Annotated in this window: 84 protein-coding genes (2 of these 84 running past the window's edge); 50 read left to right on the top strand and 34 right to left on the bottom strand. The window is 39.6% G+C overall.

Annotated features, from left to right (window positions below):
* A protein-coding gene (locus AOM43_RS11335) for a hypothetical protein (RefSeq protein WP_059360349.1) crosses the window boundary here: on the top strand, positions 1-633 show its 3' portion. 1,209 nt of this gene lie to the left of the window's left edge; only the last 633 of its 1,842 coding nucleotides appear in the window; its start codon lies off the left edge, out of view; it ends in the stop codon at positions 631-633.
* On the opposite strand, the gene AOM43_RS11330 is transcribed toward AOM43_RS11335, so the two are convergent.
* Positions 630-1,919: a hypothetical protein gene (locus tag AOM43_RS11330; RefSeq protein WP_006340565.1), complete on the bottom strand. Its 1,290-nt coding sequence runs from the start codon at positions 1,917-1,919 to the stop codon at positions 630-632. The genes AOM43_RS11335 and AOM43_RS11330 overlap by 4 nt on opposite strands.
* A 124-nt stretch (positions 1,920-2,043) precedes the next feature.
* On the opposite strand from AOM43_RS11330, the gene AOM43_RS11325 reads away from it, so the two are divergent.
* Entirely contained in the window at positions 2,044-4,695 is a 2,652-nt protein-coding gene (locus tag AOM43_RS11325) for a DEAD/DEAH box helicase (RefSeq protein ID WP_059360347.1), read from the top strand.
* Positions 4,696-4,766: 71 nt separating this feature from the next.
* Here AOM43_RS11325 and folE (AOM43_RS11320) read toward each other — a convergent pair whose 3' ends face one another.
* Positions 4,767-5,453, bottom strand: coding sequence for a GTP cyclohydrolase I FolE (folE, locus tag AOM43_RS11320; RefSeq protein WP_006340563.1), 687 nt, complete (start codon positions 5,451-5,453; stop codon positions 4,767-4,769).
* Between the two features lie 11 nt (positions 5,454-5,464).
* A complete protein-coding gene (locus AOM43_RS11315; RefSeq protein WP_226987514.1) occupies positions 5,465-5,899 on the bottom strand; it encodes a 6-pyruvoyl trahydropterin synthase family protein in 435 nt (144 codons plus the stop codon).
* A gap of 595 nt (positions 5,900-6,494) precedes the next feature.
* Here AOM43_RS11315 and AOM43_RS11305 point away from each other — a divergent pair.
* A complete protein-coding gene (locus AOM43_RS11305; protein ID WP_006340559.1) occupies positions 6,495-9,434 on the top strand; it encodes an insulinase family protein in 2,940 nt (979 codons plus the stop codon).
* Between the two features lie 46 nt (positions 9,435-9,480).
* Here the strand turns inward: AOM43_RS11305 and AOM43_RS11300 are convergent, their stop codons facing one another.
* The 3 genes from AOM43_RS11300 to AOM43_RS11290 form a co-directional block, all read right to left on the bottom strand.
* Entirely contained in the window at positions 9,481-10,956 is a 1,476-nt protein-coding gene (locus tag AOM43_RS11300) for a ubiquitin carboxyl-terminal hydrolase family protein (protein WP_013924227.1), read from the bottom strand.
* A 332-nt stretch (positions 10,957-11,288) separates the two neighbouring features.
* Positions 11,289-13,322 (bottom strand): ankyrin repeat domain-containing protein, encoded by a 2,034-nt coding sequence (locus AOM43_RS11295; RefSeq protein ID WP_059360343.1) that lies wholly within the window; start codon positions 13,320-13,322, stop codon positions 11,289-11,291.
* A gap of 93 nt (positions 13,323-13,415) precedes the next feature.
* A complete protein-coding gene (locus AOM43_RS11290) occupies positions 13,416-15,137 on the bottom strand; it encodes an ankyrin repeat domain-containing protein (protein ID WP_059360341.1) in 1,722 nt (573 codons plus the stop codon).
* Between the two features lie 306 nt (positions 15,138-15,443).
* Here AOM43_RS11290 and AOM43_RS11285 point away from each other — a divergent pair, with 306 nt between their 5' ends.
* Together AOM43_RS11285 and AOM43_RS11280 are read left to right on the top strand one after the other, a co-directional pair.
* Positions 15,444-15,824: a hypothetical protein gene (locus tag AOM43_RS11285; protein WP_059360339.1), complete on the top strand. Its 381-nt coding sequence runs from the start codon at positions 15,444-15,446 to the stop codon at positions 15,822-15,824.
* Between the two features lie 60 nt (positions 15,825-15,884).
* Entirely contained in the window at positions 15,885-16,064 is a 180-nt protein-coding gene (locus AOM43_RS11280) for a hypothetical protein (RefSeq protein WP_059360337.1), read from the top strand.
* 147 nt (positions 16,065-16,211) lie between these two features.
* On the opposite strand, the gene AOM43_RS11275 is transcribed toward AOM43_RS11280, so the two are convergent.
* The 4 genes from AOM43_RS11275 to AOM43_RS11260 form a co-directional block, all read right to left on the bottom strand.
* Positions 16,212-17,420: a dihydrolipoamide acetyltransferase family protein gene (locus AOM43_RS11275; protein ID WP_059360335.1), complete on the bottom strand. Its 1,209-nt coding sequence runs from the start codon at positions 17,418-17,420 to the stop codon at positions 16,212-16,214.
* A gap of 12 nt (positions 17,421-17,432) precedes the next feature.
* Positions 17,433-18,410: an alpha-ketoacid dehydrogenase subunit beta gene (locus tag AOM43_RS11270; protein ID WP_006340552.1), complete on the bottom strand. Its 978-nt coding sequence runs from the start codon at positions 18,408-18,410 to the stop codon at positions 17,433-17,435.
* Between the two features lie 4 nt (positions 18,411-18,414).
* On the bottom strand, positions 18,415-19,497 hold the full coding sequence (locus AOM43_RS11265) for a thiamine pyrophosphate-dependent dehydrogenase E1 component subunit alpha (protein WP_059360333.1): 1,083 nt from the start codon (positions 19,495-19,497) through the stop codon (positions 18,415-18,417).
* 87 nt (positions 19,498-19,584) lie between these two features.
* Positions 19,585-20,913: a sugar porter family MFS transporter gene (locus AOM43_RS11260; protein WP_036745963.1), complete on the bottom strand. Its 1,329-nt coding sequence runs from the start codon at positions 20,911-20,913 to the stop codon at positions 19,585-19,587.
* An 85-nt stretch (positions 20,914-20,998) separates the two neighbouring features.
* Here AOM43_RS11260 and AOM43_RS11255 point away from each other — a divergent pair, with 85 nt between their 5' ends.
* On the top strand, positions 20,999-21,454 hold the full coding sequence (locus AOM43_RS11255) for an acyl-CoA thioesterase (RefSeq protein ID WP_348638800.1): 456 nt from the start codon (positions 20,999-21,001) through the stop codon (positions 21,452-21,454).
* On the opposite strand, the gene AOM43_RS11250 is transcribed toward AOM43_RS11255, so the two are convergent.
* From AOM43_RS11250 to AOM43_RS11235, 4 genes are read right to left on the bottom strand one after another with little or no spacing between them, the layout of a single operon-like run.
* Positions 21,451-22,326 (bottom strand): MBL fold metallo-hydrolase, encoded by an 876-nt coding sequence (locus tag AOM43_RS11250; RefSeq protein ID WP_013924236.1) that lies wholly within the window; start codon positions 22,324-22,326, stop codon positions 21,451-21,453. The genes AOM43_RS11255 and AOM43_RS11250 overlap by 4 nt on opposite strands.
* Positions 22,314-23,081, bottom strand: coding sequence for an enoyl-CoA hydratase/isomerase family protein (locus AOM43_RS11245; protein ID WP_013924237.1), 768 nt, complete (start codon positions 23,079-23,081; stop codon positions 22,314-22,316). The genes AOM43_RS11250 and AOM43_RS11245 overlap by 13 nt, the downstream gene beginning before the upstream one ends.
* A complete protein-coding gene (locus AOM43_RS11240) occupies positions 23,078-23,428 on the bottom strand; it encodes an AtuA-related protein (protein ID WP_006340546.1) in 351 nt (116 codons plus the stop codon). Before AOM43_RS11240 ends, AOM43_RS11245 begins: the two co-directional genes overlap by 4 nt.
* Positions 23,416-24,786 carry an acyclic terpene utilization AtuA family protein gene (locus AOM43_RS11235; RefSeq protein WP_059360331.1) on the bottom strand — a complete coding sequence of 457 codons (1,371 nt, stop codon included), beginning with the start codon at positions 24,784-24,786 and terminating at the stop codon, positions 23,416-23,418. Before AOM43_RS11235 ends, AOM43_RS11240 begins: the two co-directional genes overlap by 13 nt.
* A gap of 274 nt (positions 24,787-25,060) precedes the next feature.
* Between AOM43_RS11235 and AOM43_RS13440 the strand changes: the two genes are divergently transcribed.
* From AOM43_RS13440 to AOM43_RS11225, 3 genes are all read left to right on the top strand, one after another.
* Positions 25,061-25,207, top strand: a complete 147-nt coding sequence (locus tag AOM43_RS13440; protein WP_006340543.1) for a hypothetical protein — start codon at positions 25,061-25,063, stop codon at positions 25,205-25,207.
* Between the two features lie 177 nt (positions 25,208-25,384).
* Positions 25,385-26,368 (top strand): exonuclease/endonuclease/phosphatase family protein, encoded by a 984-nt coding sequence (locus AOM43_RS11230; protein ID WP_006340542.1) that lies wholly within the window; start codon positions 25,385-25,387, stop codon positions 26,366-26,368.
* Between the two features lie 134 nt (positions 26,369-26,502).
* On the top strand, positions 26,503-28,116 hold the full coding sequence (locus AOM43_RS11225; protein WP_059360330.1) for an exonuclease/endonuclease/phosphatase family protein: 1,614 nt from the start codon (positions 26,503-26,505) through the stop codon (positions 28,114-28,116).
* A gap of 10 nt (positions 28,117-28,126) precedes the next feature.
* Here the strand turns inward: AOM43_RS11225 and AOM43_RS11220 are convergent, their stop codons facing one another.
* The 3 genes from AOM43_RS11220 to AOM43_RS11210 form a co-directional block, all read right to left on the bottom strand.
* A complete protein-coding gene (locus AOM43_RS11220; RefSeq protein WP_226987513.1) occupies positions 28,127-29,269 on the bottom strand; it encodes a hypothetical protein in 1,143 nt (380 codons plus the stop codon).
* An 814-nt stretch (positions 29,270-30,083) separates the two neighbouring features.
* Positions 30,084-31,724, bottom strand: a complete 1,641-nt coding sequence (locus AOM43_RS11215; protein WP_059360326.1) for an acyl-CoA carboxylase subunit beta — start codon at positions 31,722-31,724, stop codon at positions 30,084-30,086.
* Complete coding sequence (locus tag AOM43_RS11210; protein ID WP_059360325.1) at positions 31,706-33,472, bottom strand: acyl-CoA dehydrogenase family protein; 1,767 nt, start codon at positions 33,470-33,472, stop codon at positions 31,706-31,708. The genes AOM43_RS11215 and AOM43_RS11210 overlap by 19 nt, the downstream gene beginning before the upstream one ends.
* A 185-nt stretch (positions 33,473-33,657) precedes the next feature.
* Here AOM43_RS11210 and AOM43_RS11205 point away from each other — a divergent pair, with 185 nt between their 5' ends.
* The 10 genes from AOM43_RS11205 to AOM43_RS13470 all read left to right on the top strand — a co-directional run bounded on the left by AOM43_RS11205 (position 33,658) and on the right by AOM43_RS13470 (position 51,653).
* Positions 33,658-34,281, top strand: a complete 624-nt coding sequence (locus AOM43_RS11205) for a DUF47 domain-containing protein (protein ID WP_059360323.1) — start codon at positions 33,658-33,660, stop codon at positions 34,279-34,281.
* Position 34,282: 1 nt separating this feature from the next.
* On the top strand, positions 34,283-35,299 hold the full coding sequence (locus AOM43_RS11200; protein ID WP_059360321.1) for an inorganic phosphate transporter: 1,017 nt from the start codon (positions 34,283-34,285) through the stop codon (positions 35,297-35,299).
* A 167-nt stretch (positions 35,300-35,466) separates the two neighbouring features.
* Positions 35,467-43,446, top strand: coding sequence for a hypothetical protein (locus AOM43_RS11195; protein ID WP_059360320.1), 7,980 nt, complete (start codon positions 35,467-35,469; stop codon positions 43,444-43,446).
* Positions 43,447-43,652: 206 nt separating this feature from the next.
* On the top strand, positions 43,653-44,363 hold the full coding sequence (locus AOM43_RS11190; RefSeq protein WP_144016265.1) for a putative outer membrane beta-barrel protein: 711 nt from the start codon (positions 43,653-43,655) through the stop codon (positions 44,361-44,363).
* A 129-nt stretch (positions 44,364-44,492) separates the two neighbouring features.
* Positions 44,493-45,476 (top strand): hypothetical protein, encoded by a 984-nt coding sequence (locus AOM43_RS11185; protein WP_059360318.1) that lies wholly within the window; start codon positions 44,493-44,495, stop codon positions 45,474-45,476.
* A gap of 17 nt (positions 45,477-45,493) precedes the next feature.
* Positions 45,494-48,136 (top strand): aminopeptidase N, encoded by a 2,643-nt coding sequence (pepN, locus tag AOM43_RS11180; RefSeq protein WP_059360316.1) that lies wholly within the window; start codon positions 45,494-45,496, stop codon positions 48,134-48,136.
* Complete coding sequence (locus tag AOM43_RS11175; protein WP_006340531.1) at positions 48,129-48,926, top strand: hypothetical protein; 798 nt, start codon at positions 48,129-48,131, stop codon at positions 48,924-48,926. The genes pepN and AOM43_RS11175 overlap by 8 nt, the downstream gene beginning before the upstream one ends.
* Positions 48,919-50,349, top strand: a complete 1,431-nt coding sequence (locus AOM43_RS11170) for an RtcB family protein (protein ID WP_006340530.1) — start codon at positions 48,919-48,921, stop codon at positions 50,347-50,349. Before AOM43_RS11175 ends, AOM43_RS11170 begins: the two co-directional genes overlap by 8 nt.
* 4 nt (positions 50,350-50,353) lie before the next feature.
* Positions 50,354-51,343 carry a zinc-dependent alcohol dehydrogenase family protein gene (locus tag AOM43_RS11165; protein WP_013924244.1) on the top strand — a complete coding sequence of 330 codons (990 nt, stop codon included), beginning with the start codon at positions 50,354-50,356 and terminating at the stop codon, positions 51,341-51,343.
* A gap of 139 nt (positions 51,344-51,482) precedes the next feature.
* Positions 51,483-51,653: a hypothetical protein gene (locus AOM43_RS13470; protein ID WP_162531523.1), complete on the top strand. Its 171-nt coding sequence runs from the start codon at positions 51,483-51,485 to the stop codon at positions 51,651-51,653.
* 235 nt (positions 51,654-51,888) lie between these two features.
* Here AOM43_RS13470 and AOM43_RS11160 read toward each other — a convergent pair whose 3' ends face one another.
* Positions 51,889-55,341, bottom strand: coding sequence for an ankyrin repeat domain-containing protein (locus AOM43_RS11160; RefSeq protein ID WP_226987512.1), 3,453 nt, complete (start codon positions 55,339-55,341; stop codon positions 51,889-51,891).
* A gap of 101 nt (positions 55,342-55,442) precedes the next feature.
* Here AOM43_RS11160 and AOM43_RS11155 point away from each other — a divergent pair, with 101 nt between their 5' ends.
* The 4 genes from AOM43_RS11155 (at position 55,443) to AOM43_RS11140 (ending at position 58,647) form a co-directional block, all read left to right on the top strand.
* Positions 55,443-56,819, top strand: a complete 1,377-nt coding sequence (locus tag AOM43_RS11155; protein WP_059360312.1) for an MBL fold metallo-hydrolase — start codon at positions 55,443-55,445, stop codon at positions 56,817-56,819.
* Between the two features lie 117 nt (positions 56,820-56,936).
* Positions 56,937-57,755, top strand: a complete 819-nt coding sequence (locus AOM43_RS11150) for a hypothetical protein (protein WP_226987511.1) — start codon at positions 56,937-56,939, stop codon at positions 57,753-57,755.
* Between the two features lie 144 nt (positions 57,756-57,899).
* A complete protein-coding gene (locus AOM43_RS11145) occupies positions 57,900-58,184 on the top strand; it encodes a hypothetical protein (RefSeq protein WP_226987510.1) in 285 nt (94 codons plus the stop codon).
* 10 nt (positions 58,185-58,194) lie between these two features.
* On the top strand, positions 58,195-58,647 hold the full coding sequence (locus tag AOM43_RS11140; protein WP_013924249.1) for a hypothetical protein: 453 nt from the start codon (positions 58,195-58,197) through the stop codon (positions 58,645-58,647).
* Positions 58,648-58,650: 3 nt separating this feature from the next.
* Here AOM43_RS11140 and AOM43_RS11135 read toward each other — a convergent pair whose 3' ends face one another.
* The 3 genes from AOM43_RS11135 to AOM43_RS11125 all read right to left on the bottom strand — a co-directional run bounded on the left by AOM43_RS11135 (position 58,651) and on the right by AOM43_RS11125 (position 61,937).
* The gene (locus AOM43_RS11135) at positions 58,651-59,916 is read right to left on the bottom strand and encodes a Y-family DNA polymerase (RefSeq protein ID WP_006340522.1); all 1,266 of its coding nucleotides are present in this window, start codon (positions 59,914-59,916) and stop codon (positions 58,651-58,653) included.
* Between the two features lie 9 nt (positions 59,917-59,925).
* Positions 59,926-60,441, bottom strand: coding sequence for a LexA family protein (locus AOM43_RS11130; RefSeq protein WP_013924250.1), 516 nt, complete (start codon positions 60,439-60,441; stop codon positions 59,926-59,928).
* Between the two features lie 101 nt (positions 60,442-60,542).
* Positions 60,543-61,937 (bottom strand): FAD/NAD(P)-binding protein, encoded by a 1,395-nt coding sequence (locus tag AOM43_RS11125; RefSeq protein WP_006340520.1) that lies wholly within the window; start codon positions 61,935-61,937, stop codon positions 60,543-60,545.
* A 127-nt stretch (positions 61,938-62,064) separates the two neighbouring features.
* Between AOM43_RS11125 and AOM43_RS11120 the strand changes: the two genes are divergently transcribed.
* The 4 genes from AOM43_RS11120 (at position 62,065) to AOM43_RS11105 (ending at position 64,778) form a co-directional block, all read left to right on the top strand.
* A complete protein-coding gene (locus AOM43_RS11120) occupies positions 62,065-63,378 on the top strand; it encodes an RtcB family protein (protein WP_226987509.1) in 1,314 nt (437 codons plus the stop codon).
* A gap of 98 nt (positions 63,379-63,476) precedes the next feature.
* Positions 63,477-63,689: a hypothetical protein gene (locus tag AOM43_RS11115; RefSeq protein ID WP_013924251.1), complete on the top strand. Its 213-nt coding sequence runs from the start codon at positions 63,477-63,479 to the stop codon at positions 63,687-63,689.
* A complete protein-coding gene (locus AOM43_RS11110; RefSeq protein WP_006340517.1) occupies positions 63,689-63,922 on the top strand; it encodes a hypothetical protein in 234 nt (77 codons plus the stop codon). The genes AOM43_RS11115 and AOM43_RS11110 overlap by 1 nt, the downstream gene beginning before the upstream one ends.
* A gap of 16 nt (positions 63,923-63,938) precedes the next feature.
* On the top strand, positions 63,939-64,778 hold the full coding sequence (locus AOM43_RS11105; protein ID WP_006340516.1) for an AMP nucleosidase: 840 nt from the start codon (positions 63,939-63,941) through the stop codon (positions 64,776-64,778).
* Here the strand turns inward: AOM43_RS11105 and mfd are convergent.
* The 4 genes from mfd to AOM43_RS11090 form a co-directional block, all read right to left on the bottom strand.
* Positions 64,775-68,086 (bottom strand): transcription-repair coupling factor, encoded by a 3,312-nt coding sequence (gene mfd / locus AOM43_RS11100; protein WP_059360305.1) that lies wholly within the window; start codon positions 68,084-68,086, stop codon positions 64,775-64,777. The two genes, AOM43_RS11105 and mfd, sit on opposite strands and share 4 nt — an antisense overlap.
* Before the next feature lie 17 nt (positions 68,087-68,103).
* Positions 68,104-68,568, bottom strand: coding sequence for a DHHA1 domain-containing protein (locus AOM43_RS13860; RefSeq protein WP_226987508.1), 465 nt, complete (start codon positions 68,566-68,568; stop codon positions 68,104-68,106).
* Positions 68,565-70,712 (bottom strand): alanine--tRNA ligase, encoded by a 2,148-nt coding sequence (gene alaS, locus AOM43_RS11095; RefSeq protein WP_226987507.1) that lies wholly within the window; start codon positions 70,710-70,712, stop codon positions 68,565-68,567. The genes AOM43_RS13860 and alaS overlap by 4 nt, the downstream gene beginning before the upstream one ends.
* A 103-nt stretch (positions 70,713-70,815) precedes the next feature.
* Positions 70,816-71,919, bottom strand: coding sequence for a hypothetical protein (locus tag AOM43_RS11090; RefSeq protein WP_013924253.1), 1,104 nt, complete (start codon positions 71,917-71,919; stop codon positions 70,816-70,818).
* A 139-nt stretch (positions 71,920-72,058) separates the two neighbouring features.
* Here AOM43_RS11090 and AOM43_RS11085 point away from each other — a divergent pair, with 139 nt between their 5' ends.
* Positions 72,059-72,961 (top strand): NAD(P)-dependent oxidoreductase, encoded by a 903-nt coding sequence (locus AOM43_RS11085; protein WP_226987506.1) that lies wholly within the window; start codon positions 72,059-72,061, stop codon positions 72,959-72,961.
* Here AOM43_RS11085 and AOM43_RS11080 read toward each other — a convergent pair.
* Both AOM43_RS11080 and AOM43_RS11075 read right to left on the bottom strand, forming a co-directional pair.
* Positions 72,921-74,033, bottom strand: a complete 1,113-nt coding sequence (locus AOM43_RS11080) for an alpha/beta hydrolase (RefSeq protein WP_059360303.1) — start codon at positions 74,031-74,033, stop codon at positions 72,921-72,923. The genes AOM43_RS11085 and AOM43_RS11080 overlap by 41 nt on opposite strands.
* Positions 74,034-74,041: 8 nt before the next feature.
* Positions 74,042-75,205, bottom strand: coding sequence for an alpha/beta hydrolase (locus AOM43_RS11075; RefSeq protein WP_006340510.1), 1,164 nt, complete (start codon positions 75,203-75,205; stop codon positions 74,042-74,044).
* A 118-nt stretch (positions 75,206-75,323) separates the two neighbouring features.
* Here AOM43_RS11075 and AOM43_RS11070 point away from each other — a divergent pair, with 118 nt between their 5' ends.
* Both AOM43_RS11070 and AOM43_RS11065 read left to right on the top strand, forming a co-directional pair.
* On the top strand, positions 75,324-75,875 hold the full coding sequence (locus AOM43_RS11070; protein WP_152618867.1) for a hypothetical protein: 552 nt from the start codon (positions 75,324-75,326) through the stop codon (positions 75,873-75,875).
* Positions 75,876-75,884: 9 nt separating this feature from the next.
* Positions 75,885-76,463 (top strand): hypothetical protein, encoded by a 579-nt coding sequence (locus AOM43_RS11065; RefSeq protein WP_059360300.1) that lies wholly within the window; start codon positions 75,885-75,887, stop codon positions 76,461-76,463.
* Between the two features lie 40 nt (positions 76,464-76,503).
* On the opposite strand, the gene tsaB is transcribed toward AOM43_RS11065, so the two are convergent.
* Genes tsaB through AOM43_RS11050 form a run of 3 tightly spaced genes read right to left on the bottom strand, consistent with a single transcriptional unit; the run spans position 76,504 to position 80,641 of the window.
* Positions 76,504-77,178, bottom strand: a complete 675-nt coding sequence (gene tsaB, locus AOM43_RS11060; RefSeq protein ID WP_059360298.1) for a tRNA (adenosine(37)-N6)-threonylcarbamoyltransferase complex dimerization subunit type 1 TsaB — start codon at positions 77,176-77,178, stop codon at positions 76,504-76,506.
* A gap of 2 nt (positions 77,179-77,180) precedes the next feature.
* Positions 77,181-78,347 carry a deoxyguanosinetriphosphate triphosphohydrolase family protein gene (locus AOM43_RS11055; protein WP_006340506.1) on the bottom strand — a complete coding sequence of 389 codons (1,167 nt, stop codon included), beginning with the start codon at positions 78,345-78,347 and terminating at the stop codon, positions 77,181-77,183.
* Positions 78,347-80,641, bottom strand: coding sequence for a hypothetical protein (locus AOM43_RS11050; protein WP_059360296.1), 2,295 nt, complete (start codon positions 80,639-80,641; stop codon positions 78,347-78,349). Before AOM43_RS11050 ends, AOM43_RS11055 begins: the two co-directional genes overlap by 1 nt.
* A 386-nt stretch (positions 80,642-81,027) precedes the next feature.
* Between AOM43_RS11050 and lon the strand changes: the two genes are divergently transcribed.
* From lon to AOM43_RS11035, 3 genes are read left to right on the top strand one after another with little or no spacing between them, the layout of a single operon-like run.
* Positions 81,028-83,520, top strand: coding sequence for an endopeptidase La (gene lon, locus AOM43_RS11045; protein WP_006340503.1), 2,493 nt, complete (start codon positions 81,028-81,030; stop codon positions 83,518-83,520).
* 9 nt (positions 83,521-83,529) lie between these two features.
* A complete protein-coding gene (locus AOM43_RS11040; RefSeq protein ID WP_006340502.1) occupies positions 83,530-84,027 on the top strand; it encodes an adenylyltransferase/cytidyltransferase family protein in 498 nt (165 codons plus the stop codon).
* A gap of 10 nt (positions 84,028-84,037) precedes the next feature.
* Positions 84,038-85,219 carry a rhomboid family intramembrane serine protease gene (locus AOM43_RS11035; RefSeq protein ID WP_006340501.1) on the top strand — a complete coding sequence of 394 codons (1,182 nt, stop codon included), beginning with the start codon at positions 84,038-84,040 and terminating at the stop codon, positions 85,217-85,219.
* Here the strand turns inward: AOM43_RS11035 and AOM43_RS11030 are convergent, their stop codons facing one another.
* Positions 85,220-85,594, bottom strand: a complete 375-nt coding sequence (locus AOM43_RS11030) for a hypothetical protein (protein WP_006340500.1) — start codon at positions 85,592-85,594, stop codon at positions 85,220-85,222.
* A 132-nt stretch (positions 85,595-85,726) separates the two neighbouring features.
* Between AOM43_RS11030 and AOM43_RS11025 the strand changes: the two genes are divergently transcribed.
* From AOM43_RS11025 to AOM43_RS13570, 3 genes are all read left to right on the top strand, one after another.
* Positions 85,727-86,635 carry a ribonuclease Z gene (locus AOM43_RS11025; protein ID WP_059360294.1) on the top strand — a complete coding sequence of 303 codons (909 nt, stop codon included), beginning with the start codon at positions 85,727-85,729 and terminating at the stop codon, positions 86,633-86,635.
* Positions 86,636-86,778: 143 nt separating this feature from the next.
* A complete protein-coding gene (locus AOM43_RS11020; protein WP_059360293.1) occupies positions 86,779-87,768 on the top strand; it encodes a tyrosine recombinase XerC in 990 nt (329 codons plus the stop codon).
* Complete coding sequence (locus AOM43_RS13570) at positions 87,768-87,932, top strand: hypothetical protein (protein ID WP_013924259.1); 165 nt, start codon at positions 87,768-87,770, stop codon at positions 87,930-87,932. The genes AOM43_RS11020 and AOM43_RS13570 overlap by 1 nt, the downstream gene beginning before the upstream one ends.
* A 43-nt stretch (positions 87,933-87,975) precedes the next feature.
* On the opposite strand, the gene AOM43_RS11015 is transcribed toward AOM43_RS13570, so the two are convergent.
* The gene (locus AOM43_RS11015; RefSeq protein WP_226987505.1) at positions 87,976-88,635 is read right to left on the bottom strand and encodes a hypothetical protein; all 660 of its coding nucleotides are present in this window, start codon (positions 88,633-88,635) and stop codon (positions 87,976-87,978) included.
* 859 nt (positions 88,636-89,494) lie between these two features.
* On the opposite strand from AOM43_RS11015, the gene AOM43_RS11005 reads away from it, so the two are divergent.
* Positions 89,495-90,967: an F-box protein gene (locus AOM43_RS11005; RefSeq protein ID WP_226987504.1), complete on the top strand. Its 1,473-nt coding sequence runs from the start codon at positions 89,495-89,497 to the stop codon at positions 90,965-90,967.
* Between the two features lie 74 nt (positions 90,968-91,041).
* Here the strand turns inward: AOM43_RS11005 and AOM43_RS14020 are convergent, their stop codons facing one another.
* Both AOM43_RS14020 and AOM43_RS14015 read right to left on the bottom strand, forming a co-directional pair.
* Positions 91,042-91,722 (bottom strand): patatin-like phospholipase family protein, encoded by a 681-nt coding sequence (locus AOM43_RS14020; RefSeq protein WP_264358374.1) that lies wholly within the window; start codon positions 91,720-91,722, stop codon positions 91,042-91,044.
* 145 nt (positions 91,723-91,867) lie between these two features.
* Positions 91,868-92,941 carry an ankyrin repeat domain-containing protein gene (locus tag AOM43_RS14015; RefSeq protein ID WP_264358372.1) on the bottom strand — a complete coding sequence of 358 codons (1,074 nt, stop codon included), beginning with the start codon at positions 92,939-92,941 and terminating at the stop codon, positions 91,868-91,870.
* A gap of 390 nt (positions 92,942-93,331) precedes the next feature.
* Between AOM43_RS14015 and AOM43_RS10995 the strand changes: the two genes are divergently transcribed.
* The 13 genes from AOM43_RS10995 to AOM43_RS10935 form a co-directional block, all read left to right on the top strand.
* The gene (locus AOM43_RS10995) at positions 93,332-94,927 is read left to right on the top strand and encodes an ABC-F family ATP-binding cassette domain-containing protein (protein WP_006340489.1); all 1,596 of its coding nucleotides are present in this window, start codon (positions 93,332-93,334) and stop codon (positions 94,925-94,927) included.
* Between the two features lie 12 nt (positions 94,928-94,939).
* Positions 94,940-95,701: a TrmH family RNA methyltransferase gene (locus AOM43_RS10990; RefSeq protein ID WP_006340488.1), complete on the top strand. Its 762-nt coding sequence runs from the start codon at positions 94,940-94,942 to the stop codon at positions 95,699-95,701.
* The gene (folE, locus tag AOM43_RS10985) at positions 95,688-96,404 is read left to right on the top strand and encodes a GTP cyclohydrolase I FolE (protein ID WP_006340487.1); all 717 of its coding nucleotides are present in this window, start codon (positions 95,688-95,690) and stop codon (positions 96,402-96,404) included. The genes AOM43_RS10990 and folE (AOM43_RS10985) overlap by 14 nt, the downstream gene beginning before the upstream one ends.
* Positions 96,405-96,425: 21 nt before the next feature.
* Positions 96,426-97,259, top strand: a complete 834-nt coding sequence (gene hemF / locus AOM43_RS10980; protein ID WP_013924265.1) for an oxygen-dependent coproporphyrinogen oxidase — start codon at positions 96,426-96,428, stop codon at positions 97,257-97,259.
* A gap of 87 nt (positions 97,260-97,346) precedes the next feature.
* Positions 97,347-98,078 carry a hypothetical protein gene (locus tag AOM43_RS10975; protein WP_006340485.1) on the top strand — a complete coding sequence of 244 codons (732 nt, stop codon included), beginning with the start codon at positions 97,347-97,349 and terminating at the stop codon, positions 98,076-98,078.
* Entirely contained in the window at positions 98,065-99,225 is a 1,161-nt protein-coding gene (locus AOM43_RS10970; protein ID WP_006340484.1) for an FUSC family protein, read from the top strand. The genes AOM43_RS10975 and AOM43_RS10970 overlap by 14 nt, the downstream gene beginning before the upstream one ends.
* Before the next feature lie 123 nt (positions 99,226-99,348).
* Positions 99,349-100,569 (top strand): BaiN/RdsA family NAD(P)/FAD-dependent oxidoreductase, encoded by a 1,221-nt coding sequence (locus AOM43_RS10965; protein WP_059360288.1) that lies wholly within the window; start codon positions 99,349-99,351, stop codon positions 100,567-100,569.
* Between the two features lie 2 nt (positions 100,570-100,571).
* Complete coding sequence (gene rsmD, locus AOM43_RS10960) at positions 100,572-101,162, top strand: 16S rRNA (guanine(966)-N(2))-methyltransferase RsmD (RefSeq protein ID WP_006340482.1); 591 nt, start codon at positions 100,572-100,574, stop codon at positions 101,160-101,162.
* Positions 101,163-101,290: 128 nt separating this feature from the next.
* Positions 101,291-105,853, top strand: a complete 4,563-nt coding sequence (locus AOM43_RS10955; protein ID WP_059360287.1) for a protein translocase subunit SecDF — start codon at positions 101,291-101,293, stop codon at positions 105,851-105,853.
* A 357-nt stretch (positions 105,854-106,210) separates the two neighbouring features.
* Positions 106,211-109,660, top strand: coding sequence for a BTB/POZ domain-containing protein (locus tag AOM43_RS10950; RefSeq protein WP_226987502.1), 3,450 nt, complete (start codon positions 106,211-106,213; stop codon positions 109,658-109,660).
* Positions 109,661-109,897: 237 nt separating this feature from the next.
* Positions 109,898-112,051, top strand: coding sequence for an ankyrin repeat domain-containing protein (locus AOM43_RS10945; RefSeq protein WP_059360285.1), 2,154 nt, complete (start codon positions 109,898-109,900; stop codon positions 112,049-112,051).
* 290 nt (positions 112,052-112,341) lie between these two features.
* A complete protein-coding gene (gene recJ / locus AOM43_RS10940) occupies positions 112,342-114,123 on the top strand; it encodes a single-stranded-DNA-specific exonuclease RecJ (protein WP_006341145.1) in 1,782 nt (593 codons plus the stop codon).
* Between the two features lie 88 nt (positions 114,124-114,211).
* Positions 114,212-115,343 carry the beginning of an autotransporter family protein gene (locus AOM43_RS10935; RefSeq protein WP_059360283.1) on the top strand. Its footprint extends 1,418 nt past the window's final position, so 1,132 of the gene's 2,550 nt are visible here — the first part of the coding sequence; its start codon is at positions 114,212-114,214; its stop codon lies beyond the right edge, outside the window.

Raw genomic sequence — 115,343 nt, 5'->3', positions numbered from 1 at the left:
GAGCAAGCACAAAGAGTTTCAAGGATTGCTCCAAAGCTTATTGAAAGATCAACTCAGAACCCTAATCCAGGTAGGTTAATAGATAAAATGGGAGGTTTTATGGAAGGCTTGAATGTTAGACTTCCGTTACCCGGTTCTACCCCCCCTAAAAAAAATCCAGCTCCAGCTCTTTCGCAAGAACCTGTGACTGGTTCGGTGCAAGTTGGGACCCCTACGCCTTCAAATGTCAACTCACGGCAGGATTCTTCCGCACCTACCGGTTCAGATCCTAGCATTTTAGCGACGCCTGAAAAAAGACGGCCTCTTCCTAGGCAGCCAAGAAGAAGTTTAAATGAGGGAATCCCGGATACCGATTCGGGTCCAGAGCAAGAGCAAGCAAAGTTTATTTCTCATCAAATTGCAGGCCTAATGAGTCCGCCAAGGGCAGATGATGCACTTTTAACTTCAGCCGCGAATCCGAATTCCCCATTAAAATTAGATTCTGAGGGGAGTATTTTAGGTGGGCTTGGCAGTTCGAAAAGCAACCTCGATCATCTCACTAAATTAAGACCCCAGCAACAACATAAGCGGTCCCCCACAGCAAGAAAAACGCGCAAGAAAGAAATTTGTCTAGAGAAGCCAAACGCATCCTAAGATGCTTTTGGCCTTTTAGTGAGTTTTTCATGAGCGAGCTTTTCATGAATGCGTGATTCTGGCAAGAGATCGTTGATTAAATAATTGATAGAAAACTGTGTTAAAGACTCTTTTTTGGTGTGATCATCCTGGCACATTGCATAGATGACTTCATTAAAAAAGAGGGCTTTTATCCAGTTCTCTTTTTCCGGGAAAAATGCAATGGTTTTTTTTAGCCATTCATAAAGGTGCTCTTCTTCTATCTCTAGATTTTGTTTCACACAATAAGGCTTCAAACATTTAGCGATTAAGCTGTCGATCGCTTGCATCTTAGATGTTTCGTTGTGGCAAAAATGATGTTTCGCAACAGCGAACAATTGAAATAAAAGCTCTGTGCTTTTTGTTTGTTTAAAAAAGACCTCTAAAGATTCCCCCACAAGGGTTTTGAAATGGAGAATTTTTCCTTCATCACCCAGCTCGAGCTGTTGATGGGCTCCAGGTCGTGTCATTGCACGCATGGTTTCCCAATAGGTTTCTAAAACCGCAGGATCGGACGCTGTCATATTGACGTGCTCAAAAGCTTTTTTTTCAGAGCCATTTAGGTTAGATTTTTCTTTTTTAAGGATTTCGGCAACCTGACTCGCTGCGTTTTCGGTGAATCCACCCATTTTTTGCAGACGATAGGAATCAATGGTTTTTTCGCGTCGCAGAATGTTTAAGCATACATGAACAAAATGGATGGAAGTATTACCGTAAAGCTTCGGGCACGCTATTTTAATCAATTGAGGATCAGTTTGATTGCTAATTTTTAAATTTTCATTTGAATGAATGCGAAAGCCATTAAATTTTCGTAGAGAAGATTTTAGATAATTCCAAGACCATTTTTTAGGTTCTTCAGAGCTTTTATTCCATTTTTGAAACATGCCTAAATGGTCATTAAAAAGTGTTGCAGCACGTACTGAGTAGTAGTTGGGGGAGACCACGGAGCTCACATCATCCGATTTCTTCACAGTTTGGAGAATACGTTTAGTGGTCTTATTGATTGTTTGAATGTGCTGAGCTAATCGCTCGATTTTTTGATCTGTATCTTGTTGTCGTTTTTGCCGTTTTTTCTTAGAAAACACACTCTTAACCAAACGGCTGATGTCGACGAGGCGTGCATGTGCCCATGAATATGTCAGAATAGGCGTAAAGACTTTTCCTTCGTCAATATAAACATTTGAAATCCCGTGGTTTGAAATTTTTGCAACTTCTTGGACGGCATCGAAATAAGTCAGGTATTCTTGTTGGGTGAGATTAGCGACCATAGTTAAGTCCTTGAGTTTGAAAAACGGTTTAAATGGCTTATTCTAAAAGATTCTGTGTTTCCAACAAATAGAAATTTCCGTAAAATTCTATTTGCTCTGCAACTTCCTTTTAAAAGAATGTTAAATGTCACTTAAGTTTTCTATTCAAAAAAAATCCCTAATCAGTGAAACCGGTTTTTCAGTTAAGATTGAAAATGCGGATGGATTGCCCCTTTCGAAGTTCTCTTCTTTGCTCGCATTGGCTAAGGATAAAGAAAAGGTTGAACAAGAGGTCCTTCATTTCCTCGCCAAAGAAGGGGTTCCTTCTGAAGACAATCCTTGGATTATCAAAGTGCCCGGCCTTTCCTCTCTAAAAGCCTTAAAGCTTTTGGCTGCCACTGGGCACCTATTTTTTGAAGGTCGCTTACTGATTTCTGATTTTTTTACACCCGTTGAATTTTATTACTTTGTAGAAGGTTCTACCGAATTGTCTATCTCTGGCAAACTGAAGGCATCTAAAGATGAGTTTGATATTCGCGACTGTGACTTTATGACAGGAGGACCTCCTCACTGGTTTATAAAAGGCCATTTTTTACGTCTTATCTCGACGGAAATCTCCTGGAGAAATCTGCATAAATTGCTAAATAATCCATCGCAAGACTGGGTGAAAATTTTTTTAAAGGAATGTCAAGAAGACGTTGCTCTTGGTGGACCTCGCATTGTTTTTCAAAATGAATCGGCTAGTTTAACGCAAGATGTGGCACCATTGCCTTGCTTAATTTTAAAAGATCGCTTTGGTGCTTTTGCAGATTTGTGGATGCTCTATGGAGAGCAGAAGGTTCAATATGGAGAGATTGTGCGGTCTCCCGTTAAGCGCGATTTGAAAACAGAAGAATTGTGGGCACAGGATTTGCTTGAAACCGGCTTTCAAAGAAAGCAAGTAGGGACATCTCAATATTACTGTCCTCTAGATGAAGTTCCCAAAAGTCTAAGTTTTCTTTTAGAATTAGGTTGGACCCTTCTTGATTTTCAGGGAAATCGGGTGGTCAATTATTCCAATGCCTCTTTAGATGTTCAGACAGGGCAAAAAGAAATCCTTATTCGCGGAAAGCTTCGTTTTGACGATTATGAGGCTAGTTTAGGGGATGTGGTGGGAGCTTTCAATCGGCGTGAAAATTTTGTGACAATCGGTTCCGGTGTGGTAGGTTTACTTCCACAGAATTTCAATAAGAGTGGGCTGCCTGATCTAGCTGAAGATGGCGAAATTGTCTCTGGTGGAATTAAAACAAAAAAAAGTCATTTTGGCTCTCTTCTGGAATTATTTGATACCCCTTACCAAATCTCGGCGGATCGTTCTTTTGAGCAATTGAGGCAAGGACTCCTGGATTGGAATGAGACCGAGGTTGTGGTTTTAAATCATTTTAAAGGAACGTTACGCCCCTATCAACAACATGGTGTGAAATGGTTAAAATTTCTGTTCGATCAAAAATTTCACGGTATTTTAGCAGATGATATGGGGTTAGGAAAAACCATTCAGGTTTTAGCTTTTTTATCGCTTTTGGATTCTGAGCTCCCTACGTTGATTGTTTTGCCGACTTCGTTGATTTTCAATTGGAAAAACGAAATTGAACGATTCTTAGAGGGACGAAGTCTGCACATCCATCATGGGCCCAATCGTCTGCAGCAATGGGAAGCATGGGATAAAAAAGGGATTATTCTTACGTCTTATGCGACGTTAAGAATCGATTTACCTATGTTCAAAGTCATAGATTTTCAAGCGATTATTTTAGATGAGGCGCAAGCGATAAAAAATGCACATACTTTGACGGCTCAAGCGCTCACACAGCTAAACGGCCAATTCCGATTATCTCTGACAGGCACTCCCATTGAAAATCACCTGGGTGAACTATGGTCCCAATTCCGATTTTTGATGCCGGAACTTTTGGGAAGTGAAAAAGATTTTCAAAATGATCTACAAGTCTCAGAAGGGGATTTACGCTATCTACAAAGGATCAAGAAGAAAATTCGTCCGTTCATGCTACGAAGAAAAAAGGAAGAAGTAGCAAAAGATTTGCCAGAAAAAATTGAACAAGTTGTCTGGGTAGAAATGAATCCTGAGCAACGTCAAGTATACGAGGACTATTTGAGTGGTGTGCGCGGCAATTTGTTTAAAAAGGTGGAGCTTGATGGCATCTCTAAGCACCGGATGGAAGTTTTAGAAGCCATTTTACGTTTACGCCAAATCTGCTGTCACCCTTTACTGGTGACAGCTCAAGAAGGTTCATTTGTCGCAAGTGCAAAATTGGACGTGTTGATGCAAGATTTAGAGACATTAGCTGAAGAAGGAAAGAAGGCGCTCGTTTATAGTCAATTTACGAGCATGCTTGGCTTGATTGCTAAAGAATTTCAGAAACGCGGATGGAATTTTGTTTACTTAGATGGAAGTACACATAATCGAGAAAAGGTTGTGACCCAATTCCAAGAGGATGCTTCGATTCCATTTTTTCTCATCAGTTTAAAAGCAGGTGGAGTTGGATTAAATTTAACTTCTGCTGATTACGTTTATTTATTTGATCCTTGGTGGAATGAGGCAATTGAAAATCAAGCGATAGACCGTGCTCACCGAATTGGACGTCAAGATACGGTCATTGCAAAGCGTTTAATTGCTATTGAAAGTATTGAAGAAAAAATCCAAAAATTAAAAGAGAACAAGCGGCAACTTATCGAAAGTTTGTTTGATGAAACGTATGGGCAAACTCAGCTATCAGAAGAAGATTTTCAATTTTTACTTTCTTAACACCGAAAGACCTTTTTAAAAGGGCGCGCACATTTGTGCATTATACACAAACAGTGCGCAAGACATTCTCGTTAGAGCTTAATTTCGCTATGTTTAGGGATTGCGCCAAAAAACTCATTGCGATAGGTGTCTTCTTCGAAGAGGCCGCCCATGTCATATGTGCGAGTAAAGCAATCAGCATCTTGGACTCCTCGCATTTTTACACACAAATGAGAAGCATCGATCACAACTGCAACATCAGGGGTATTCAAGAGAGAAGACAGGCATTCTTTGATTTGCCGAGTTAATCTTTCTTGAACTTGAGGTCTTCGCGCGAAATAATGAGCCACTCGATTAAGTTTAGAGAGGCCGATAACGCGATCATTTGGAATGTAAGCAATGTGACAGTAACCTAAAATAGGCACAAAATGGTGTTCACACATGCTGTGTATGCTAATGTGAGATTCAAGTAGCATATTCCGATAATTGAACTTATTTTCCTGTGTGGTAATCTTGGGAAAGTTATTACGATTCAAGCCAGGAAAGAGTTCCTTAACCAACATCTTAGCATAACGATAAGGTGTTTTTCGAATGGAATCATCCTCGACATCCATTCCAAGAGTTAGGAGGATTTTTTCAAAATAATATTCGATGTTTTTTATTTTCTCATCGTCCGTTAAATGGTTATCATTCCATGGATAAGGAATTTCATCCCCTGAATCGTTAATATGGGAAGTAGCAAATGGATTTGAGAGTACTTTTTCTTCTAACTCTAGCATTTTATACCTTCTTATAAATAGGCTTCTACATAGCAATTATCTGTCTCATACAATGTGACTTTTGTAATTGTCACCCCAGTCCCTTCAAGCATAAGGGGGCCGATTTCTCGGAGTATATATTCTGCCATATTCTCGGCGGTTGGGTTAAATTTGCAGATAAATGGTTCCTTTTTTCTTGGGATACTACGAAGCATTTCCACGACTTTTTCGTCTCGCTCATAGACTAAGAAGTTATGATCCCAATACTCTTCAATCCAAGATCCAATGCGATCTTTTAAGACGGAGAAATCAATAATTCTTCCTAAAGAATCTAAGCAAGGTGCTTCGGCAGTAAGGTGGATATAGTAATTATGTCCGTGCACTGTTGCACATTTACCTTCATGATCCATGACTCGATGCCCAGCACAAAAATGCAACTTTCGAATACATTTGATTGTATTTTTCACAAAAACCTTTTGGTTATATTCATCTCAAGCCAAATTCATAAAAAGCAAATGACGCGAGATCAAAATTACCAAGGTTTTCAAATTCAATCAATAAAAAATTTCTCCAATTTAAACTTAATAAATAATCATCAAATTTTATAAAAGAAATATCAAAAATGAAATGTATGTTTTTATTTTAATTTATTTGACTTGTGAAATTAAAATCGACTATAAGTAAATGTATTTAAAGACGATAAATTTTATTAATTCTTCTGTCTTCTTGGTTTATAGCTCAAACTTTTTGATGAAGGTGGAAAGAAAGTTTTTCACTTCCAACTTTATTCATCAAAACTTTCTTACATCAAATAAGGTTTCAAGAAAGCAAACATTTCATGCGGAAAAGAAAACCAAAATCAAAAATTTAAATCAACCAAAAAAAAGAAATAATTGTCTGATCAGTTGTGAAAGATTGTATGATAAAGAGATGATTAAAATAAAAAATTTGATTTTCTATGTTAAAAAAAATAAAATTTGCATCCTCTGCTCCTTTTGCTTGAGAGTTATGTGAAAACGCTAGAAAATAGGGGTTTTTTAACGCAAAGAGGCAAGGTGAATCATGTGGAATAATTGGTGCGTCAAAGGTTTGTTGGTTCTTGGAATTTTTGGATGGTCGTCATGTCTGTTATGTGAAGAGGATTCCGCTTCTTATACAGTGGTACAAGATCAGGCTAAAATTCCGATTTTGACTCCTGCATTTTCAGGGAGAAAAACATTAAAAATCCGTTTAAAAAATGGTTTAGAGGCCTATCTTATCTCCGATCCTTTAGCCGAAAAGTCTGGTGCCGCTTTAAGTGTAAAAGTGGGAAGTTGGGAAGACCCTAAAGAATATCCAGGAATTGCGCATTTCTTGGAGCACATGCTATTTTTAGGCACAAAAAAATATCCGATTGAATCTGAATATAGCAGTTTTGTGAGTGAAAATGGAGGGACATCCAATGCGTTTACAGCCAACAGTGCCACCAGTTATTTATTTACGATTAACAATCCTGCTTTTGATCAAGCCTTAGATCGTTTTGCGCAGTTTTTTAAAGAACCGCTTTTTAATCCATCTGGAGTCGATCGTGAATTAATGGCCATCGATCAAGAGTATGCCAAAAATTTAGAAAATGATGACTTTCGTGCTTTATTCGTGCACAAGACCTTGCAAAATCCTAATCATCCCAATGCAGGATTTAATATGGGTAATAGTGACACTTTAAATAAAGTCTCGCAGGAAACCTTAGTGGCTTGGTATCAGACCCATTATAGTGCAAACCTAATGAAGCTTATCATCTATTCGAATCAATCCCTTGAGAAGCTTACACAGCTTGTTGTGCAAGATTTCGCAGATATTCCAAATACTCATAAAACCCAGTTTAGCACAACAATGCCCGCTTTTTCTGCGGAAAATCGAGGGAAAATCGCTTATATCGAACCTCTAAAAAATTTACGTTCCGTGACTTTGATTTGGGAAATGCCCGCTAAATTTGCTGAAATGCAAGATGGGAAGCCCGATGATATTTTATGCTTTATTTTGGGTCATGAAGGGAAAGAAAGCCTTTTAGCACAATTAAAAAGGGAGAAGCTTGCAGAAGGATTGCGTTGCGGGGGAGCCAAATCAGGAGAAAAATTATACGAGTTTTATCTTGAAGTTGATCTAACTCAAGAAGGCTTGCAGGAAGTCAATACAGTCATTTTGCGCTGTTTTCAAGCCATTGCCAATCTAAAGAAAAAGGGGGTTCCCGAATATGTCTTTAATGAATTAAAACGCTCTGAAACGTTGGATTACCAATACCAATCGCGGGAGGATGAGTTTTTTGATTTAATGAAACAAATTCGATGGATCGTCAATGAACCATTAGAAACTTATCCAGAGAAGACTCAGATCATTACTTCCTATCAACCTCAACTAATCCAAGAATTTTTAAGTGCTTTAACGCCTGAAAATTGTGAGATAGAGGTTACTGCGTCGCCACAAGAGTCAAAAGTGCAGCCAGATCAAAAAGAAAAATGGTTGGGAACCTCCTTTGCTATACGTCCGATCCCGGAAGATATTTTGAAAAAATGGAAAACCGCAGAACCTCACCCATCCATAGATATTCCAGGACCCAATCCTTTTGTTCCAACACATTTAGAAATCAAATATCCTAAAACAGAAGTACAGGATCTAGGGTATCTTCCTCAGCCGACAAAGATTATCGATAACGACACCGCAACCATCTATTTTGCACCAGATAAACGTTATCAAGAACCTAAGGTCTACTGGTTTTTTCAATTTCGCACCCCTGAAGTGATGGCGGATGATCCATTAAAAATTGTAATGGCCGATTTGGTTGTTAAAGGGGTCGTAGAAGCATTAAGCCAACTGAGCTATACTGCAAAGTTAGCCGGACTTAATTATTCCGTTAGTCAAGAGCTCAATGGAATTTCGGTGTCTTTGGATGGCTATAATGAAAATGCTTTAATGTTGTTTGAAACAATTCTCTCTGCATTGAAAAATGAAGAGCTAACCAAAGAAGACTTTAATCTCTATAAAGACATCCTCTTGCGGCAATATTTGAATTTCAATCAAGAAATGCCGATTAAGCAAGCCTCTGAATGGTTAAGGGATGCCATATATAAAAGATTTACGACAGAAAAGCAAAAAGCTTTGGCCATCCGAAAAGTCACCTACGACCAATTTAGCACGTATCGGAAGAAGCTTTTTGAACAGGCTTATATTGAAGGCGTTTTGTACGGAAACATGTCCACACAAGAAGCTGAAAAGTGTACATCACTCGTTATGGATCAATTTGCCGGCAAAGTTTATCCAAAGAGTGAGAGGCCCGAAATTGAAGTGATGGTCATGCCAAATGAAGGTGGTCCGTTCTATGTGGATTGCAAAACAAAATCACAAGGGAATGCGGTGATCTTGGCGATTGAAAGTGAACCCTTTTCGTTTACGGCGCGGGCGGCTCAACAAATTTTGATGCAAGCCATGAAAGATCCTTTCTTTTCAACCCTGCGCACCAAGCAGCAAACAGGTTATATTGTCTTTTCTTCCGCCGAAGAAATCAAGCAACATCTATTTAATCTTTTTGCTGTGCAATCCAACACTCATAATCCAAGAGATTTATTAGCACGCTTTGAGTTGTTTATTGAAAGCTTTTTACAAGAGTTAAGAAGATCTGAGTTGCGTGAAGAGCAATTTTTAGCTATTAAGTCTTCCCTTTTGGCTGTTTTGCAAGAACCCCCCAAAAGTCTTGTTGAGATGGGAAAAGTATTGCGGCTCATGGTGACAGATTACCATGCTGATTTTCAGTGGCTTGACAAAAGGATTCATGCGTTAAAGACCATTACCTATGAAGATTGTCTAGAATATGCGGACTCTGTGTTAAACAAAAAAAATAAGAGACGCTTGGGAATCTTGCTAAAAGGCTCTCAACCGGACGGGAATATTTTAGATTATGCGCCTATGCGTTCTATCGGAGAGCTGAAACAACTCAGCACTTATACGCCTTTTAATCCGGCGCTATAAGGAAAAAGAGCCGAAAGCCAAATGAATGGCTTTCGGCAAGTGTCGTTTAAAGGGTGATAGCCGGAACAATTTGCCCACTGGTTAAAATACTTGAAATTTGTGCTTCATCAAGAGGGAGTTTTTGGAGAAGTCGCAAGCCTAGATAGGTTGCCGCTGCACAAGACTCCAAAGCTTCCTCAGGTGAGCGTTCTGTGACGGAACTGTCATCGTGACGATAATACTTTCCTTCGGGTGTTTTCTCGATGCAGATATAGTGTCCTTCGTTTTCATCGCCTTCATGGACAATGGCGGTGGCGACTTCGAAAGCACAGGCGTATTTAGGACTAATGGAAAGCGAATGATTTTCTTTAATAATTCCCACCTGTTGGAGGTCGTTTTCAATGAGTATCAACCGTCCTTCCGAGTCCAACTCAATTGGGCGACAATTCTTTTTCACCCCTTCTTCCGTTAAAACATTTCTTTGAATGTTCACGTAAAGGTGCTGGGGGATATTAACGAGCATTTGCTTAATCAAATATTGCTTCTCAGCCACTCTATCTTCGAGAGTTTGCAAATCAAAATCGGAAAAAGAAGGGATTGAACTTTCATGCTCATTTTGGTAGTAATTTCCAATGTCGATGGGTTCTTCTTTGTCAGCAGTTTCTGCCGTAAAAGTGAGCGAAATTGTCTGTGTGTCAAATTCTTTTGCATGAGCATATTTAATCACACCATCCTCTTGAGGTTCGTAAAGGTTAAGTGTGCGAAGAAAGTTATTTTTTGTTTCATCGGTAGGGTTATCATGATTGATTCCAGCTGTGTTGGGCCATCCAAAACGACTTTGAATTAAACTTATTGCCTCAGCCGCTTCTTGTTGGTTAAATTCCAAAATATCCATCACATTAGGCATTAAAATGGGAAGGGCTTTCACCAAGCGCAAGCAAAGATCTCGATCAATAACTCCTTCAGATTGCGTACGAAGTTGATAAATGACAACTTTCAAGGTGCGCTGAAATTCTTGAATTTTTTTTGTCTCATTTGCAATTAAACACTTTCTTTTCCAGGGACGCATTCCCTCAAGTGCAAAAGTTGCTTTAGGGAATTCCTGTTGATCATAGAGGCCATCAAAATTTGGATCACATGCGAGCATTTTTAAAACCGCATTTAACCAGCAGGTATTTCCCACATTGGGTGAGCCCACTCGAATACCTGAAGGGGGTGGAAGGGGAAGAGGTCCTGGATCAGGCAAAAGAGATTTTGTTTTGTAAGGGTTGGGCATATTTGGAAAGTCAGAGGATTCTAATTTGTGAATTTTTTTCTGTTTTAAATAGGCTAAGGTTAGCATGAGGACTAAAATATTGAGTCCTAGTGAAGGCAGTAAGGTCGCGATTGCCAGAGTAATGAACGTCGCTCTTTGTTTTTTACTGAATCTATCAGTTATGGTGCGTGTTGTGCCATCTGCCAATTTAAGCTCGGACTTTACCTTAAAAGGTTTTTTCCAGTGAGATTCTGAAAAAAAAGTTTGAATTGTATTGATTTCAGCCATAAAAATTTCCTTAATTTAAAAATACCCTTTATGATATGTTACCGAGCATTTTTAGAACAGAGCTAAGCTTTTGTTTTGTTTCTTCGGATCCTTTAAATTTGTTTGCGATTTCTGTCAATAACGCTTGATTAGGGGAGAGACCTTCGATTGATTGGTAATGTCTAAAGCTATGAGAAGAGCTTGTTCTCGATCTCAAGAAGACCGTATTTGCTTATCTTTAATTAGGATTTAGGAAGTATATGAAGTTTTTCTTTTTTTGTTATGAGAACTTCTTGAACTTTTACAGGATCCAAATTGTGAAAATGAACCGCAAATAGAGACATGCAACTTTATTATTTTTGATGGATGACTTTTTTAAGTAAATGCTTTGTAGATTTAGGTCCTTTGAATTTTTTGTCGATGGCTTTAAGCAAAACTTTATTGGGTTTGATTGTTCCAGGAGTTCGATAATAGGTTAGGGCTTCTTGCAAAATATGTTCGCGGTCCCAAGAAGACCACTTTTTATAAATTGAATCGGCAATCGCTTCTGCTTTCAAAGTAACTTGATCATGAGGTAGGCTTTCCTGCAGTTTCTCTGCAATTAGCACAAATAGCATCCCTCTAAAAGCTGTTTTTAGGCCAGCCCAAGTGCAAGTTCCTGCTTTCTGAGGCCGATATTTAAAAGACAAAAATTCCTGAGTATTTAACTCTTCGTACAGTCTATTTTGTAACTGTAAGGCTTCTTGGCGAGACATGACTGGAGTGATGCCTAAAACGTTTTGTGGTGAACCAGAAAATGTTTTTAATTGAAGTCCGGATGCAATGGAGCTGTCAATTTCCTCTCCTCGGTTGCTCTCAGCTATGATCCCTTTATATACAAAGCGGTAAGTTGTATGTGCCTTCCAACCTGTCGGGATGAGAATGATTTGACCTTCTTCGTAGTGATGTAAGCGGTGTTGGATCACCTCGTTGGATGAGAAATTGATGTCTAATTTTTCGTTAAAAGCTTTGAGAATTTTGGTGCGGGCTTGCTCGGTGAATTCTGGGAAGGCGCTTAATGGCAATGCTTGAAAAAAAGTGCGGAGCGATTTTTTAATTTCTGGGATCGTAAAAAAAGAACTCGATTTTGACAGGGAAGGAAAATTGATTCCAAAACGATGGGTTAAAAAGGTTTGTCGTAACCAATCTCGATGTTCTTCTACATCGACTCCGTATCTGTGAAAAACGTTTAAATGCTCACCCTTAGAAGTTGAAAACGCTTGGTTGGCCAAATAAAATTGGTTGTAGATTCCATCGAGTTCAAAAGGTGTAGGATCAATTTTGTTCTGTAGAATAAGTTCTAGTACAGCAGGTGAGGCATATCTTAGTAAAAGATTAGCGAATGCTTCCGAAGGCATTTCCGGATCAAGGAAAGAAAACATCGACCGAAAGAATGCGGGATTATCAAGGGACAACGCGGCCGCAAAAATAGGAATATCATTTGCGAGGATGTTTGGATCAGCACCATAGCGCAATAAAAGTTGTACAGCTGTTAAATCTTCATATTTGATGGCTTGATAAAGAATGGCGTTCTCATTGGGGTCCGCATCATGTGCCAACAGTTCTTCTAATGCCTCATGACTGCGATGGTAAAGTGCTCTTTCGAGTAAGCTTTCTCCTGATGCATTGATCTCGGATAGCGATGCTCCTTTTTCGATCAGCATGGAAATAACTTCGGGATAATTAGAATTTACAGCGTCAAACAGTGGCGAAAAATCTTGCTGGGGATGGGGAGAAACACCTTGATCCAAAAGATAAAGAGCAGTTTTTGGATGGTTTGTCAAAATGGCTAAGTTTAAAGGCGGAATTTCATGTGCATCATTGGCGAAATTGAAGTCAAACTCGTGATTGGCAAAGTGTTCGAGGACTCCTAAACATCCCTCACCCACAGCATGTATAAAAGCGATTTGCAATTCATTTACAGAGAGGGAGTCAAGTCCTAATTTAAAGGCTTTGATTTGCTCAGGCGTCCAAAAGGTTCCCGAAGGGATACGAATGGGCTCTAAAGGGGCGAACTTTTCATCTTTTTTGATCAAGGGAGATGGAGGAGGCGTTGTAGGATGAGAAATAAACTGGTGTAAATCAGGAAATGGGGGAGGCGATTCTGCTGAGATAATCGAGGAAGATAATTTGCGTACCTTTAAAATCTTCTGATCATTAATGCGAACTCCAGTTTTAATTAGATGCTTTAAACGATGGATTTTAACCAACAAGCGTTCTCTAATTGCTCCCAATGATTTTTTATTTCCAGAAGAAAAATATTTAGGAAGCTCTTCCTTATTAACTTTTAAAAGATTCTTAACTGTTACAGGATTTAAATCATGATAATAAAAAGAAGGAATAGACATAAAACCTCACCAATTTCAGTGTATTATCTCATTTAATTATTAAGATTTTAATAAGAGATATAGTGGAGGATTTAGTTGTGTGTCTATTTTAATTTAGCTTAGTTTTTTTAGCTGAGGGGAATTGATTAAAACAGTCAATAAGTCTCTTGTTTTTTTTGATCCATGAAACTTCTTTTTGATGAGCTTAAGTAAAGGTAGATTGGGTTTGGCTGCATCGGGGGCTTCATAGTAGCGCAATGCTTTTAAAAGCTCCTGTTCACGATCCCATTTAGACCAAGTTTTATAAATTTTGTTTCCGATGCGTTGGGCTTGATTTGTCGCCCGATTGATGGAATATCCTTGCCGTTGGAGTTCTTCTGTGATCAAAACAAATAGGATGCCTCTAAAGGCTGTTTTGAGTCCTGCCCAAGCGCAAATTCCTTTTTTGTGAGCTTTATATTTAAATTGGATCACTTTTTCTGCTTTTAGATTTTGATACAAAAGAGAACTCGCTTGATGGGCTGCACTGAGCGATGATTTACATTTTGCTCGTTTTAAATCCTCCTTTTTTAATGTTTCAAAAGTATGAATTTGCAATCCCGTTGGTGTTTCTTCCTCGAATTGGGCCCCACGATTACACTCTAAGAGTAGCCGCTTATAAGCCACGCGGTAGATGGCGTGTGTGTCCCAGCCAGCCGGAATTAAGACAGGCTCTCCTTGTTCATAGCGAGAAAGACGATGCGTATGGAGGTCTTTAGTGTCGAATTCATCTTCCTTTGAGGCGTATTCAAACGAAGAAAGGATTTGATTACGTGCTTCCTTGGTCAATTCGGTATAGTGGCCAGGAAAGTGCTTAAAAAATTCCTGAAGCGATTCATACATTTCTGATAGGGTGCGATGATGGTCAAAGGATTCCAATTTCAGATCAGGCACACTGACATCAAATCGATGAGCTAAAAATTTTTGTCTAATCCAATTTGAATAATCTTCACGTTTTATCCCATTTTGATGGAAAGCCTCTAGATGGTCGAATTTTTTTTCTGAGTAGAGGATATGATAAGCTCCTGTGGGAGAATCCAACTCAGCTTTTAACCCTTTCTTGATAAATAACTCCAAGACTTCTACCGATGCATTGGCAAGTAAGGTCAAACGGAAATCTTCATTTATTTTATCATCCCTATCCTGGTATCTAAATCCGTGCTCAAGCAATGCCTCCATAATCTCGGGCTTCGGCTGCTGCAGCGCTGCGACGTAAATGGAGAAATTTCCATAGCGAGCTCGGGGATTTGCTTTAAATTCTAGGAGCATTTTAACAGCTTCGACGTTTCCTCTCCGAATCGCCCGGAGAAGGGGAGGATAACCCTCATCCAGCTTGATTTTTTGATCTAGAAATCTGCGCAAAGTCTCACAATCATTTTCTTCAATAGCCCTTTCAAACGCATTTCTTGGAAAAGGGGTTCCAAATGTGAAAGGTTCTGCTTTTGGTTTAGGAGGTGGGATAAAGGTGGTTTTAGGTTTTACTTGAAAGGTTTGAAACGCGGGAAATTTTTTACGCTCCGGAATGCCATAGATATAAGTTTGGGGAATAAAATAGCTTTTTTTGGGGAAAATGGGCTTAATTTCAAATTTGTTTAAGAGGAGAAGCCTGTCGATTTTGCGTTCATTAATCCAAACGCCCCCGGTCTTAACGAAATGCCAGATCCGATTGGTTTTTTCCCGTAAAAGGCTGATGGAATCGGAACGAAAAAAGTTAGAAAGCTCAGGGGGGAGTATTTTTAGAGCAGATTCCACATAAAGGGGATTTAATTGTGCACATTTAAGAGTGATATCAGACATCTTATTTTGCCCATGTTTTTAAAATGAACGAGATAATAAGATAACTGAGAATTTTATACCTAATTATAAAAGTGAAGCTGGATTTTCATAAGTTTTATTGCTTTATCCAGTTCTCGTGCTCGTCAAACTCGAAAGCGAATGAGATCTGGTAAAGAAATTCAAAAATTTTGATTTTCATCCTCAAATTTGGTGACTTCTATTCAAAGAAATTCTATAACTTCAAAAAATCATGTGTCTTAAGGGGTAAGAGATAAAATGTCCTTTAAAAACACAAAAACACGTATATAGAGATAAATAGAATTCATAATGAAAGCTTTACTTTTAACTTCGGTCGTAGTGCTTGCTATATTCTTGGTTGATCTAATACGCAATGACAAACGCAAATACTATTATTATATTTTGATGTTTGTTTTAATGTTTTTTGCTAATTACATATTTTCATCAACAGCAGAGGCTTCTGAGAATATATTCCGAGAATATGAATATGAGTTTAATGCAGATGATGCCAATTATGCATCAGAAATTTTCAGCATTCCTAATTCTGAAACTGAGATAAAGCACTTAATAGTTGCTCTCAATGCATTAAAGCCCTTATCTAAAGAGGATATCAAATCTTACGAAAACAAAGTAAAATATCATAAGGAAAAAGCCGATTTTTTATATGAATTCACAAAGAAAAAAGTCTGATGGTTACCCGATTTATCTGAAAGAAAAAAAGCGAGATATTGTTTTACTACAGCGGTAGCTATGGCTGTTCCAGGATCTCCTCAATCTAAACTTATTGCCGCTATTTTAAATTTATTACTTCAATATGGTTTGGACTGCTTGGACGAGTGGGAAGAAATAGATGAAAGATTATATTGGATAAAACACCATTATGAAATGGCTGAATTCTATCAGGATGTTTTAAATAAGTTAGCTAAATAATTTAAAAGTATATTGGATTGATAATTTTTGAAAGGGGGGGGGCAAGCCTCCCTAAAATTAATATTTAAAATAAGAATTGCAAAAAAAATATTGAGGCTTCAGCAAGAGTTTTTAGGGCTTAACCAACAATTTACAGGCAAACATGGCTTATAAAAGTGGAGCTGGATTTTGAATCAAAGTGGCATAATGATACGAAAAAGTTGCTGCCATGTCTCCATCAATAATCCTGTGATCAAAGCTCCAAGACAAATTCAACGTATCGCGCAACTCTAAAATCCCATTTTTAGCGATTGGCTGTTTCTGGATTTTAGAGACAGCAAGAATCGCAACTTCCGGATAGTTAATGATGGGAGTAGCCCACAATCCTCCTCCACCTAAGACACCAAAATTGCTAATGGTGATCGTCGATTCTTTCATATCGCTTGGAGCTAAACGATTCTGAGTCGCCCGGTTTTTGAGCTGCTCATATTCCCGAATAATGTCTGCTAAAGACATCTTTTCCACATGTTTAAGGACTGCCACGATCAATCCCAGTTTTGTGGCCATTGCAATCCCAATGTTGTGAGGTTGGTGGATGCGAATGGACTGATTTTTGGCATCTACAGAACTGTTAAAAAGTGGATATTGTTTAAGCGTTAACGAAAGGGCTCGGATTAAAAAAGGCATGTAGGTGGCATTGATATTTTCTTTGGCGGCTTCTTCTTTTATTTTCTGGCGCAGTTTTACTAAACGTGTAGCTTCTACTTGCTCAAAGTAGGAAAAATGGGGAATAAAACGTTTAGAAAGAGACATCTTTTGCGCCATTAACTGCCGAATGCCGATCAAAGGCTCTATTTGGTCGTCAGGTAAAGAGAGGGGAGGTGGGCAGCTTTCTTCAGGGGATTGAGAGACATATTTTTTGATGTCATCTATAGTAATTTCACCGTGGGCACCAGTTGCAGAAATCGTGGACAAATCTAATCCCAGATCGCGGGCCATTTTACGGGTAGCTGGAGCTGCCAGACTTTTTTCCTGTGTACAACTTGGAGCTTTCGTTTTGACCTTTTTGGGAAGGGGCTGTGTACTCGCTATTTGCTCAGCCTTTTTTTGCTGAGGCGTCGGATGAATAGCCTCCTCCAATTCAATATCGTAAAGAGGTTTGCCTTTAATGGCGATTTCACCCGGTTGATAGTATATTCTGACAAGTTTTCCGGGATGAGGGGCAGGAAGTTCGACGGTGGCTTTATCTGTCATGACAATCACCACAGGTTCATCTTGCTCAAGTCTTGTATCCAGTGACTTGATCCATTCGATCACTTCTCCCTCGACAACGCCTTCACCAATATCAGGAAGTGTCACAGTAAAGATTTTTTCCATTGCAACCTCTGATTAATAATGCATGGTTTCGAGAACAGCTTGAATCACGCGATTGGCATCTGGCAGATATTCGTGTTCAAGCGTATGAGGAAAAGGTGTGTCCAAGCCACAGCATCTTTTAACGGGGGCTTCGAGACTTAAAAAACATTGTTCCATAATGGTGGCTGCAATTTCAGCACCGAAGCCAGCTGTTAAAGGGGCTTCATGAGCTACCACACAGCGACCTGTCTTTTGTACAGAGTTGACAATGCAAGGAATATCGAGAGGATTCAGTGTGCGTAAATTGATCACTTCAACATCTACATGATGTTCTTGAGCGAGTTTTTCGGCAGCTTCCATGTTTTGATGATGTTGTGCTCCCCAGCCAATGAGTGTGACTTCTTTTCCGATACGTGCAACAGCTGCTTTCCCAATGGGAATGACATATTCCTCTTCAGGGACGTCTTCTTTAAGAGCCCGGTATAACCGTTTGGGCTCAAAGAAAATCACAGGATCATTTGATTGAATAGCGGCAGTGAGAAGGCCTTTGGCATCATACGGAGAAGTGACTACAATGACAACAAGTCCTGGTACAGATAAAAATTGTGCTTCGGGAGATTGTGAATGGTAATGTCCGCCATGAATGCCTCCACCGTAGGGTGTGCGTATTACTAACGAGGAGGTATATTGTCCAGCAGTGCGGTAGCGCATTTTGGCGAGTTCGTTCACAATTTGGTCATAAGCAGGAAAAATATAATCGGCAAATTGAATTTCACAAATCGGTTTTAATCCTCTTTGTGCCATTCCGATACCAAATCCAATAATCCCTTGTTCTGCCAAAGGTGTATCAAAGCAGCGGTCATCTCCAAAGGCATCATGTAAACCAGCTGTGACACGAAAAACGCCTCCAAAAGAACCGGCATCCTCACCGAAAGCGACCAATCGGCCATCTTTAGCGAATTGCTGATGCAGCGTATGATTTAAAGCTTGGATAATGTTCATTTCTGGCATGGATCTATCCTTTTTCCCCAAATAATTGATTCACAGCTTGAAATTCCTCTTTTAGGCGTTGTGGAATTTCAAAATAGACATCTTCGATCATCGAGTGTAGGGGCGGGTGTTCCGTTTTTTTAGCCACTTGGATCGCTTCATCGATTTCTTTTTTAATTTTTGCAAGCAAAGCTTCTTCTTTTTCAGCATTCCAAAGTTTTTTAGATTCCAAGTACAAACGCAATCTGCGAACAGGGCATTTATTTTCCCATGACTTAACCTCTTCCTCAGAACGGTAGCGACTTGGATCATCCGAAGTTGAGTGAGCTCCCATCCGGTAGGTCATCGCTTCAATTAAAATAGGACCATGCCCTTCGAGGCAGAGCTGTTTAGCTTTTGCTACCGTTTCGTGGACAGCAAAAAAGTCATTGCCATCGACTCGAAAAGCTTGAATTCCATAACCAATCCCTTTGGGATAAATTCCATCAGAGGCAAATTGACTGGTACAAGGAGTTGAAATAGCGTAACCATTATTGCGACAAAAGAAAATGGCCGGAGCTTTACGGACTGCTGCGAAATTAAGGCCCACGTGGAAATCTCCTTCAGAAGTAGCTCCGTCGCCAAAATAGGCAACTGCCACAGCTTCCTCTTTCTGTATTTTCATCGCATAAGCGCAGCCAGCAGCATGAGGGATTTTCGTTCCGATGGGAGAGGAGACAGGCACAACATTTAAAGCCTTAGAACCAAAGTGGTTGGGCATTTGTCTGCCCATAATCAAGTCTTCCTTATTCCCGAACATATGGTGGAGGTATTGCTGAATGGTGAAACCACGCCAAAACATCACTCCGAGTTCTCTATATTGCGGATACATCCAATCCGCAAGATCGAGAGCGGCCGCGCTTGCAACGGCACAGGCTTCTTCTCCAAGCGAACTTAAGGCAAATGAAATGCTACCTTGCCTTTGGAGGGTAATCATCCGATCATCCACACTGCGGGTTAGTACCATTGTTTCGTAGCCGCGAATTAATACATCATCCGCAATCTGATGCTTGCATTCTTTGGAGAGAATCCCTTTTTCATTTAAATAGGAAATCGTGGAGATTTGCATGGCGTTTTAAACGTCCTTTTATTCAGTAAAGATCCTCAAAAAATACCCGATTTGCATTATTCGCACAAGAGTGTGAACCGCTTATTACTAGACGATTTTCTGCATTTCGATTTCTTCCAATGTTTTATTTTTGGTTTCAGGAACAAGAAAGTAACAAAAAAACCATGCTACGATGGAGATTAGGCCATACAGCCAAAAAGTCCCCGCTTGCCCCAAAGAGTGGATTAGCGTAAGAAAAGTGAACGCTACGATGAAATTGGTTAACCAATTCGTGATAGTCGCAATACTCATCGCTTTACCGCGAATTTCGAGAGGATAAATTTCAGATATCAGCAACCAAAAGATGGGGCCCAAGCTAATCGCAAAAGAGCAAACATACACAATTAAGCAGGCGAGGGTGATTTCTCCGAGCATTTCGGAAACATGAGGGATTGAAGAGGCCAAACCGAGAGCAAACAAACTGAAAATCATCCCTGCCAGCCCTATTAAGAGCAAAATTCTTCTTCCTAAAGTGTCTAACAGCTTAAGTGCAAAGAGGGTGGCAATGAGATTAACGGCACCGATAATACTCGTTGCAAAAACGGCCCCCACAGCAGATTTAAACCCAGCTAATTCAAAAATGATCGGAGCATAGTAAATAATTGTATTGATTCCAGTCGCTTGTTGAAAGATCGCCAGGCCAATTCCAACGACCAGCATGCGCTTTACCCATGGTGTGAAAACAAAAGCGTTTGTGTTCGAGCCGGCAGATACTTGACGAATCTCTTGAATCTCCCGTTCCGCTTCTTTCTTCCCGTGAAGAATATGCAGAATCCGTTTGGCTTCTGTTTCTAGCCCTTTTTTGATCAGCCAACGGGGGCTTTCTGGGAGAAAGAGCATGCCGATTCCAAAAATGAAAGAGGGAAACGCTCCAAGCCCGATCATCCAACGCCAGTTTTCGCTATACGCAAAAGCATAATCGACACAATAGGAAACTAAAATGCCAATGGTGATGGCTAATTGATTAAGAGAAACGAGACGTCCCCGAATGGGAGCGGGGGAGATTTCAGAAATGTATAGGGGAACAATCGCAGAAGAAATCCCCAGGGCTATCCCAATAAAAATGCGACTGATAGCTAACCAACTAAACTGGGGCGCAAATGCTGAAGCAACGGAGGCAATCGTAAACAAACAAGCAGTAAAGAACAGCAAGCGCCATCTTCCTAATTGATCAGAAAGGAAACCCGCGCAAGCACTACCCACGATGGCGCCTAATAAGACTGAACTGATGACAATTTCAACTTGTGATGAAGACAGGTTGAAATCATGTCGAATAAAAAGAATGGCACCAGAAATCACGCCTGTATCATAGCCAAAAAGCAAACCTCCCAAGGCGGAAAGAGTGACAATCATGTAAAGAGACAATGGATGTTTCACGGCAAAACCTTTCTTTCTGTTCTGCCATAAAAATCCTGCAATTGCAATTCCTCTTTTTAAAAATCTTGAAAGTTTTCTGCAGGATATGCTACATCAAAGGACTCTTTTAACCTCTTACTTATCGAGAATGCTCATGTACATCAGTCATAATAAAGTTCGTATGCATGATACAGATATGGCAGGAATTTTGTATTTCCCGCGTCAGTTTCGTTTTGCCCATGATGCTCTAGAAGATTGGGTGGAATCTGAAGGATTGGGATTTAACCAGGTTTTCCATCACGAAAAGTTTGTGTTTGTGATTGTACATGCGGAAGCCGATTATTTGGTATCATTACAAGTAGGGAATAAGTTGGAAGTACATTTGACCATTGAAAGGGTGGGAACAAGTGCTTTTACTGTGAATTACCGCATTTATAAAGAAAACCAACAATTGGTTGGGACAGCCAAAACGGTTCATGTGACATTGGATGCCACAACGCGCCAAAAAATCGAAATCCCCAAAAAATTTAGAGAAATTTTAGAAAAGCATTTAGTCGCTTAATTCAATTGAAGGATTCCATCTTTTTCTAGAATCGCAGTGACAGAATATCGTTCTGAGTGATTACGTCCAAGTTTACCACAGCTCATGGATGGATCATGGCAAAAAATAAGCACTCCATTTTCTTTTTCAAGTTGGGACAAAATTTGCCTTTTTTCGTCCACCATGAGCTCGGAAAAACGATCATACCCCATAGTAATCGGTAAATGTAACCAAGGAATGCCTGGGATTAAATCGCTGGCAAATAGAATTGTGTGATGATTAACACGCAATTTGGCTAGCATGAGTCCTCGGGTATGCCCATGGGAATAAACAAAAGAAATACCAAAATTCAAAGATGGGTGGGATGTTCCCTCAATCAAAACAAGCCTACCCGATTCTTGCAGTAAAGTATGGAGCTGAGGAATAAACGAAGCTGTTTCTCGTATGTGAGGCTTTTGAGCATATTCCCAATGCTCTTTTCCCACAAAGTATTGGGCATTCGGGAAAAGGAGTTGGAGAGGAGAATTTGCTTTGTAAGCAGATAAAAGGCCTCCTGCATGATCAAAATGCAAATGAGATAGCACGACTGCATCGATATGTTGATGAGAAAGCCCTATCTTTTGCAAATTCTCAATCAGCACATTCTCGTTGTTAATTCCATATCGTTCACGCAATTTCGGGTCAAAAAAAGCCCCACTTCCTGCTTCTAGTAGAATATTTTGATCCTGAACTTGAATGAGGAGCGTGCGGCTTGCTAAAGGAATTCGATTCAATTCGTCAGCAGCAATCCACCGTTTCCACAATTCTTTTGGAGCATTGCCAAACATGGCTCCTCCATCCAAACTCAGTCGATTCCCTTCTAAAATACGTAGCTGCACCTTTATATTTCCCATTGCGGATTTCTTTTTTCTAGAAAGGCCTGCATCCCTTCTTGTGCCTCTTTTGAGCGGCGTCTTTGTTGGTGATTACTGAGGGCTAAAAGGAGGTCTTCTTCAAATTTTGAAGGATAGAGTTTTTGAATGAGTTGTTTTGTCTCTTGAGTTGCCTCGGGAGCACCATTGATAACCGAATTTGCCATTTTTAAGGCTTCAAAAAGAAGTTTTTCCTGAGGAACAACTTGATTAATTAAACCAATCACTTGCGCTTTTTTTGCATCAATTAGTTCACCTGTCAGCAAGAGTTCTTTCAAATCTTTTTGTTTAAGTTGTCGCATTAAGAAAACCATCACTTGCGCGGCAACTAAACCTCGTCGAGTTTCAGGATAGCCAAAAAAGGTATTTTCACTAGCTAAGGCGAGATCACATGCTGTGACAAGGCCCGCTCCACCAGCGATAGCTGCCCCATGTACAGCCGCAATAGTAATTAAGGGTGTGTGATAAAGGGCGGAAAAAACTTGGGCGAGAATTTCGCTCGACTCGATTGATTTTGATGTATCACAGGCTTCGGCAAGATCCATGCCTGCACAAAAAACGGGACCCTCTCCTTGAAGAATTAAAACCCTTTTTGAGGGATCCTTTTCAGTTGATTTCAAGGTAGAAAGAAAATCCTGCAATAAGCTGATATTCAAGGCATTTCTTTTCTCAGGACGGTTTAACTTGATGATCACGACGTTATGGCTGGGATGTTCGACGAATATATTTGTATTCATGAGGCTAAGCATTTTGTTAATCTGTTTTCATCGATTTCAAGAGGCATTTCAAGCAAGATTTGACCTAGTGCTTTGCCTTGTGCATCAATGCGAAGGGAACGGCTTGCACCTTTTCCTAATGCCCCTTTAAGTACAAAATTCAATGCCCCTAAATTAGGCCACTCATAACGGATCACGCTCTTTACCTGCGTCTTTTGCATAAACTGCAGCACTTTTTCCGATGTGAGTATTTCGACAAGAAATTGATAACCCTCACTGGTATAAGCAATAACTCCAATATTGGAATCAGAACCTTTGTCACCACTTCTTGCATGGGCAATGTCATAAAGATGGATCAATTTGTGCATAGTTGCTCCACTGCATACGTTTGAGTGCGAGGCGTGACATCTTTTGTGTCAATTAAGCAGGGCCAATAACCAAAGACGGGTAAAATTTTGGGACGGCCTGTTAAATAGCCCGTGGTTCCTTGAGGACCACTTGTGACAAGTGGTGCAAATTCTTTAACAAAACACTCTAAAGCTTCCCGGTTTTCATCTGCGGCACTGACTTTTAATACACATTCTGTACAAGCGCCTTGCGGAATAATACCTAAAGTGGCATCTCCAGCTCCAATGCATTCAATCAATGAATCTTGCAAGTTATATCCAGCTTGTTTGACACGTTCAAGAATGATGGTACCACATTTTCGCGCCTTTTTATCCGCATCCCTTCCAATTATTGTGAGCAGTCCATCGGCTCGATACCCATTTTTATATGTGGCGCTCACCTTATAACTGGTAGGTGGGGGAGATCCTTTACCTCCGCTTACTCTTACTCGATTAGGGGCTTCTTCTTGCAGTTGAATGTTCAAAAATGACACATTGACATCTGGGCTTAAATAAGAGCCAGGGTCTCCAATTTCATATAACAACTGTTCCTTAATGACAGGAAGATTCACAATTCCACCAGTGTGAGGGGGCTTTGTTAAGGTGAAATGCCCTTTTTGATCCATTTCGATAATCGGAAATCCGATCATTTCTGATGCCGGAAGATCTAGCCAATCCGTCAGAATTCCTCCTGTTGCTTGCGTTCCACATTCAATCAAGTGACCAGCAATTGTCGCGTTGGCAAGTAGATCATAATCTTGAAGATCCCATCCAAAATGAAAGGCTGCAGGAGCTACTGTTAAGCTGGGATCTGCGACACGTCCTGTAATCACGATATCGGTGCCTTGTTGTAACGCTTCGACAATTGCAGAAGCTCCTAGGTAAGCATTTGCGGTGACAAGCTTTGGTGAAATCGTTTCAATCGACGCATGAGTTTCTAAATTGTGAAAATTTTCAGGGGACTTGAGAAGGATGGAAAGGACATCGTCTCCCGTCACAATTCCAATCTTTAAATGAACACAGCCAGTGCTTTTAAGGATTTTGGCGCATTCTTGGGCACATCCAAATGGATTCAATCCACCCGCATTTGCAATGATTTTAACCTTCGAACCCTTCTTCCAAAAGGGGACAAGAGATCGAATTGTTTCGATAAAATCTTTAGCATAACCTAGAGTAGGATTTTTTTCTCGTTGGATGGCCATAATCGACAGAGAGACCTCAGCTAGGTAGTCCAAGGTAATGTAATCCAAATCGGGAACTTGCTGAAGAAGTGTTGCAGCTGCAGAAGGGCGATCTCCCCAAAAAGCGGATGCGTTAGCAATGCGAATAAGTCTATCCATTTGATCTTTGCAAGTATGAGTTTCGAAATTTTGAATCTAATCCACTCTCTTAGAGATTTTCAAGGAAAATATGGTGAATACATTAAAATAAACGTTAGCTCTATGGACTTCTTTTAATAATCGTGTTAACTGTCAAGGTGCTATTTTAAATATGATTTTCATCTGATTGATAAGTTGAAAGTCAAAATGTGTAGAAGCGATGCGATCGATAGCTGAAAAGTACAAGGCTCTGTAGCGCAGGTTGCCATCGCTTGGTTGTTGCATCAAAAAAACCGTGACAACTGTCGTCATTGGAGCAAAAAACACAACTCAGTTAGAAGAAATTAAATCGACTCAGTTAAGACTATCTGAAGACGATCTTCACCGGCTAAATGAGGCCGGTAAGTTATCTCCGGAGTATCCAGGTTGGAGTATCAAGTAAAAAAAGTATAGGGCTCAAGCGCCTAAGAGAAAATGGTTCGAAGCTTCTGTGCATCTAATCTAAGCCATATTGAACCATCTAATTTAGATAGTTTTTTATTGTTCAGCGTTACATAGTATTTTGAGATAAGGACAGGCTAACTATGCAAAATCCCCTATACGAAGTGAGAAAAAAATCATGATATCTAGCTCCTACCGACTTAATAGACCAGAACTTGAAAATCCAAGCAAATTGCCTGATAGAGAAGTCGATCAAATTTGCATCTGTTTTTGGAATATAAAAAACCAATTTATGGATAAAAGAGACGCATATCCTCAATATCTTTGGGAAAATAGGAGATTCTCTGTATTGGAAATGATCGAAAAAGTTGATCCGGTCGTTTGTGGATTAAGTGAATTTAACCTTCCACAAGCACAGGATTTAGAAGCGCATTTTCCAGATTGGAAGCTTGTTGGTTTTAGCTGCCACACGCAAGAATCTATCGATGTCACAAAGAAAAGGCATGCTGAAGATAATTCGCTTAGGTACGATTCTTTTAATGCAATTCTTTACAATCCGAAACATGCTGAGCTTCAAAGTCTCGAGTGTCACGAGCTTGCATCAGGTCCTAGACATAAACGGATATTAGTCATTGGAAAATTCTTAGATACTGCAACGAAGACACATTATGCCGTTCTTGTCTCCCATTTTGACCATTTGTCTCAAGAATCAAGAAAGCGTTCAGGTGAGATAGAGCTAAGATTTATTAACCAGCTAATAGGCCAAGGTTATATGCCATTTTCTATTGGTGATAAAAATTGGTTTGTCGATGCGGGCGGTGAGGACGATTCGCAATCTTATGGACGGAATGGCAAAATATGCGATTTTAGAGATGAAACTCAACTAGGGCATTTTGGAGCAGCGGGAACTTATCCTAAGCATCTGGATGTCCCTGCTAAATTTGCTCCACCAATTGTTGATGGGGTCATACAAGGTCCAACGGTGGATGTGGGTTTTCGCAGTAGACTGGGAATTCAAGCGACCTATTCCTTTTCTTTAATAGCGGAATTTAATCCTACGACACAGAAACTCCTTCTTCCCGGAGAAAAGAGTGATGTAGAGAATAAAAACTTTGGTTCCGATCATACGCTCATTGGCCTAGTGTTCACGTTTGATCAATAGAACATCCAAAATCTACGTGGTGTTTATCATTGCGTAGATTAAACATGCAATTTTATTTTACCATTTTTAATATGAAATATATGATCTTTTGCTCTGCGCTCATTTTAATAGATCAATATATTTAGGCGAGGATGATGAGTCGGACATATTACAAATTGATTATTTTTTTTCTGTGTGGAATGAGTGGATTTGGTATCAGTGAAATCCATCATCTGTTAAATCGTCCTCATTTCGAATATAAAGCGCACTGCCCCGCTATTCCCTTTCAAAGCAAGAATTACATTAATATAGCGAATTACAACATCCGCACATCTTACAATGATAAGGAAACTGCAAATTCGTGGGATAAACGGAAAGATTATTATATTAAAACCCTTCAAATGGAAGATGAAGCTAGACAGGTCATGCAGTATATGCAAGATGAGATTTATAGATCTCTTGTAAAGCATCTACCATATGATTCTAAATTTGCTGAATGCGAAAAACAGACGGAGTGCAGAACCTGCACATTTAGTCAAAAAGAACCTTTTCCTGTTTATGAAACTGAATTTTTTCGAATTGCCTTAAAAGCATCTCAAGATCCTAATGGTGTTCTTTACGGTAACTTTCCTTATCCATATCGTTTAATTATTGCTTTAAAACGGCATGCTAGCAGTCTTTATGAAGAAGAATGGCAAGAGTTAAGAAAAGTTTTAGAAGTGCTTCAGACAAAGGTTTGTGAAGATATTCAAGCAGAATATACCTCTTATGGGGTATTCCAAGATCATTACTACAAACAAAAAAATGAAAAAAAATCCGAGGAAAATACACCCCATTTTTTCATGCATTTTGTCTTCCGATTTCCTCAAGGAGCCAAGATTAAAAATGTGCATTTTCATGATCCCAATCCTTATGATCAGTTTGAATTTCGGCACTATAATCTAGTGAAGGAGGGAATGTTAAAAGCGAATTCGAATTTCATATACAAGCGCATTCCAGACATTATTAACTTCCAAGAAGTGACCTACGAACAGGCCAATTTTTTGAAAGAGAAGCTTCCCAATCATTGTTTTATCGGGTACACAGCTTTTGATGGACTCCCATTGGATCAAGTTAAACCGGATACATGGATTGGAGAAATTTTGGCAATAGGCTATCGACCGGAGAGGTTTGAATGTTTAGAGCATGGGGTTCAATGGTTATCTCCTACACCAACTGAACCTTCTATTGGCTATGATGCATCTCGCCAAAGAATTATTATTTGGGGGAAATTTAAAGATACCTTTACAGGGAAAGTGTTTTACATGTTTAACACACACTACGATCATTTGGGAGGGAAAATGGAATACGTAGAGGCGGAAGCCTATACTATTCAAAATATTGCCAAAGAAGAATTGTGGTTTTCTTTTGGAGAGCGTTTTTATGAAAGTTTTAATGGAGAAAAACTCTACCAACATTATTTAAAATCTTTAGGGTGTCATGATGTTAGAGATAAAAGTCTCTTAGGTCATTATGGGGAGGCCGGAAGTTGGGGAGGATTTCCCAACGATCCATTTGCTGTGACAATTAAAAATGGGGCATTTTGTTGTGATACTTTGGATATTGGTTTTACCAACTGTAAAAATAGCCAGATTTTGTTTAGCTATTCTTTGAGTGGGGCCTTTGATGCTTCTATGCAAAGGCTATATCAGATGGACGAACCTGTACAAAATGATTGTCATCTAGCTTCAGATCATTTTATGACAGGCTTTTACGTAATGATTGAATAAACGCCCCTTTTTAAGGACAGATTTCAAAACCATCGGTATTATAGATTTTCATCCTTTCAGGGAGCCATGTGATTAAAAGATCTATCACGGTTATTTCTTCCCATGAGGCATGCCTTTTAGAGAGACCAAGATAAAATAAATTCCGGCATTCATTGATAAGTTCTAGGCGTTCCGAAAATGAATGCAAAGCTGGCTTTGCAATTTTTTCAGCTAAGGATTCGTCTTCGATATTATAGTTTTCCTTTAAGAAATGAAGAAAACTGAGGCATTGCACCTGAAAGTGATCTGAATCATGGGGAGACAGCCATTCAATTTCTGTTATTTTTTTTGACATAAGTCTTTCATCAATCACTAAACCCACAAAGCATTTTGGTTCAATCTGGTAATACACATAAGCTTCATCTGAGCATTCAAAATAGCCATATCCCATTTCCTTAGCGAGTTCTCGATTTCCGGGATGTAAAGAGTTATATAGTTTTTTATTACATGTCCTCAAGTTAACTGGAGCATTGGTTGTAACAAGGACATTGACAATGGCTAAAGACGCGCCATTTTTAATAAATGTACTAAAAGCTTCATGAGAATCATTTTTAACGGTAGGTGGGTGAGCGACGCTGATATAATCTATTCCATTCATTAGCGGTAGTCCCTCATGTCCATAATTTAATCCCAAGACAAGCTTTTTGTCTTTGGCTGCTTGAAATGATAAAATTCCATGATTAAGGATAGAGGCAATTTTCCAGACTTTGCAGCCCACTCCATGTAATACAAGGGTTTTGTTGTCGTATAAAGGTCCATATTTTGGGATTTTCGTTGCATTTTGTGTAGCAATTACAGCGGCTTTTTCTTTCTGATTGTGATTGTAAAATAAGACTCCAGCACCCGTTGCAGTGGCAATTCCTGCTAATGTGTAAATCCATTTTTTATCCCGTGAGAAGTGTCGTGCACGAGTCGCTTGAAAAAGATTTTTGGGATTTTTACCTGTTGTGGTGAAAATTTTTTTTGTATGGATGAAAACAAGTGGTTTAGAAGAACTGTAAGGATATTGTGTGGATCTTCCCAAAAGACTTAGAGAAGATTTCGAAAATGTATTGAACAAATGTTTTGATTTTTCGAAGGATGGTAAGCTAGAAATTTGAGAATGTATCATCATTGCTTTAACGTAAGAATGGTAAGTTTTAAAAAAGAAAGATATATTCGGCGGAATAGCCGGAAATTTTGATTCATTTTGAGAAATTTTGCAATGAATAACCCATGTTTTCTGGAACACCAACTTGTTAACCTGAAATCTATTCATTGCCTGGCTTAATTGGCCATATCACGAAAATAAGGTGTTCAAACGAAAGCTAAAGATAAAAAGTTGGCTGTATTGCATAAATGAGTTTGGAAATCGAGCCTATTAGTCTGCCTGATTTAATTGCTAGTGAGGGGGAGTGATTATTCTGAGCGCAGCATGAAAAAGATGGTTGATCGAAATGATTACTGCAGGATTAGTAGAAAAACTTGGATGAAAAAGGGCAACAAAATATCAAGTTATACCCCGAAAAAATAGAGATTTGGGTAAATCGTATCGTTGCTTTGGAGCGGAAAGTTTAAAAGTTAAGTACGACGCCCTCTTTATGAAGTCCTATTGGCTTATACGGGTCATTGGTTGGATGTATATCAGCTGAATGTTGATTTTATATTCCTTTAGATCTGAGAATGGAATTGCTAAAGGAAGATCCAGCGAGGACTTTCGCTCATCGAATTTTTCACCGTTTACTTATTAATCTTTCTTATAATTCATTCCAGGTTTAGAAATAACTTTCGAACAGTTAAATATTTGGATTAACCAACAAAATCCTTAGGATTCCATGAGAGCGTTTATCCTTTCTTCATGGCGTCCAGCAATGATCACATCCCAGTCTTGTTTAGCATTTAGAATAGTTTTTGCACATGTGCATATTTTTTATAACCTTGATTTGCAATTATACCTGAAAGACGCCAGTGTGGAAGGTTTTAGGTAGCTGAGGGGCTTCGTTGACAAGATGCAAAAGATCAATCAAAACGGATCTTGTGGCGTGAGGAGGAATAATGGCATCAACCCAACCACGTGCAGCCCCATAACGAATATCCATTTGTATGTCATAGACCTGTTTGATCTTTTGTCTCAGCTTTTCTGCTTCTTCAGGATCCATGGGAGTGCCTTTTCTTTCGGCTGCTTGCTTTTGAATGGTGAAAAGGGTATTGGCTGCTTGGTCTGCTCCCATAACGGCGTACTTAGCGTTGGGCCAGGCTAGAATGAAATTGGGATCGTAGGCTTTACCACAAAGTGCGTAGTTACCAGCCCCAAAAGAATTTCCAACAATAATGGTGATTTTAGGTACGATGGAATTGCTGATCGCATTGACTAATTTGGCACCGCTTCGAATGATGCCCGATTGCTCCGCTTCTTTACCTACCATGAAACCGACCACATCTTGCAAAAAAATGAGAGGGGTTCTGGTTTGGTTGCAATCCATAATGAAGCGCGCGGCTTTATCGGCACTTTCCGCATAAATGACCCCACCAATTTCAATTTCTCCTCGTCCATTCGTGGTTTGCTCACGTTGATTCGCGATAATCCCGACCGGCATTCCTTGAATTTTGGCAAAAGCCGTAACAAGGGACTTGCCATATTCACTTTTGTATTCAATCAAGGAACCTTTATCCACAATGCAATTCATGAGAACATGCGTGGAATAGCTGGTTTGATTATCTCCGCTAACTAGATCATATAACTCGAGGGGCTCGTATTCGGTTTCTCCAATAGGCAAAGATTCTGAGAATATCTTGGGAGAAGGTAAGAGGTCAGTCAACTGTCTCAAACGTTCTAGACAAGCGTGATCATTAGGTTCCAGAAAATCTACGGTACCGCTGATTGCCGCATGCATGTCCGCTCCACCCAGCTCTTCTGGATCCACAACCTGCCCAATTGCAGCTTTAACAAGTGCAGGACCTGCCAGATATAATCCGCTACCTTTTGTCATGAGAAGTTTGTCACATAAAACGGGAAGGTATCCACCGCCTGCAATGCAATTTCCCATAATGGCGGCAAATTGAGGAACGGCAGCAGCAGATAAAATGGCATTATTTCGGAAGATACGTCCAAAATCATCTTCATCCGGAAAAATTTCAGCTTGCAAAGGAAGGAAAACACCTGATGAGTCGACTAGGTAAATGATGGGTAAACGGCATTCAAAAGCAATACGCTGCGCTCTTAATACCTTTTTTACAGATTGTGGGAACATCGCACCCGCTTTTACAGTGGCATCATTTGCGATGATCATGCATGGTCGGTTGAGAACCTTTCCAATACCTGTAATGACCCCTGCAGCGGGCAGCTCTCCCCATTCGGTATACATTTGGTAGCCTGCCCAAATGCCGAGCTCAAAAAACGAATCAATATCATCTAGCAAGAATCTTAATCTTTCACGTGCAGTCAGACGCCCCAGACGTTGCTGTCTTTCTTGACCTGCTTGGCCGCCCCCTTCTTTTAAAATGGCTTCTTCTTGCAGAATATTCTCTGTCAAATGGCGCAGAGAACGAATGTGATCCAGCTTATGCTGTTTTACTTGTTTGGTTGCCATAGATTTTTCAGCTCGGTAAGTTGATCAGAAACATCTTCAGTTTCAACATCATGATTAGAAAAAATTGACCCAATGTTTTGTGAAAACAGATCTTGAGCCATTTGAAAATAATGTTTCCCTAAAATGAGATCTTTTTTAATAGAGGGAGAATCATTTTTCAAGTCTGTCTCAAGTTTACTCAGCACTGCTGTGGTTGTATAAAGCGCAATGGCTCCATTTGTAATACGGTCTAAGGAAAGTTGTTTTTCAATAATGCCTTCCCGTTCTTTGGCAAGTAAGCGAATAATGGCTAATCCAAAATTGCGCACATTCACACTCAGTTGTTCTGCTTCGCTTTTCAAGAGCTTGGAAGAAGGGATCGTTGGGGATTGTAGTTTTTTGTAGTAATCACCCGCGAGATCTAAGGTTTTTTTAAAGTTTTCAAAAGGGCTCTTTAATCTTTTTAAATCTTCTTGTAGGTGCTGGCCCACATCGCGCATACCCACGAGTCCTATAAAGGCACGCATAACTTCATTTGAGCCTTCTCCGATCATATTAAGACGTGCATCGCGCATCATTCTTTCAAAAGGGTAATTGGTAAAGAAGGAGCGTCCACCAAAGATTTGCATGGTTTCATAAAGGATGGTCCAGAGTGAATCACTGGCAAATACTTTTAAGATGGCAGATTCTAACATAAAATCTTCGATTTTTTGATCGATCATCCCGGCCGTGAAATAAGTGGTGGCATCCATCGCAAAGGCTAGAGCTGAAATGTCGGCAATTTTTTTCTTTACCAGGGCAAAAGAGGCTAAAGGACGTTTAAATTGGTAGCGGGTTTGGGCGTGTTGAATGGCCTTTTCCACAAGAAATTTGGCTGTTCCGGTGCATGAAGCTCCAAAAGTTGTGCGACCATAATCCAAAACGGTTAAACAAATTTTAAGTCCTCCTCCCACTGGTCCTAGGACATTCGCGGCGGGAACTTCAAGATTATCGAATTCCAAGTTACTGGTGCGCGTGCCACGCATGCCTACCTTTTCTAAACCAACTGCTGCTACTTTAAAACCGGGCATCGAAGGAGTGACAAGAAAAGCCGTTACTTTATCTTGCTTGCCTGTGGGGGTGTTGACTTCTGTTTTTGCCATGACCGTCAAAACTTTTGCGAGACTCCCATTTGTGGTCCATTGCTTTTTCCCTGTAATGCGATAAAGGTTGCGTTCAGGATCAAAAATGGCACGTGTAGTAACTCCATTAGCATCGGAACCGGCACTTTCCTCCGTCAAGGAAAATGCGGCAATGTCTTCACCTATAGCTAAAGAGGGTAACCAGCGCCCTTTTTGTTCTTCTGTTCCGAATAAAAGCAATGCCTTGAGACCAATACTTTGGTGGGCGTTGATAAAGAGCGCCGTGGAACCGCAGCGTCTTGCAATCGATTCCATGATTTTGCAGTAGGCGTATTGGGTCATGCCAAGCCCTCCATACCTTTGTGGAATTGTCATTCCCAATACGCCAAGCTGACCCAGACCTGAAATGACTTTTGTTGGGATTTCTGCCTTTCGATCAATCTGATCGGGATCAATATTTTGATCGGCAAATGCATTAACTTTTTCTAACAGTTGCTCTGTGCGCTTTTTTTCTTCCTCCGAGACGGTGGGGAAAGGAAAAACTTGCTGAGGATCGAGTTCCCCAAAGAATAATTTTTTAGCAAGGCTAGGATTTTTCTTTTCTGAGAATAGAAGTTCTTCTGCAATCTCTCGATCTTGATTATCCATATGTCCCCTTTTGACTTCTCATGGCCTAAAACTGCACCATAGCATTTTCAAATATTTACTAACACAATTCGTGCCATTAATGGCAATCTCCTAAATCTTAGATAATTATGAATTTTGTTTATCTTTTTTTATAAAAATGTCACAAAAAATAAGGGCTAATATTCCATCACTAATGGGGAGATTGTATGTTTTCGAATTTGATTCCCAAAGAGACCCGTTTCTTTGATTTTTTCGAGAAGCTCGTGGATTTAACCTTAGATGCCACTCAAAAATTTTATGTGCTTGTGAAAGACAACGAAGATCCAAAACATCTTTCCATTACCATTCAACATCTTGAACATCAAGCAGATGAGCTAACGCGGGAATGCATTGAAGATTTGCATAAAACGTTTCTAACTCCCATTGATCGAGAAGACATACACAAGTTAATCAGTTGGATGGACGGAATCATTGATGGAATTGAAGAAGCGGTTGAATCGCTCATCATTTTTAAAATTAGTGAAATGCGCGCAGATTTTGAGCACTTAGCACGCATTCTTTTGATGTGTGTAGAAGAACTACATAAAGCCATTAAACAGCTTCGTTTGATGAAACATACTGAAATCAAGCAACATTGCTCTGTCATCGATGCTTTAGAAGATGAGGGAGACATCACCTTTAGACACGCAATGGGTCGCCTATTTGATGAAGAGTTAGATCCTTTGACCGTTATCAAATGGAAAGAGATGTACGAAATCTTGGAAAAAACAATTGATCAGTGTGAGGAAGTTGCCAATATTGTTGAAGGCATTTTGATGGAGAATTCCTAAAATGTTTTTGATCATTCTCGCAGTTATTTGTGCGCTTATTTTTGATTTTGTTAATGGAGTTCACGATGCGGCCAACTCTATTGCAACAGCTGTCTCTACGCGTGTTTTTAAACCTAGAACCGCAATCCTTTGGGCGGCGGGTTTTAACTTCGCTGCAATCTTGCTATTTGTCCCACGTGTTGCAGAAACGATGTCAAGAATTGTAAAAATTCAACCAAATCATAGCGAATATGTTTTTGTTGTGTTGATTGGGATTGCCAGTGCTATTCTTTGGAATGCCTTTACCTGGTCTTTGAGTATTCCCTCAAGCTCTTCGCATGCATTAATTGGGGGTTATGCAGGGGCTGGGCTCGCACATGCGGGATGGGAAGCTTTAGATTGGGGTAAATTAAGCGAAATTTTATTCTTTATCGTTCTAGGGCCCTTTCTTGGGTTTTTTATGGGTTCTCTCTTCATGGTTTGGTTATATCGTATATTTTATGCTTGGAGCCCTTCTAAGCTGGATGCAGGCTTTAGAAAAGCACAACTTGTTTCGGCTGCTTTTTATTCTTTGGCTCATGGAGCAAATGATGCTCAAAAAACGATGGGGATCATTTTAGCGATTTTAATTGCAGGAGGCATTTTAGGAGAGGATGAAAAGTTATCCTTATTCGATATCCACACGCTATGGATTATTTTATCTTGTCAGGCTGCATTGAGCTTAGGAACTGCTTTAGGGGGTTGGCGCATTGTCAAAACCATGGGAATGAAAATCGCAAAAATTCGTTCCGCGGGAGGCTTTTGTGCAGAGGCTGCGGGCGCCGTTACCCTGTTTCTAGCCACTTCACTGGGTGTGCCTGTTTCTTCTACTCAAACCATGACAGGAGCAATCATGGGAGTCGGATCTGTTGGGAAAAGACTTTCATCGATCAAGTGGAAGATTGTTTCTCAAATGGTTGTGGCTTGGATCTTGACAATTCCCAGTACGGCATGCTTAGCCGTAGGGATTTCATATTTGCATGCCTATTTTTTTATTTAAAAAGTCTGTAGCTTATTTTACAGGCCGATCATTCAAACTTTATTAAATCTTGTCCTGCTCACACAATTTTCTACACATAAAAAATCTCTTTTTGATAGGAAAGTTACTATCCAATTTTTGGCACAGTAACCATTTTTCTATTTTAAAAATTTTATAGAGATAAAATTATGCTTGATCCACGTATTTCTAGCCACCCCCAGTACAGTTATAATACCTATCCCATTCATCCCGTTTATGCTGAAACAGCCTATTCAGGTTATGACAACGTTTACTATGCTCCCAATTGCTTAGATTTTACCAATTTTATCCCCGCTGAAGATATTTCAGATTGGCTTCTCAATCAATTATGCGTACTTGGAAAGCTTGATGTAGGTGCATGGGCGACAGATTATTTAAAAAGCTTAAATAGGCAAGAGCTTGTTCTCGATGAAACAGAGTTTAAACTGCTTTGGAATGTTTTAAGCCGTAGTATGAAAATCCATGGAGCTCCATATGGAAGATTTAACATGGTTGAATGTTTACAAAAGGTATTTGGAGGAAAAATTGGATCGCAAGTCCATGCCTATTATGCAGGGGATGGCGTGACACAAAGCATTCTGCAGGGCTCGTATCTTTCTCGTTTCTCAGCATGGCTTACAGAAGGACAATTCACTTACATGACTAAAGAGATAGGCTTAGAAGCAGCAGAAAATAAGCATGTTTTTCAAGTGGCACTTATTAACTCAAGCGGATCTGAAGATGAATTGGATGGTTCAGTTGCAAAAGTTTCCACTTATATTGCCCTGAAAACCCTAGGAAGGTGCATTACAAAACATGATCCTAAGCTTGTCGATTCTCATACTATACCCCCGTATTTTTCACTTGTATCATGGACGGCAGATGTAAATGATCCTGCAAAGAAATATGAGCTTGTCTCCATTGCAATTTCCAGTGGAAACTTTTACGAGAAAGTGCACATTCCGCTCGATCCTATCCTTGAGCATTTTAACAAACATCTCTTTTCACATACGTTTCATGTCCCCATATGTCCTATTTTGGAAGATGACAACTTTCAAGGGTTTATCGATTATTTAACGCATATTTTGCACCTTCCCTCTATCAATACTGTGAATAAAGATATTTTTCCTGTTTTGATGACCCTTATTTCTATGGGAAGAAGAGATTATGGAAACGGTTTTAAAGAACCTCAACAGGGAAAAGATGCCTCCCGGAGCATGGTTTGGCAAATCGTGCATAAATTCATCGTAGGCCAACATGATGAATCGACAGTTAGCAATGTGACATCCCTTATTTTAAATTACTTTAAAAATAGAGAAGACTCATTTAATCCAAAAATGTCCTTTGCAATCATCTGGAATACGTGTTTAAGCTTGCGAGAGCATGTTAGTCCAGAATCTTTAGATCTTATTTGCGATCAATTGTTATCAAAAGATGATTCCGCAGAACCCCATTCCATTTTTGCTTTAATGGGGCAGGGGGTTTTGGAGTATGGTCTCTCGGTAGAAGAAGTGGTTCAAATGCATCAATGTTTTGCACTATTGGCACTAGGGAGTAAGCGTCCACTATTTAATCATGCTGGTGTAAGGATTATCTTAACTAAACATGAAGGTTTGCCAGCTATTCGAATTCAAGAAGACGGGTATTCCATTTTTCTTCGAATGGATCCATTGCAAGGCTATCATACCTGCGTAAAAACTGTCGCAGAAAATACACATCATCAAAAGTATTTGAAAGCACTTTTTGACGCCTATATGCCGCTTAATACTTTTTATCCAAATGAAGGATCACAGCTATCTCCTTATCACTTTCATCTAAAAAATCTTCTTTATCCTCTCCAAGAAGCGATTTATGCAAATACTGGTGTTCAAAATGATTTCTTATTTTGCTTGAATTTTTACTTATTAGCGACATGCCAAACATGCATTCCAGAACAACTTTATCTAGAAGCGCTTATTCACAATTTTCCTGTTGTGCATGCGAATGTAGATGAGAAAAAGCAAGTGATATTAACAGAACAAATTCACAATTTATTGGTTTTCTCCAATGTACCTTGGGGAACAAAGTTGTTCGAGAAATTTGCTTTTCATCAAAAACAATATTCGCCCTTGCAGTCTTGGATACTGGCCTTAGCAGGTATTCAAAGTTCACACGTATATGCGTCTTATCTGTGGAGAGAATCTCCGTTTGTGCTTTTAGACGAATCATGCGCAATGCAATTAATTAAAACCATGCGATTTGCGAACCCACATTATATTTTTGATATTCTTTCTAAAATGAAGCTGGGAACATTTAAAAATGTTTCTGAATGTTACAGTCTGGTTTTAGAACTTGCCTCTACTTATCAAAAATTACCCATAGATCAAATTGTTAAATTTTTAGAAGTAATCAGACATATATTGGAAAATACGCGCTTAAATAGATATTTAAAGCAATTTGAAAATGAAAGCCACTTCATATTTGGCCAATTTCTGAATACTCTTTGTGAGGCAGGGCATTTAACCTTTGCGCATGAATTTTTACTCTTTTTAGTGCGTCATAAAATTATTCATTCTACTCGTCATGAAATATGGACATCTTTATTAGAAAAAACATTGCAAAAAGGATCGATTGAATCAAGTGTCACTTTGTGGAACGAAGGAAGAGACTTTCAGGTTTGGAAACCGATTCCAAGGCATTTTTATCCAATCGTGGATTTAGCTACACGTTTGATTGGAACGCATTTTCACAAGGATCAGCAAAAAATGATCAATTTGATTTGCAAGACAAGTCCATTACCTGATGCAGAAATCTATTCTCATCGATTAAGAAGCCTTGTTCAAAACCACATAAGAAATGGAGGAAAAGTTGTTGTAAGCGCATCAGTTCCCTCTAGCTATATGGCTTATTTGAGCGAGGATGACAAAATGGATATTCAGCTTAATGCTTTAAAACAAGAGATCGACTCGTTACATGTTGAGTCTGCCGCAGCATCTATCCAACGTTTGGCTTCGAGGTGTCTGAAAAACCACTCGGAGGAATTAAAAAAGATTGTTAGACAATTTTTCTCCACATTTATTGCGGAACAGAAGAAATATCAAAATAAAAGGATTTTACAAAAGATTCAAGGGATCATTTTGAGTCCTGATATCCAACATTTGCAGATTGAACAAAATGAGAAGGTGACTTGGATTTTTACCATTCTTCAAAATCTTTCTAAGAAAGATTTTTTAATGGAGTTTAATGAACTGCTTTCTCTTCTACTTGACGAAGTTTTGCCTGACTATCATCGCTACCCCATTCAAACAGAATTTTGTTTAGATACTTTATTGGAGTATTCAGACATTTCTAGAGGTTTAAAAGAGACCCTGCAAGTTCATCAATTACATCTGATCAATTATAGCCTATCGCTCGGTTCTAAAGACAATTTTTCTCGTCTTATACAGAATCTAATCATGTGGAAAACTTCTCAAGGCTTTCTTGGGGATCGCAAAAAACATTTGTATGATCTGAGCATAGAAACATTACAAAAGTCAGATGCAACGGTTGAGGAGGTGCTTGGCTTCCACCATTTGTGGAAAGCGGTTGTATCGGAAAGAAGCATGGAAAAGCATCATATCAAAGTGATTGAAGAGCTTATTAAAACATTGACACATTACGCAAATCTTCCTTTTGCATCATTTTGGGGCGACTATATATGTAAGCATTTTGTCGAGCTGAATGCTGAGACTGTGCAAGCCCTTATCTTGTTAGGCAATCATCTATTACCAGCTGATGAAAATGGTTTTAAATCTTTGTTGATCAGTTCCTATGATAAAAAAATGACAGTTGAGGCAAGTGACTGCTTGATTTGGGAAGCTTTGCTAGATGTTTGCATGGAGAAAAAAAATTACGGGCCTATTTACCATTTGATTTCGCTAGAGCGCTTTGTTGTACGTGATAATTTCAAGACAGAATATTCAAAGGCTCTTCTCAATGCCTTAAAAAAGACTTCACAGGTTGATAATATCCTTTTAAGCGCATACATAAAATTGATTGCAGCTATGGATACGCAGAAAACCCGATATTGGATGGATCTGATTAAAAAAGTAAGTGCACAGGGATCTCGCAAAATCAAAGAGCAATTGGTTGACATTTTTAAGGAAATTTTTATTAGAAAAGATCGTTTGAAAACATTCCCAAAGACAAAATTTGCTTGTTTAAATGAAATCTTTCCATTAATCGAAAAAAGTCGTTTATTCTCCGTTGAATTGTGGATAAAAGATCCGGATCTTGCAGCCTTTTTGGAAGTTGAAGAATTACAGGCCGAAAAAAAGGAGTTTTATGAGCGTCTATATAAGCTAGGCCACAACAAGGGATTGATCCTTCCTGAATATGCAAATGGCGATAATGTCGAATATCTTATCGATCATCCTGTTCAAGAAATGGTTATCAAGGCTTTCCAGATCCTTAAGCAAAGATTTGAAGGACAAGCTTCGCTTAAGGATGAGCAAAATTTGTTAACAATACTAAAAAAATCTTGCATGAAAGGTTTTGCATCCAAAAAATTAATTCCTAAACTAGTTGAGCTCATAGAAGTTTATATGAAGGGAAAAGAATTTGCTTTGATCGATCCAATCTTTGAGGTTTGCTGTGAACATTCCAACAGCGCGATCAGAGATAAAATGAAGGATACATTTCCCCATTTTTTGGCTTCTCAAAAATCTAAGCATTTTACATTTATTTTAAAACGCGTGCAGGAGCTTTCTAATTCAGGACATGTCCTTTTTCAGGTGTTACATAATGATAGCATGCATGAAGCTTTTCCTCCAGATCAGTTAGATGAATTATTTGTCAGAGCCATTACAGCAAGAATGGTAAGGGATATGAATTATGAAAATGCGGAATTTTTTTACGCGTATTTCTTAAAATTTAAGCCTTACCCCGCCGAAAAAGCTCTTTGCTTAGAAGCATTTGGAAAATTTATGCTTGCACAAAGAAAACTTAATTCGGACACATTTAATCGTTATTTCAGCGCCTATTTGGTACTTTGGATTAAACAATTTCCTGAACAAAAAAAAATTCATGAGCTTGCCTTATTAGATGAGAACCCGATTAGCGACTTTTTAGACAGTTCTGTTAGCGAAAAAGTTTTCGAGTTTTGCAAAGGGGTGTTCAATGGGATTACATTTGAGTTTATCTCTAAAGCATCTAATCAAGAAGTCATTCTCAAGCATTTGAAATCTGTGATGAATATTCTTTTACTTATGTTTGAGAACACTACGGGGAAGAAAAAAGGTGAGTATCTAAAGATCTTGCATGGTCATCTAGATAAATATTTCTTTTGTTATCTTTTTGGCAATAACGTGAACCGACAAGATTATAAAGATATTATAACTAGCATTGATTTAGATAAGATTTCCGCCTCTATCTATTATAGACTCCGAATTTTCTTCTTCGAAGGCCAAGAAATTGCTCATCCTCTGAATTTAGAGAACAAAAAAAAGGCTGAATGCGTTGTGGACCTTATTAAGCTATTGACGACTCATCCAAATAATTATCACTTTCCGATGTCTCTTCGTTTGTTTACCAAGTTTGAAACATTGCTGATTCAGGAAAATGTGGATGCATATCTATCATGTTTTCAGGTGATATGGAAGGATGTTCAAACGAATAAACTTTCTTTCAATTTACTTGCACGGTTTAGTGGCATTTTTAAAAAATGGTTAGGTACGTCCAATCAGTTTTCAGGAAAACAAAAAGGGGAAAAATTAATCGCCATTTTTAGAATTCTCTCAAAAGGCAATGCGACTGCACGCTTAGCTTGCCTAGACCTATTTGTCAAATTCGGGAAACTATTTTTAAAATCTAACGCATATGAATACTTGCTAAGTTTAAAATATTTGCTCAAGAACTTAAAGGAGGATGATAACTCTTTAGTGAATGCGGTTGTTGATCATCTAAAGAATGAATTATGGTTAGAATATCCAAAAGAGAAAATGGACCTTTTAGAGGAAGCTATTCTCATCTATTTAGATCAACCGGATCTTTCTCAGATAAAAAGAAGTCTCCTTCTTATGCATGAATTTGAGAGCCTTCTTATCAATCAAAGAGAAGATTTTTATCTTTCGTGCATAGAAAAAATTGCATCAAAATTCAATCTAAATAGCTTATTAAAGGGCCATTCTTCTGCAAAGCATTCTTCCCACACTTTGCTCAAATATTATGTGTGTTTGTTTGGTAAATGGCCTGAGTTTGATCTCAAAGGAAGTCATGGGATTGCAGAAGAAGAGAGAGCTGAAATTGTTGTCGAAATACTTTCTGCTCTTTTAGAAAAAAAATCGGAAGATAGTCTCAAAAGCGGAATGGCAATCCTAAAAGAGTTTGGATCCCCGGTGATCGAGCAATTCTTTTCTCGCTATAGGGAGTTTTTTGATGTTTATTTAAATATTGCGCATGAAGAAAAAGCATTTGTTAAACCTGTGATAGACTTGTTTATATGTCATGGCGTCTATTTGGTCAAAGCAGAACAAAAGACTTCGATAGAGTTATTCTCGAAAGTCTTAGAGCTTATGCAAGGCTTTTTAGAACAAGAGGATTTTTTTGAAAAAGGAACTGAATTATTTAAAAAATCTTTAAGTATAGGTCTTTTTTCTGAACATTTTGCCTTTTTTTATGCCAAAATGCGTGTGTTTGGAAATCGCATGTTTTCTTGCATGAAAGCATGCCAAGTTGACCAGATTCGGTCGGTTTATAAACATGACTTCTTGCCATTGTTATTTCTTGAGATTGAGAATTATCGAGTGCCTACCATGAACTTAAAGGAAAGGGTGCAGCGGATCGAAGAAATGACGTACTGGATGAATACATTCGCAAGCGCTTTTTCCTTAAGTCAAAATGTGTGCAAAACCGATGAGTTTGAAAGTCGCTTACAGATACTGTGCTCTTTTATAGCAAGGTCAGAGGAAGGTACTCAATGTGTTGAAGAGCTTTTCCAATATTTAGAAAATAAACTATTATTTAATTTGGTCTATCTAGCAATAGGTTCTGCATCCGATCGATTCCCTGTGTCTTATAGTTTTTATATGCTGCAATACATCCAAGAGGTTTTAAAAAATCGCAGCGTGGAAGAGCGGGATCAATATGGTTACCAATTATTGTATGATTGTTACCAGGTCTTTTGGGATTTATTAAAAACAAAAGGTTTTTTTGAATTTAATGGTTCTCCTTTAATCCAATATTTTATAAAAATTTTCTTTTTTCATGGGGAGGAATTGCGGGATCTCTATGGATCGGTAATAGGGACACATTTTTTTTCAAAGCTGACTCTTCAAATTGCTGAAGTGATAATAAAAGCCAGAGATCATTTAAAGGATTTTGACGCATTTAAATTTCGAGCGTATTACCTCGAGTTCATGACATTCCTATTTGAAGCAAACGAGAAAGGTGCTTTTCTTGGTCAATCAAAAGAGCTCTATCGTTTGGTTGATCAAGCAATCACGATGTTAGTGAATGAAGATCCGCACCACAGCAAGATTGAGGAGATGAATGTGATGCTTTTCTATCGCTGCATTGTGCTTTTAATTAGTACTATTCAGAGTGAATCTCCAGATATAAATGCCCATCCGCCGCTTTTAAAGCTCACGGCATTTATGATGGAGAAGAACCTTTTGGGATTTTGTATGCCTGCATTAAGAAGTTCTTTGAATGTGAAAATTTTCGTTGAAAATGATGTTGAGGAAATCGATTTGCATGCGAAGCAAAGCAATGAAATCGTCAATATCCTCGTTCAATCGCGGGCCCTTGTAAACAAGTTTAATGCGCACACATTTTCAAAATACTACGTAGAATTGTTTAAATTTATCTTTGAAGCGAATGAAAAAGGAGCTTTTAAGGAAACGACTCATACACTTTATGGTTTGCTTGATCAATTCGTGACTACGCTGATAAATGAAAATGGACTCACACTTGACATGGAAGACGCAAAATCAATCTTTAACCATGTGACACGGTTGATTGCTTCTATCCAAAAAGATTTCTCCGATGTTGATGCCCATCCCCCACTTTTAAATCTGACGAAATTTTTTATTGGAAAAAACCTCTTGCGCATCTGCATTTCTCCCTTGAAGGAGTACCTTCAGCAGGTCCCTATTTTTGAAGAGGCTAAAGTTGTTGGTTTCAGAAAAATATAAATAGATTTTTTTCGCGGCTGAAATGGCCGCGAATTAATTTTCTATCCCGCGTTATTTTAAAAGAAACTAAACCATTCAATTGTTATATTATTAATAATAATTGTGTTCCTTACAATCTCGAATTTTCTGGATTTTAATTCTCATTACGTTTAAAAATGTACACCTATTTCAAAAACTCCATACACGCTATGTTTAATGAGGAAATAATGATGAAAGAAAAGATTCGATTTAACTTGAACAAAGTTGCCCGATTTTTCGCATTTTCCATGCTTCTATTTGTTGTAGGTCAGCAAAAGATTCATGCAGAAGTTTGGGGAAAAGTGGATTTTGGTCCAGCTTATGTCCATGTCGACGTATTGAATTTTAACCGCACTGTGAAAAGAATGGATTTGATTGCGTATAAAGCGGACGCAACTGTCATCGTTAAGGATGGATGGTGCATTAAGCCAAGCATTTTGTATGGAGCGAACCAAGGTGACTTGTTTACAGCAAGCATTGGAGTTGGACATTGCTTCCCTATTTTTGAAAAATTGATCGTCACACCCGTTGTTGGCTTTGGTTATTCTTTCATGCGCACAACGTTTAAAATGCCATTTCAAGGGTATAAGTTGATTTTTAAGGAAAGATTCCGTTCCTATTCCCCTTATATGGGATTGGAAGCGACCTATCGTATTCGCCCTAATTTGAGAGTTTGCGGACAAGTTCAATACTGGTGGAGTCGCACTCGTACAACGATTAAGCACCTATTGAAAAATAAAGACCATACAAGCGGTCCAAGCTATGCGGCGATGTTGGAATATGACTTATGTGAAACAGTATCAGTCAATGTTGGTGCTGCTTACAATCGCAGTCTAAGCAAGGAAAAGCATGGTATCCGTGGATATGGTGCTAAAGCAGGCCTAGCTTATTGGTTTTAAGCCATTCATTTTTCTCCAAAAGCTCATTTGGGCTTTTGGAGAATATCCCTTTTTTTCCCATGACTATTAGCGATAAATAAGTTATATTGCTTTTTTGAGCTTATTGTTAACGCCTAAAGGACGGTCGTCATGAGAATTGGATCACACACATTCCTTTATCTCTTTATCTGCTTATCCCTTTTTCATCCAAGCTATGCAGAACGGCTTATTCTTCATTTTGACATCAATGAGACCTTAATTGCTTCTGACCAAGCCGCAGGCAAATCGGCGAAAGATACTATCAATCGAGCACTAGCGCAGAAGTATAAAGAGAAATGGAGCGAGTCCATCGCAGAGCCCATCTCTTATCAAGAATATGTTTACCGTTATCTTTTGCCTGGTGATAAAAATAACTCACAGTTGAAAGAAAAAAGATTGCAAAAACTTTTTCATTTTACGGACTTTATACAGGCATCCGCCTATCCCATTAAAAATCAGGTTTTAGCTGAATATCACCATTGTCTAAATAAATTTGTTTCAGGGGAACCTATTCAAATTTTCCCCTCCTTCTTTAAGATGATTAGACATTTGCAAAACCAAAGGGTTTCTTTCACCTTGCAAATTCGGACTTTTGGAAAAGAATTGCCCCAGATTGTGCAAGCAATTAACACACAGTTGGGATGCGAGTTTATCAAATATAACGCTCGGTTTGAGAATCGCCATTTGTTTATTGAAAACAGACCCAAACCCGTTATTTCACTACAAGAAATTTATCAATTTTTTAAAATATGCAATGTGGGCGTGCAAGATAGTTGGAAAGAATGGAGCGAACATCAAAAGTACGCTGCCTATGGCAAATTATTCCCGATTGATTTAGAAGACCCTCATACGATAGCCATTTTTTTTGACGACAACATTCGCCCTCAAGAGCCGAAAAACATTGTCAATGCGATTGATATCCGGAGTGGCTGCTCTGTCTCTGCTCGAGATTTGATCGAGACACACAATTTGGTGATCGTCGACATGCTTCAGGCGATTGAAGATGAGGATTATTTTATTAAGCATGTCCAGCAAGCTTGTGCGCATTCGATGAAGCAAAAACGTTTAGAATTATTAGAACTCGTAGAATTTTAACAACCAAAAGTAGATCCATGAAAAGTGATGCTCCAAAGCCTATTTATTTAACTGATTATAAATCTCCAGATTATTTGATCGAGAAAGTGGACCTCCACTTCGATCTGGAAGATGAAAAAACAAAAGTAACCTCGAAACTTTTCATCAAGCAGTCAGAAACTGGAAAGGGAGCCCCTCTCGTGCTGACTGGAGAACATATGCAACTCCTTTCAGTCAAAATGAATGGTGAACCACTATCCCCATCTCAATATCAAGTGGATGAGAAAAGTTTAACGATTCCTGCTCTTAATCCAACATGCACATTGGAAATTACGACAGAAATTAATCCAAAGGGAAATACCGCTTTGGATGGCCTGTATAAATCAGGTGGAATTTTTTGTACGCAGAACGAACCAGAAGGTTTTAGACGAATTACTTACTTTCTAGATCGCCCAGATGTGATGTCCAAATACACGACCACCATCGTTGCGGATAAAGCACGTTTTCCTTTGCTTTTATCCAATGGAAATTTGATTGGGAAAGGGGATTTGGCTAATGGTAAACACTGGGCGCAATGGGAAGATCCTTTTGCAAAACCATGCTACTTATTTGCTTTGGTGGCAGGGGATTTGGGATGTATCGAAAACGTGTATACCACACGATCTGGAAGAAAAGTCGATTTAAAGATTTACTGTGATAAAGGCAATGAGTCCAAGTGTCATCATGCGATGCAATCTTTAATCCACTCGATGAAATGGGATGAGGATGTATTTGGTTTAGAATATGACCTTGATATCTACATGATCGTAGCTGTCGACTCCTTTAACATGGGTGCAATGGAAAACAAGGGCTTGAACGTTTTTAATACGAATTGTGTGATGGCAGATGCAGAATCTGCAACAGATGACAATTTTACCCGTGTTGAAAAAGTGATTGCGCATGAATATTTCCATAATTGGACAGGCAATCGCATTACTTGCCGCGATTGGTTTCAGCTGACCTTGAAAGAAGGATTAACTGTTTTCCGCGATCAAGAGTTCTCTGCGGATATGGGAACGGTTCATCGTATTGAAGATGTGCAAGCTTTACGTGAATTGCAATTCGCCGAAGATGCCGGGCCCATGGCGCATCCTATTAAACCGAGCTCTTATATTCAGATTAATAATTTTTATACCACGACTGTGTATAAAAAAGGTGCTGAAGTCATTCGGATGATTCACACCTTGATTGGAAAAGAAAAATTTCGAAAGGGGATAGACAAATACTTTGAGCTATATGATGGGCAAGCTGTGACCACGGATGATTTTGTGCATGCCATGGAATTAGCTTCAGAGAAAGATCTCACGCAGTTCAAACGTTGGTATACGCAAAGTGGAACACCCCATGTAGACTTAGGTTTTAAATATGATGCCGAGAAGAAAAGATTTGAGATGACAGTTGCTCAATCTAGCGCACCCACTCCCGATGGCAGTGAAAAGCTCCCATTTTATTTTCCATTCAAGGTTGGATTGCTAAATGACAAAGGGGAATCTCTTTCCTTTATGGCTCCAGGAAGTTCAGAGAAGAGCATGGAAACCGTGCTATGCATTTCAAAAGATAAAGAAACATTTATTTTTGAAGATGTGGCTAGCAAACCTATCCCTTCTGTCAATCGAGATTTTACAGCTCCTATCACTTTGACTGCCCCGTATAGTCGCCATGATTATGCTCTTCTAATGGCTTACGATCCCAATCAGTTTAATCGTTGGGATGCCAGCCAAACATTGGCTACGCAAGTTCTTTTAGAAATGGTTGAAGAATTGCATGAAGGGCAGGATCCGATGATCGATGACGACTTCATGGAAGCCTTTGGAAAAATTCTAACAGATCCTTTATTAGATATGGCCTTAAAAGCGAAACTCATCTCCTTGCCAAGCGAGGAAATGTTGCATCAAAAGCAAAAGGAAATTGATTTTGATGGCGTTCATCTGATGCGTGAATTTGCAATTTTAGAATTGGCCACGCGCTATGAAGATGAGTTGCTAAAGATTTATCAAGAATGTCATTCGGATGCCGAGTATACCTTCGATGCAGTTTCTGTAAGCAATCGCACTTTAAAAAATTTATGTTTATCCTATCTTTCTGCCACTTACAAACCCGAGTTTACCCGTCTTTGTGAGCAGCAGTTTTCCAAAGCCAAGAATATGACGGACCAATTTTCTGCACTTGTAATGCTCAATCAAATTGATTCGCCTTCACGTCAAAAGGTGCTCGATCAATTTTATGCCCGATGGAAGCATGATCCTCTCGTGATGTGTAAGTGGTTAGCTGTGCAAGCCTCTTGCAAATTGGATGGAACTTTGGAGAAAGTTAAGGCTTTGACACACGATCCTGTATTCGATTTTAAAGTTCCGAACCTTGTACGAGCCCTTTTCGCCAGCTTTATGGATAACCATGTGCATTTCAATGCAAATAATGGAGAGGGGTATGCGTTTTTGGCGGATACGATCATTCATCTCGATCCGATGAATTCGCAGATCGCGGCCAAGCTGGCAGGTGGCTTTAAAAAATATGCAAAATTGGATTTTTTAAGAAAGAAAGTCATGAAAGAGCAGCTAGAAAGAATCTTGGCGCAAAAGAATATTTCAAACAATCTTTATGAGATTGTGTATAAAACCCTGAAATCTGATCAAAATGGCTGAACAAACGCAGCGCCTGTTTTTTGGTTTTGAGATAGAGGCTCCCTGGCCGCAAGATTTGCCAAAAGGGAGAGTTCTGACGGAATCTTGCAGGCATATGACTTTGGCATTTTTAGGCAATGTAGAAGGGCAGAAGGTGCATAGCCTTCTGCCCTCTTTTCCTAAACCTTCTTTTCAGTTTGGTCTATTGGGTTATGTGGATCACCTGACTTTCCTTCCTAAAAAACATCCACGGGTCGTTGCCTGGCATGTAGAATGCAGCCAATTAGTTGAAGCGTATCAAAAGGATCTGATCCATTGGTTGCAAACACATGCATTTACATTTAAGGAGCGAGAAACCTTTCTTCCGCATATTACCATCGCGCGCGCCCCTTTTTCTTTTCAAGATTGGCGAAAATCCTTTGAGCCTTTTCCTGTTGTTTTAAAAGCGATTCACCTTTATGAAAGCCTTGGGAATTTAAATTACGTTTCCCGGTGGAGTTACTCTTTAATTCCTCCGTTTGAGGAATTCGAACATACCGCGGACGTGGCCTTTTGCATACGAGGAACAACGCTTGCTGATCTCTGTATCCATGCACAGGCTGCTTTGTCTTTTCTTTTTCCACCGATACGCACTTTTTTCCCTCCCATGAATGGTATTTCTTCTGTAGAGGAAATCATCCAACATCTCAATGCGGGGATTACACGCGCAGATGGCAGGCTTGGATGCCCTTTCAAGGCAGTCAGTTTACATGGAGATATTCGAGAGTCTAAAAATCACTTTTTAGAATGGGAGATGATTGTCGATGTATAATCTAAAAAAAATCAAACCAGCAACCTATCTTTTGCCACAAGAGGGAAATATGCTTGTGCCGGGATTAGTCATTGCAACAGAGGAATTGATGCAAGGAGGGGATTTTGAAAAACCTTTAGATCAAGTTCGCAATGTGGCCCACCTTCCAGGCATTGTCGGATATAGCATTGCCATGCCTGACATCCATTGGGGATATGGTTTTCCCATTGGAGGGGTGGCTGCAACGGATGCTGAGATAGGTGTGATCAGTCCTGGAGGTGTTGGCTATGACATCAATTGTGGTGTGCGTTTAGCCCTTGTTCCTATTCCCTTTAAACAGATTTCTTCTCGCGATCGAGATGCTCTCTTAAATGCGATTTTTAGGAATGTTCCCTCTGGAGTAGGACACGGCTTTTCTAAAATGAAAAAGAAGCTTTCAAATTCCGACTATCAAGAGCTCATTAGTAAAGGAGCTCTGTGGTCAATCGAGCATGGATATGGCTTTGAATTAGATTTGGAATATATGGAAAGTCGAGGGTTTATTGCGGGAGGGGACTTAAGCGCGGTATCCTTGCAAGCACGTGAAAGAGGGGAAAGCCAATTAGGTTCCATCGGTTCAGGGAATCACTTTGTGGAAATTGGGGAAATTCAAAAACTTTTTCTTCCAGAGATCGCAAAGGCCTGGGGTGTTGAACAGGGACAAACCTATATCTTGATCCATTCAGGATCGCGTGGATTCGGACATCAAGTATGCCAAGATACGCTAGATGATTTTCTCAAGCAAGGATATGCCAAAGGGCTACCGGATCGACAGCTTGTAGCCGCTCCTATTCATAGTGAGGCGGGTCGTAACTACTTCAAAGCCATGGCTGCTGCTGCAAATTATGCATTTAATAATCGGCAGCAAATTTTGCATGCTGTGAGACAAAGTTTTTTTGAAACGTGTAAGATCGCTCCCGAGGAAATTCGTTTGCTTTATGACGTTTGCCATAATATTGCCAAATTTGAAACGCATGAGATCAATGGAGAAATGCGCAAGCTTTGTGTGCACCGAAAAGGGGCTACACGTGCATTTGGTGTTGGAGCTCAAGAGCTTAACCCTCTTTTTCGGCAAACTGGTCAACCCGTTTTGGTGCCAGGTGATATGGGAAGAGCCAGCCATCTGATGGTAGGGAAGGGGAATCCTTTGACCTGGTGTAGTTCATGCCACGGGGCGGGAAGGGCTAAAAGTCGTATTCAATCTTTGAAATCGTGGAAACAAAAAGATCCAATTCGTTATATGAAAGAGCAAGGAATCACTGTCAAAGCGAACTCCCCACGCACAATTGCGGAAGAAATGCCGGATGCTTACAAAGATGTGGACAGTGTGGTGGATGCCGTACAGGAAGCGGGGCTTGCCGATAAGGTTGCTCGCTTAAAACCTTCACTTGTCATTAAAGGATAGCATAATGCGCGCAATGTTGCTTGAAAAGCCTAAAACTCCTCTGAAACTTGTAGATCTTCCTATACCTGAGCCAACATCCAGCCAAGTCCTTTTGCAGGTGGAAGCCTGCGGGGTTTGTCGAACCGATTTGCACATTCGGGATGGAGAGCTCACACATCCCCATCTACCACTAATTTTGGGCCACCAAATTGTGGGAATTGTGACAGGGGTGGGAAGTAAGGTAAAAAATTTTAAAATCGGAGATTGCGTGGGCGTGCCCTGGTTAGGGGGCTGTTGCGATGCTTGTGAGTATTGCCTTTCGGGACGAGAAAATCTTTGTGATCATGGGACCTTTACTGGGTATCAAGCCCAAGGTGGCTTTGCAGAGTATGCTGTCGCGAATGCCTCATTTTGTTTTCCGATTCCTGCCGGATTTTCCCCATTGCAGGCCGCTCCCTTATTGTGTGGGGGATTGATTGGATATCGAGCTTTAAGAATGACGGGGAATGCCAAAAAGTTAGGATTTTACGGATTTGGGTCTTCGGCGCATTTATTGACTCAAGCTGCTGTTTACCAGGGGAAAAGTGTGTATGTGTTTACCCGTCCTGGCGATGAAAGAACACAAGCTTTTGCTAAAACATTAAAAGCTATCTGGGCAGGTGGGACGGATGAATTACCGCCTGTTGAACTCGATGCGGCGATTATCTTCGCTCCCGCCGGAGATTTAGTTCCTACCGCTTTGAAAGCTTTAGCCAAAGGTGGCGTGGTAGTTTGTGCGGGCATCTATATGAGTGATATTCCATCATTTCCCTATTCTCTTCTTTATGGAGAGCGGATGATCCGCTCTGTGACAAACCTTACACGCCAGGATGGCAACGAATTTTTAGCTTTGGCATCCAAAGTTCCCATCCATAGTCAGGTTAACGTCTATCCTTTAGAAAAGGCGAATCAAGCTTTAGATGATTTAAAACAAGGAAAAGTAAATGGTTCTGTCGTTCTTCAAATCAAGGATTAAAGACATGATCCAAGCGTTTTTGTTTTAATCGGCATAACCATGTCTTTATAGGTATATAAGCATATTTCGCGCCAGCTGCTTCTGATGTAAATTGAGCAAATGCTGTTTTTGAGCCTACGTGGGATGGAAGAATTGTTGTATGATGGAGCATAAACCGTCCGAAGAAATTGTAGCTTTAAAAACGTTTAGCTCTATTTATTTAGACGAATTTTTAGATTGGGCTACAGACGCCGAGGTTACAAAATATTTGATGTGGAATATCCCAACTGAAGAAAAGCGCCCCCCCTTTTGTAAAATGTTTTTACTCTAAAAACTAGAAGTTAGCCCTATAAACCAGGTTCATTTTTTTTATCATTTTGAGAATTTGTGTAGTGTACTTTCTTTTTTAATCAGTCATTTAGGGAGGCTTGTTTCTTCATCAGGACTTATTGAGCTCTTTTTGGATCAAAAGGGATCTCGCTGGATGTTTCTAATCTTTTCTGAATAAGAAAATCCGATTGCTAAGAGCTCTATCCCGATCTGGGAAAATTTCCACCGTGCTGCATTTACATCTCTTCACTTTTTTTGCTTTGCTTGGATTTAACAAACAATTCTAAAAACTCGTACAATAACCATTCAGGAAGTTCTTTTAAGGCTCTTTTTTCTTGTTTAGTGAGAGCATGTTCAAATGCATCGGATGTCGCAAACATTTTAAAGGCTTTGATATTTTTCTCCTTCGCCGCTTGGATTAAAGCTGTGTTCCCTTGTGTGTCTACAAGGGTTAAATTCGCATGCGTTATAAAAAGATTAAGCGCTTCAATACTTGCAGGGCGATGTTTCAAATAGTGAAATAAGAGGGGTGACCCTAAATAAACCATGTTAATATCAGCTCCACAGGTGATGAACCGATTGACTAATGCAAAATCACGATTTTGTAGGGCTTTCAATAGCGGAGGTATTTGAAATAGCTTCTCATCATTTAAGTTGGTTTTTGTTTGCTCGAGAATTTGTTTGAGAAAATCGAGATCAAAATGGGTTGCTATAAAATCTAAAGGAGTTATTTTGTGCGTATTTTCAATCGTCAAAGAAGCATTTAACTTTAACAATGAGCAAATTAAAGTGAGATCTTGGCTTTCTATGGCAAGATGCAAAGGTGTATTGCCCTGTTTATCTTGGGCATTGATATCGGCTCCATATTCGACAAGAACGTGAATTCGATCGAGCGCTTCATTCTTCCCAAACAAAATCGCACAATGTAAGGGTGAAAGTCCTTTAGCATCAGCTAGATTTGGATCTGCCCCTTTTTCCAGCAAAAGGTGTATCGTGTTTAGCTGACCTATGTGGAGAGGCGTGCGTTGAGTCGTTTCTTCAGTTTGATTGATATGGATATTTGGATAATCGAGGATTTGCTTAAAAAATGAGGTGTCTTTGCTGGCATGGAAAGCTGCGTAGCAAAGGATCGGTTGTTTAGAATGGATTCCTGCTTGGTGGTTTAGCAAAATCTGGCAGATGGCAGCATTGTTTATATCAAGCGCGAGGATGAAGAGTTCTCCCCCTTCATCATCTTTCAGATCAAGTCCATTTTCAAACATCAAGGCTAAGAGTTCTGTATTTTCCTGCTGGATGATGTAGTCAATGGCGGAGACTCCGAATCTATCTTTATGTCTCATGGGAGCGCCATGTTTGATTAGTAGCTTTGCAATCTCTGGTTTGTTTAAGGATGCCGCTATTTGCAGAGCACCTGAATCATTCAAATTTTTAGCGTGAATGGATTGTAGATCTGTTCTTAAAAGGGCTTGTATGGCTGGAATGTTGTCAGATTCGACCGCTTGCAATAAGAGAGGATTCGTATGAAGACGAACTTTATTGAGAACATCTTTATCTTTTAATGTTCTTGCCAAATCGTATATTTGACATAGGATTTTTTTCTTCTCGCTTTCTGAATACTGGGAGCTTTGCGTAAATATCTCAATGGCTCTATCAAATGCTTTTGCAGTTTTAACATTTGAATCATTAGTTTTTGTGAAAATGTATCTGTTGTTGAGCAAGGCGGTGTATAAAGCTACTTCTAGCTGTCTTTTGAGAGGCCAAAAGGTGTACATGAGAGCATCTAGAAAGTCTTGATCTTTTTCTTGTAGATACTTATCGGGGGGAGCTGTTTGTGTCATTGCCAGATAATAATCATACATCACTTGTGTTTGAGAGAGCATTTTCTCTGTTTCTTGCGGATGATCTTTTGCGAATTTAATCCGATAAAAATGGTTTTGACCTACAATGTTAAATGTAACTTCCAGGGTAGCATGTGCATACGTGATAAGAATTTGGCTTAAAGCTTCTTGCTTACCACTGACCTTGCAGTGCATTTTTGCAATGAAAAAGGCTTTAGGAATGGGTTCAAATTTTGTTGAAATCGTGTTAAAAGTGGTTTCTGCTATTTTCTCAATCTCTTGATAAGGGGCTTCTATTTCTTTAACAAAATGGTGGATGGCCAAGCCTTTAGAGAGGAAAATAAGAGGGTTTCTCGTTGTGATGTAAAAAGGATCTTTTTCAATCATTTGAGAGAATATCAAGATGTGCTGTTGGATTTGTGACTGTTTGTCTCTTTTGTTTACGTCAAGGATGTCCGGAGTGTCTTTAAATACAGAATAAGAAATTTTAGGAAGATCTGAATGATTGAGGGGCATGAAAATTTGAGATAATTTTTCCATTTCATTCGAATACGTCAATTGGGCCACCGCATGACGTACTTCATCCTTTGAGAGCTGCTTGGGTAAATGGTGGTTTGATCTTTTGCCAAGCATCAATCTTTCCATTTTGTGCAAAAGACTTGTACTAAAGGTGTCGTAGTTAGAGCTACGTGTCACAGTTGGCAAAACGGATTCAATCAAAATGGGGCATTGAATTGTTTGATCTGGGAAGTGAATGTGGCGCATGTTTTTGCCAGCCAAGTAGCAGCTTCTCAGGCTTAAAAATGTGGGATTTAAGGCTTTAATGGTTTTTTGCAACTCTTCTGGAGGTAATCCGACAATGCTTCCCTCATGCATCACTTCTGGGTGATAGCTGGGATGGCTTCCATGTCCGCCAAAAAAGATAAATCGTGCAAAAAGGCCCTGTGCGTTTGAAGAGATAAGAATTTTTTCAATATCCGTGGATATTTCAAATGTTAAAGAGGGGGCTTTTACTTGCTCAAAGCTAGCTTTTTCTAAATTGTCTTTAGAAAATCCCCAATCTTCTAAATGTTGACCTGAGGGCATGATCACACATAGGCTGCCATTTTTTTGTGCATAAAAATCAACCAGTGGATAAGAGGCGACTTCTTCATGCATATTTAAAAAATATCGATTGACAATGACAGGTTTCTTTTTGTCGATAAATTCCCTTACATTATGGCATAAGGCAATATTAACTGTACTGGTCAAGGGCTCAGTGTCGATCACGACTGCTAATCGAATCGCAATGAGAGGTTGTGTCAATTCTCTGTATGTTTCCTGGAGTTTTTCAAGTTCTTTTCGTTGTGTTTTGTGATTCATTATGTACTTTTCAAAGGTTTTCATGACTGATAAGAAAACATGAGGGGCTTTATGGCGCTTAGGGAAATTTTGAAAAGCCGTATCGTAGATGGATAGATCTTCCCCAAATTGAAAACGAGGAAATCGATTAAGAACCGTATAAACATGTGATTTGAATGCGGTTACATTTTCTGGGGGAAGCGCAATTTTAAACAAAAATGTTGGTTTGGGAGGTTTGAAGGGAACGATTTGCGAGCGGTTGTGTAAAAGGGCATCAAATAAAAGAGATATTTTTTTTTGAAGGATAGGAGCGGAAGAATTTTTTAATAATTTATATCTAATTTGGTTTAACCTAGGTCCATCCACTTTTTTTAAAAGTTCACAATAATGCATCAAATATTGAAAAATAGTGTCAAATAGTTTTTCCTGAGAACCCGTTTCATGGACAAGTGATAAAGATGGGTTTGCGAGGAGATTGAGTTCGCAGGAAAATTGGGGATAGATATGCATGATCATTTTTTTGAGTTAAGTATTTTGATTTATCCTAGTAGTATAACACATCTTTCTAATTATGAATATCTTGGTAGAATAATTTTACTGTTGCGGCTTTTATGATATTAAAAAAAATTACAGATCCTCATTTATCAATCCATACCTATCTTTTAATTGATGCAGACACGCTTCAGGCCGCTGTTATCGATCCAACACGCAACGTAGAACCCTTACTATCAATCATTGCAGATGGGGGCGTTCAGGTTAGCTATATCTTAGAAACACATGTGCACGCCGATTTTGTCTCAGGATCAAAAGAGCTCAAGTCTCGCTTGCAAGGAATGCCCACGATTGTTTGTTCAGGCTTAGGTGGAGAAGAGTGGCAACCTCGTTATGCGGATCGTTTGGTGATGAATGATCGTGAAATGATTAATCTAGGCAATTTAACTGTGCAAGCTTGGCATGTTCCTGGGCATACTCCAGAACATCTCATGTGGATCGTGTTTGAACACGATTCTCCAACAGCTGTATTTTCAGGCGATTTTCTTTTAGGAGGATCTCTAGGGCGTCCAGATCTTCTAGGACCGGACAAATGTTTAGAGTTAGCTAAACAGCTTTATCAAAGTACTTTTCACGTTTTAACAACTTTGCCTATGCAGATAAATGTGTACCCTGCCCATGGGGCTGGCTCATTTTGTGGAAAAAATATTGCGGATAAAAATCTCATCATTCTTGAAGATGAAATCCATACAAATCCCCATTTGCGGGCGCAGGCAGAAACTGAATGGATTAACCAATTATTAGCTGAAATGCCTCCTCCACCTCGTTATTTTGCGCGCTTGAAGCAATTAAATGTGAAAGGAGCAGATCTCATTGATTCTCTTACACCGCTCCGCGTGCTGGATATTCAGGAATTGCATTCATCAGATCTCGAGCTCGTCGATCTTAGAAATCAAGAAGCATTTGCTCAATCATTTATCAAAGGTTCCATAAATATCCCTTTTGGATCCTCTTTTACAAAATGGGCTGCAGAGATTGTCTCTGCTGATTCACCCATTGTATTCATTTCTTCCGATGCTGAAACCGTCACGAAAGCTTTAACATGTGTTAGGCTGGTGGGTTTAGATCACGTGATGGGTTATTTTTTGTGGAATGAGCAATCATTGTCTCCCGAAATGAGCGATTCTTTTGATCTCATCCTTCCAGAAAATATTGCGTCTAGTAACATACAGCAAATCATTGATGTGCGTACTCAAGAGGAATGGGATCAAGGTTATATTGCAGGGGCCCTCCATATTCCTTTACCCTTGCTTGCTAAAGAGTTACCTTTGCTTTCTCGAGAAAAACGGATTGCCATGATTTGTGGAAGTGGATATCGTTCATCGATTGCAGCTTCCCTTGCAAAGAAAAGAGGGTTTCCTCACATGGCAAGTGTGCATGGGGGAATGCAGGCATGGAAAAAGGCTCATTTGCCTGTGGAAATACCAAAGAATTAAATCATCCCGTTCTCGGGTGCTGGATTGCAAATGTTGTTGCAATTTGCGGATGTACCTAATGGGATGGATTTACTCTTTGTAGAAAAAATATCTTTTAAAAAACCAAGGATTAAATCTATGTCAATCAAAACGATCAGTAATTTGGTCTTAAATCATGAAAATTATCAGTTAGAATACAAAGATACAGAGAAAAAAAAGGATGGTGTTTTAGTCGTAGGCTTTCAATGTGTTGTTAGTGCCGTTATTTATCCCCTTTTCCTACTTATGAGTCCTCTTCTTGTCCCATCAGCCATTATAAATGTTTGTGGGGCAAAAAAAAGACAAGCTAAAACAATTGACATTCTGAAAGATCCCGCTCTGTTAGAAAAGTACAAAGCAGGCAAGCTAGCGAAGCTTGAAAAGAGAGTAAGTGCTTTTGAAAAAGCTGCATTGAGTTCTATTCGAGTGAATAAATCTTTGCTTGGAGAGTTGGGGCAGTATGATCCCAAGTGGGATGAAGCCAAAAAACATCAGTATTGGGATACATTTTTAAGAACAGATTTTAACAAAATGCTGTCAGATTCTAAGTTACAATCCACAAGGGACAGATTTGAAAAATTTCGCATAAAATTTCGGGCTTTAGAGATGCAAGCTGGAATCCTATCTACTGAGCAAAAAGATACAGCATTTGAAGAAATTTTGAAATGTAAAGCCATTAAGAATAGCTTCAAAGTTATAGATGCTAAACATAGGCTCAAAGAGACTCTTTTATACATTTTGCCACTTGGGTTGATGCTGATTCCTTCAAGCAAAGCGCGTTCTACCTATGAGGGAAAAAAAGAACTGTTGCCTCAAGTCCCTGGTTTTGAAGCTTATACAGATCTTGTAGATGCACATAACAAGCTCATCAAAAATTCTAGTACTCACCTAGTTCCTTTACTTAAAGATTTTAAGTAACCACCGATTTGTTCGATGAGGGAGTGCTGGAAAAGCCAGCTACTCCCAAAAATCACTCACCGTGTGAACGTTCCTTGTCTAAATAAATGCTTTGTTGCTATGATGCGCTGCTCAACACAATTATTTTTTTATTTAGGGATTGCGATGTATACAGGTTTAGTTAATCGAAATTTTCCATGTGCCGAGGGCGAATCAGCTATTGCTGATTTTAAGAAAAAGATCCCCCAATTGCGCACTGTCGTTAAGGTGAGTAGCATTGCTCTAACATGCCTGTTCTTTCCTCTTATCATGATCCCTTTAGTTTGTGCTGCCATTTACTTGACCCACCGCAATCATTGCAAGAAACGAGGCAAGGATTTGCCTTTTAAAGAGTTTGTAAAGGAAATATATATTCCAGCGCGTTTAATTCATAATATTTCAGTTTTATAAGGGCTTTCATATGTCTTTCTATACTTATCAATCTTTTAAAGTGCCGGATTTTCGCTCATTTGAAATTCCAGGTTTTCGTCACTCCTCAGAAAAGCGTTCTTTTTTTGACAGTGACTTGACTAAGACTTGGGAAAATATTGAAAAAATACGGCTGTTTTCCTTTGCTTCTCCTCCTGAATCTCCATCCTTTAAATTTGAAGCAAAAACATTCCGTAGTACTCATTTCAATCTCAATGAGCTTTTCGAAGAATCGACTTCGCATCTACTTGGGACAATCGTCAAGGTCATTTCACTTTCATTTGCTGTCTTGATCACAGGTGGATTGATGGCAATTCCTTTGGGCATGGTGATCTATGCACAAAAAAAGCAAGAATTTGCCGAGGCAAATCAGCCATTCAACATGGAAATTTTTGTGAAGGACATGACCCCTTCTAAATTTTTTGATTGTTTAGTCAAATTTTAGTAATCAATAAGCCTTAACGATAGGTAGGTGATCCCAGCTTGTGGTATTATAGGGAGAACGTTGATCAGACCGTGACTTCCAGTCTTGATGGATGCCTGTGCCTCCCAAAAACACAGTTCTTTTCTTCAAGCGCGTATTGAGCTTATCCATTGCGCGCATCACCTGTTGACGCTTTATGTCGGGGCCTTTTTGGAACAAATCCGGCATGAATTGTTCAGCGGATTTTAAATCCAACAAAATGACACCACATTTCTTATATTTTTTCTTGTCGATATAAAGTTTTGTTAAGCATTGCTTAGTTGCTGCAATCATTTCAATGGTATCGTCTGTTGGGCTTGGAAAGGAATAAATCATATGATTTCCTTGAAGGCTTTCTCCATCCTGCGAGAAGAATTGCAGATAGACCAACAAAGCTGCCGCATATTGCTTTTGTTTTCTCAATTTCACACAGGCTTTGCTGACGAATGTGGCGAGGGCTTCTCCTAGTTCGGATATATCGGTGACTTTCCTTCCAAATGAGCGAGAAAACGTTATGCTTTGTTTGGGCGAACTTTCCTCGAGATCTAAAGCTGAAATGCCTTGTAGCTCGAGCAACATCCTCTCTCCTACGACCCCCATTGTTTTTCTGACAAAATAGGGCGTGAGTTGAATAAAATCCCAGACCGTCAAAATGCCGATCCCTTTTAAACGCTTTGAAAGTCTACGACCAATTCCCCAAACGTCTTCTATGGGATATTCTTTTAAAATGGCTTCGCGCGAAAGAGGCTCGTTTAGGCTAAATACTCCTAGGTCCCGATTTTGTTTAGCTAAGCTATTGGCTACTTTGGCTAAGGTTTTTGTGGGGGCTATCCCAATCGAAATGGGAATGCCAACCCATTTTTTGATCAGCTTTTTTATTCTCATACATTCTGCGAACATCTCTTCGTCAGAAAGTGTTATAGGAAATTTCAAAAAAGCTTCATCGATGGAGTAAATTTGCATTTCAGGGGCAAATTGAGACAGGCTATTCATCACCCTTTCGGAGATGTCTCCATAAAGTTGGTAGTTGGAAGAATAGACAATCACTTTAGCCCGTTCACAGTACTCTTTGACTTTAAAAAAGGGCTCTCCCATTTTAATGCCCAATTGTTTGGCCTCTTGAGAACGAGAGATCACGCAGCCATCATTCTGAGAGAGGACAATCACGGGTTTTTCTTCGAGTTTGGGGTGAAGCATTCTTTCACATGAGACATAAAAATTGTTGCAATCTGCTAAAACGAAATGAGACATAAAAGAATCCTATAGATCGTGGATGACGTTTGTCACAACACCCCAAATGCGAAAATCATCTTCACTGGAAATCTCAATAGGAGGGTAAGCATCATTTTCTGCAACAAGTTGGATCCTTTTTCCTTCACAACGCAGTCTTTTTACTGTCAATTCTCCATTGAGAGAGGCAATCACAATTTTTCCATGGGAAGGCTCTAAGCTGCGATCAACGATTAAGATGTCGTTGTGGTGAATGCCGACTTTGATCATCGAATGCCCTGAGACTTTTAAGAAAAATGTTGCGGAAGGATGTTTAATCAGCAATTCATTTAAATCGAGTTTCCTTTCAATGTGATCTTCCGCGGGAGAGGGAAATCCTGCTGAAACAGTGGTATGATACAAAGGGAGGCGGTAGCACTTGTTTTGTATATACCGCATGACATGTTCGATTTCACTTTCAGGTAATCGAATGGCTTTTGTGGGTTCTTTAAATTTCCCAGATCCTTTTGGTCTTCCGGCCCCCATTCTTTTTCCGCCTAAACGCATGATTTCACCTTTATTGGTTATAAATAAGTGAATATTGTACAGAAATCAAATGAAACTACAAGCGAAAAGATTGTTTGTGTTTAGTTGTAAATTTCATTTTATTAGTTAATTAAATGAAATTTATGAAGTAATTTTTGTGCAATTGCAAAGGCTTCTTTTCGGATTTCGGGGACGGCCGTTGTTTCCAATTTTTCACCAAGCAGAAGGGCTCCGAGCGCATAGATTTTCCCTGGTACGTTGCCTTGAATGTATCCATGAGGAGACAGTGCCAAACCCATTCCTAAAGTATCCCAAAGGGCCATTCCTTTTTGATGCAGATTTTGAATCAAGGGATTTGGTTGTTTTTGAATTTGGTACTCAGGACCCGTGCATTTGACTACGTAATTGACAGGAATCTGCAACGATTTTTCAGCTGTTCTCACTGTCACATTTAAGGTCTCGGCATTTTCTATTTCGATCGCGGTGACACGCCCAGCGAGCATGTCTAACTTTTCCTGTTTTTTTAGTTTTTCCAGCATATCAAAACTGGCAACTGCCATGCGATGACGATGATTATTCCATAACGAGAAGAGATGGCGTAAAAATTGTTTTTTCTCGGGAAGGGGAAGGGCTGCCCATAAAGGTTGGGTGCAACGGCGTAAAGAATCGATTACATCTCGCCACTCAGAATGAGAGACGATTTTTTTGCGTACAGTTCTGAAAAGTCCGCGTGCGGTTAAAGGAAGCTCCTTGGTTTTGACTTGAGGGAGAGGATGGGCAGGAGGTGCTGTAAGATGAGGTTGTGAGGAAGTTCCGCGTGGAGATACACAAATCATTTTTCCGTCAAATGCCTGATGTACCAAGGAAGCAACCGTATCTGCCATGGTTAAGCCCGCTCCAATCATGAGAACTTTGGAGGAATGTAGAAACATGCTGTCCAGGGCAGAGCTATTCCAAGGATCGGAAATGTAGTGAGGATGATCCAATAACTGAGGCGTTTCAAAAGAGAGCTTTTTACTAGGGGGAACACCACAAGCCAGAACAAGGGCATCCACTGTCACCGGATTTTCATGCGCAACTTGAAGGAGGAGTTGATCGTTGGATTCGGAGGCATCTAATACTTTTTGAAGGATCACAGTAAGCTTAATCTTTTTCTCTTCCGCGACAGCTTGTACTCTTTCATATAAATCTTCTAAGTAAAGCCCGTATAATTTGCGCGGTAGAAAGGCATCTGGATGTAAAATGGTTTTGGGAAAAAGAGGCTGAAGAGTCTCTTTCCTTTTTTCCACCCATTTCCAAAAATCATCAGGGTGCTCTTTTAAAGCTCCCATAGCATTTGCGCGCACATTCAGAGGATGGGTTTCACAATCTGTTGAAAAAGCCACTCCTTTGGGAAGTCGATGAGATGGTTCGAAAAGGAATAGGTTAAAAGGAGTCTGGGCCTGGAAAATCAAGTTCGCTAAAACCGCTAGCCCTGAAATACCTCCTCCGGCAATGGCAATTGAAGTGGTGGACATGAAACCTCATAAATTATGCATTTAAAGTTTAAATCGTATATCATCTTCATGCAATTTAAAAAGCGAGGAATTTTCGATAGCTATAACTCCCCAAGCCTTTCAACATTTACTTGGATCGACCATCTTGATGCCTAAAGAACGTAATGAGGCCTGGCGGCTATACAAACAGGTCTGTCCGGATGAAGCTTTAGCTTTTGTACACCATTTGAAACAAAAAACGGAAGCTTTACGTCAAAGCTGCCTTCTACGATCGACACCAATTCCTTACCAAACATGGGGAGCAGCTTGTATTGAGCAAGATGCGATCCATCAAATGAATCATGCCATGCGGCTACCAATTGCTGTCGCCGGAGCTTTAATGCCTGATGCCCATATGGGCTACGGATTGCCGATTGGCGGGGTGCTGGCGGTAGAAAATGCGGTTATTCCTTATGCCGTTGGTGTCGATATCGCGTGCCGCATGATGTTGAGTGTGTATCCAGAGTCTCCTGAAGCTTTAAGAGACTTTCATTCAACAAGACATCAAGCATTTCAAGAGGTGTTGCTTGCGAATACCGTATTTGGCTCAGGGCCTATGGGGCAGCATGAGGGGAAAATTGAGCATCCTGTTTTAGAAGAAAAACATTGGCAAGGGACAAAACTCACGCGTGGTTTGCGGCAAACAGGTATTCGACAAATCGGAACGAGCGGGGGCGGAAACCATTTTGTGGAATGGGGAGAGCTAGAGATTGGCAGCTCTGAAAATCCGTTAGGACTTCAGGTGGGAAAATATGTGGCTTTGTTATCACATAGTGGATCGAGAGGGGTGGGAGCTAAAATTGCAGATCACTATACAAAATGGGCCATGGAACAAATGCCTACTTTAGAACAATCCGTGCGCCATTTGGCATGGCTGCCGCTGGATAGTGAAGCAGGATTAGAGTATTGGGATGCTATGCAACTCGCTGGAAAATTTGCTTCTGCAAACCATCATGTTATTCACCAAAGAATCAGCCAAGCATTGGGATTAACCCCATTGACTTCGGTAGAAAACCATCACAATTTTGCATGGAAGGAAAGCGTCATCATTGATGGCATTGAAAAAGAATGGATTGTGCACCGCAAAGGGGCCACGCCTGCCGGAAAAGATGTCCTAGGAATTATCCCTGGAACGATGGCGGATGTGGGGTTTCTGGTGAGAGGGAAAGGTCATGCAGCTGCTTTAAATTCTGCTTCACATGGAAGTGGCCGCCAGATGAGCCGTACACGTGCGAAGCAGAACATTACTTCGGAACAGCATGCCGCTTATCTTTCGCAAAGAGGTGTTAAATTGATTGGAGGCGGCTTAGATGAGGCCCCTCAGGCTTATAAACCAATTGAACAAGTGATAGAAGCACAGTCAGATCTGGTCGAGGTTTTAGGGGTCTTTCAACCCCGTATTGTGCGCATGGCAAGTGATTAAGCTTTGATAGCGAATCTGTTAAAATTACGATTGTGGTTTTTCGCATTCTATATTAACCTGAATTTTAAGTTATCTCCTCTACTTAATATGAGGTATTTATGTGGGCCAAAGAGTATCGCGATTATCCTCCAGATACAACTCTTAAGAAATATCGGGTGGAACCCAGCCAAGGAATTGTAGGTTGTGAAATGCACGAGATAAATGGTTGGGGCAATCGCATTCATATTCCGCTAAAAAAGAAAAGAAAAGGGCTGATCTCTTCCGTTGTCAATTGGCTGTTTTCTTTTGGAACTAAAAAAGAGAATGAGTGATGACGCAAAAAGGAGAACATACGTGGGATCTTGTGGTGCGTTACCATCAATGTCCGAAATGTGGTGCGATTATAGAAAATCGGGAAGATTTTAAATACCGTCTTGGCCATTATGAAAAAGATCTCGAATGCCCGCGATGCCACCATGCTTTTACGCTAGTGAAAAACGTTTCACTAAAAATGGGTCCTTTTATAGGAGAAGGTGGGGCAGTAGAAGTGGATTGGAAAGAATAATTTGGAGAAAAAATTCATGATTGATAGTGAAGAAACGAATTTCGAAAGGGAAGAAGAAGAGATCGCGATTGGAACGTTAGAGAGATATTCTGGATCAGATGTCTCAGAGTTTCAACCTTATCTTTTGCTCACCAACTTTCCTAAATATGTGCAATATTTTGCTTCAAGCCGAGATCTGCCGATCGTCGAAGGATCGATGTTTTCGGTCGCGCATTCACCCAAAGAGAAGGTGAGTATTTTGGATTTTAAAATTGGGTCACCCGCCGCCGCACTGATTGTCGACTTATGTGCGCATCTTCCCATTAAAGCAAGCCTTCTTTTAGGCATGTGTGGAGGATTAAGACGTCATTATCATGTCGGAGATTACTTTGTCCCGGTTGCCGGGATTCGAGGGGAAGGAACGTCTGATTTCTACTTTTCGCAAGAAGTTCCTGCGATGGCCAATTTCCTCGTTCAAAAAGCTGTGACAAATGTGTTGATGGAAGAGGGGATTAAATATCACCTGGGGATTACCCATACGACCAATAAACGTTTTTGGGAGTTTAATCCTGACTTTAAGGCCCGTTTAAATGCCACACGTCCACAAGCGGTTGAAATGGAATGTGCAACCCTTTTTATGGCCAGTTATTACCATAAACTGCCGCTTGGTGCGCTCTTGCTGATTTCAGATCTGCCTTTAAGTCCAAAGGGCATTAAGACTAAAAAAAGTGCTCAAGATGTCTATTCAAAGTACACAGCAGAGCATGTGGAATTGGGCATAAAGGCCATTGATGAATTAGATAACTTGCTGAAGCTTGAAGAAAAAGGTGTTTTTAGAGGAAAGCGACGCAAGTTTGAAGATCAGCTCAACGACTAACGCTTAAACCTTTCCTTTTCCCATTTGTCAAGAGCTTGTTTGGTTACCCTTTCAAGCTCTTCAGACGTTTTTATTTTTCCTAATAACATTTTGTGAGAGAGGATTTGCTTGCCTTTTTTCCATTCAATGGAGAGTGCCAGCTTATCAAATTTTAATGTCGTATAGCCTCGTTGGGAAGCGAAGACCCGAATGCGTGTGAGCGCCATGAGCCATTGCACTTGGATGACAAGGGGACCAAACCGATCTTTCAATTCTTGCTCGATAAGCTCGACATCACTTAAAGCAATGGCTTCGCCCAAACGTTGATAGATCTCCATCCGCAGGCTGACTTCATTGACATAATCTTCAGGAAGACAGGCATCGTAATGAAACTCTAGTTTAGTCTCAACCATACCGGCCGACAACTCACCTTGTAGGGTTTGAATGGTTCTTCTTAAAAGTTTGCAATAAAAATGGAATCCGATAGCAGAGACATGGCCTGATTGTTCGGTTCCTAAAATATTGCCGGCGCCTCGAATTTCCAAATCGTGCATTGCCAATTTCATGCCGCCGCCATATCCACAAGCTTCTGCTAAAGCATGCAAGCGTTTTCGGGCCAATTGTGGAAGTGATTTCAAATTGGGAACTAAAAAGTAAGCATAGGCACGCCTGTTCCAACGACCCACTCGTCCGCGTAACTGATACAAGTCCGCTAATCCAAATTGATCTGCGCGATTGATGAGGATGGTATTGGCATTTGGGATGTCGATGCCGCTTTCGATAATCGTGGTGGCAACTAAGATATCAGCCGCACCACTTTTAAACGCGTGAAAGACAGAGTCAATCTCGTCGGCGCTCATTTGCCCATGTCCGACCACGACACGCGCCTGTGGGAGCAATTCTTTGATTTTTGAAGCCACACCAAAAATCGTTTCGACGCGATTATGGATGACATAAGCTTGTCCATCGCGCGAAAGTTCCCTTAGCAGGGCATTTTTAAACACAAGATCACCCGGTTCCGAAATAATCGTGGTAATAGGCAAACGATCTTGAGGAGGCGTATTGATCACAGACATATCTCTAGCCCCAACAAGAGACATGTAAAGGGTGCGTGGAATGGGCGTTGCAGAAAGGGTAATGCAATCGACACCCATTTTAATTTTTTTCAAATGCTCTTTTGCTTTCACTCCGAAGCGATGTTCTTCATCAATAATGATCAAGCCAAGATCATGAAAAACCACATCTTTACTAATCAAACGATGTGTTCCGATCAGAATATCGATACTTCCTTTTGCCACCTGCTCTAAGGTCTCTCGGATTTCTTTGGGCGTGCGAAAGCGGGAAAGTACCCCAATTCGGACAGGAAAGTTGGACATTCTTTCGATGAAATTCTCATAATGTTGCATCGCTAAAACAGTGGTTGGCACAAGCAATGCAACTTGTTTGTGTCCATCCATTACTGCTTTAAATGCGGCTCGCATGGCCACTTCGGTTTTACCGTATCCCACGTCGCCACAGATAAGGCGATCCATCGATTTCGTCGACTGCATATCTTCTTTGATACTGGCAATTGCGTTAAGCTGATCTTCGGTCTCTTCGTAGGGGAAATCCTCCTCAAAGTCTTGCATGTCGATACTATCAGAAGGATAAATAAGGCCAGCCTTTAGGGAACGGTGTGCGTAAAGTTGCAAGAGGTCTTTGGCATATCCGACAATAGCTTCTTGCGTTCTTTCTTTCGTTTTTTTCCAACGAGCACTACCCAGGGTATGCATGCTTGGAAGATCTTCACTACTGCCAATGTATTTGGTGACGAGGTGAGCTTGATTGAGGGGGACATAGAGTTTGCCATTTTCGGCATATTCAATCAGAAAAAATTCACTCAATACGCCATTGTGGTTTAGCTTTTTTTCAAGCCCTAAAAATCGTCCAATTCCATGATTGAGGTGGACGACCATATCTCCAGGAACAAGATGGTAGGAGTCGGAAGGTGGTGTATGATAAGTGCTGCGTAGCTTTTGTCGACGTAGCTTATAACGATGAGAAACCTCTGTGAAAGGAATCACTAAAAGCTGCTCTTGTGCAAGCACCAAGCCGCTCGAAAGGTATCCATTTTGGTAAACAGTTTGAGTGGGTAGTGGAATACTTTTTTGTGCAATTTTTTGCTTAAGCGTGTTTTCTTCTAATTCACTTGCGCACAGAAAATGCAGATGCGCTTCTTTGGGAATGTGAGCTAAATTTTCTAAAATATCATTTCCCGAAACCTCCTGCTCTTCATCTCGAAAAGGAAGGAGATAGTCCACTAAAGGGATAAAAGGAGAAAGCCATCGTTTAGCCATTAAGTCTTTGTTAAACATGCTAAAGGCCAAAGTATGCATGGGAGCACTTTCTGAATAAAAACTCTTCCCCTTTGGACTCTTCAGTTTAACTTCTGTGAGTTCCTCAATGGGCTGACGGCTCCAATAAATCTGTTGCAGGGGAGCGATTTGCTCAAATAGGTTTTCAATGCTTTGAAAAGAGCGCGTCGGGGATCCACAAATATGTAGTAAAGAGGAGTAGCGATCTTCTAGAGCTAAGAGGTCGTCAAAGATCACAATGGTTTGTGGGCCTAAATAGTCTAAGATGGTTGATAGCTTGGATGATTGCTGGATCAGCTCCATCTCTTGTGCAGGTGTGATTTCAATGTGCTCAACCGTTTTAATCGATCTTTGTCCAATTGGATCAAAGATACGGATTGATTCAATGTCGTCTCCCCAAAATTCGATGCGAAAGGGATCGGGTGAGGCCACAGGGAAGATATCGATAATGCCGCCTCTAATGGCGAATTCCCCTTTATCTGCCGCCACAGCTGAACGTCGATAACCCATTTCATTCAGTCGTTGAATGAGTGTGTCAAAAGGGAATGTTTCCCCTTTTTTTAGGGCAAGATAGAGGGAGTCAAAATTTTGAGGTGGAATCAAGCTTTGCAGGCAAGCTTGCAATCCGCTGATGATGATGTGTGGTTGAAAAGTTGCTGAGACTTGGCGCAAAGCTTTGTAGCGTGCCCCAACAGTGTCTGGACTGGGAGCGATATTTTCAGAGGGCAAAGTTTCCCAGGCCGGAAACTCAAGCAACGGGGCAGACGAAAAAAAAGGAAAGTCATGATATAGACGGCTTTCTTCCTGACTACCGCCTGTCAAAATCAAAACATGCTTGCCCGTTACCTGTAGAGCAAGAGAGGCAATAAGAGCTTTGGGAGCATTCCAAAGCTCTTCAATCAGAACCGGGTCGCCTTGCTTAAAAGCTTCTTGAAGCTCTAAAAGTTTGGGATGTTTGAAAAGTTCTTCGATCACATTGCCTCATCAATTTTTTACGACGCTTGTAAAAGTTCGCGGAATTTTGCCAAAGCCTCTGTCAGTTTTTGAGGAGCCTTACCACCGGCTTGAGCCATATTGGGCTTTCCACCACCTGTGCCTTCAATCATAGGAGCCAATGTCTTAATAAGTTGAGAAGCATTGATACCTTTTGCAACAAGATCATCGCTGACACGAATAATAAGATGGCATTTATCTTCTTCTGTGACACCCAGGGCAATGACACCTGATCCCATTTTGGCTTGCAAAAGTTCAAGGAAATTGCGTAGCTCAGCTGCTGGCACATCCACTTTGGCTATAATTGTGGGAATATGATGAATCACTTCGGTTTGTTGTGAAAGTTCTGTGACCATCCCTTCCATCTTGCCTTTTTTCAAGTTTTTCATTTCCTGAGCGAGCTGCTTGTTTTCTTCAACTAGCTTCTCAATCCTTTCTTGCAATTTTTGCGGTTGTGTTTTCAATAGCTCTGCCAGGGAATCGATGAACTGTTCGCTATGGCGAGATAGGCTTTCTCGATACGCCGCCCCCCCGCCGCAATGCTGCCTTCTTTCGCGATCCGAAATAACCCAATATTACCCAAGGCAGAAGTATGTGTGCCCCCGCAAAGTTCTTTTGAAAACTCCGCATCAACAACGCGCACTTTAGCCCCATATTTTTCACCGAAGAATTGCTTAATGTCGGTGCTCTTTTGGGCTTCTTCATAAGCGATTTCGTATGTTTTTACAGGGAGATTCAATCTAATTCTTTGGTTCACAAGATTTTCAATTTCATTAAGCTCTTGTTTTGTCAAAGGCTTGTGGTGGCTGAAGTCAAAACGTAAGCGACCAGGTTCTACAACGGACCCTGCTTGTTTCACATGTTCACCCAAAACATGGTGAAGAGCCCAATGAAGAAGGTGTGTGGCAGTGTGGTTATTCTCGATTTTCTGTCTGCGAGGGGCATCGACAGATGCTTCTACAGAATCTCCTACTTTTAAATGACCATGTGTCAATGTTCCCACATGTGCAATCACGCCTTGATAAGGAGAAATAGTGTTGGTGACTTGGAAAGACATCCCTTGATGGTTCACAATGGTTCCTGTATCGCCAATTTGTCCACCCATTTCTGCATAGAATGGCGTTTGATCAAGAATAATCATGGCATCTTGGCCCGCAATGATTTGATTGACAAACTGTTGATCCACTACAAGCCCTGTTACAGTTGCTCTAGCACTGAGTTGCTCATATCCTAAAAATGTTGTCGCAGCATGTGTTTTGACAAAGTCGACAAAAAGATTGGTAGATGCAATTTGCTGAGTCGTTTTTTGCACTTGCCGTGATCTTTCTTTCGCTTCATTTTCCAAGAGCTCAAACCGTTCTTTATCGATGACTAAGTTTGCATCACGAGCGATCAGTTCGATCTCTTCTAGCGGAAATCCATACGTGTCTTTTAATTTAAAGGCATCGTCCCCTGAAATGCGGTGATGGGTATTTTGAGCACCTTCGATAATCTGATTGAGGATATTCCCTCCCCGTCGAAGTGTACGAAGAAAAGCTTCTTCTTCGACAGTCAAAATTTCTGCAATTCTTTGTTGGGCTTGTACAAGCTCTTTGTAGTCTTCACCCATAGTTGCGACGAGGCGAGGTAAAATATCGGCAAGGAAAGGGGTGTCCATGCCAAGTGAGCGGCCATAGCGTACCGCGCGTCTTAACACTTTTCGGAGTACATAGCCCCGGTCGACGTTGCTAGGTTGCACACCATCTGCGATAGCAAATGCCAAGCAGCGGAGGTGATCTGCAATCACATGGAATGCTGGAGCTGTTTGGATATTTGTGGGATCGTAGGATTTATTGAAAACTTGTTCGGTTTGGGCAATTAATTCTCGCAGGACATCGGTACCAAATACGGAGTCCACGCCCATTTTTAATCCGACAACCCGTTCAATACCTGCTCCAGTATCAATGGAGGGTCTAGGAAGTGGAGATAGAGAACCATCTTCAAGGCGGTTAAATTGCATGAAAACAAGATTCCAGAACTCTAAATAGCGTTCGCCAGTGACATCTTCAGAAGGATTATTTGCGGGACCATATTTGGAACCACGGTCATAGTACAGCTCTGAGCAGGGGCCACAGGGACCAACTTCACCCATGCTCCAAAAGTTGTCTTTTTCTCCAAAGCGTGTAATTTTGCTGGCGGGCACGTAGCGAGTCCAAAGTTCAAAAGCTTCTTCATCATCGCGGAAAACGGTTGGCCAAATGTGCTGAGGATCAAATCCAAAAACTTGGGTTGAAATATCCCAGGCAAATTGAATCGCTTCTGCTTTAAAATAGTCACCAAAAGAGAAATTTCCCAACATTTCAAAAAAGGTAAGGTGGCGGCTTGTGTGGCCTACATTTTCTAGGTCGTTGTGTTTGCCTCCCACGCGAATACATTTTTGACTAGTTGTAGCACGGTGGTAATCGCGCGCACTTTTCCCTAGAAAAACATCTTTAAATTGATTCATGCCGGCGTTTGTAAATAAAAGCGATGGGTCATCATGTGGGAAAACAGGGGATGAAGAAACCACACGGTGTCCATGCTCTTTGAAATAATTAAGGAATTGGCGACGGATTCTTTGAGTCTCCATGAAAAATAGCGTCCTTCGTACAGGGTTAGATATTTAGAAAAAAACTAAGCCATTATTATGATCTTTAAGAGATTTATATTCCAATAAAGAATACAGGCTTAGATTAATCCTTTATTGCAAGGAGCGGATTTTTTTTAGGACTGGAAAGAAGGCTGCGAATTTTTCCTAAACCTTTTTTTAAAGGTGACTTGGGAGGTGAGATGAAATGTGTAAGCGGTTTTTCAGGGGATGCAGGTTGAGGAAGTGGTTTTAAAAGATGTGATTTTGATCGAAGAGCCACCCAATTTATGGGAGGGTAGCGGTTTGCTTCTGGTTCTTTTTTCTGTCTATGAATGAATAAATTGCATACCAAAACTTGGGGGACGTATTCGGATAGGCCAATTCCGAATAAAAAACCAAAAAATCCTTTTCCGAGAAAGTCGGCCATCAATCTTCCAAACATAGCCTGCGCTTTCTGGGAAGCAACATTTAAAGTTGCGGCGCTACTTAATCCTTTAGATAATGAAGCGATGATTTGATCCGCTGTAAGAGGCACGCCCATCGTTGAAAGAATGGCCTGAATAACCCCGCGATGTTTTTGCATTTCAAGCAGCAATTTTTCCCGGTTATTGACAAGCAGATCAACGGATGCGGATGTATTGTAAAAAAATTCTCTGACATGGTGACCATTATTGTATGAATCGCTGGAAAAACTCTCAGCCGCATCCATCATCAACATGCTGAGTTGAAACGAATCCACTAGAATAAGATAGGCACAATATGCAATCCGTTGCATACGCAAAGTGGTTGAATAGCCAAACGTTTTACACCAAAGGCGTGTAGAAGGGGAGGCGAAGTTCGCCTTAGAGTATGAGGACCAGTTAGCGCGATCGTGCGGCATGTAATGCCCTTTAACAGCTAAAACAAGTTCTTTACAATGGGTACAAAGAGTGGCTTGTTTTTCAATGCAAAGAAAAATGCGGTTGGCAATCATCACAGCTTGTGCAATTCCGCGAATAACAGGCAGGTCTGCTCCTAAAAAATAGGCTGCATTCCCAGCGGCGAGGGTTGCAAAATTGTTCGGATCTTTATAGATCTGAAATCTTCTCCAATAACACCAACATCGATGCACGCTATGGATCGCCTGAAATGGTATCCAGACAATGATGGGGAGTTGCAGGGGTGCGGAAGCCCTAATTGTAGTACGTACGAGATTGGTGGCTTGCATAAGGGACCTTGTTATTTACAAAGAATTCTTTTGATTTGACAATATCCAATTTTAATTTATACATCCATAGAAACTTTTCATGTGAAAAGGTTGTTTAGAAAAAGGAGGATGTTTATACCAAAACTATACGAAAAAAAATTTGAGGAAAACAATGAGCAAAAATATTGCCTTTATCGGGCTCGGAAATATGGGATTTCCTTTAGCTGAAAATCTATTGAAAGCTGGATTTCCCCTATGGGTTTACAATCGCACAGCCGAAAGAGCTAAGCCCTTATTAAATCAAGGAGCACATTTGCTCGATTCGCCAAAAGAGGCTTTTGAGAAAAGTTCGATTTTGATTTCAATGCTTTCCAATGACCAAGCTCTTGAAGAGATAGTCGAAGGAGAGAAGGGCATTTTAAAGACTATTCGGACAGGATGTGTGCACGTTTCAATGAGTACAATCTCTCCAGAAACTGCCGATAAAATGGCTACCTTGCATGCGGAAAAGGGCGCGGCCTTCGTCTGTGCACCCGTTTTTGGCCGTCCAGATGCTGCGGCCGCGCAAAAGTTATGGATTTGTATTGCAGGAGATCCGCATGCGAAAGTTTTGGTGCGCCCCATTCTTGAAAAATTGGGACAAGGTGTAGCAGATTTTGGGGCTAAACCCTCACATGCTTGTTTAGTTAAAATTTCAGGAAATTTTTTGATTTTATCCGCTATCGAAGCCATGGGAGAGTCTTTTGCTTTATTAAAAAAAAGTGGCATAGATATTCATGCAGCTGCAGCATTATACACCCAAAGCATTTTGGCATGTCCTGTTTATCAAAACTATAGCAAGATTATTGTTGATCAAGCATTTGAAGATGCGGGATTTAAGATGACATTAGGCTTAAAAGATGTAAATCTTGTGCTGAACGAAGCAGAAAAGAAGTCCGTTCCTTTGCCGCTTGCATCGCTTTTACATAACCGTCTCATGACGGGACTTGCGAAGCAAAGACAGAATTTAGACTGGTCGGCGATTACTTTACAAGCTTTTGAGGATGCTGCTCTTGAGGATTAATCTTTAAAAGATATCGTACAATATTTAGGTAGCTCTCATAGATATCCAATTTGGTCAGTTTAATCGAGTGGGGGTCTTTATCATAAAGACCCCTAGAGCGCAACGTTAAAGTCGGTTTATAGGTTTGGGTATAGTGGGTATCTATCGGTTGCTTTTTGGCCTTAAGTTTTTTCCTCACTTTTTTGGCTAGCCTATCCTTTTTTTCCATCGCCGATTTTTTCAGGGTGTTATATAAAGAGGCTTTATAGGCAATCACACCATCTTTTTTATGAATAATGATTGCTTTATTGTTTTCTTCAATTTTTTTCCAATTTTTAGCGGAATTCAAATTCCATCCTAAGATTGAAGTAAAATGAGAAGCAAGGGTTCCAAAAAAGGGGACCACAGATTTGACTCCCTTTTTTAAGGTTCCAAAAGAGCGGTCATTGACCAGTTTCATGTTTGGATATTTTGCGGCAACAGCTGTTGCCACGCCTCCACCCAGTGACCATCCATGTAGAATGATATTTTCGGGGGGAACCCCTTGGTGAAGAAGGTATTGCACCATGGCTTCTCCATCCAAAACCAAATCGTTCGCTCTTGTGGGACTTTTTTCGCTGTGCCCCACTCCTCGGTAATTTCCTGAATAGACATTGATCCCAAGTTCTTTGGACAATTTTTGATGAACAGTTAAATAACGTTCATAAGCAAAGTTATTACCATTAAAAAAAACTAACCATTTTTGTTCTTTTGGAGCTTTTCTGGATTCTTCAGGATGTAAAATGGCGGCCGTATCAAGTTTGACTTTATCAGCTGCTTGAATCGTGATTCGCTTCATTTGGTATTGCGGATCCATTTTTTCATTCAGAAATTTATTCCGTTTTTGATCCAAATAAAGTCGTTTTAAACGATGCTGTGAGGGGACAATGATTCTGCCCGTCATTTTTTGCATGGCAGATTTCGCTAAGAGCAGAGGGAACATGGCAGCAGAAAACAAACAGAAAGAAATTTTAGTTAATTTGTTGCGCTTTTTTTGGGGAGGATAGTGGGGAGCTCTAAACTCTGGTTCTCCAAGCTTATCTATACGTGTCATAATATCCTTTATCTGAAATCCGCTTTCTGAATATTCAATAACTTTCTAATGGTGTCCAGTAGGCTAATGCCATTAGGATCCCAGAGGTCATCATACACATCAAGAAAAGAAGGGGGCGTAACGTGTGCGTTACCATAAAATCTATTGTTATATTTCCCTCTAGAGCGGATATAAGTATCCGGCTTGTAATCTTGTGGGTAATTTTTGTCGTAATCGCGTTTCTTCGCTTTGAATTTTCGTCTTTCTTTTTTTGCTTTTTTATCGTCCTCACTCATGGACGATTCTTTTAATCCTTTGTACAACGAAGCCTTATAAGGAATAACAGGGTCGTCTTTGTGGAAAAGAAGGGCTTTATTGTTGTTATCAATTTTTTTCCAATTTTCGAGTGAATTCAAATTCCATTTTAGAGGGCCGATAAGGCGAGAAGCAAGTCCTCCAATCACAGGCAGAAGATGTGAAACTTCCTTTTTTAGGGTGCTAAAAGAGCGATCATTTACAAGGCGGATCCCTTTTTCAGGGAATTCTTCATTTTGATGTAAAGCTGCCACATGTGTGGCAACGGCTCCTCCAAGCGACCAGCCGTAAAGAACGATATTTTCAGGTTGAATCCCTTGGTTCAATAAGTATTGAACCATCGCTTCTCCATCGATGACCAAGTCTTCTGCTTTTGAGGGGCTTTTTTCACTGTAGCCAACGCCTCTGTAATTACCTGTATAAATGTTAACTCCAAGTCTGCCGAAGAGTATTTGTAATTCAGGAACCATTTCTTCATAAGTCATTCCATTTCCGTTAAAGAAGACGAGCCATTTTTGATCTTTTGGATCTTTTGCTGCTTCTGATGCGTGCGTGATTGTCATGGTGTCTAGTTTCACACCATCTGCCGTTTGAATAGTGAAACGATTTTGATTTTTGCTGAATAGGGGGCCGGTAGCGGCGTCGTAATATTCATCTAATGTTTTTTTAGAGCTAAACTGGCTTGGCAAAATAATTTTTCCGACTAACTTCTGTAATCCACGTTTTGCAACACGCGGCAAAAAAAAGAGAGGGGCTAGAAGTTTGTGTGTGATTTTGCTTTTTTTAGCTTTTTCTAGTTCTTTTTTCTCTTGAATTTTAAAAATGTCCTGATGATTTTGAACACTAAAAACAGGAGGTCCAAATCTTTCAGTTTGCATAAATTCCCTCGTTTTTTGTCTAATTATACCCTAAAATTTTTTATTTATCAATAGTTTTGATTTTATTGTTTTTTGTTTAATTAAAGAACGAATTTATTTATTATAAAGGAGTTTTTGTGTGACTAGTTTATCAATATCTAGAATGAATAGTCGTGATGATATGACTTCAAATGAAGTCATTGTACCTGTTTATATAAAACGTAAGCTTTCTCAATCCATTGCATATGAGGATGGGAGGGTTGATGCTGTTGTCCTAGTGACCTTATTAGAAAAAAATGAGAAAAGTCTTGAGCCCGTTTTTGCAGAGCATCGCTTTGCCGTTCTAACTAAACAGAATGAACGCTTTATGAGCTTGACTATTCATAGAAACAAAATGGCGGATATTGTACCAGAGGAACACCTTCGAGAATTATTAATTAAAGAAGGCGAAAACGCAAAAAAGCGACTCCTTGCGCAGTCTTTTAGAAGGTATGACGAGACTTTTATTCATTTTTTTAAAGATGATAAGTACAATGAATATCGAAGTTTTTACTTGGGAGAAACAAACGTTTTCCCTGAGATTAAGGAAGAGAGAGAAAAGGCTGAGCCTCAAACCCCACGAGAGAAAAACGAAAAAAAAACGCGTCGATTTTTTAAAAATCCTTTTGCAAAAAAAACATCAAATAATTAGGTGCATAATATGAGTTATCCTGCCTATTGGTATCCGAGTAGAAATTTGTCAGACTGTGAAAAATTTCCTGAACCATGTGTAAAATACAATGGAAAAATTCCTGTTTATACACGAAAAAAACCTTATTATCCCGGGGATAAACGTCCCATGTATGAAGGAATTCTCGTTAAACATGCCAATCGGCTTTTCAAAAAAATGGAAAAGGCCGATACGCAGGAGATAAAAACTCAAAAAAGGCATAGAATTATTGAGATTTTTGGAAATGATCCCGATTTAGGAAGTTGTTTTGGACTTTTAGAAATAGAAGGAAAAAAAGTGGTGAGTTTGACAGTGCACAAAAGAGAAGTGGAAAAATTAACCGGTTCTTCTTTTTTATTGGAAATGGAAGTGGATGGAAAACCGGCGATTTACTTTGTAGATAGTGACGTTAGAGTGGATGCATTTGAGGACTCAGAATACATGGAGCATACGGACAAATTTGTCAACGCAATCGACGCCCCGAAGGCAGAGACCCCTCCCTCAGTTCAAACAAAAAAAAAGGGACTAATTGGGTTAGTGGGTAGGATTATGACAAAAATTTTCCGCTAAAGAATCGTTTAATTATTCAAGGAGCCTGAAGCCGCAGGCTCTATTTTTTTTCTTTCTCAATTTCAGCTTGTGTTTTTCTCAAGTACAGAATCTCAATGTCTCCCTCCGATGAAACATGACCCATTTGAATCTCTTCTTGAGCCGCTTCATATAAAGCTTGTGGAGAGGGAGCTGCTTCAACCCATTCTTTCTGTAGCGAAGGATAGGCTTGAAGGATTTTAGATTGCAAAATCGATAAATTGGGTGAAATTAACACCTCACTTTTTTCAATTTCTTGTGCTAAATCGGCTAAAAGGCAAAGTTTAGGTTTGCTTTCAAAAGAAATTTTTCCCTGATTGAGCTCCCCCGATTGAATATAAACGCCCCCAATGCGGGCGTCAATTAGTGCTGAAAAGTGGCAATCTCTTGTCGGAATCCAGCTTTTTAAACTGGAAACACCCACTAAGGGGATTTTTAAGGAATAAGAGAGCATTTTGGCACTCATGACTCCCATTCTCAGGCCTGTATAGGAACCAGGACCGGCACCACAAATGATTTTAGTAAGATCATGAGGGCCTATTTTCAAGAAGGATAATCCTTCTTGAATGGCAGGAAGCAGGTAGGAGGAACTGCTATGTCCAAAAGGAAAAGCTTGTTGATAGACAACGGCGGTGTCTGCAAAAATTGCAATTAAACCCCGCTCAGTACTTGTTTCAATTAAAAGAGAATAGTTCATGGTTACAATTCTATGGGCATGGGGACAATAAGTTGTTGTAGCGTACGTACGAAATAATTATCTGTCATTCCAGAAATGTAGTCGAATAATTGCTGGATTTCAGAAGTTTGCGAACGATAGCTATCCGTTTTGTTATGAAGAAAATGCGTCCACAGATGGCTATTTTCTCCATTTGTTTGATGATCTTTCAACAGGGTTTCTAGCAAGATTCGGTAACTTCGCTGTACCTTTTTAGATTCAACTTTTAGCAAGGGGTGGACGTAGATATGCTTAAAATTGAATTTTCGGAGGATTTTTAAAGCATCCAAAACTTCTTCAGAAATGGCGATATAATCTTTCCCGTAGCTGTTTTTGATCATGTCTCGAGCTACATAGGAGAGGATTTCTCCATTTGACGTTCCTAGGATTGTTTGGGGGACCATTTCGCGATCTAAAATTTTTAAATGGATAGCGTCTTCAATATCCCGTCCTAAATAGCTAATCGTGTCGCAAAGTTTAACTAGGCATCCTTCCATTGTGCCTGGAATAATATTGAAATCAGGATCCTTTAATTTTAAATCTCTTTCATTAAAGTGATCATCCCAGGTTTTCCCAAATTTAGGCTTGAGAATATGTCCTTGCATTCCACCATCATGGCAAAGAAAGCCATCATAGACATTTAAGCCTAGATTGAGGGGTTCGATATGTGTAAACAAGTGACAAGATTGCCAGGGATGAGCAAAAGCGGGTAACCCATATTCTTGTGCAAGTGTGGAAAGGTATCGCTCACCTTCATGTCCAAAAGGGGGGTGACCAACATCATGACCCAGGGCAATGGCTTCAACTAAATCGAGATTAAGACGCAGAATCTCTGCGATGCCACGCGCAAAGTTGCTAACAAGTTGGACGTGCAGACTGCGGTGGGTGATGTGATCATTTTTTACAAGATAGACAACTTGAGTTTTGTCCACATAGCGTGCATAGGCCTTAGAATGCACAATGCGATCGACATCACGTTTGTAAGGAAGCCGATGGTCTTGCTGAGGGCCAAAATAGCGGCTATGGTTTTTGGAAAAGGCTGCGTGTGCATGTAAATAATGTGTTTCGCTCTCTTCAACAAAATGGCGATGAACCGCAAAAAAATCTCCTTCAGTCAAATCCAGAGTGGGCTGCTTTTTTAATGTATGCATTAGGCTACTGAGGGGGTAATAAGGTTTTGATATTCTTTTTGAACGCGTTCATGGATTTCTTTAAGTCTTATATGTCCTTCTTTCTCGCCATACGTTTTTTGAAGGATAGAAAGTCCTTCAAGCCCTTTAGGGAGAACTTTTTCAAAAAGCTTAAAGGCTTTTTTCTCGTTATCTGCTCTTTTGCAGATATCTTTATAGGTTTTAAATGATTCAAAAAGATCGTCGAAAAAGAGGTTGAGCGCCTCTAAATTTTGAGGATTCGGATCTTTTTTATGACCAAACCATCCGGTTAACTTGATCATTTCAAACTTTTTTTCGTTATTTTCTTGAATATCTTGTCCGTCTTTGATTTCGGTGATCACAGATAGGTTTTCGAGCAAAGTATCGAGATTCTCCGCATGCTTCTCTTCAAGGTAAAGAGGTTGCATTTTATGAATATTAGGCTCAATTTGCTCTGCCAATTTTGCCCATGCACTTAAGGGGGCAATCCACCCAAATTTCATATAAGAGCAACCTATCACAGCAAGGTTCGAAGATGCATATTTCAGCACAGCACTCATTTCAGCAAAGTCAAGATCATTAGCAAACGCATTTTCTGGAGAACAGCTATTCATTTTGACGGGATATCGAATGTGTGTTTCAAAATCTGTTAAATTTTTTTCAAACAAGAATTTGATAGATCTTGCTCGCGAAGTTACACCACCGGGAATGTCTTGAGAGGCTTTTTGGCACGTGTTATTGATTTGTTCGTAGGGATAAAAAGAAATAGATTGATTGAGAATTAACATGAGTTCGATGAATTTAATCCGCATCAAAGGTTCGATAAGCTCTTCAGAATGCCCAGAGGCATCGGCGATTTTCTTCATCATATCAGGAGAAAAACGTGTATTTTCTTTTAATTGGATGAGTCGTTCACAGACGAGATTTCTTTTTTGGTCCTCTGAATCCCTGTACTTTGTGATGAGTTCATCTAAAATCTCATCAAGAAAATTTGCAGAGAGACCTGTTTGTGGGAAGAAGTTTAAAATATTTCTAAGGGTTATGTTTTTATCGATATTTTTGATGATTTGGATCGTCTCTTCTGGATTCTCATATAAATATTGCTCATAGAGATTTCGAATTTTGTCAAATAGGGTATCGTCCAATGCCAGACGCTCATGTTGGATCTCCACTACAAAACCTTCAGAACGTTCAAGAAAATCTTGTGTAAATAATTTAATGCCTGTAACGAGGTTCTCTCGAAATTGAAGCCATGTATCTTTACCAGGTCGACTTCCAGAAGTCCGCTTGAATTGCAAATCGAGTAGGGTCGACTGAAGGGGAATATGATGTTCTTCACTTTCTTTAAATTGTTCTTTGTCTTGATACAATTCACTTAATGTAAAACAGAGCTCGGATTCAGGGAGATGATCCTTACCGATTAAAATAATTTGGATAAGGCGCGCCACTTTTATGCGTTGAACATTGTTATAAGCTAAAGAGGTCAGATGAGGGAAGTGTTTCTTGACAACCTGAATGGCATTTTGAAATTGGTAAAGAGAGGCTTTGATCAAAGGTTGGTCCTCTACTTCAATGAGGCAAATCTCTGAAAAGGGATCGAATTGAGATTGAAATTCCTGGTGCAAATCTGGAGTTTTAGTTAATGCACGCTGCCAACTGTCATCAAAGCGCTTATCTGCTTCAAGAAAAAAACGCTTATCTCTAGGGTTTTTTTCTAGTTCATGACGAATGCGCTCACCATATTCTTTCCTAATTCCAGGCGTCAACACATCTAAAGCTATGCCCTTTTTTATAGGAAAACGTAAGGGTTGATCATCACGCAGTAAAGTTGGGGATGGTGTGGGGGAAGGAGGAGGAGATGGTTCGAATGGTGTGTTAATATGATTGACGTTTGCTTTAATTTTTCTAAGTGCTTTATTGATTTTATTGAGATTTTCTTGGGCAGCTCCGACGGTTTGTAAACGTTTAAAAACTCTTTTGATCGAGTCTATCTTTTCTAATGAATAGCAGGCCGGTAGTTTTGGGTGTTCGTTTTCAAATTCGCTTTTAAACCCCTTAGAAATTTTTTTTAGATCCCCGATTACAGCTTCTGATACCCACTTAACATTGGGCCATTTATGGGTTTTAAATGCAAAAATTGTTAGGCGGTAGAAAAATAAGCGAGTATGATCCCAAGCAATGCTGAGGCTGCTAAGTTTTTTTTCGTAACGAGTGCCATGCTTGTTGATGAAAGTTTCTGTTCTAGCACAAGGAATTAAATGTAAATAACTTGAGATCGATAGTTTAGATGTCATATACGCCGCTGTCCTTTTCAATTGATCTTAGCATATCGGATTTTCGTTTTCATGGAAATGGAAGTCGAAAACGAGAAAAAAAGAACTATAGGAAGTCTTTGGCCAATGATTATAGGGAAAAATGTTTAACGGTCAAAGAATCTTTATTTGGTATAATTAAAACATGACACATCATTTACTATTTGATCTCAAAAAAAGAGATCAAAAAATTGAGGAATCTGGAATAGCTAACCTTGAGGATTGAAAAATTTGTTCAAAACGATTAAAATCACCTCTTTTGACTTGTTTTAATCTCAATTTGAGTGGCTTAGCTAACAACCAGGGTCGAAAGACGCATTTAGGACAGTTTGTGAAGGACACATAAAATAAAAAAACTGAGGCATAATTTGATTCCAGAGAATGAAAATAACCCGCTAGATGTTGAATTTGAAAATGCTTTGTTAGAATCCATAGACAAAGCACCGAAAGATATCAAGCAAGGATCTGCTTTACCGAATGATCTTTATGTATTTCCCTTACTACGCCGCCCATTTTTTCCTGGAATGGCAGCTCCTATTGTCATTGAACCAGGTCCATTTTATGAAATTTTAAAGCAAATTGCAAAATCTGATCATAAATGTGTCGCTCTTTTTCTGACAAAATTCGAAGATTCCGATATTTATAAAGTCAATTTTGATGAACTGTATCAAGTTGGTGTAATGGCACGTATTCTTAGAATTATCCCCATGGAGCAAGGAAGTGCTCAGGTGATTCTAAATATGGAAAAAAGGATCAAATTCGAAGAGCCTTTATTAGATGAGTCTTTTCATCTAAAAGCAAAAGTTGCCTATATTGAGGATAGTCCTATTTTGACTAATGAGCTAAAAGCCTATGCCATTAGCATCATTTCCACAATTAAAGAACTCCTCAAACTCAATCCTCTTTTTAAGGAGGAACTGCAAATTTTTCTGGGGCATTCCGATTTTACAGAGCCTGGAAAATTGGCGGACTTTGCAGTTGCCTTAACGACAGCTTCAAGAGAAGAACTGCAAGATGTTTTAGAGACTTTCGATCCCGGTCGACGCATTGATAAAGCGTTGATCTTGTTAAAAAAAGAATTAGATTTAAGCATTTTACAGAATAATATTAATCAAAAAATTGAAGCGACCATCTCAAAAAGCCAGAAAGATTTCTTCCTGCGTGAACAACTCAAAACCATTAAAAAGGAATTGGGGATTGAGCGTGATGATAAGTCTTTAGATCGAGAGAAGTTTGAAACACGCCTTAAAAGTCGCAATGTTCCTGCAGATGTTTTGCAAGTCATTAAAGAAGAAATGGACAAACTTAGCGCTCTTGAACCTCAATCTGCAGAGTATGCGGTTTGTCGTGGTTATTTAGACTGGTTGACCATTATCCCTTGGGGCATCCATTCCGAAGAGCGACATGATTTACAAGAAGCTGAAAAAATTCTAGCTAAAGACCATTATGGTCTAGAAGATATCAAAGAACGTATTTTGGAATTCATTGGTGTTGGCAAACTTTCTGGTGGGGTAAAGGGCAGTATCATTTGCTTAGTAGGTCCTCCAGGAGTTGGTAAAACAAGTATTGGGAAAAGTATTGCTCGTTCTTTGAACCGAAAATTCTATCGTTTTTCGGTCGGGGGTATGCGCGATGAGGCAGAAGTGAAAGGGCATCGTAGAACCTACATTGGGGCTATGCCAGGTAAGCTCATTCAAGCATTGAAGTTTTGCCAGACCACAAATCCAGTGATTATGTTGGATGAAGTAGATAAAATGGGGAGCAGCTATCAAGGAGATCCTGCTTCGGCTTTGCTAGAAGTGCTCGATCCCGAACAAAACTGTGAGTTTTTGGATCACTACCTCGATGTGCGCTGCAATCTCTCCGACATTCTTTTTATTGTGACAGCGAACGTTTTAGATACGATTCCTGAGCCTTTAAAAGATCGGATGGATATCTTGCGATTGTCTGGCTATATCATGCAGGAAAAAATTGAGATTGCGAAAAAATACTTAATTCCACGCAACCGTAAAGCGATGGGTCTAAAAGCATCTCAAGTGTCTTTTACAAATGATGCTTTACGTGCTATTATCAATGGTTATGCGCGAGAATCAGGCGTGAGAAGCCTCGAAAACAATCTGAAAAAGATTTTGAGAAAGCTGGCTGTCAAGATTGTGCGAGAAGAGCAAGCAGAGGTAAACACGAAGAAGAAGAAATCGTCTAAGCAACCGACAGCGCGTGAAAAGATGCACCGTATCAGCGCTGATTCTTTATCGGAATACCTGGGGAAACCTGTGTTTGTTTCCGATCGTTTTTATGAGCGTACGCCTGTTGGTGTGTGTATGGGCTTGGCTTGGACCGCTCTTGGAGGCGCAACTCTTTACATTGAAGCGATTAAGGTCGCTTCTGAAAAAACGGAAATGAAACTGACTGGGCAGGCTGGTCAGGTGATGAAGGAATCTTCCGAAATTGCTTGGAGCTATTTGCATAGTTCTGTGCATAAGTATGCACCAGAATATACTTTCTTTGAAAAATCCCAGGTGCATATTCATATTCCAGAAGGCGCAACGCCAAAAGATGGCCCTTCTGCTGGGATTACCATGGTAACAGCCTTGTTATCCCTTTTGACAAATACACCTGTTTTAGATGATTTGGGCATGACTGGCGAGCTGACCTTGACTGGGCGGATTTTGGGAATTGGAGGCGTGAAAGAAAAGCTAGTGGCATCTCGTCGCTCAGGTTTAAAAACGTTGATCTTCCCAAAAGACAATATGCGTGATTATGCAGAATTGCCGGATTATATCAAAAAAGGTTTGACGGTTTATTTTGTTGAGCACTATGACGAGGTCTTTCAGATCGCTTTTCCCCAAAGACGGCGATAAGAGGCTTGCATGGAAAAGACTTGGAAAAAAGCGTGCGAAAAAAAAGTTTGCCCACCTGATCAAATAGAGAGTTTTGTGGCAGGTATTCGGCAAGCCGGGAAAACGATCGCAACGTTGAATGGATCTTTTGATCTTTTGCATGCCGGCCATCTTCAAATTTTATTTGAAGCTTCACAGGTTGGGGATTGTTTAATTGTCGCGTTAAATACCGACCGTTCGATCCAGGCATATAAAAATCCTTTGCGACCAATTATCTCACTCGAGTATCGAATAGAGATGATGGCTGCTTTAGAATTTGTATATGCTGTCACGTGGTTTGATGAAACAGATCCCCGCAGTATTCTTTCAAAAATCAAACCTGATGTTCATGTAAATGGCTCGGAGTATGGACTAAACTGCATCGAAGCGGACATTGTTAAAGCGCACGGTGGACGGATACATATTGTGGACTTAGTACCAGGACTGTCTACATCGCAGATTGTGCAAAAAGTTGCTGCGATTCACTAAAGGAATAGACATGCGGTTAATTCATACATTTAATGACCCTAATCTTGCTCAGGATTTTGCGCTCTTTTTGACAAACCAGAGAGTTGAATATCAGCTTGAACAAAATGTCAATAAGGATTGGGGAAGCCCCGATTATGGGCTAATGACAAGTGACATCTGGATTATCAATGAAGAAGATGTTGAAAAAGTGCAAGGGTGGCTAGACGCATTTTCTCGAAATCCTAACGATCAGATGTTTAAGAAAAGTGAGGGAGACGCGGAGCTCATTCCAGCAGAGGAACTACTTTCCCCTGAAGAGGAAACACCATCCTATTTTCACCGTCAAAAAGGAAATCCTTCCGCGAGTTCTCAGCCAATGGGGCGTGTTACACTTTATTTTTTACTAACCTGCATTTTAATTTTCTTCGTCAGTCAGTTTACGACGCCTGAATTCGAGACTCCTGCAACAAATATCCCTTACCCAGTTTCGCTGTCACCCATCAAAAAAGTACTGCTCTATGACTATCCAAGGGCTTTTGAGCTTCTCGATCAGTTTGTTGAAAAGTTTGGTTTGGAGAAATTGCAAAATCCGACAACTGCACCACCCGAGGCAAAAGCCCTTTTGCAAGAATTTTCCCAAACACCCTATTGGGAAGGGGTGTACGATCAAATTGTGCTCCATTTTCAGCATCCCGATACTTCCTGGGAGTTCAAAGCACCGATGTTTGAAAAAATCAAGCAAGGGGAAATTTGGAGAGTATTTACACCCGCGCTTCTCCACAGTGATCTATTCCATCTGTTTTTTAATATGATTTGGCTGATCGTAATTGGGAAGCAAATTGAACAACGCATTGGAAAAGGCAAATACATTTTGTTTATTTTGTTGACAGGTGTATTTTCCAACACAGCTCAGTATTTGATGAGCGGTTCAAATTTTTTGGGTTTTTCAGGCATTTTATGTGCCATGATCGCCTTTATTTGGGTGAGACAACGGCATGCGGCTTGGGAAGGTTATCAAGTACAAAGAGCTACCCTAGGGTTTATCTTATTTTTTATTATGACGATGTTAGGGATTCAGCTCATCTCATTTGCTTTTGAAGTGATCCAGCATACAGCTATATCCCCAGGGATTGCCAACACCGCTCACTTAAGCGGTGCTTTGCTTGGCTATATATTAGGAAAAATGCCTTTTTTTTCTTGGAAAGGCAATTAATTACTCCGTCGAATGTTTGAAATGGAGAAGGACGTAACCTGCTGCAATGACAGAAAAAAGACAAGCAGCAAAGAAGATTGAAATTCCACAATGGGTTTTCCAGTTTAATTTTGGAGGCTCTTTAAATGCGTTTTCAATAAGAAGAGGTGAGCTAGGATCTGTTGAGGGGCGAATCATTCTATTGATGCGGCCTAAAAGAAGGGTTGCCTGCCTTCCGAGTGTCGCTTGTTTTTCTGCAAGTTCTTGCTGTTGTTTTACAATCTCCTTGATTTGTTTCTCTAAGTCTTTTGCTTCTGAGTTAACGGTAGCGCTGTGGGGTTGTGAGAGGGCCTGATCTCTTAGGAAGGCAGGAAACGCTGTTATTGGAAAGCTCATAATTTTAACCTAATTTACGAATGCTAAATTTGAAGTAGATATTCTATGTTTATTCCTTTATAATTATTCAAAGAAATAAACTTATTAACCTGAAAAAACATAGTCTTTTTCCGAATTTTCTTAAAGTTAAATATGAGCGTTCGAGACCTTATTATCTTAGGCACTTCAAGCCAGCAACCCACCCGCTATCGTAACCATGGCGCTTATCTTTTTCGCTGGAATAATGAAGGCTTTTTGTTTGATCCGGGAGAAGGGACACAAAGGCAATTTATCTTTGCTAATGTCGCTCCAACGGTGATCAACCGTATTTTCATTTCCCATTTTCATGGAGACCATTGCTTAGGGCTTGGTTCCATTCTCATGCGTCTTAACCTTGATAAAGTGACGCATCCCATCCATTGTTACTATCCTGCAAGCGGCAAAAGATACTTTGATCGCCTTCGTTATGGGACTATTTATCACGAAAATATCCATGTGATTGAACATCCTGTTTCTGAAGCAGGTGTGGTGCATGACGATGGAGCTTTCAAAATTGAAGCGACATTCTTAGACCATGCGGTAGAAAATATCGGATGGAGAATCACAGAAGCAGATACCCGCAAATTTGACAGTGAAAAATTACGTGCATACGGCATTTTGGGACCTAAGGTTAAAGAATTGCAAAAGCATGGACATTTAACCATTGATAGGAATCCCGTTTCACTCGACGATGTGAGTCATATTCGCAAAGGTGATAGCATCGCGATCGTGATTGATACGCGAGTATGTCCGCAGGCAGTGGAAATTGCAAAAAATGCCAAGATGTTGCTTTGCGAAAGTACTTATTTAGAAGAGCATCAAGAGCTCGCTTATCGTCACTACCATATGACAGCTAAACAAGCGGCACAGTTAGCCAAAGATGCCAATGTGAAAGAACTCATTTTAACCCATTTCTCAGCACGCTATCTCAATGTAGGAAAAATGGAAACCGAAGCGCGTACCATCTTTCCTCAGACACATGCAGCGGAAGATTTGAAAGTTTTTCCATTCATAAAAGAATAGAAAACAGCACATCTGCTTCCTAGCCAGTTCAAAAGGCATGCATTCGATCATTTAAAATTTTAGCAAATGCGATAATTTCATAGACAAAAAGCCCTCTTTTTTTACAAGATCAATCTTTGATCACAATCAATGAGGGTTTTAACGTGTTTATCGAAGCTGCCTATCGCTTTCTGGAATACTTACGAATTATTAAAAATGCGTCGGAACATACTGTTCGTAATTACGCTATCGATTTAAATACCTTAAAAGAGTATCTAGAGCACGACCTCCTACCTGAGGAAGAAGATGAAAAGCTCCCCCCCAAGATTCGTTATAATGAGCCCTTCTCCGAAAGATTGAAAACCTATGATGCTGCATTAGTTTTAGACACCATTACGCGCAAAACAATTCGAGGTTTTCTTGCCCATTTGAGCGATAATCAAGTACATAAGCGTACAGTCGTGCGCAGACTCTCCTCTTTGCGAACATTTTTTAAATATACCCTTGCGCAAAAATGGATTTCAGCTAATCCGACGGAAGAGCTTGAATCGCCGCGGGTAGAAAAAAAGGTGCCCAATTCACTCTCTTACGATCAAGTGCAAACATTGTTTGATCAACCCGATACAAAAACGTTTCTAGGGTTTAGAGATCGCGTCATTATGGAGCTTTTCTATAGCTCTGGTCTTCGTGTGAGTGAACTTGTTGCCCTAGATCGACAAGAATTTGATCCAAAAAATCTTTTGATTAAACTAAAAGGAAAAGGAAAGAAAGAGCGGATTGTTCCGATTACTAAAAATGCAGCGGATTGGATTAATGCTTATCTAACCCATCCTGAAAGATGCGTAGAAATAGATGGGCATTTTGCGCAGCAAGATTCAAATGCTATTTTCTTAAATCGCCTTGGAACACGGCTCACAACACGTTCGGTGGATCGAAAATTTGATAAATACCTCACAGCCAGTGGATTAATTGGAAAAGTCACGCCTCACACCATTCGGCACACCATTGCGACACATTGGTTAGAAAATGGAATGGATCTAAAAACGATTCAAATGATTTTAGGGCATATCTCTTTAGCCACCACTACCATCTACACGCAAGTTTCAAAAGGGCTTAAGAAGAAGGTGTACGATCAAACCCATCCAAGAGCCTGATGGGGCATTGTAAGAGCAATGAAACGATTAAAATTAACGTTATAGGAAAAATCTTAGAAGATTGGTATATTGTTGTGCAGGAAAATCTTGAAGCCTCTGGTGGTTATTTGATAGAGATTTCAGTTCAGAAGGAATGGGAAGACAAGCAGAATCTGGTGATATAATGGATTTCACACCTGCACAAATTTCATTTCACAGCTAACTTGTTTAATTGTTTAGAAATGAGTATGGGCGAAATCGTGCGAATCGAAGAATGTATTTTTTTAGCCTTTGGAACATCTGTGCAGTTGGACTGCGGTGATTATCATAAACGATTTCGACTAAATCTTTTATAGGCAATAATTCATCCATATTCTTTTCATCTAATCTTTTTATCTCTATGTGACCTAAAGTCATTTCTGTGTAAAATTCACCTAATAAATGATCGAGTAAAATAAATGTGGCAGTCTGCCACTCTTCGGAATCGGAAAAATTCCTGAGGTATAATTCAAGATGGATTTTCCCATCCATTTTTTCGTATTTGAAAAAGGCATCGGACAGATTTATTTTAACATTTTGATAGATGATTTGAGTAAAGTTTCGAGGTTGACGGAAAGCGATAATCGTCCATTTTTTAAAAAAAGGGGCTTGGCTAACTAAATTAACCACAATAGGGAATAAGCTTTTGATCCCATCAGCAGAAATGACAAGTTCCTTTGTTCCATCCTCTAGAACTTGGCTAAATTCAAAAACTAAATCAGGGTGCACTTTGCTCAACGATGCGTGAAGATTTGAGAAAAGGACATCTTGATTCTTTTCAAAATAAAAATAATCTTCGGCGTTATTTGAAAACCATTCCCAAAAATTCTTTATGCTTGTGTCATCCATAAAAACAACTCTCAGTAAAAACCACTCTCAGTGTTTTAGGAAAATTTTTACAAAAAAAATACCTAAAATGCCATTCAGTTGCAATTAAAAATTAATTGAATACTTGAAATCTGCTAATAGCGAAGTTGGAAAATGGATCTGATTGTTGAATTATATCTAAGCAAGAGGCTTGAACATAGCTTGAGCTACTGCCATAATGGTATATTTTAAAATCTGAAAATTGCCCAAATTTGTTCTTCGCCAGCTATGATTTGTTTTCTGGCTTTTTCTGTTGTATTTACAGAATCTGAGCTGTTTTTCTTTTGCTTCTTACCCATAATTTAAATGTCCCAATTTCTTCAACGCGTCAAGTTTTTCGACAATAAAGCTGGAGAATCTTATTCCAAGAAAAATAGGTGTTTTTTATTTGAAATATTTTTCTGTTAAATTACTCATCAGATGGATTCTAAGTTCAAACGGTATGCTTAACAAGTTTTTTGATGAAAGGTTTACCCATATGCTATTAGATATTTTCAAAATACAAACTTTTGACAATATCTCAATACAAGTATACAACTTATTATTTTTAATTGGCTTATATATGAGGTTTATATGCCTTTTTCAATTTGTAAAACTAAGGAAGATTTTCATTGCCAAGTTTTGAAACTTCAAAAAATTAGTGAAGCTCATGAAGGTTATTTAAATACTCGATTAAACAAATCAAAAAAAAGATTCAAAAGTTGTTGCTTGGCTAAAATGGTTAATCTCTTTAACGCATGTTGCTCATTTAACGCAGACGTCGCCTTTAAGAGTTGCACGAGAAGTTGCAAAATTTGCTGAAAAGCATCAAAAATTTCTTTATAACGAGGACCAGCAAATCTTGATTGCAGTTCTTAATAATCACAGAAAAATTCACGAAAAATTTTGTGAAGAAAAAAAAGATTCCATTGACGCTGTTATCGAAAAAGTTAAAGGTTTGTCTACAATAAAGAAAATTTTTGATCTTCCGGAGGAGATGCTTGTTGAAGTTTTAAGTAACATGGATTCAAAAGACTATGAATCTTGTGCATCGGTATGTAGTGCATTGGGTGAAAGAATTTTTTATGCCGCGAAGAAACAAGAGTCAGAAAAATTTAAAAATTTCATTGATGCCTTAATGAGTGCCTCTTTTTCCTTACACCATGAAGAGTTGCAATATTTGCAAGAAAGAAAAGAGAATTTCTTGTTCAGTCGGGCTACAACTCTTTTTCAGCTTAAAACTCTTCTTTTCCATGAACGAGTAAAAATCAAAATCCTTTTAGGACTGGATGGGAGAGCAAAAGAGTTTCAAAAATTAGTAGCCAAGGTAGAGATACCTTGGATGTTTAATGGTATTTTTGACGATGTTTTTCCCCTAGAGGTAATGTTTCAAAAAAAACAATATCTACTGATCTATATAACCAAGCTTGTAAAAGAAAAATTATGGGACCAAACCGTTGACATATTCAATTTGATCCCGGCTGGTGATGACGATATTTATTCGTTCTTGATAGATCATTTGATTCATTTAGAACAATATGAAAAAGCTTTCGAATTATTGAAAAAATTTCCAAATGATCATATTCAACTTAAAAATGCAGTGGAGGCATTTGCTTTTATGCAACGAGTCGAAGAAACTCTTGCGTTGCTTGGAAGAATGACTCAGCAAGATGATGATCTAAAGAAATATTTGTGTGACTTAGTTCGTAAGCAAGCTGATCCTTCACAATTTCCGCAAGCGTTAAGAATCATAAATGCAATAGAGGGGACTAAGTATAAAGATGATGCGTATACAATCCTTGGAACATGTGCGGTAAATTTCGGCGATACAGATTTAGCTTTACAAGTGATAATATTGATCACTACAGAAGATAGAAAAAATTATCTACGAAATCTAGTGTCACTTGCCTTAGTGAAAAATAAGAAGCTTGAAGCATCATTAAAAGTAGCTTCAACAATTTCTAATCAGATGCTTATGGAACAGGTCTATAAAGATATTGCTCAAGTATGCATCGAGCATCAAGATTTTAAAGAGGCGGAGAAGATTGCAGGTGATTATTTGCGTCATACGGCTCAAAATTCCATTTTTTTGGAGATTGTGATTGTTTTATCAAGTTTGGGCAGGTTAGAAGAAACCCTAGAAATTATTTCTAAATTTTCTGAGGAACAAAAATATACACATTATTATTATGATAATGCGCTTTCTGCTCTTTCTCAAGGATTTGCAGGTGCTGGTCGCCTTGATGAAGCTTTCAAGGTTGCAAATATGATCATTCATAAAGAATATAGAAAGTCTATTTTTGATAAACTTAATCAAGTATCAAAAAAAACTTAGGAGTAAAATTTTAAGATAAAAATTTATAAAGTAGACTTCCAAGATGAACGTCTACTTTACTCATATGTTTCTTATTAAATGTCCCCAAGATAAGCTTCTCTTTCTTCAAAAAATACTTTGGTTGAAGTATAAGCTGCATCTATAGCAGCTTGTATTTTTTCTTGGGGAGCATTAAATTCTGTTGTGTGAATTTTACCATTACTAATTCTGACTAATCTTGTTTCATACCTATTTGGCATAATTTGCTTTCTCAGTCTTTCTGGTTTACGATAAACCCGTTTTAAAACTCTTAAAAGAAAAGTATAGGCTGAAGAAGTGTCTGTGGTAGGGGGAATTGGTGATTGCTCGAAGCAAAAAGCGATTGTGCGTCTATTAAATTGAGGAACAGCTGTTTCAGAATCTAGCCATCCACTTTTCTCCACTCGATCAAAAATTTCGTCTGGCAAATTAGCTAAAAAACCACCATCTGTGCATTGATATTTGGGATTCACAATAAGTTTTCCATTAACTTTTTCTCTCATTTTTTGAAGGGCAATCAACAAAGGAAAAGCTGAAGATGCTACCACAGCATCGGCGATAAGAAAGTTTTCCCATTTTTTTTGTTCAGAATTTAATTGAAGCAATGAGGAGGTATTTAGGTCTGTTGTGAGAACATGCAGATGCTTGAATGGCCTCGCGCTTTTCTTATTTATTTCTCCTTTTTCTACAAGATCGGCAAATTCACCAAACGTGCAATTTACAATTCCTGTCTGCAGGATTATGATTTCATTAAGCCAATTTTTTAATTCTACACCATCAGCCCATCCAGTTCTCTGTCCCGCTAGGATGGCAAATAATTTTAATAATCCAATACCTACTTTTTTTATTCCTAGGATATTTTTTTTTATGGAAGCTGTAAAATTATCTAAATTTTTTTTTGTCTTCCTCTTCTAAATCAAAGGTAATAAGTCCGAGTAATCTCTTTAATGCTTCATTGGTAAGAATGTTCTTCAAAGTTTCTTCTAGCATTTGAGTATTGAATCCAATAGCTAGAAAAAGAGCTAACAAAGCACCTGCAGATGTTCCTGCAAATCTTCTCATTTCTTCAAATAATCCAAGCTCTTCCATAGCCTTTGTGACACCAATATACACGACGCCTTTTGCTCCTCCTCCTTGGGAAATAGCATGAAATGGTTTTTGGTCAAGATAATCTATGAATTTGTTTGTGGATCCTTTGAGGAAAAATTCGTAATGATTAATCAATAAATTTTTAATAAATTTATCATTGCTATATGCATGAGGATTTTGTCCTTGATGGTCACATGTATTTAGTTTCGCACCCGCATGACATAAAAATGCTATTATACGGACTTGTCCATTCTTAACGGCGTGATGCATCGCTGTTTGACCTAAAAAATCCCTTTTTTCTATATCAGCTCCTTTTGATAGTAATATTTTTAACGAATAAATATCACCTGTGGAAGCAGCGAGAATCAACGGTGTTTTTCCTTCATGATTCTCTACATCTAGTAGTGGATAAGTTTGTTCATAATAGACTTGTAAAAGATGTTGCAGCATAGTGGATTGACCTGCCCAGATGGCTACGTGTAAAAGGCTTCCCAACTGGCTTGTCATTTGGTGAAAGTCTAGCTTATGAAGCTGTCGAAGTTCTTTTAGTGTTTTTACTAGTTGGTCTAGGCCTTCTATATAACCGGTGTAGACAAGTAAAGATAGGGCATTAAAGCGAAAGGTTTTGTAAACGCCATATTGACCCGGATGATTTCCAAATTTTAAGCTAATGTCAATTCCCTCCTTTTGCTTTGACTTTATAGCTGTTAGGAGTAAGTTTTCTCTTTTAGAATTTAGACCGCTTATCAAACCCAATCCCCGATGAGCAAAAAAAAGTAGTTGGTTAGCATAGCCGGTTTTAATAAGAGAGTGCATTGCGCGATTTTCATCTTTTCCGATCAGTGTTTTCCAAAGTTTTTTTCCCACAATTTCTTTTATAAGATCAATTTTTCCTTCTTTAATTGTGATAAAATTGGGTCCTTTAGAGAAGAATTGCCCCTATAAAATCGGACCATTAGCCCGCTATTTTTAATTTGTAAGCGGCAAAGATAGAGACGTGTATTTTAAAATCTTAAAGAATATTATGGCATACTGGTTCAATGATCAATCACACCACTTAGAAATTTCATTTCCGCTCGCATCTAAAAAGGAATTAGAAAAGAGTGGGCTCCTTGAAGGAATGGATTAAAGCATTTTCTACTCAATTTGCCTGTGTGTTGGCTCCTCTTCGGTTCGATTATTTTCCTTTCTTCTTTCTCTTTTTTTTGGTAAAGTGATTGTATTTTAACTCTTGAATTCTTGGTAAAATTTAAATTTATGATTACTCTTAATAAGATCTCGAAAAGTTTTGGTAGCCGTGTTTTATTTGATGATGTGACAATCACGTTCAACAAAGGGCGTCGATATGGTTTAACAGGACCAAATGGTGCTGGAAAATCCACTCTTTTAAAAATTGTGATGGGCTTTGAAGAGCCTACAAGTGGAACTGTCACTTTGCCTGATCATGTGGGCATTCTCCGTCAAAATATTGAAGAATTTAAAGACTTTGTCGTATTGGATGTGGTTGTTTCAGGAAATTCCCGCTTGTGGGATGCCATGAAAGAACGGGATGCCCTGTATGAAGTCGAAATGACGGATGATGTCGGAATGCGTTTAGGGGATCTTGAAGGGATCATCGCTGAAGAAGATGGCTATTCAGCAGATGCCAACGCAGAAGTTTTGCTTTCTGGAATGGGTCTTCCGTCTGACATTTTCACGAAAAAAATGCATGAAATTCCGACGGATCTTCAGTTCCGTGTCTTATTATGCCAATCGTTGTTTGGAAATCCTGAAGCATTACTTCTTGACGAACCGACTAACCACTTGGATTTGGAGTCGATCGGCTGGTTAGAAACTTTCTTGAAAAATTACAAGGGTACACTAATTGTCATCAGCCACGACCGCCACTTCTTAAACTCGGTTACGACAGATATCGCCGACATCGATTACGACACGATTATTGTCTACCCAGGAAACTATGATGACATGATTGTTGCTAAAACGGCTGTGCGTGAGCGTGCTGACCAAGATGCGAAATCTAAAGAGAAGAAGATTTCTCAATTAAGAGAGTTTGTTGCACGTTTTGGAGCGGGTACACGGGCAAGCCAGGTGCAATCACGTCTGCGTGAAATTGACCGCTTGCAACCTCAAGATCTAAAAAAATCGAATATCCAGCGCCCTTATATCCGGTTCATTCCGACAGAGAAGGCGCCTGGAAAAATCGTGATTAAGTCCGATCACGCTTCTAAAGCTTATGATCATCCTGTGGTGAAAGATTTCAATTTTGAAATTGAGCGGGGAGACAAAATCGGCATTATCGGAAATAATGGTCGTGGTAAAACGACATTGCTAAAGCTTCTGACTGGATTATTGCAGCCAGATTCTGGCAAGGTTGAATTAGGTCACAATGTCCAAATTGGTTATTTCCCACAAAATCACAGTGAAATTGTGGAGAAAAAAGGCACGATTACAGCATTTGAATGGCTGAAAGAGAGAAAGCCAGGCATCTATGACCAGGATATCCGCAGTGTCATGGGGAAAATGCTTTTTGGTGGGGATGATGCGTTTAAGTCTGTTGCCGCCCTCTCCGGAGGGGAAACAGCACGCTTAATTATCGCCGGTATGATGCTATCTGAGCACAACGTATTGCTGCTTGATGAACCCAACAACCACTTAGATTTGGAAGCTGTTTCTGCTTTGGCATGGGGGCTTGAAGAATATAAAGGAACTGTGATTGTTGTGAGCCATGACCGCGATTTAATTTCCAACGTGGCAAAAAAAATCATTTCTTTTGAAGCGGATGGAGTTCATTTCTTCGATGGGCCTTTAGATGAATATCTGATTGCTAAAGAAGAAAGGACAAAATCTTCCTAAGTGTTGTGTGGCATGTTTGATTTTACAAAAAGAAAGTTTCTCAGTTTGCCGATAGAAAGGCAGCATAAAAAGTGCGCGGAGTTAATCCGCTTTCTTTACGAACAAAAAGTAGAGAAAAAAGAACGAGAGAAACTTTTAGGGGTCTATCAAACATTGCAAGATTGGATGGATGGGAATTTGCTGGTATTGGATGATTCCAAAAGCCTTGTTAACCAATTTCATTTGCATCTTAAAAAAGCCAAAATGTCTTTGAAGGAATGGAACCTGCTTCCTGTGATTACGCATCAAGATCGAGATGTTGTATTAGAGGAGCCAGGTTCCATTGCCATTTATTTGGATAGCATTCGCTCAGCCTTTAATGTGGGGAGTATCATTCGCACGGTGGAGGCCTTTTCTCTTGGCTCTCTTTATTTTTCGCCGGAAACTCCATGTGTCGAGCATTCTCAGGTGCAAAAAACCGCCATGGGGACTTCTGAATGGGTAACATGTTTTAAGGATATTCCTCTCACAGATTTGCCCAAGCCTATCATTGCCCTTGAAACAAGTCCTTGTGCCATTTCCATTTACGACTTTGTTTTCCCAGAGGTTTTTTCTCTCGTTTTAGGGAATGAAGAATATGGGTGTTCGGAAGCCACCTTAAAACAAGCTGATTTTCTCCTCCAAATTCCCCTTTGTGGAAGAAAAAATTCTTTGAACGTCGCTAACGCATTCGCAATTGCTGCTGGGGAGATTCGTAGGCAAAAAAAATTAAGGATCCACCATGACGAAGAGTAAAAAAAATAAGCCGCAACTTTCTCACGAAGAGTTTGAAGTGAGCCAAGCTGTTGCTAAACGCGCGGCTATTACCCGTTATCCATCTCCCATTAAAGCCAAAAAAAATCCGATGTCTAAGCAAGAAAAGATCGCATTTATTGCTGATAAATTTCGGGACATTATGCTAGCATTGGATCTTGATCTAACGGATGGATCTCTTGCAAGAACCCCCGAGAGAGTAGCTAGAATGTATGTTGAGGAGGTTTTTTCAGGGCTTGATCTCAATGAATTTCCTCGAGTGAGTTTTATTGAAGATCAGTATCAGCATGATGAAAGAGCGAATATGGTGCTTGTGAAAGTCAAGTTTCATAGTTTCTGCGAGCATCATTTTGTGCCTATGTTTGGAACAGCGCATGTGGCATATATTCCGAATGGTAAGTTAATTGGATTATCCAAAATTCCTCGCATCGTACGGTTTTTTGCTCGTCGTCCTCAGGTGCAGGAAAGATTGGGAGCGCAAATTGCGGATAGTTTATGCACGCTCATGGATACTCAAGATGTGGCGGTTTCCATTTCAGCCCAACATTTTTGTGTGATCGCGCGTGGAATCGAAGATGAGAACAGCCACACGATCACAAATGTGCTGAGAGGAGCGTTTGATACGCATGAAGCTTTAAAAAACGAATTTTTTGAAGGCGTAAATCGAAAATATATTCAAACCTAACAAGTGAAGAGGTGAAAGATGATGTTGAATACTGAATGCTTATTAGAAAAATCACAAGAAACATTCGGTTTTCGGCAGGAAGTCATCTGCTATCTCAAACAGTTGCGAGACACGATTATTCAGGCTTTTGAAAAGCTTGAGGATGGGAAAACGTTTGAGCGAAAGCCATGGCCCTATCATTCGGGTGGAGGGGGAGGCGAAATCTCTGTTCTTCGTGGAAAGGTCTTTGAAAAAGCAGCGGTCAATTGGTCAGGGGTCTGGGGGGAAAAATTCCCGATGAATGATGACGAAGGTCCTTTCTTTGCGACGGGTGTGAGTTTGATTACGCATATGAGCAATCCCCATGCCCCCACAGCTCATATGAATGTTCGCTATATCGAAACGGCCAATCGCGCTTGGTTTGGTGGGGGATATGATTTAACTCCCATGGGGTTTCCTTATGAAGAAGATACTCTCCATTTTCACTCTGTTGCTCGAGAAACATTAGATCAGCATGGAACTCATCTGTATCCGCTGTTTTCTCAAAATGCTCGCGACTACTTTTACATTCCTCATATGCAGATAGAAAGAGGGGTGGGGGGCATTTTCTTTGATCATTACAACACAGGTGATGTTTCTCATGATTTTTCCATGTGGAAAGATGTGGGAGAAACGTTTACAAAAGCCCTCATGCCTGTTTTAGAAAAGCGCGTGCATCAGCCCTTCTCTGACGAAGAAAAAGAAGTTCAGCTCAAGAAGCGGGGTCATTATGTGGAATTTAATCTCTTGTATGACCGAGGTACGAAATTTGGATTTCAATCGGGAGGCAATCCTGAAGCTATTCTTTGCTCATTACCTCCTGTAGTGAAGTGGTAGATGGCTTTTTGTTAATTTAATTGCGCTTATTCCTTTTCCTGATTATGTTTCAAACAGAACAGTCTTCTTTAATAAAAGGAATAAGCGATGTGGAATCCTTTCAGCTCACTGCAACCTCAAGATCGTATTGTTGAACAAGCAACTCATCCCTTGACGGATCTAGTTCAAGCAGCTCTTCTTTACTATGAAGAAAGTGGAATTAAAATTGAGTTTAGTCGAAACCGTCTGCATTTAATGCGACCATGTGTTGGGCAATCGTTTGCGCGGATGCGTGATGGAAGCAGCTACAAAGATTTGAAAAAGTTGATCGCCGATGGCAGGTTGGTCGCTAAACTTTATAATCCTCGAGATTTTCCTGAAATTGAACGCATTTTTGAAATGGCTATATGTGGTCTTAGAAAGTATCGAAAAAAGACCTATAGTGATCATAAAGATGCAAAAGCGATGATTGAGAAAGTGATAAGCGGGTTAAATACAGCCAAAATGCTTTATTCCCCAAGCAATGTGATTTTAAACGATCCCCTATGGAGTGAGCAAGAATGGGATCTTGAGTGTAGTGGGCAGGAAGCAGAGTCGGAGGAAGATAGGCAATTGCGAAATATATGGGAGAAAGAAGAATTGGAAGAGTTTGTCCGAAAGGCTGCCTTTGTGTGGAATAATAGGAAAAATAAAACTCCAATTGTCAAATCGCAATGTTTAGGGAAAAAAGGTGAGCTGGAGGCTCTTATCAATAGTAAGGTGGAATTGTATAAGTGTGTTTTTAAGCAAAAATTAAAGCATCTCGCAACTAATGGACAGCCATCCCATGCAAGAGTCTAATATCTCTAAAGAAAAGCCTTTCTCTTTAGCTTCATGGATCAAAAGAGGGCTAAAAAAAGGGAAAAATTTCCTAGATCGAATCGAGATCAAAGTTGCCATTCGCGGTGGAATAGCTGCCGCGCTCAGTTGGTTCTTGGGGGTGTGGTTCAGCAAAGCGATGGCTCATCCGGATACACTTGTCAGTGGGACATGGTGCGTGCTGTCTGCTTTTGTCGTGTTGCAATCGCATCTAGGGGGGACCTATAAAGCTGCTTGGGAGCGTTTTTTAGGGGTTTTTATTGGATCGCTTATTGGAGGTGTTTGCACATCTTTTTTTGGGGCGCATCCTTTAACATTGGGGGGATCTGTCATTTTGACAGTTTGCCTGCTGTCTTTTTTAAATTTGAAAGATAGTATTCGGATTGCCTGCATGTCTCTTTCTGTTGTCATGATTTTATGGGGGCTTTCCCCCGAGATAAGTCCCTGGACATTTGCATTTTTTCGATTCATGGATTCGGCTTTAGGAATTTTAATTGCGGTTGTCATCGCGCATACACTGTGGCCCTCTGAAGCAACACAGATGCTTCGGCAAAAGATGTCTCAGCTTTTGAATTTGAGTGGAAAGCTCTATCGTATGCTTCTTAGTATGGATGGGGAACTAGAAGAATTTAATTTGGCTTATCGCAAGACCCTGGATGAAGGGGATAATCTGATCGTGGAAAGTCGTAAATTCTTGAGTGAATCAAAGCTGGAACTATTGATCAAGGCCTCAAGTACGGATCAATGGGAGAATTTGATCGATGATGCGGAAAGGCTTTTTCATAAGGTTTTAGAAATGCATGCCTTTCGCAAATTCCAGCTGCGGCGTATTTTAGATAGTGAATTAACGAGCTATCTTACGCAAACAGCTAACCTCACAGAAGTTGTTTTTCATGAACTTTCACGCGCTTTGTTGACGGGTGAAAAAGCCGAGTCTTTGCCTCAATTGCAAATGACGGTGCATGAATTAAGTGTGGATCTCGAACGCTTTCGGACAACCCGTGCAACTCGTCAGTTCAATTTCGCAGATGTTGAAAATTATTTTGTCTTTTTTTCTAACCTCAAGCAAGTGATAGATGAACTTCTTGTCTTAGAAGAAAAAATCAATCAACTGAATCGGGTGTCGTGACCGCTCTAAAAAGCTTTTATTATAGCTTAAAGGTGTCATCACATTTTTAGGTGTCCTCTTCTAAATCTTGGATAAAATGCTTCGTTATTCTATACTTTTCTCTTTTATTTTGTGGAATTTAGTATGTCTTTAAATTGTGTGGTAATAGGTGGCGGGGCTGCCGGATTTTTTGGAGCGATTGCGTGTGCGCAAAAAAATCCTTTGGCGCAGGTGACTATTCTTGAGAAAACAAGGCAAGTTTTAGCGAAAGTGCGTGTTTCAGGTGGTGGAAGATGTAATGTCACCCATTCTTGTTTTGAGCCTGCTCAACTTGTTAAAAACTATCCTAGAGGGAATAAGGCTTTATTAGGTCCTTTTCATCGTTTTCAACCCCGCGATACGATTGAGTGGTTTGAAAGGCGGGGGGTGATTTTAAAGACAGAAGAAGATGGGCGGATGTTTCCTATCACAGATACTTCTCAAACGATTATTGATTGTTTAACGCAAGAAGCACGCAAAGCGAAAGTCAACGTTAAACTTGAATCAGGCATTGAGCGGATTGAGCGTGAAGAGGGGGCGTTTAAGTTGTTTTTGAGTAATGGGGAATGTCTACATGCGGATCGCCTTTTACTTGCAACGGGTAGTCATCCTTTGGCTCATCAGTGGGCTGCCTCGCTTGGGCATACCATTGTTCCTCCAGTTCCTTCTCTATTCACCTTTAATATACAGAACTTTTCTTTGAAAGAATTAGCCGGGATTTCGGTCGAACAGGCAGAAGTAAAAATCGATGGCACTTCGTTAGCTCAGTCTGGACCTCTTTTGATTACGCATTGGGGTTTTAGCGGGCCTGCCGCCCTCAAACTTTCGGCGTGGGGAGCTCGCGATCTTCATCAAAAAGGTTACAAAGGCACATTTGTGATTAATTGGATTTCTGCATTTCAAGCAGAGCGGGTGATTTCCACTTTGCAGCAATGGCGTAAAGATTTTCCTCGTCGGTCTTTAGGATCTGAAAATCCTTTTTCCCTTCCTCGTCAGCTCTGGAGGGTGTTGTTGACGCGCGCTGAGATTGATACTGAAAAAAAATGGGTAAATGTAGATAACGCCAGCCTCAACCGACTTGTTCAATGTTTGCGTGAAGATCGATATCCTATTGAAGGAAAAAGCACGTATAAGCAAGAATTCGTCACATGTGGGGGCATTCATCTTGACGAAATTAATTTTAAAACGATGGAAAGTCGCAAGTGTCCACATCTTTATTTTGCAGGTGAAGTCTTGGATATTGATGGGGTCACGGGTGGTTTTAACTTTCAAAATGCTTGGACGACTTCATGGTTAGCGGGTCAAGCGATGGCAATTGAGGAATAAAGATGCGTATTATTTCAGGCTTATATAAAAATCGGACCATTGTAGCTCCTAAAGGAGACAAAACGCGTCCCACCTCTAGTCAATTGCGAGCTGCTCTTTTCAACATCTGCCAATTATATATCGAAGATGCTGTTTTTTTGGATTTATTTGCTGGATCAGGGGCGATAGGGTTAGAGGCTTTAAGTCGTGGTGCTAAAAAAGTGGTCTTTGTGGATAACCAGCGTTATTGTATTCAATGTATTCAGAAAAATCTTGAAAATTTTAGGGAAGAAGATCACGGGCAAGTCTTTTTTAACGATGCGTTTGACTTCTTGCAAGAATCGGCTGTGTGTCATGAAAAATTTGATATTATTTATGCCGATCCTCCATATAATTCCTTTTTTACAAAAAAAGGGGAGTCCTTAGGCTTTAGTGAGAAAATTCTTCAGTTGGTTAACGAAAAAAGTTTATTGCGCATGGGCGGAACTCTCTTTTTAGAAGATTCAAGTGCTTCACTAGCAGAAGTGGAGGCTTGCGGTTCCCTGCAACTCAAAAGCGCTAGACAGTTTGGGCATTCAAAGCTTCTTGAATATCAAAACTTCTTAGAAGAGTAAAAAAGATCTTTGTTTACTCTTTTTTGGTAGTTCATAGTGGACAGAATGCACTTTTTTTTGTTATTCTTCTCCTTTTAATCACGTTACGTATTTCACGTTCAATTTAATATAGAAGGAAGCATATCGCGATGGAAAAACAAAAACGATGGCAATTATATTTGATCATAGCGGTTATTGTTCTGACTCTCTACAATATCTTGCCGACAATTTTCTATTATAGCAAACCTTTGTCGAGCCCCATCGATGCCCCACGGGCACACGATGTTGCAGTGTTGATTGTAGACAGAGTAAACGCTCTGGAAGATCAGTCAAAAGATTGGCTGATGTCATTCTCTAAACTGCTGGGAATAAAACCTGAATATGTTGAATTGAAAGCAGAGGATCCTCGCTTATTTCGCGTAGGTTTTAAAAATTCTCAAGATGCAGATCTTTTCAAAAGGTTTCTTCCGCAAGCTGGAGCGTTAATCGGGTTTGTGCCTGAGCAACTCAGCCTTTATCCTGGAGCTTCCTTAAATGGTGCTCAAGAAGTTTTAGTGGCTCGTCAAATCGGGATTCATTTAGATCCTGCTGAAGTCGATCAACTTTTCAAATTTACACCCAAATATCAAGAAGATGGGACAATCTCAAAAAGCTATCGCGACCTTGTTTATGATCGCACAGCTTTAATTGCGCATGGCTTTGCAGGTCCAAGTGAAACAGGATTGACAGTTAAAGCGATTGTTGAGAGCCCCACAAGTCCAGAAGCTGAAGAAAGAATTTTAGCTTTAGCGCGTGAGATCGTAGATATCGATAAATCTTTTGCAAAAGAAAGCACAATCGCCAAAAGATTGTTTGCAAGCTTTATGCAAGTAGATGGCGAAAATCCCAAAGAGTTGACACAAAAATTTTTAGCGAAAGTTGAAACCCTAAAGTCAACAACTGAAGCTCGCCGCGAAGCCTTAATTCAAGAACAGAAAAAGAAAACGGAAAGTGGCGAATTTTTAGGTGAAGCGAAAGAGCAAGAATTAGCTGCTTTAGGAAACCAAAAGCAAACGCTCGAAGCTACTAGCCATGTTTTACGTAGTCGCAGTGCAGAGTTTAATGCGAGCCTTTCTCCTCTTTCATTAGAAGAGATTCAAAAAACATTGGCAACAACACCTATTAATCCCAAAAATTCTCTGCAATCGATTAGCTTGCAAGATCGAAATCCGTTTGTAGATTTCCTTTTGATTGATTGGGGCAGTGATCGTGTTTCTGTCAAATTTTATGACGATGTTCAAAAAATTCGGGAAGCAGATCCAAAGAATGAAAGTTTAGTTTATCTCAAAAACAAACTGAATCAGTACATCGTGAATGATGTTTCGCTTGTTTCTCGTTTGACAGATGAAACCATTTCTCCCGATGGGGAAACTTTTTCTGTGAACTTGAACCAGTTGACGAATGCACAAAGTTTCTTGACATTTGACTTGGGTTCTTTAGCAAACAAGCAAATCCATCAGGTGGTCCAACAGTTGAACCAAACCTGGGTTCCTCAGCATGCTGATCTTGTGAAAGAAAACTATCCGGTGAATCTTTATGATGCTTACAAAAAGCTTCCAGCTCAAGATCAAAAGCTAGGACTTGTGATCTATGCGCCTGCTATGTATGCAGAAGCTCCTCCTCAAGGATTCAACAATGGATCCGTATATGTGATTGCCAAAGGTTTGGATACAATCATTCAAAAATATCGAGACAATCCAAAATCTGCGGATAGCGAATTGCTTATGAATAACATCAGCGAATTAAACGATTTGCTACGTAAAAATGGATTCATTGGCTATCCAGGATCTTCCTACGGAATGGGACCTGAATTTAGCAAAGATTTTATCTTTGAATTGCAAGGTTACTACCAACCTCTGTTAACGGCTACACGAGAAGATTTTAGTGTTAAAGGAAGTAAAAAACTCGCTGTTTTAGATTTCACAGATGTGGAACAGAGAATTTTAACACGCAATAAGATTGATGATAGAATCCAAGAAGATTTATTGAAGTGGGCCGAAGATTACAGCGCTGCACAAGTTGATCTTGATGCGACACGCAAATACCTGATTCCAGCTCCAACAAAAAATCCTTATATAGAAAACTTCAAACTCAGTTTTGCGAAGTATTTTAGAGGGGACGATCGTAAAATCTTGAAATGGGGATTGGATCTTTCCGGTGGTAAAACAGTGCGCATTGGTTTACGGGATCATAATAATCGTCCTGTGACAAACCCAGAAGATTTAAAACAAGCAACGAATGAATTGTATACACGGATCAATAAAATGGGCGTTTCAGAACGTACGATCCGTGTGGAAAATAACAACATCATTCTAGACTTCCCAGGATCTCAAGCGCTTTCTGCCTCTGAACTTGTTCAAGCATCTGCGATGTATTTCCACATTGTGAATGAAAAATTTACACCAAACAACCCAACTCTAAAAGATTCTGTTAACCAGTTCTTACAAGGGGTATGGAATGAAGCCGCGGTCACAAACCGTAAAGATGTGCAAGGTGTAAATGAAATTGCGTGGAGACATTTAGGTGGTGATGACCAGCAAACGTACCCTCGCAGTGAAGCAGCGCGTGTTCTTTACGACAATGGCTTGCGTATTCCTTCACCAGATGATGCGACAACAGGCAATGCATTTAATGATACACTGTCAGCGGTTGCAATTATGCGCGGAGATGATTACTCTGAGTGGGAAGGACAATCCACACCATTGCTCATCGTTTTCCGTAACTATGCACTGGAAGGATCTAGCTTGACAAATGTTCAAGTCGGATATGATCCAACACAAGGGAACATTCTGAATTTCGCTGTGAAAGGCTCTTATGATGGAAATAAAGTCGTCGGAAATCCACGCGATAATTTCTATGCTTGGACCTCTCAGTTTGCAGAAGATAAGATTCTCGGAACTCCAAAAGAAAACTACTCTCATGGAAGAGGATGGAGAATGGCGGTGATTCTTAACCAAAAAGTCATCAGCCAGCCAGCCCTACGTGCGGCTCTAAGAGATGGTGCGACAATTAGTGGTCGTTTTTCACAGCGTGAAATTAACCAACTAGCAGCTGATCTTAAAGCAGGTTCGTTGAGCTTTACACCGCATATTCTTTCTGAACAAAACGTCAGTGCTGAATTGGGAACACAAGAACGTGCTCGTGGAATTGGAGCTTCATTAGTTGCTCTGGCGCTTGTTGTGATTGCGATGATTAGCTACTACCGATTTGCGGGTCTTGTTGCTTCTTGTGCTGTATTGCTAAACATCCTGATCATGTGGGGTGTCCTACAAAATCTCGATGCCGCCTTAACACTGCCAGGAATTGCAGGTATCGTCTTGACAATTGGTATGGCAGTTGATGCCAACGTGTTGGTATTTGAAAGGGTTCGTGAAGAGTTCAAAATTTCAGGACGTATTGCTTCTGCAATTCAAGCGGGATATCGCAAAGCGTTTAGTGCGATTGTGGACTCTAACGTCACCACGATTATTGCTGCATTAGTTCTGATTCAGTTTGATTCAGGACCGATTAAAGGCTTTGCTGTCACCTTGATCATTGGAATTCTCTCTTCGATGTTCACAGCTTTGTTTATGACACGTTATTTCTTTGCTGGATGGGTCAAAAATCCTAATAACAAATCGCTCACTATGTGCGAATTTATTGGTAAGACACACTTTGACTTTATTGGCCAAGCGAAGAAAGCCTTCATCATTTCAGCGATTGTTATGCTGGTTGGAAGCTATTTGTTTATCTCACAAAAAAATACCATTTTTGGAATGGATTTCACAGGTGGATATTCATTAAACGTGGAAGTTCAAGAGCAAGCCGAGCATCCTTCCTATCGTCAAGATGTGATGAACAGTTTATTGGCAGCCGGTGCAAGTACGACAGACGTGCAAGTGCAAGAGCTGAGCAAACCAAACCAATTGAGAATTCAAATGGGAATGGGAATGGAAGAGAAAGGACATCCTTTCTATCAACTTCCTGAAGTTTCCAATGTAGAAGGGGCTCCTTATGAATATCAGTCCAATCCTCGTATTGTCTGGTTGGTCAATGCTCTTCAGGAAAACGGTGTACAGATCCCAAAAGATCAGCTAGAAAGTCTGAATAGAAATTGGACTGTCATGAGTGGTCAACTTTCTGAAGCGATGCGCGATAATGCCTTGATAGGCTTGGCGATTGCTCTAGCATGCATTTTGGCTTACATTACGCTTCGTTTTGAATTCAAATATGCAATTGGAGCCGTGATTGCTCTAGCACACGACGTGATCATTACGTTGGGAATCATTGCCTTGTTCCATAAGCTAGGTTTCCCTGTGCAGATCGATCTAGAAGTTGTGGGAGCAATCATGACAATTATTGGATATTCCTTGAATGATACGATTATTGTCTTTGACCGTATTCGTGAAGATGTGAAAGTTTATCGTAAGATGTCTTTCAGCGAGATTTTAAACCATTCGATCAACGTGACATTAAGTCGTACTATCATGACTTCTGGAACAACTCTGCTTGTTCTACTGGCTTTAGTCTTGTTAGGTGGACCATCCATTTTCGGGTTCTCACTCGTTATGACGGTTGGTGTGGTCGTTGGAACGCTCTCTTCTCTGTTCATTGCAGGACCAGTCATGCTCTATTTCCATAATAGAGAACTTGCCCAGCAGCAGAAAGATCAAGCGGGATATCGCAAAGTCTAATGACGATTTTCAACTGAGCTCGTAAAAAAAATCCCTGGGATTATCTCAGGGATTTTTTTTATCCTTTCGCGACATTCGATTCTGTCCTAAGTCCCCTCCTATCCCATAAAAAAATTTGAAATCGATAATCTACTTTCTATTTATTTACATTTTTAATTTTCTAATCAAAAAATGCTTATTAAAAAGATAGTAAAATAAAAATGAATTCGATCTAAGTTAAAATCTCTGCTTTATTATGATTTCATTTGATCTTGTTTAGTTTGTTTTTTATGAAATTAATTAATTTAACTAAAATTATTGATTTAATATTTTATTGCGCGTAAAATTGAATCATTATTTTAATTAAAGAGGTAATTTATGCAACCAAGTGATTTTAATCCTGTTTCTAGTTCATCGTCTAGTTCATCGTCTAGTTCGATAAGTGCGACTGGCAAACGAAAAGAGACTGCTTCTCAAGTATTTGAAACCTCTGCTGAGAAAAAACCAAGACCTGAATCGCCGGCACTGAATGAACGTGTGACTGCAATGTCTTCTGATCAAGAAATTGATCCACGCATGACTTTTATACAGGGAACAGCAATTCAATCGATTCCAGTCAATCCTTTATTTGACGCAATTAGAAGAAAAGATACCGAGGCTCTTATAAACTCATTGGCCGGCGATGGAAAATTTTTGTTTCGAAATCGCGACACCCAAAATAAAAATATTTTTCACATTGCTGCCATGTCTGGAAGTGTTGAAATATTCAACATTCTTTACAAATTTGCTTCACATTATGTGTCATATGACTGGAGAAGTGACCTATTAAATGGTCAGGATATCTTTGGCAATACACCGCTTTCCTTTGCCAATTTACTTTCCAGCCGATTGACTTACTGTTTTCTACAAAGTGGTGCGAATCCTGAAATTATGAACGGAAGAGGGGTGAGTGTTTTAAGTCGAAATAGTGAGTTGGGCCATGCTTTATTTTATTATCACCTCTATGCCATTTCCAACAATGAGAACAATTATTGGATAATCAGCCAACATATGGGTCAATTATCTCAACGACTTCTAGCCTCGCCTCAAAGCTCTCCAGCTTTGCGTAGCCTTGCTTACATATGGAACATGCATGGTCAATATGGTTTGGGTGCCTTGCATTCCTTATTCTCTCCGGTTTTAATTGTGTGCTCTGATGGTTTAGTCAAAATTCCTCAGATTTTTGTTGATGTTCTCAAAATGAAATCCCAAAAATTTAGAGATGCATGTGATGATAAAGAGGTTTTAGAAAGTGGGATAGTAAAAGGTCATGGCGCAGGAAATAATCGAGAACCCATTGTTTTTGATAAAATCGACACTGAAAGCTTCGAAATGCTGCTGGAAATTCTCTTTGCTCCTAAAGCCAATAGCCGATTGATGATTCATCAACTTGTACACAAGATGGTAAACGGGGTTTTTATTGATTTGCTGTTCGATGAGCAATTAATACGAGATCAAGAAGGGAAAAATATTTTACATCGATTTGTCATAGCAAAGAATTTAAATGGCTTCCTTAAAATTCTAGAACACATTAATCGAGCGGATCCTCAAGATTTTTTTGGGAAGTGTAGGCGCGCAGCTTTGAATATTTTTGATCATTCTGAAAAAACCCCTTTACACTATGCAGAAAATGATCCCGCTTTTGTGGTTCCTCTTTTGAAGGCAGGGGCTGACCCTCGATACAAGATGACAAATTCCTCTCTCCTTCAAGTCGCTGGAGACCAGTATAACTTTATTTTTCTAAGTATGTATTATAAACATCTTTTAGAATCTAAAGATGACTTTTTAGATGAAATGGAAGTTTATGTGAATAACATTCTTGCTGATCTAAGGGAGTCTCCAGAAGAAACTGTGCCCCCAGCGATTTTATGTTTAGCATGGATTTGGGAGGCTTTCAAGGATAAACATAATGGATTAAGAACCTTATTCCAGGATGTGACGATCGGATGTAATGACGGAGAAGCTGTGATTCCAAAAATTTTCGTCGAAGTTCTAAAACATAAATCTCCCGCATTTTTAAAGTCTTTTGGAGAGGGATATCCCTTAAGTGACATTGACTTAGAAAGTTTCAAAAAAGTTATCGAAAGTTTGTTTAGTGGAAAAACTTTCGTTGCCTTAAATAGTCATCTTATGTTGAAGCAATTAGGTTCACCACCCATTTTATATGAGCTATTAATGGATGAGCTTCTCCAATTTGAAAAAGCTGATAATGGCAGAAACATTTTTCATGTAGCGGCTATTAACAATGATGTACGAGCCTGTAAAAGCTTTTTAGGTTGTCTGGAAAATCCTACAACATTTTTTCATGAACGTCGTTTGAAGGCTTTGAATAAGCCCGATGTTCATGGTCTTCGACCGCTTGAATATGCGATGAAATCTTCAGATCAACTGGCAGCACTTTATATTAGTATCGGCGCAGATACTTATAAAGGACGAAATGTCGAATTAAATAAAAATATTTTAGCTATATGTCGAAATTATATCCAATTATCTAAACAAGAAAAAAAACAGACCAGAGAAACTCTTATAGAAATTTTAGAGTCAATTGCTAAAGCGCCTGAAAAGTATTCTCCAGGACATGCTGGTATGGCAAACGCGTGGATGAAGTTATCTGGAGATCCAAAAAATGCAGCAAAAACATTATTTGCAAACTATACGTTTAGTTGCACAGATGGTCCATTTGTTATCCCTAAGATTATTGTAGAAGCTTTAAGAGAAAAATCTCCCTATTTTAGAGGGCTTTTAGAGGGGAATTTTAAAGAAAACGTTCATCCAGACAGCATTTCCTTGTCCTGCATGAAAGTGCAAAATTTCGAAATGATTATAAAGTTATTATTTGCTGAAGATAATTGTTTTAGAGAGTTTGATAATGCGCTTGAAATCATCAGCATCATAGATTATTTGCAACTGCGTGAGTTAATTAAAGGTTCATGTAGCTTTCTTAAAATGGCCTGCGAGGAGTATTTTTCAAGTGATGAATTGACAAAGCCTGAGGCATTTGCCAATATCGCGGAAATTCATCGATTTGCAGATGCCTTGCAACTCGACCAAATTAAGGCTGTGATTCTGGAGTTTATTGAAAAAAGATCTAATTGCTCTTTGTTGAATAAACATTTTAAAGAGGATTTTTCTAGATTTCAAAGTAGTATCGAATTAATGCGGGAAGTACCTATTAGAAATCTCGATTTTTCTGGTGGATACTTAACAGATAACGTTCTTGAGGAATTAAATAAGATACCAACCCTTTCTGAGCTAAATTTTGTTGATTGTGAAATTCAACTCAGTAATTCTGCCATTGAAAAGTTAAGAACGGGGGAGTTATTGCCTAATCTTAAAATATTCTCTTTTGTAAGCCTACAACATTTAGAGATTTTTGATCAATTGATGAGTATTCAAAGATTCCGATTCCAGGTAGGAGATCATCTAAATTTATCAATGGTAAAAATTAATTTTAAGCATGGCCACACAGAGGAGCTCATTCATTCTCTTGCGAGATATTTAGACCATCCTGCTTTAACTCACTTGGATTTTGATGAAGGATTGCTTACAACACGCAAATTCAGGGCCATTTGCAAAATTAAAGCTCTGAAGAACCTCACATTTTATGGGACAAGTGTAAAATTGGATTCTTCTTTTCTTAATCTTTTACGGTTACAGGAGATTCCAAATGGATTAAATAAACTTGAATTTATCGATTGCTTTATTAGTGCACAAACACTGAGAGAATTGAAAAAAATCGAGCATTTTAAAATTATTATAACAAATCCCAAAAGACCTAAAAACAAATAGATTTTATTAGTGAAATCCCTTTTTCTTCTCTTTGACAGGAAAAGGGATTTTGCTTTTTAACTATATGGGAAATAAATTAGTTTGTTTTTTATTACGTGTACAACAATTTCTTGTATAGTTGTTTTTTAGTTTATTAAAAATCCATTTTATGGATTCATTTTGCTAAGATTAACAATGTATTGTTTATCGACATCATTCTGTTAAATGATTTGCAATAATTTTAACTAGGCAAAATATATGGACTGTACAAGAAATAATTTATACGACAACGACTATTCCACTTGGCATTGCAATCTAAACCTCTACCCAGAACAAAGAGGTGTTAAAAGAAAAACTCCTGAATTACCAGAAAAAAAATGTGTGCAGCAACACATATTTGGTTATTCGATGTCAGAATTAGAGAAAGAGCGGGTGGGAATTGATCCTAGCATAAGTGTTCTTAATAATCTTACAAAAGGAATAAATGGCCTCCTGTCAATCACTCAAAGAATTTCCAGCATTTGTCCGTTTTGTACGCATCCCAAAGGTTTTTTGGCTTTAATAGAAGCCATTAAATCTAGAAATCTCTCTTTATTATATGAGATCTTGTCAGACAGTACGATTTTGATAACCGAGCAAGATAAAGAGGGAAGAAACATATTTCATCATGCAGCTTTAATCGGGGACTTTCAGTTTTGTCAAATTTTATTCATGCAAGTTGTGGATTTATGTTTTTTTACGAGTTTAGCCGATGCATTGAATACACCAGACTCTTTTGGGTTTACACCTTTTCGATATGCATTTGAAAACTCCGCTTCGTTTGCCCGGCTATTTTACGTGGCTGGAGTCAACCCATCCATCAAGGATTACTCAAATTGTAGTGTTGAGGAGTTGGCTAAATCGAGAAATGACTTTTTATTTTTTTACTACCTTTATGAAAAAAATGGTCAACTTGCACAAATTGCTGAAACCTTTTCTACGATGTGTGAACAAATTTTAAGATATCCCAATAGGCATCTTCCCAGTAAGATGTGCGCGGCACTCATATGGGATAAGTCAATTAAAACGAAAGAGAATGTGCATCAACTTCTCTTAAAAAAAATTGTCGTTAAATGTCCCGATGGATCGATATCCATTCCCATGCTTTTTGTGAAGGTGTTTCAAGAAAAAAGCGCGCTTTTTCGTAAGCTTGGTTCAAATGAAGAAGAAATGATTTTAGATCAGATCGATCTACAAGGGTTTTTAACCGTGCTTGAAGCCCTTTTTGCTGGAGATAAAGATATTCGACCTTTACTACCTGAAATACGCAAAACAGCCTCTTTCTCTGGCTTTTTGGACTTATTAGTAGATGAGAGCTTGGCTTTGGAAAGAGGACCCAGCCATCAAAATTTATTGCAGAGGGCGATCCATACCAGAAATTTTTCCGAATTTAAAATGATCTTGGATTGCATGAAGCAAGTGGATAAAACGTCACTTTTTTCGGCATTCCGAAATAGAATATTGAATGAATGTGATCATCAAGGCAATACACTTTTGCATCGAACGGGTGGAAATCTGTGGTACTTTTCTTTGGAGTTATTGAAAGCAGGGGCGAATCCATTTATCAAAAATAGTCAAGGATTTACGTTTGTGGATATGATTAAAGCGCAAAATCATTTGCTTTTTCTTTATGATTATCATTATGTGGCCCAAAAAGAAAAGTTGGGGACTCGCATAAATGTTTATGCGACTCTATCAGAGATATTTGACCGAATCTTAAAGCATTCAGTGGAATATACTCCTGCGTTGGTATGTGCTGCAAAGGTTTGGGAGGAGTGTAGACATTTAAAACATGACGCCGTGCATTTTATCTTTAACAATGTGACGGTCAGATGCGCAGATGGTCCAATGCGGATTCCCCGGCTTTTTTTAAATGTGTTGAAAGAAAAATCTAATCTTGTAAAAGCTTTTTACAAAAGTGAAAAAAATGAGCTGATTTTGGGAAGCGTGACAAGACATGCATTCGAAGGTATGTTACGATTGATATTTTCATCTTTCGATCATTTTCATGCGGCCCAATCGGCTCTCCTCAATGTTGAAAGGGATATGATATCATTACCTCTTTATTATCAGCTATTACTTGATGAGATTTTGCTTATGGAGAAAGCCTTGGGTCATAGAAATCGGTTTCACTGGGCTGCTATTGATAAGAATTTTTATGTTTGTTTGCTATTACTTGAATGTGTGTGTATTGATGAGCGATCTTTTTTTTCTAAAGACAGATGGCATGCATTGACGGCAAAAGATGATTTTGGGTTGACTCCTCTTGATTATATTTCCCAACATTTCAACGCTCTTGAGCCGGCAATATTGCAGACAGAAGTGGTTTTGAGGTTAAAAGAACATATCAAATTATTTGGCAAGCTTGAATAGATTGTTTGATGAAGAGAGTCGTAAGTTGAATCTTTCGACTCTCGGATTTTTACAAGATAAATGATTTCCTGTCTCATTTCATCTGATTTATTCGATGAAAGATTGACAAACAGTGACTTATCTCTGTATAACTATGCATTTGGAAGTTGCTTCTCATTCTAAACCCTATCACTTACTTTCAGTTTGCGCAAACGTGATTTCTCTAGATATTTTCAGGATTGACGCTGAAGATATATTTCGATGAGGGGAGAAGTAATTATTTTTATCACATAGAATAATGGAGTGATTGCATGCTTTCTTGGCACAATGAAACAGCCGATCTTGTTTGGGTTTATCCACAAGAAAATGCTGAATTGGCTGAAAAAATTGTCAAAGAGTTTAGAATACACCCAGTGGTTGCTCAAGTATTTGTCTCTCGAGGGTTTACGACACTCGAACAAATCCATACTTTTTTATATGGACGATTGCCAGACCTATGCGATCCCTTTTTAATGGGTGGGATGCCGCAAGCGGTACAGCGTATTGCAAAGGCTATCGAACAGGGAGAAGGGATTCTAATCTACGGGGATAATGATGTTGATGGAATGACAGGAACGGCTCTTTTAACAGAGTTTTTTCGCTACATCGGAGCTAACGTTTTCTTTTATGTCTCCAATCGAGGCGCACATCGAGGCAGTTTAATCGTAGAAGCTCTTGAATATGCTCTAAAAAATGAATGCAAATTGTTAATTACGGTAGACTGTGGGATCACTGCAGCTGGAGAAATTGCAAAGGTTGTCGAAAACAATATCGATGTGATTATTACTGACCACCATGCGCCTACAGACAAAATCCCCAATTGCATTGCGACGCTAAATCCAAAGCTCGTGAATAACTCGTATCCCAATCAGGATATTACGGGAGTTGGAGTCGCTTTTAAATTGGCGCACGCTGTGACAGAACATCTCACTGCGGAAGGAAAACTTCCTCCTAAAAAGGTGGATCTCAAGCGTTACTTAGATCTTGTGGCTTTAGGCACCATTTCTGACATGGGGACCTTGCAGGGTGAGAATCGCATTCTGGTTAGTTACGGTTTGCATGAATTAGCCAAGAGAAAACGTTTGGGGCTTTCCAAATTGATGTCAATCTCTGATGTGGATTTAAACGATCTTTCAACCTTTACGATCGCTTCAAAAGTCGCACCACGCTTAAATAGCTTGGGCAGAATTGATGACCCGCAGAAGGGTGTTCAAATGCTTTTAATTCGCAATGCGGTGGCTGCTGAAAAAATGGCGATCGAGCTTGATCTCAATAATATTGAGCGGCAGCGGATTGAAAGGGCGATGGCCGTCGATATTGAAAGCAAGTTGTTAATGCATCCAGAAATTTTATCCAAGAAAGCCATCCTCATGCATTCTGAGAATTGGCATCCTGGCGTCATTGCCATATTGTCGACGCGTATTGCGAAATTTTACAACCGACCGACCGTTATCATGGCATGTGATGATAAAGTGGCTAAAGGCTCTTTGCGCTCTATACCTGAATTTCCTCTATTGCCTGTTTTAGATCAATGCTCCGATATTTTAGTGAATTATGGAGGACATGATTTCGCGGCGGGTGTTACGTTAAAATTAGAGCACATTGAAGAATTTAAGCGACGCTTCATCGAAGCCGCTGAAGCCACATTAAAAGACAGCGACGTTTTAACCAAATTACGTTTGGATGCAAAAATCAATTTTGATGAATTAACTTTTGATTTCATGGAATCTTTAAAATTGCTCGAGCCCTACGGAAATGGGAATCCACAACCAGTTCTCTATTGCGATGCGAAGCAAGCGTTCCCCCCCAAAGTGCTTAAAAAAGCCCACCTTAAATTGTATTTAGTGCAAGGTGAGGGAGATAGAATGTTAGAAGGGATTGCGCTTGGAAAAGCAGCTCAAAGCCCATTGCTTCGCAAAAAAGATCTTGTTTTGCGTATTGCTTTTACCCCTCAAATTAATAACTACCAGGGGCAGAGCATTCAATTGATGATTCGAGATTTTCAAATTTTAGGCAGTTCGCAAGAGATCGATCCTCTTCCACCTTTGCTGTAAAATGCGTTCTTTGAAAGTTTTTATGTAAAAAACTTTAATATATGTCTTTTTTCTCATAACATTCCTTGAAATATTTAACAGGTTTGTTATGAGATCTTCTTTTTATCTGTTCATTCTCTTCTCTATTTTGTTGCACGCCAATGGGTATGGAGCTTGTCCTCTAGCTGATAGTGGAATCATTGCAAATGGAACCACTATTACAGAAAGTGACTGTACCATTACGACAACATATGGAGCCAATGCGAATGCGGTAACGGCTTTAGGATCCAATTCTTCGATTTTTTTAAACAATATGGACATTTTGGTTACAGGAACCAATGGAAGAGGGCTTTTTGCTCTAACGGGTGGCAACAAAATATGTGCAGAGAATTGCAAAATTGAAACCAATTCTTTAGTCAATGGAACTGTAGTAGAAGCGCAGGGGACAGGGACTACCATTTTGCTGGATCATAGTTCAGTCTCTTCTATTGGGGGAGCCGCCGTCGGGACAATTGTTGCAAGGCAAGGAGCAACTATCGATGTTATCAATGGGAGTTCCATCACAAGTTTGCAAGATTACAGTTACGGAGTGCGTGCTTCAGATATCGGCTCTTCAATCAATTGTGATAGCAGTTCAATTACGACAGCAGGCAATTTTGCTTTTGGAAGCTATGCCCAGTTTGGGGCAACCATTAGGCTTAATAATACCTCTTTGATGACAGGTGGACATTCTGCTCATGCCACCTTGATTCAAGATGGAAGTCTCATGACCGTGCACAACAGCAGTCTACAAACTTCAGGAATTGGTGCTTTAGGTGTATTTTTAATGGGGTCATCAGCAGGAACAGAAGTTGACTTATGCAATACTTCGGTAGCGACCAGTGGAAATGAGGCTTTAGCTTTATATGCGTACGCAAATACAGGAATCACAAATACTGTAAAAGCTACAAATACATCTTTTTCCGCTCTCGATGCAACCGTATTTTCTTTCAATGGAGGAACAGCCAATGTGATCTTAAATACCGTTTCGGCTATCGCACCTCCAGACTTTTTACTTGTGGAAGTGGATGGAAGTAATCCTACAAGTTTGTTTATGACGACAAGCGAATCCAAGTTGATTGGCGATCTGCGTGTTGTGAATGGAAATACTGGCAATATTTCTCTAGGAAGTAACACCCTTTGGGAAGGGGGAGCATTTGAGGTGACGAATCTTGCGATTGAGACAAGCTTATGGACTCTCA

The organism is Parachlamydia acanthamoebae, assembly GCF_000875975.1.
In the GTDB taxonomy this organism is placed as follows: Bacteria; Chlamydiota; Chlamydiia; order Chlamydiales; family Parachlamydiaceae; genus Parachlamydia; species Parachlamydia acanthamoebae.
The sequence above is the reverse complement of the archived record's forward strand: the minus strand, read 5'-3'. Positions and strand labels throughout refer to the sequence as shown.

Bases quoted from the DNA above. Each gene is read 5' to 3' on its own strand.
- AOM43_RS11265 (WP_059360333.1), bottom strand. From the start codon at position 19,497: ATGCAAATCTCCACGATTTCCTATTTAAATGAAAAAGGGATTCTCTCC.
- alaS (WP_226987507.1), bottom strand. From the start codon at position 70,712: ATGGAGACTCAAAGAATCCGTCGCCAATTCCTTAATTATTTCAAAGAG.
- folE (WP_006340563.1), bottom strand. From the start codon at position 5,453: ATGCTAGAGTTAGAAGAAAAAGTACTCTCAAATCCATTTGCTACTTCC.
- AOM43_RS11015 (WP_226987505.1), bottom strand. From the start codon at position 88,635: ATGGATGACACAAGCATAAAGAATTTTTGGGAATGGTTTTCAAATAAC.
- AOM43_RS11175 (WP_006340531.1), top strand. From the start codon at position 48,129: ATGGCTGAACAAACGCAGCGCCTGTTTTTTGGTTTTGAGATAGAGGCT.
- AOM43_RS11305 (WP_006340559.1), top strand. From the start codon at position 6,495: ATGTGGAATAATTGGTGCGTCAAAGGTTTGTTGGTTCTTGGAATTTTT.
- AOM43_RS11255 (WP_348638800.1), top strand. From the start codon at position 20,999: ATGCTACATCAAAGGACTCTTTTAACCTCTTACTTATCGAGAATGCTC.
- AOM43_RS11230 (WP_006340542.1), top strand. From the start codon at position 25,385: ATGATATCTAGCTCCTACCGACTTAATAGACCAGAACTTGAAAATCCA.
- AOM43_RS11290 (WP_059360341.1), bottom strand. From the start codon at position 15,137: ATGTCTGATATCACTCTTAAATGTGCACAATTAAATCCCCTTTATGTG.
- AOM43_RS11330 (WP_006340565.1), bottom strand. From the start codon at position 1,919: ATGGTCGCTAATCTCACCCAACAAGAATACCTGACTTATTTCGATGCC.
- AOM43_RS10995 (WP_006340489.1), top strand. From the start codon at position 93,332: ATGATTACTCTTAATAAGATCTCGAAAAGTTTTGGTAGCCGTGTTTTA.
- tsaB (WP_059360298.1), bottom strand. From the start codon at position 77,178: ATGAACTATTCTCTTTTAATTGAAACAAGTACTGAGCGGGGTTTAATT.
- AOM43_RS11275 (WP_059360335.1), bottom strand. From the start codon at position 17,420: ATGGAAAAAATCTTTACTGTGACACTTCCTGATATTGGTGAAGGCGTT.
- AOM43_RS11050 (WP_059360296.1), bottom strand. From the start codon at position 80,641: ATGACATCTAAACTATCGATCTCAAGTTATTTACATTTAATTCCTTGT.
- AOM43_RS11200 (WP_059360321.1), top strand. From the start codon at position 34,283: ATGTTTTTGATCATTCTCGCAGTTATTTGTGCGCTTATTTTTGATTTT.
- pepN (WP_059360316.1), top strand. From the start codon at position 45,494: ATGAAAAGTGATGCTCCAAAGCCTATTTATTTAACTGATTATAAATCT.
- AOM43_RS11145 (WP_226987510.1), top strand. From the start codon at position 57,900: ATGTATACAGGTTTAGTTAATCGAAATTTTCCATGTGCCGAGGGCGAA.
- AOM43_RS11025 (WP_059360294.1), top strand. From the start codon at position 85,727: ATGAGCGTTCGAGACCTTATTATCTTAGGCACTTCAAGCCAGCAACCC.
- AOM43_RS11150 (WP_226987511.1), top strand. From the start codon at position 56,937: ATGTCAATCAAAACGATCAGTAATTTGGTCTTAAATCATGAAAATTAT.
- AOM43_RS11225 (WP_059360330.1), top strand. From the start codon at position 26,503: ATGAGTCGGACATATTACAAATTGATTATTTTTTTTCTGTGTGGAATG.
- AOM43_RS11280 (WP_059360337.1), top strand. From the start codon at position 15,885: ATGGCTGTTCCAGGATCTCCTCAATCTAAACTTATTGCCGCTATTTTA.
- AOM43_RS11215 (WP_059360326.1), bottom strand. From the start codon at position 31,724: ATGGCAACCAAACAAGTAAAACAGCATAAGCTGGATCACATTCGTTCT.
- AOM43_RS11295 (WP_059360343.1), bottom strand. From the start codon at position 13,322: ATGTCTATTCCTTCTTTTTATTATCATGATTTAAATCCTGTAACAGTT.
- AOM43_RS11250 (WP_013924236.1), bottom strand. From the start codon at position 22,326: ATGGGAAATATAAAGGTGCAGCTACGTATTTTAGAAGGGAATCGACTG.
- AOM43_RS11285 (WP_059360339.1), top strand. From the start codon at position 15,444: ATGAAAGCTTTACTTTTAACTTCGGTCGTAGTGCTTGCTATATTCTTG.
- AOM43_RS11105 (WP_006340516.1), top strand. From the start codon at position 63,939: ATGATTGATAGTGAAGAAACGAATTTCGAAAGGGAAGAAGAAGAGATC.
- AOM43_RS11235 (WP_059360331.1), bottom strand. From the start codon at position 24,786: ATGGATAGACTTATTCGCATTGCTAACGCATCCGCTTTTTGGGGAGAT.
- AOM43_RS10945 (WP_059360285.1), top strand. From the start codon at position 109,898: ATGGACTGTACAAGAAATAATTTATACGACAACGACTATTCCACTTGG.
- recJ (WP_006341145.1), top strand. From the start codon at position 112,342: ATGCTTTCTTGGCACAATGAAACAGCCGATCTTGTTTGGGTTTATCCA.
- hemF (WP_013924265.1), top strand. From the start codon at position 96,426: ATGTTGAATACTGAATGCTTATTAGAAAAATCACAAGAAACATTCGGT.
- AOM43_RS11090 (WP_013924253.1), bottom strand. From the start codon at position 71,919: ATGCAAGCCACCAATCTCGTACGTACTACAATTAGGGCTTCCGCACCC.
- AOM43_RS11240 (WP_006340546.1), bottom strand. From the start codon at position 23,428: ATGCACAAATTGATCCATCTTTATGACATTGCCCATGCAAGAAGTGGT.
- AOM43_RS10975 (WP_006340485.1), top strand. From the start codon at position 97,347: ATGTGGAATCCTTTCAGCTCACTGCAACCTCAAGATCGTATTGTTGAA.
- AOM43_RS11220 (WP_226987513.1), bottom strand. From the start codon at position 29,269: ATGATGATACATTCTCAAATTTCTAGCTTACCATCCTTCGAAAAATCA.
- AOM43_RS11035 (WP_006340501.1), top strand. From the start codon at position 84,038: ATGCGGTTAATTCATACATTTAATGACCCTAATCTTGCTCAGGATTTT.
- AOM43_RS11135 (WP_006340522.1), bottom strand. From the start codon at position 59,916: ATGTCTCATTTCGTTTTAGCAGATTGCAACAATTTTTATGTCTCATGT.
- AOM43_RS11110 (WP_006340517.1), top strand. From the start codon at position 63,689: ATGACGCAAAAAGGAGAACATACGTGGGATCTTGTGGTGCGTTACCAT.
- AOM43_RS11210 (WP_059360325.1), bottom strand. From the start codon at position 33,472: ATGGATAATCAAGATCGAGAGATTGCAGAAGAACTTCTATTCTCAGAA.
- AOM43_RS11160 (WP_226987512.1), bottom strand. From the start codon at position 55,341: ATGCATATCTATCCCCAATTTTCCTGCGAACTCAATCTCCTCGCAAAC.
- folE (WP_006340487.1), top strand. From the start codon at position 95,688: ATGACGAAGAGTAAAAAAAATAAGCCGCAACTTTCTCACGAAGAGTTT.
- AOM43_RS11190 (WP_144016265.1), top strand. From the start codon at position 43,653: ATGATGAAAGAAAAGATTCGATTTAACTTGAACAAAGTTGCCCGATTT.
- AOM43_RS11080 (WP_059360303.1), bottom strand. From the start codon at position 74,033: ATGACACGTATAGATAAGCTTGGAGAACCAGAGTTTAGAGCTCCCCAC.
- AOM43_RS11040 (WP_006340502.1), top strand. From the start codon at position 83,530: ATGGAAAAGACTTGGAAAAAAGCGTGCGAAAAAAAAGTTTGCCCACCT.
- AOM43_RS11300 (WP_013924227.1), bottom strand. From the start codon at position 10,956: ATGGCTGAAATCAATACAATTCAAACTTTTTTTTCAGAATCTCACTGG.
- AOM43_RS11155 (WP_059360312.1), top strand. From the start codon at position 55,443: ATGATATTAAAAAAAATTACAGATCCTCATTTATCAATCCATACCTAT.
- AOM43_RS11170 (WP_006340530.1), top strand. From the start codon at position 48,919: ATGTATAATCTAAAAAAAATCAAACCAGCAACCTATCTTTTGCCACAA.
- AOM43_RS11205 (WP_059360323.1), top strand. From the start codon at position 33,658: ATGTTTTCGAATTTGATTCCCAAAGAGACCCGTTTCTTTGATTTTTTC.
- AOM43_RS10990 (WP_006340488.1), top strand. From the start codon at position 94,940: ATGTTTGATTTTACAAAAAGAAAGTTTCTCAGTTTGCCGATAGAAAGG.
- AOM43_RS11270 (WP_006340552.1), bottom strand. From the start codon at position 18,410: ATGCCAGAAATGAACATTATCCAAGCTTTAAATCATACGCTGCATCAG.
- rsmD (WP_006340482.1), top strand. From the start codon at position 100,572: ATGCGTATTATTTCAGGCTTATATAAAAATCGGACCATTGTAGCTCCT.
- AOM43_RS11055 (WP_006340506.1), bottom strand. From the start codon at position 78,347: ATGCATACATTAAAAAAGCAGCCCACTCTGGATTTGACTGAAGGAGAT.
- AOM43_RS10970 (WP_006340484.1), top strand. From the start codon at position 98,065: ATGCAAGAGTCTAATATCTCTAAAGAAAAGCCTTTCTCTTTAGCTTCA.
- AOM43_RS11185 (WP_059360318.1), top strand. From the start codon at position 44,493: ATGAGAATTGGATCACACACATTCCTTTATCTCTTTATCTGCTTATCC.
- AOM43_RS11130 (WP_013924250.1), bottom strand. From the start codon at position 60,441: ATGCGTTTAGGCGGAAAAAGAATGGGGGCCGGAAGACCAAAAGGATCT.
- AOM43_RS10955 (WP_059360287.1), top strand. From the start codon at position 101,291: ATGGAAAAACAAAAACGATGGCAATTATATTTGATCATAGCGGTTATT.
- AOM43_RS11065 (WP_059360300.1), top strand. From the start codon at position 75,885: ATGAGTTATCCTGCCTATTGGTATCCGAGTAGAAATTTGTCAGACTGT.
- AOM43_RS11165 (WP_013924244.1), top strand. From the start codon at position 50,354: ATGCGCGCAATGTTGCTTGAAAAGCCTAAAACTCCTCTGAAACTTGTA.
- AOM43_RS13570 (WP_013924259.1), top strand. From the start codon at position 87,768: ATGGGGCATTGTAAGAGCAATGAAACGATTAAAATTAACGTTATAGGA.
- AOM43_RS11030 (WP_006340500.1), bottom strand. From the start codon at position 85,594: ATGAGCTTTCCAATAACAGCGTTTCCTGCCTTCCTAAGAGATCAGGCC.
- AOM43_RS13470 (WP_162531523.1), top strand. From the start codon at position 51,483: ATGATGGAGCATAAACCGTCCGAAGAAATTGTAGCTTTAAAAACGTTT.
- AOM43_RS11140 (WP_013924249.1), top strand. From the start codon at position 58,195: ATGTCTTTCTATACTTATCAATCTTTTAAAGTGCCGGATTTTCGCTCA.
- AOM43_RS11125 (WP_006340520.1), bottom strand. From the start codon at position 61,937: ATGTCCACCACTTCAATTGCCATTGCCGGAGGAGGTATTTCAGGGCTA.
- AOM43_RS11245 (WP_013924237.1), bottom strand. From the start codon at position 23,081: ATGAATACAAATATATTCGTCGAACATCCCAGCCATAACGTCGTGATC.
- AOM43_RS10965 (WP_059360288.1), top strand. From the start codon at position 99,349: ATGTCTTTAAATTGTGTGGTAATAGGTGGCGGGGCTGCCGGATTTTTT.
- AOM43_RS11325 (WP_059360347.1), top strand. From the start codon at position 2,044: ATGTCACTTAAGTTTTCTATTCAAAAAAAATCCCTAATCAGTGAAACC.
- AOM43_RS11120 (WP_226987509.1), top strand. From the start codon at position 62,065: ATGCCTAAAGAACGTAATGAGGCCTGGCGGCTATACAAACAGGTCTGT.
- AOM43_RS11115 (WP_013924251.1), top strand. From the start codon at position 63,477: ATGTGGGCCAAAGAGTATCGCGATTATCCTCCAGATACAACTCTTAAG.
- AOM43_RS10950 (WP_226987502.1), top strand. From the start codon at position 106,211: ATGCAACCAAGTGATTTTAATCCTGTTTCTAGTTCATCGTCTAGTTCA.
- AOM43_RS11195 (WP_059360320.1), top strand. From the start codon at position 35,467: ATGCTTGATCCACGTATTTCTAGCCACCCCCAGTACAGTTATAATACC.
- AOM43_RS11075 (WP_006340510.1), bottom strand. From the start codon at position 75,205: ATGCAAACTGAAAGATTTGGACCTCCTGTTTTTAGTGTTCAAAATCAT.